The sequence below is a fragment of the Amycolatopsis sp. NBC_01286 genome (assembly GCF_035982555.1).
Lineage (GTDB): Bacteria > Actinomycetota > Actinomycetes > Mycobacteriales > Pseudonocardiaceae > Amycolatopsis.
Map to the genome: position 1 here is coordinate 8969866 of NZ_CP108428.1, position 115343 is coordinate 9085208.

General features: G+C 71.9%; 101 protein-coding genes and 2 pseudogenes (2 of these 103 only partly in view). 43 read left to right on the plus strand and 60 right to left on the minus strand.

Annotated elements, in window-relative coordinates:
• Positions 1–11085, minus strand: partial view of a hypothetical protein gene (locus OG570_RS41065; RefSeq protein WP_326954164.1) — the 5' portion only. The gene continues 771 nt to the left of window position 1, outside the view; only the first 11085 of its 11856 coding nucleotides appear in the window; its start codon is at positions 11083–11085; its stop codon lies beyond the left edge, outside the window.
• Between OG570_RS41065 and OG570_RS41070 the strand changes: the two genes are divergently transcribed.
• The 3 genes from OG570_RS41070 (at position 11086) to OG570_RS41080 (ending at position 15751) form a co-directional block, all read left to right on the plus strand.
• Positions 11086–11415, plus strand: coding sequence for a hypothetical protein (locus tag OG570_RS41070; RefSeq protein WP_326954165.1), 330 nt, complete (start codon positions 11086–11088; stop codon positions 11413–11415).
• A gap of 45 nt (positions 11416–11460) precedes the next feature.
• Positions 11461–11778: a hypothetical protein gene (locus OG570_RS41075; RefSeq protein WP_326954166.1), complete on the plus strand. Its 318-nt coding sequence runs from the start codon at positions 11461–11463 to the stop codon at positions 11776–11778.
• A 3469-nt stretch (positions 11779–15247) separates the two neighbouring features.
• Positions 15248–15751 (plus strand): hypothetical protein, encoded by a 504-nt coding sequence (locus OG570_RS41080; protein ID WP_326954167.1) that lies wholly within the window; start codon positions 15248–15250, stop codon positions 15749–15751.
• Here OG570_RS41080 and OG570_RS48485 read toward each other — a convergent pair.
• From OG570_RS48485 to OG570_RS41150, 15 genes and pseudogenes are all read right to left on the minus strand, one after another.
• Positions 15658–15996: pseudogene (locus OG570_RS48485) on the minus strand (WXG100-like domain-containing protein); the annotation flags it as partial. The gene OG570_RS41080 and the pseudogene OG570_RS48485 overlap by 94 nt on opposite strands.
• Positions 15997–16015: 19 nt before the next feature.
• Complete coding sequence (locus OG570_RS41085; RefSeq protein WP_326948538.1) at positions 16016–16387, minus strand: hypothetical protein; 372 nt, start codon at positions 16385–16387, stop codon at positions 16016–16018.
• Complete coding sequence (locus OG570_RS41090; protein WP_247050442.1) at positions 16380–16781, minus strand: YbaB/EbfC family nucleoid-associated protein; 402 nt, start codon at positions 16779–16781, stop codon at positions 16380–16382. Before OG570_RS41090 ends, OG570_RS41085 begins: the two co-directional genes overlap by 8 nt.
• Positions 16782–16791: 10 nt before the next feature.
• Positions 16792–19827 carry a right-handed parallel beta-helix repeat-containing protein gene (locus OG570_RS41095; RefSeq protein WP_326954168.1) on the minus strand — a complete coding sequence of 1012 codons (3036 nt, stop codon included), beginning with the start codon at positions 19825–19827 and terminating at the stop codon, positions 16792–16794.
• Positions 19828–19843: 16 nt separating this feature from the next.
• Positions 19844–23248: a hypothetical protein gene (locus OG570_RS41100; RefSeq protein ID WP_326954169.1), complete on the minus strand. Its 3405-nt coding sequence runs from the start codon at positions 23246–23248 to the stop codon at positions 19844–19846.
• Positions 23249–23261: 13 nt separating this feature from the next.
• On the minus strand, positions 23262–23504 hold the full coding sequence (locus OG570_RS41105) for a type VII secretion protein EccB (protein WP_247050436.1): 243 nt from the start codon (positions 23502–23504) through the stop codon (positions 23262–23264).
• Positions 23505–23508: 4 nt separating this feature from the next.
• Positions 23509–24888: a type VII secretion integral membrane protein EccD gene (gene eccD / locus OG570_RS41110; RefSeq protein WP_326960298.1), complete on the minus strand. Its 1380-nt coding sequence runs from the start codon at positions 24886–24888 to the stop codon at positions 23509–23511.
• 5 nt (positions 24889–24893) lie between these two features.
• On the minus strand, positions 24894–28901 hold the full coding sequence (eccCa, locus tag OG570_RS41115) for a type VII secretion protein EccCa (RefSeq protein ID WP_326954170.1): 4008 nt from the start codon (positions 28899–28901) through the stop codon (positions 24894–24896).
• Entirely contained in the window at positions 28898–32584 is a 3687-nt protein-coding gene (locus OG570_RS41120) for a hypothetical protein (RefSeq protein ID WP_326954171.1), read from the minus strand. The genes eccCa and OG570_RS41120 overlap by 4 nt, the downstream gene beginning before the upstream one ends.
• Before the next feature lie 65 nt (positions 32585–32649).
• The gene (locus OG570_RS41125) at positions 32650–33216 is read right to left on the minus strand and encodes a hypothetical protein (RefSeq protein ID WP_326948533.1); all 567 of its coding nucleotides are present in this window, start codon (positions 33214–33216) and stop codon (positions 32650–32652) included.
• 92 nt (positions 33217–33308) lie between these two features.
• Positions 33309–33608 carry a WXG100 family type VII secretion target gene (locus OG570_RS41130; protein ID WP_247050428.1) on the minus strand — a complete coding sequence of 100 codons (300 nt, stop codon included), beginning with the start codon at positions 33606–33608 and terminating at the stop codon, positions 33309–33311.
• 29 nt (positions 33609–33637) lie between these two features.
• Complete coding sequence (locus tag OG570_RS41135; protein WP_247050426.1) at positions 33638–33970, minus strand: WXG100 family type VII secretion target; 333 nt, start codon at positions 33968–33970, stop codon at positions 33638–33640.
• A gap of 547 nt (positions 33971–34517) precedes the next feature.
• Positions 34518–36005 (minus strand): FAD-dependent oxidoreductase, encoded by a 1488-nt coding sequence (locus tag OG570_RS41140; RefSeq protein WP_326948532.1) that lies wholly within the window; start codon positions 36003–36005, stop codon positions 34518–34520.
• A 4-nt stretch (positions 36006–36009) separates the two neighbouring features.
• Positions 36010–36918: an AurF N-oxygenase family protein gene (locus tag OG570_RS41145; RefSeq protein WP_326954172.1), complete on the minus strand. Its 909-nt coding sequence runs from the start codon at positions 36916–36918 to the stop codon at positions 36010–36012.
• Positions 36919–37004: 86 nt separating this feature from the next.
• On the minus strand, positions 37005–37769 hold the full coding sequence (locus OG570_RS41150) for an AraC family transcriptional regulator (RefSeq protein ID WP_326954173.1): 765 nt from the start codon (positions 37767–37769) through the stop codon (positions 37005–37007).
• Between the two features lie 87 nt (positions 37770–37856).
• Here OG570_RS41150 and OG570_RS41155 point away from each other — a divergent pair, with 87 nt between their 5' ends.
• Positions 37857–38597, plus strand: coding sequence for a sulfite exporter TauE/SafE family protein (locus OG570_RS41155; RefSeq protein WP_326954174.1), 741 nt, complete (start codon positions 37857–37859; stop codon positions 38595–38597).
• Between the two features lie 79 nt (positions 38598–38676).
• On the plus strand, positions 38677–40224 hold the full coding sequence (locus tag OG570_RS41160; protein ID WP_326954175.1) for an adenylate/guanylate cyclase domain-containing protein: 1548 nt from the start codon (positions 38677–38679) through the stop codon (positions 40222–40224).
• A gap of 117 nt (positions 40225–40341) precedes the next feature.
• On the opposite strand, the gene OG570_RS41165 is transcribed toward OG570_RS41160, so the two are convergent.
• Complete coding sequence (locus tag OG570_RS41165; RefSeq protein ID WP_326954176.1) at positions 40342–41871, minus strand: FAD-dependent monooxygenase; 1530 nt, start codon at positions 41869–41871, stop codon at positions 40342–40344.
• 90 nt (positions 41872–41961) lie between these two features.
• Here OG570_RS41165 and OG570_RS41170 point away from each other — a divergent pair, with 90 nt between their 5' ends.
• Complete coding sequence (locus OG570_RS41170; protein WP_326954177.1) at positions 41962–42681, plus strand: TetR/AcrR family transcriptional regulator; 720 nt, start codon at positions 41962–41964, stop codon at positions 42679–42681.
• A gap of 6 nt (positions 42682–42687) precedes the next feature.
• Here OG570_RS41170 and OG570_RS41175 read toward each other — a convergent pair whose 3' ends face one another.
• Positions 42688–43302, minus strand: coding sequence for a TetR/AcrR family transcriptional regulator (locus OG570_RS41175; RefSeq protein WP_326954178.1), 615 nt, complete (start codon positions 43300–43302; stop codon positions 42688–42690).
• A 76-nt stretch (positions 43303–43378) separates the two neighbouring features.
• Here OG570_RS41175 and OG570_RS41180 point away from each other — a divergent pair, with 76 nt between their 5' ends.
• The 4 genes from OG570_RS41180 (at position 43379) to OG570_RS41195 (ending at position 46064) form a co-directional block, all read left to right on the plus strand.
• Positions 43379–43732 carry a hypothetical protein gene (locus OG570_RS41180; RefSeq protein WP_326954179.1) on the plus strand — a complete coding sequence of 118 codons (354 nt, stop codon included), beginning with the start codon at positions 43379–43381 and terminating at the stop codon, positions 43730–43732.
• Positions 43733–43768: 36 nt separating this feature from the next.
• On the plus strand, positions 43769–44305 hold the full coding sequence (locus OG570_RS41185; protein WP_326954180.1) for a hypothetical protein: 537 nt from the start codon (positions 43769–43771) through the stop codon (positions 44303–44305).
• A 263-nt stretch (positions 44306–44568) separates the two neighbouring features.
• Positions 44569–45078: a SigE family RNA polymerase sigma factor gene (locus OG570_RS41190; RefSeq protein ID WP_326954181.1), complete on the plus strand. Its 510-nt coding sequence runs from the start codon at positions 44569–44571 to the stop codon at positions 45076–45078.
• Positions 45075–46064, plus strand: coding sequence for a hypothetical protein (locus OG570_RS41195; protein WP_326948521.1), 990 nt, complete (start codon positions 45075–45077; stop codon positions 46062–46064). The genes OG570_RS41190 and OG570_RS41195 overlap by 4 nt, the downstream gene beginning before the upstream one ends.
• A gap of 3 nt (positions 46065–46067) precedes the next feature.
• Here the strand turns inward: OG570_RS41195 and OG570_RS41200 are convergent, their stop codons facing one another.
• Positions 46068–47057 (minus strand): TerC/Alx family metal homeostasis membrane protein, encoded by a 990-nt coding sequence (locus OG570_RS41200; RefSeq protein ID WP_326954182.1) that lies wholly within the window; start codon positions 47055–47057, stop codon positions 46068–46070.
• 146 nt (positions 47058–47203) lie between these two features.
• Here OG570_RS41200 and OG570_RS41205 point away from each other — a divergent pair, with 146 nt between their 5' ends.
• On the plus strand, positions 47204–47995 hold the full coding sequence (locus OG570_RS41205; protein WP_326954183.1) for an SAM-dependent methyltransferase: 792 nt from the start codon (positions 47204–47206) through the stop codon (positions 47993–47995).
• Here the strand turns inward: OG570_RS41205 and OG570_RS41210 are convergent.
• Together OG570_RS41210 and OG570_RS41215 are read right to left on the minus strand one after the other, a co-directional pair.
• Positions 47992–48984 carry a YihY/virulence factor BrkB family protein gene (locus OG570_RS41210; RefSeq protein WP_326954184.1) on the minus strand — a complete coding sequence of 331 codons (993 nt, stop codon included), beginning with the start codon at positions 48982–48984 and terminating at the stop codon, positions 47992–47994. The genes OG570_RS41205 and OG570_RS41210 overlap by 4 nt on opposite strands.
• 61 nt (positions 48985–49045) lie before the next feature.
• The gene (locus OG570_RS41215; protein ID WP_326948517.1) at positions 49046–49447 is read right to left on the minus strand and encodes a winged helix-turn-helix transcriptional regulator; all 402 of its coding nucleotides are present in this window, start codon (positions 49445–49447) and stop codon (positions 49046–49048) included.
• 117 nt (positions 49448–49564) lie between these two features.
• On the opposite strand from OG570_RS41215, the gene OG570_RS41220 reads away from it, so the two are divergent.
• On the plus strand, positions 49565–50419 hold the full coding sequence (locus tag OG570_RS41220; RefSeq protein ID WP_326954185.1) for an SDR family oxidoreductase: 855 nt from the start codon (positions 49565–49567) through the stop codon (positions 50417–50419).
• A 131-nt stretch (positions 50420–50550) separates the two neighbouring features.
• Here OG570_RS41220 and OG570_RS41225 read toward each other — a convergent pair whose 3' ends face one another.
• The gene (locus tag OG570_RS41225) at positions 50551–51720 is read right to left on the minus strand and encodes an MFS transporter (RefSeq protein ID WP_326954186.1); all 1170 of its coding nucleotides are present in this window, start codon (positions 51718–51720) and stop codon (positions 50551–50553) included.
• 72 nt (positions 51721–51792) lie between these two features.
• Between OG570_RS41225 and OG570_RS41230 the strand changes: the two genes are divergently transcribed.
• Complete coding sequence (locus tag OG570_RS41230) at positions 51793–52317, plus strand: CGNR zinc finger domain-containing protein (RefSeq protein ID WP_326954187.1); 525 nt, start codon at positions 51793–51795, stop codon at positions 52315–52317.
• Here OG570_RS41230 and OG570_RS41235 read toward each other — a convergent pair.
• Together OG570_RS41235 and OG570_RS41240 are read right to left on the minus strand one after the other, a co-directional pair.
• On the minus strand, positions 52310–53884 hold the full coding sequence (locus OG570_RS41235; protein ID WP_326954188.1) for a succinic semialdehyde dehydrogenase: 1575 nt from the start codon (positions 53882–53884) through the stop codon (positions 52310–52312). The two genes, OG570_RS41230 and OG570_RS41235, sit on opposite strands and share 8 nt — an antisense overlap.
• Positions 53885–53898: 14 nt before the next feature.
• Positions 53899–55527, minus strand: coding sequence for a GMC family oxidoreductase (locus tag OG570_RS41240; protein ID WP_326948512.1), 1629 nt, complete (start codon positions 55525–55527; stop codon positions 53899–53901).
• Between the two features lie 222 nt (positions 55528–55749).
• On the opposite strand from OG570_RS41240, the gene OG570_RS41245 reads away from it, so the two are divergent.
• Entirely contained in the window at positions 55750–56367 is a 618-nt protein-coding gene (locus tag OG570_RS41245) for a hypothetical protein (protein WP_326954189.1), read from the plus strand.
• Here OG570_RS41245 and OG570_RS41250 read toward each other — a convergent pair.
• Positions 56357–57628 (minus strand): MFS transporter, encoded by a 1272-nt coding sequence (locus tag OG570_RS41250; protein ID WP_326954190.1) that lies wholly within the window; start codon positions 57626–57628, stop codon positions 56357–56359. The two genes, OG570_RS41245 and OG570_RS41250, sit on opposite strands and share 11 nt — an antisense overlap.
• 53 nt (positions 57629–57681) lie before the next feature.
• Between OG570_RS41250 and OG570_RS41255 the strand changes: the two genes are divergently transcribed.
• Positions 57682–58407, plus strand: a complete 726-nt coding sequence (locus tag OG570_RS41255; protein ID WP_326954191.1) for an AraC family transcriptional regulator — start codon at positions 57682–57684, stop codon at positions 58405–58407.
• 3 nt (positions 58408–58410) lie between these two features.
• Here the strand turns inward: OG570_RS41255 and OG570_RS41260 are convergent, their stop codons facing one another.
• A complete protein-coding gene (locus tag OG570_RS41260) occupies positions 58411–59307 on the minus strand; it encodes an SDR family oxidoreductase (RefSeq protein ID WP_326954192.1) in 897 nt (298 codons plus the stop codon).
• 107 nt (positions 59308–59414) lie between these two features.
• Between OG570_RS41260 and OG570_RS41265 the strand changes: the two genes are divergently transcribed.
• A complete protein-coding gene (locus OG570_RS41265) occupies positions 59415–59999 on the plus strand; it encodes a TetR family transcriptional regulator (protein ID WP_326954193.1) in 585 nt (194 codons plus the stop codon).
• On the opposite strand, the gene OG570_RS41270 is transcribed toward OG570_RS41265, so the two are convergent.
• A complete protein-coding gene (locus OG570_RS41270; protein WP_326954194.1) occupies positions 59996–60661 on the minus strand; it encodes a TetR/AcrR family transcriptional regulator in 666 nt (221 codons plus the stop codon). The genes OG570_RS41265 and OG570_RS41270 overlap by 4 nt on opposite strands.
• Positions 60662–60795: 134 nt before the next feature.
• On the opposite strand from OG570_RS41270, the gene OG570_RS41275 reads away from it, so the two are divergent.
• From OG570_RS41275 to OG570_RS41305, 7 genes are all read left to right on the plus strand, one after another.
• On the plus strand, positions 60796–61716 hold the full coding sequence (locus OG570_RS41275; RefSeq protein WP_326954195.1) for an SDR family NAD(P)-dependent oxidoreductase: 921 nt from the start codon (positions 60796–60798) through the stop codon (positions 61714–61716).
• Between the two features lie 110 nt (positions 61717–61826).
• Positions 61827–62087 carry a hypothetical protein gene (locus OG570_RS41280; RefSeq protein WP_326948504.1) on the plus strand — a complete coding sequence of 87 codons (261 nt, stop codon included), beginning with the start codon at positions 61827–61829 and terminating at the stop codon, positions 62085–62087.
• Positions 62088–62138: 51 nt separating this feature from the next.
• Complete coding sequence (locus OG570_RS41285) at positions 62139–62534, plus strand: nuclear transport factor 2 family protein (protein WP_326954196.1); 396 nt, start codon at positions 62139–62141, stop codon at positions 62532–62534.
• Positions 62535–62568: 34 nt separating this feature from the next.
• Positions 62569–63144, plus strand: coding sequence for a PadR family transcriptional regulator (locus tag OG570_RS41290; RefSeq protein ID WP_326954197.1), 576 nt, complete (start codon positions 62569–62571; stop codon positions 63142–63144).
• Between the two features lie 461 nt (positions 63145–63605).
• Entirely contained in the window at positions 63606–64169 is a 564-nt protein-coding gene (locus tag OG570_RS41295; protein WP_326954198.1) for a TetR/AcrR family transcriptional regulator, read from the plus strand.
• A 102-nt stretch (positions 64170–64271) separates the two neighbouring features.
• Positions 64272–65006 (plus strand): (R)-mandelonitrile lyase, encoded by a 735-nt coding sequence (locus tag OG570_RS41300; RefSeq protein ID WP_326954199.1) that lies wholly within the window; start codon positions 64272–64274, stop codon positions 65004–65006.
• A gap of 79 nt (positions 65007–65085) precedes the next feature.
• Positions 65086–66930, plus strand: coding sequence for a glycoside hydrolase family 5 protein (locus tag OG570_RS41305; protein WP_326960299.1), 1845 nt, complete (start codon positions 65086–65088; stop codon positions 66928–66930).
• Between the two features lie 12 nt (positions 66931–66942).
• On the opposite strand, the gene OG570_RS41310 is transcribed toward OG570_RS41305, so the two are convergent.
• On the minus strand, positions 66943–67758 hold the full coding sequence (locus tag OG570_RS41310) for a hypothetical protein (RefSeq protein ID WP_326954200.1): 816 nt from the start codon (positions 67756–67758) through the stop codon (positions 66943–66945).
• A gap of 195 nt (positions 67759–67953) precedes the next feature.
• On the opposite strand from OG570_RS41310, the gene OG570_RS41315 reads away from it, so the two are divergent.
• The gene (locus OG570_RS41315; protein ID WP_326954201.1) at positions 67954–68517 is read left to right on the plus strand and encodes a hypothetical protein; all 564 of its coding nucleotides are present in this window, start codon (positions 67954–67956) and stop codon (positions 68515–68517) included.
• 10 nt (positions 68518–68527) lie between these two features.
• Here the strand turns inward: OG570_RS41315 and OG570_RS41320 are convergent, their stop codons facing one another.
• Positions 68528–69289 (minus strand): MBL fold metallo-hydrolase, encoded by a 762-nt coding sequence (locus tag OG570_RS41320; RefSeq protein ID WP_326954202.1) that lies wholly within the window; start codon positions 69287–69289, stop codon positions 68528–68530.
• Positions 69290–69359: 70 nt separating this feature from the next.
• Between OG570_RS41320 and OG570_RS41325 the strand changes: the two genes are divergently transcribed.
• The gene (locus OG570_RS41325) at positions 69360–70241 is read left to right on the plus strand and encodes an aminoglycoside phosphotransferase family protein (protein WP_326954203.1); all 882 of its coding nucleotides are present in this window, start codon (positions 69360–69362) and stop codon (positions 70239–70241) included.
• Between the two features lie 10 nt (positions 70242–70251).
• On the opposite strand, the gene OG570_RS41330 is transcribed toward OG570_RS41325, so the two are convergent.
• On the minus strand, positions 70252–71025 hold the full coding sequence (locus tag OG570_RS41330; protein WP_326948495.1) for a maleylpyruvate isomerase family mycothiol-dependent enzyme: 774 nt from the start codon (positions 71023–71025) through the stop codon (positions 70252–70254).
• A gap of 84 nt (positions 71026–71109) precedes the next feature.
• Here OG570_RS41330 and OG570_RS41335 point away from each other — a divergent pair, with 84 nt between their 5' ends.
• Positions 71110–71475: a hypothetical protein gene (locus OG570_RS41335; protein WP_326954204.1), complete on the plus strand. Its 366-nt coding sequence runs from the start codon at positions 71110–71112 to the stop codon at positions 71473–71475.
• Between the two features lie 16 nt (positions 71476–71491).
• Here the strand turns inward: OG570_RS41335 and OG570_RS41340 are convergent, their stop codons facing one another.
• The 5 genes from OG570_RS41340 to OG570_RS41360 all read right to left on the minus strand — a co-directional run bounded on the left by OG570_RS41340 (position 71492) and on the right by OG570_RS41360 (position 74777).
• Positions 71492–72151: a VC0807 family protein gene (locus OG570_RS41340; RefSeq protein WP_326954205.1), complete on the minus strand. Its 660-nt coding sequence runs from the start codon at positions 72149–72151 to the stop codon at positions 71492–71494.
• Positions 72148–73245, minus strand: coding sequence for an FAD-dependent oxidoreductase (locus tag OG570_RS41345; protein WP_326954206.1), 1098 nt, complete (start codon positions 73243–73245; stop codon positions 72148–72150). Before OG570_RS41345 ends, OG570_RS41340 begins: the two co-directional genes overlap by 4 nt.
• A 1-nt stretch (position 73246) precedes the next feature.
• Positions 73247–73726, minus strand: a complete 480-nt coding sequence (locus OG570_RS41350; RefSeq protein ID WP_326954207.1) for a MarR family winged helix-turn-helix transcriptional regulator — start codon at positions 73724–73726, stop codon at positions 73247–73249.
• Positions 73727–73809: 83 nt separating this feature from the next.
• Complete coding sequence (locus OG570_RS41355; RefSeq protein WP_326954208.1) at positions 73810–74589, minus strand: hypothetical protein; 780 nt, start codon at positions 74587–74589, stop codon at positions 73810–73812.
• Positions 74590–74627: 38 nt separating this feature from the next.
• Positions 74628–74777: a hypothetical protein gene (locus OG570_RS41360; protein WP_326954209.1), complete on the minus strand. Its 150-nt coding sequence runs from the start codon at positions 74775–74777 to the stop codon at positions 74628–74630.
• Between the two features lie 148 nt (positions 74778–74925).
• Between OG570_RS41360 and OG570_RS41365 the strand changes: the two genes are divergently transcribed.
• The 4 genes from OG570_RS41365 to OG570_RS41380 are packed head-to-tail and all read left to right on the plus strand — an operon-like array spanning position 74926 to position 78325.
• Complete coding sequence (locus OG570_RS41365) at positions 74926–75321, plus strand: GntR family transcriptional regulator (protein WP_326948488.1); 396 nt, start codon at positions 74926–74928, stop codon at positions 75319–75321.
• Positions 75318–76199: an ABC transporter ATP-binding protein gene (locus tag OG570_RS41370; protein ID WP_326954210.1), complete on the plus strand. Its 882-nt coding sequence runs from the start codon at positions 75318–75320 to the stop codon at positions 76197–76199. Before OG570_RS41365 ends, OG570_RS41370 begins: the two co-directional genes overlap by 4 nt.
• Positions 76196–77185 (plus strand): ABC transporter permease subunit, encoded by a 990-nt coding sequence (locus OG570_RS41375; protein ID WP_326954211.1) that lies wholly within the window; start codon positions 76196–76198, stop codon positions 77183–77185. The genes OG570_RS41370 and OG570_RS41375 overlap by 4 nt, the downstream gene beginning before the upstream one ends.
• Before the next feature lie 21 nt (positions 77186–77206).
• The gene (locus OG570_RS41380) at positions 77207–78325 is read left to right on the plus strand and encodes an alpha/beta hydrolase family protein (protein WP_326954212.1); all 1119 of its coding nucleotides are present in this window, start codon (positions 77207–77209) and stop codon (positions 78323–78325) included.
• 29 nt (positions 78326–78354) lie between these two features.
• On the opposite strand, the gene OG570_RS41385 is transcribed toward OG570_RS41380, so the two are convergent.
• The 4 genes from OG570_RS41385 to OG570_RS41400 form a co-directional block, all read right to left on the minus strand.
• A complete protein-coding gene (locus tag OG570_RS41385; RefSeq protein WP_326954213.1) occupies positions 78355–78954 on the minus strand; it encodes a TetR/AcrR family transcriptional regulator in 600 nt (199 codons plus the stop codon).
• Positions 78955–78982: 28 nt separating this feature from the next.
• Positions 78983–80053: a hypothetical protein gene (locus tag OG570_RS41390; RefSeq protein ID WP_326954214.1), complete on the minus strand. Its 1071-nt coding sequence runs from the start codon at positions 80051–80053 to the stop codon at positions 78983–78985.
• Positions 80050–81504: an FAD-dependent oxidoreductase gene (locus OG570_RS41395; protein ID WP_326948482.1), complete on the minus strand. Its 1455-nt coding sequence runs from the start codon at positions 81502–81504 to the stop codon at positions 80050–80052. The genes OG570_RS41390 and OG570_RS41395 overlap by 4 nt, the downstream gene beginning before the upstream one ends.
• 66 nt (positions 81505–81570) lie before the next feature.
• Complete coding sequence (locus OG570_RS41400; RefSeq protein ID WP_326954215.1) at positions 81571–82440, minus strand: alpha/beta fold hydrolase; 870 nt, start codon at positions 82438–82440, stop codon at positions 81571–81573.
• An 89-nt stretch (positions 82441–82529) separates the two neighbouring features.
• Here OG570_RS41400 and OG570_RS41405 point away from each other — a divergent pair, with 89 nt between their 5' ends.
• Complete coding sequence (locus OG570_RS41405) at positions 82530–82982, plus strand: MarR family winged helix-turn-helix transcriptional regulator (RefSeq protein WP_326954216.1); 453 nt, start codon at positions 82530–82532, stop codon at positions 82980–82982.
• Positions 82983–83194: 212 nt separating this feature from the next.
• Complete coding sequence (locus OG570_RS41410) at positions 83195–84013, plus strand: IclR family transcriptional regulator (RefSeq protein WP_247050334.1); 819 nt, start codon at positions 83195–83197, stop codon at positions 84011–84013.
• A gap of 22 nt (positions 84014–84035) precedes the next feature.
• Here the strand turns inward: OG570_RS41410 and OG570_RS41415 are convergent, their stop codons facing one another.
• The 10 genes and pseudogenes from OG570_RS41415 to OG570_RS41455 all read right to left on the minus strand — a co-directional run bounded on the left by OG570_RS41415 (position 84036) and on the right by OG570_RS41455 (position 93617).
• Positions 84036–85505, minus strand: a complete 1470-nt coding sequence (locus OG570_RS41415; protein WP_326954217.1) for a dihydroorotase — start codon at positions 85503–85505, stop codon at positions 84036–84038.
• Positions 85506–85513: 8 nt separating this feature from the next.
• Positions 85514–86893, minus strand: coding sequence for an FAD-dependent oxidoreductase (locus tag OG570_RS41420; RefSeq protein ID WP_326954218.1), 1380 nt, complete (start codon positions 86891–86893; stop codon positions 85514–85516).
• Positions 86890–87525: an aspartate/glutamate racemase family protein gene (locus OG570_RS41425; protein WP_326954219.1), complete on the minus strand. Its 636-nt coding sequence runs from the start codon at positions 87523–87525 to the stop codon at positions 86890–86892. Before OG570_RS41425 ends, OG570_RS41420 begins: the two co-directional genes overlap by 4 nt.
• Positions 87525–88874 (minus strand): MmgE/PrpD family protein, encoded by a 1350-nt coding sequence (locus tag OG570_RS41430; RefSeq protein ID WP_326954220.1) that lies wholly within the window; start codon positions 88872–88874, stop codon positions 87525–87527. The genes OG570_RS41425 and OG570_RS41430 overlap by 1 nt, the downstream gene beginning before the upstream one ends.
• Positions 88871–89572: an ABC transporter ATP-binding protein gene (locus OG570_RS41435; protein ID WP_326954221.1), complete on the minus strand. Its 702-nt coding sequence runs from the start codon at positions 89570–89572 to the stop codon at positions 88871–88873. The genes OG570_RS41430 and OG570_RS41435 overlap by 4 nt, the downstream gene beginning before the upstream one ends.
• Entirely contained in the window at positions 89559–89705 is a 147-nt protein-coding gene (locus tag OG570_RS48490; RefSeq protein ID WP_442788351.1) for a hypothetical protein, read from the minus strand. The genes OG570_RS41435 and OG570_RS48490 overlap by 14 nt, the downstream gene beginning before the upstream one ends.
• A gap of 111 nt (positions 89706–89816) precedes the next feature.
• A pseudogene (locus OG570_RS48495) lies at positions 89817–90293 on the minus strand (ABC transporter ATP-binding protein); the annotation flags it as partial.
• Positions 90290–91366, minus strand: coding sequence for a branched-chain amino acid ABC transporter permease (locus OG570_RS41445; RefSeq protein WP_326954223.1), 1077 nt, complete (start codon positions 91364–91366; stop codon positions 90290–90292). The pseudogene OG570_RS48495 and the gene OG570_RS41445, both read right to left, overlap by 4 nt.
• Entirely contained in the window at positions 91363–92376 is a 1014-nt protein-coding gene (locus OG570_RS41450) for a branched-chain amino acid ABC transporter permease (protein ID WP_326954224.1), read from the minus strand. Before OG570_RS41450 ends, OG570_RS41445 begins: the two co-directional genes overlap by 4 nt.
• Positions 92373–93617 (minus strand): ABC transporter substrate-binding protein, encoded by a 1245-nt coding sequence (locus tag OG570_RS41455; RefSeq protein ID WP_326954225.1) that lies wholly within the window; start codon positions 93615–93617, stop codon positions 92373–92375. Before OG570_RS41455 ends, OG570_RS41450 begins: the two co-directional genes overlap by 4 nt.
• Positions 93618–93863: 246 nt before the next feature.
• On the opposite strand from OG570_RS41455, the gene OG570_RS41460 reads away from it, so the two are divergent.
• The 4 genes from OG570_RS41460 to OG570_RS41475 are packed head-to-tail and all read left to right on the plus strand — an operon-like array spanning position 93864 to position 98084.
• Positions 93864–95051, plus strand: a complete 1188-nt coding sequence (locus OG570_RS41460; RefSeq protein WP_326954226.1) for a CaiB/BaiF CoA transferase family protein — start codon at positions 93864–93866, stop codon at positions 95049–95051.
• Complete coding sequence (locus tag OG570_RS41465; protein ID WP_326954227.1) at positions 95048–95866, plus strand: HpcH/HpaI aldolase/citrate lyase family protein; 819 nt, start codon at positions 95048–95050, stop codon at positions 95864–95866. The genes OG570_RS41460 and OG570_RS41465 overlap by 4 nt, the downstream gene beginning before the upstream one ends.
• Positions 95863–96684 carry a cyclase family protein gene (locus tag OG570_RS41470; protein ID WP_326954228.1) on the plus strand — a complete coding sequence of 274 codons (822 nt, stop codon included), beginning with the start codon at positions 95863–95865 and terminating at the stop codon, positions 96682–96684. The genes OG570_RS41465 and OG570_RS41470 overlap by 4 nt, the downstream gene beginning before the upstream one ends.
• Positions 96681–98084: an MmgE/PrpD family protein gene (locus OG570_RS41475; protein ID WP_326954229.1), complete on the plus strand. Its 1404-nt coding sequence runs from the start codon at positions 96681–96683 to the stop codon at positions 98082–98084. The genes OG570_RS41470 and OG570_RS41475 overlap by 4 nt, the downstream gene beginning before the upstream one ends.
• Positions 98085–98255: 171 nt before the next feature.
• Here OG570_RS41475 and OG570_RS41480 read toward each other — a convergent pair whose 3' ends face one another.
• Positions 98256–100037 (minus strand): AIPR family protein, encoded by a 1782-nt coding sequence (locus tag OG570_RS41480; RefSeq protein ID WP_326954230.1) that lies wholly within the window; start codon positions 100035–100037, stop codon positions 98256–98258.
• 156 nt (positions 100038–100193) lie between these two features.
• Positions 100194–101216, minus strand: a complete 1023-nt coding sequence (locus tag OG570_RS41485; RefSeq protein ID WP_326954231.1) for an LLM class flavin-dependent oxidoreductase — start codon at positions 101214–101216, stop codon at positions 100194–100196.
• A 54-nt stretch (positions 101217–101270) separates the two neighbouring features.
• On the opposite strand from OG570_RS41485, the gene OG570_RS41490 reads away from it, so the two are divergent.
• On the plus strand, positions 101271–101663 hold the full coding sequence (locus tag OG570_RS41490; RefSeq protein ID WP_326954232.1) for a nuclear transport factor 2 family protein: 393 nt from the start codon (positions 101271–101273) through the stop codon (positions 101661–101663).
• Here OG570_RS41490 and OG570_RS41495 read toward each other — a convergent pair.
• A complete protein-coding gene (locus tag OG570_RS41495; RefSeq protein WP_326954233.1) occupies positions 101616–102236 on the minus strand; it encodes a helix-turn-helix domain-containing protein in 621 nt (206 codons plus the stop codon). The two genes, OG570_RS41490 and OG570_RS41495, sit on opposite strands and share 48 nt — an antisense overlap.
• Positions 102237–102303: 67 nt before the next feature.
• On the opposite strand from OG570_RS41495, the gene OG570_RS41500 reads away from it, so the two are divergent.
• The 3 genes from OG570_RS41500 (at position 102304) to OG570_RS41510 (ending at position 104769) form a co-directional block, all read left to right on the plus strand.
• On the plus strand, positions 102304–102873 hold the full coding sequence (locus OG570_RS41500; protein WP_326954234.1) for a class I SAM-dependent methyltransferase: 570 nt from the start codon (positions 102304–102306) through the stop codon (positions 102871–102873).
• Positions 102870–103328 (plus strand): DinB family protein, encoded by a 459-nt coding sequence (locus tag OG570_RS41505; protein ID WP_326954235.1) that lies wholly within the window; start codon positions 102870–102872, stop codon positions 103326–103328. Before OG570_RS41500 ends, OG570_RS41505 begins: the two co-directional genes overlap by 4 nt.
• Before the next feature lie 64 nt (positions 103329–103392).
• A complete protein-coding gene (locus tag OG570_RS41510) occupies positions 103393–104769 on the plus strand; it encodes an alpha/beta hydrolase (protein WP_326954236.1) in 1377 nt (458 codons plus the stop codon).
• 4 nt (positions 104770–104773) lie between these two features.
• Here the strand turns inward: OG570_RS41510 and OG570_RS41515 are convergent, their stop codons facing one another.
• Positions 104774–105139, minus strand: a complete 366-nt coding sequence (locus tag OG570_RS41515; RefSeq protein ID WP_326954237.1) for a MerR family transcriptional regulator — start codon at positions 105137–105139, stop codon at positions 104774–104776.
• Between the two features lie 101 nt (positions 105140–105240).
• Between OG570_RS41515 and OG570_RS41520 the strand changes: the two genes are divergently transcribed.
• Entirely contained in the window at positions 105241–106338 is a 1098-nt protein-coding gene (locus OG570_RS41520; protein ID WP_326948458.1) for an NADH:flavin oxidoreductase, read from the plus strand.
• Here the strand turns inward: OG570_RS41520 and OG570_RS41525 are convergent.
• From OG570_RS41525 to OG570_RS41540, 4 genes are all read right to left on the minus strand, one after another.
• Complete coding sequence (locus tag OG570_RS41525; protein ID WP_326954238.1) at positions 106335–106505, minus strand: hypothetical protein; 171 nt, start codon at positions 106503–106505, stop codon at positions 106335–106337. The two genes, OG570_RS41520 and OG570_RS41525, sit on opposite strands and share 4 nt — an antisense overlap.
• Positions 106506–106578: 73 nt before the next feature.
• A complete protein-coding gene (locus OG570_RS41530) occupies positions 106579–106749 on the minus strand; it encodes a hypothetical protein (RefSeq protein WP_326954239.1) in 171 nt (56 codons plus the stop codon).
• 26 nt (positions 106750–106775) lie between these two features.
• Entirely contained in the window at positions 106776–106991 is a 216-nt protein-coding gene (locus OG570_RS41535; protein ID WP_326954240.1) for a hypothetical protein, read from the minus strand.
• A gap of 197 nt (positions 106992–107188) precedes the next feature.
• Positions 107189–108028, minus strand: a complete 840-nt coding sequence (locus OG570_RS41540) for an LLM class F420-dependent oxidoreductase (RefSeq protein WP_326954241.1) — start codon at positions 108026–108028, stop codon at positions 107189–107191.
• A gap of 100 nt (positions 108029–108128) precedes the next feature.
• On the opposite strand from OG570_RS41540, the gene OG570_RS41545 reads away from it, so the two are divergent.
• On the plus strand, positions 108129–109709 hold the full coding sequence (locus tag OG570_RS41545; protein WP_326954242.1) for an SMI1/KNR4 family protein: 1581 nt from the start codon (positions 108129–108131) through the stop codon (positions 109707–109709).
• 47 nt (positions 109710–109756) lie between these two features.
• Here the strand turns inward: OG570_RS41545 and OG570_RS41550 are convergent, their stop codons facing one another.
• The 3 genes from OG570_RS41550 to OG570_RS41560 all read right to left on the minus strand — a co-directional run bounded on the left by OG570_RS41550 (position 109757) and on the right by OG570_RS41560 (position 114670).
• On the minus strand, positions 109757–110563 hold the full coding sequence (locus tag OG570_RS41550; RefSeq protein ID WP_326954243.1) for a polysaccharide lyase family 7 protein: 807 nt from the start codon (positions 110561–110563) through the stop codon (positions 109757–109759).
• A 178-nt stretch (positions 110564–110741) separates the two neighbouring features.
• Complete coding sequence (locus OG570_RS41555) at positions 110742–111347, minus strand: GNAT family N-acetyltransferase (protein WP_326954244.1); 606 nt, start codon at positions 111345–111347, stop codon at positions 110742–110744.
• A complete protein-coding gene (locus OG570_RS41560; protein WP_326954245.1) occupies positions 111344–114670 on the minus strand; it encodes an error-prone DNA polymerase in 3327 nt (1108 codons plus the stop codon). Before OG570_RS41560 ends, OG570_RS41555 begins: the two co-directional genes overlap by 4 nt.
• A gap of 331 nt (positions 114671–115001) precedes the next feature.
• Between OG570_RS41560 and crcB the strand changes: the two genes are divergently transcribed.
• Positions 115002–115343: the 5' portion of a fluoride efflux transporter CrcB gene (gene crcB, locus OG570_RS41565; protein ID WP_326954246.1), read on the plus strand. The gene runs 93 nt beyond the window's last position; 342 of the gene's 435 nt are visible here — the first part of the coding sequence; the start codon lies at positions 115002–115004; the stop codon falls past the right edge of the window.

Below are 115343 nucleotides of genomic sequence, written 5' to 3' on the forward strand. Positions count from 1 at the left end.
TCCGACCGGCCGCCACTTCCCGGACACCGGGTCGAACCGCCGGTCGACGACGTGCGTGACCGCAGCGAACTCCGGCGAAGTCGCCACCTGAGCCAGCACCGACGTCCACAGTAGACCGGGATTCTCGTGCGACTCCACGACGTCCGCGACACTGTCCAAACGCAGCACCGGCAGCCCCGACCGGAGCTGCCCGACGATCTCCCCGACCGCCGGGTCGATCCGCAGCCGCGTCGAGGCGAAGGAGATCTCGACGTGCCCGCCGTCGCCGCCACGGATCTTCACCGGCACGCGCGCCAGGACGTCGTGCGCGAGGGCCTCGCCGAGGTGCCCGGCCAAGGCCTTCGCGACTGAACCGGCGCCGGTGCCGGTGATGCTGATGGCGGGCAACGGACCGTCGCCGGTGTCGGCCACGAGCACCGCCCGCGCGAGTTCACGCGCACCCGCGGCCAGGCCGGTGTCCCGGTGCCCGAGATGCCGGTCGACGACCGCGCGGACGACGTCGGGCTGTTCGTGCTGCGCCAGCACCGGCGCGGGGTCGCGCAGCGCGAGGGTCGTCGCGACGGCTTCCCGCACCACCTCGAGAGTCCGGGCGCGATCGGCCAGCGGCACCAGTCCCGAGACGGGCTCCGGACGCGCGTAGTGCCAGTCCTTGCCCAGCGCCTCGGCCAGCTCCTCGACGACCGCCGCGGTGTCGACAGGCTTCCCGAACGTCGTCCAGTGCCCGCCGCGGACGACAGCCGTGAACGCGTCGTCGGTGGCGCCGAACAGCGGCGCCGACGGCTCGTCGTCACCACGGCGGTTGGCGAGCACCGAGTCCGTGGCCGCGTGCACCGGCAGGCCGGAAGCCGCGTGGAAGTCGAAAGCGACCCCACCCGGCCCGGGACGGCGGCCGGCCGCGCACGGGAAGAGCGTCACCGATTCCGGTCGCGCGGAACCAAAGGAAGACGTCACCAGCCTGGCCAGGGTGGCCCCGTCGACGAACACCGCGCGACGCTCGCCGTCGACCTGGGCGAAGACCTTGGCGCGGGTCTCCTCTCCGTGCCCGGTGACGAGGAACGTCTTCCCCCGCGCCAGTTCGTCGGCCCACGGCGCCCGGACCAGCACGCCGCCCTCGCCCGGCCCGCGACCGCGCAACGACGGCTGCGCGCCCGACGCGAACTCGCGCATCTCGTCCGGCGCGGCCTCCACGATGAGGTTCTCGCCGGTGGTCTGCGACAGCCAGGCCTGCACCTTCGCCGCCTCGTCCGGTTCGAGGAAACTGACGCCGCGGACCTCGCCGGACGCGTCCAGCAGCGGCGTCGCGGCAGGCGCGTCGAACTCGACGGTGGTCCCCGGCTGATCGGCCAGTTCACCTCTGAACCGCTCACCGAAGGTCGCGAAGTGCCCGCCGTCGGTCACGGTCGTGAAGCCGCGGGTGGCGCCGGTCGCCTGGCCCAGGGTCGCCGACGGGCGGCCGAACAGCGCCGGCTCGGTCGGCGCGTGCACCTGCAGCGTGCCGCCCAGCTCGGACAACGCCCGCTGGAAGTCGTGGGCGACACCGCCCGGGCCGTCGAGCTTGCCGGTGGCGCACGCGATGAGCGTGATCGACGGCCGCGCGGACCCGGCCGCCTGCGCGAACGGTTTCGACGCGGCGAGGATCTTCGCGAACGACGCGCCGTCGACGCGCACGGTCCGCCCGCCCAGCAGCGTGAGCTTCACCGACTGCGGCCGGCCGTGCGCCATGACGAACAGCGTGCTCGAATCCCACGGCGCGGGGCTCTGCGACGCCCACTCGCCGAACGCGCGTCCGTCGAGGTCCGGCTTCGCGCCGTTCTCCCGGGCGTCACGCAGCAGCGGCGCGGTCCGCTCCGGCGTAGCGCCTTCGGGGAGGGAACCGACCGTGTCGGAGTGGTCGTCCGCCCAGTCGCGTTCGATGTCCGCGGTGTGCTCGGCGGCGGGCAGGAACGACACCGCGACCACCCGGCCGGACCGGTCGGTGACCGGGCGGGCCTCGATCTGGGAGACGTCGAAGTCGTACGGCAGGCCGGTCCCGGTGTCGACGCCGGTCACGGTGTCCTGCGCCAGCACGGCGTCCACAGTAGACGGATCGAACGCGTCGACCTGCCGGTCCAGTTCCCGCTTGGCGTCCCACCACGCCTGCCGGGCCTCATCGGCCCGACGCCGGGCCTCGACGACGTCGTCGAGCGCGGCGTCCCGGTGGGAGATCTGGTCGGCGCGATCGTTGCGGTGCTCGTCGAGCACGGCGGCGAGCCGTTCGGCCCGGTCCTGCGCCGCGCCGCGAGCCCGGGTCAGCTCCGGCTGCGCGGCCCGGATCGCGGCCGCGTCCTCCAGGGCCTTTCCGCGCGTGGCGAGGAGACCCCGCTGCTCGTCAGAGCCGGGTTCGGCGGCCCCGGCCAGGGTGAGCGCCTGGTCGGCGACGTCGTTCAGGCGCGAGATCTCCGCGTTGCCCGCGCGCAGCCGCGCCCCGGCGTCACGCGCGTCGGTCTCCGCCGCGGCCAGCGCGTCCCGCAGGGCCTGGACGGCGTCGGTCGAGGTGTCGACGCCGAGCGCCGGGCCGTCTTCGGCCAATCGACGCGCGCCTTCGCGCTGATCGAGCCAGCGGTCGTCGGCACCACGTTGCGCCTGGTCGACGGCCTCTTCGGCGGTGCGCCACGCCTCGGCGGCGTCCTTCACCGCGTCCTGGGCCCGGCTCAGCGTGTCCGGCAGCTTCGCGTTCAGGAACGCCTCGACGTCGGCGTCGGTCATCCGCACCAGGGCCGACGACGGCACCTTCACCTCGACCGCCGCGGTCCGGCCGCCGCCGAGGTCGGCGACCACGCGGTACTCGACGTCGAAGCCGACCAGCCCGGTGCGGCCCTTCGGCTTGCCGGTCACCGACTGGTCGCCGGCGGACGTCGACGACGTCGGCTCGGTGCTCGCGTCGGGTGAGCGGGTGTCGAGGCCGCCCCACGAGTGCGCGTTCTGCCCGGGGTCGGTGACCCCGCCGCCGCCGAGGTTGTGCTGCTGCTCGGAACTGGCCGAAGTCTTGGCCTCGCCGGTGAAGGTCGCCGTCTCGGTCGCCGAGTGCTCCAGTTTCACGCTGTCGCTCAGCCCGGCGAGCTTCGGGTTGACGACCCGCGCGTAGACCTTGACCGTGCCGTGGCCGTTGCGCAGCACGGCGGCTTCGTGCAGCTCAGGGACGTCGAGCGGGCCCTTGACCAGGTCGGGCAGGTTCGCCTGGAGCATCTCGTTGGTGACGGCGGACGCGAGGGTGGTGTTGCTGATCAGGCCGTCGCGGGCGCCGGCGGTCCGCAGGGCCTGCCGGGCGGCCGCGCGCACCTCGGCGGCGCCGCGCAGGCCCTCGGTCGTCGCCGACGCCGGCAGCGCGCCGTGCCCGCCGTCCTGCCAGGTCTTCAGGTCGGCGTCGGTGAAGGTCTTGACGTTCGTCGCCGCCGCGTTGTGGTCCTTCGGCGCGGCCCCGGTGATGATCTTCTGGTCGTCGGCGGCCGCCCGGACGACGAGGTCGGCGTCCTGCGAGGTGACCGGGAACGTCCTGTCGCCGCGCGTGACGACCAGATCGAACGTCACCTTCGCGCGGTACCGCACCGCGGGCCCGCTCGAGGACGCCGTCTTCGACGTCGTCTTGGTATCGGTGGCGGTCGTCTGGTCGCTCTTGGTGCGGGTCCCGGACACTCCCTTGTAGACACCGTCGTAACCGCTGACCTTCGCGTGGCTGTCGGTGAAGAGGCCGCGTCCGGCGCCGCGGAACTGGCCGCCGTAGGACGAACCGCGGCCCGCGTTCTCCTTGGCCGTCGCGGTCGCGCTGACGGCGTGGTCGATCTCGCTGCCGTCGTGCGCCACGTCCAGGAACTCGGTCTCGGTGACGCGCGCCTTGAGCAGCACCTGGTAGGTGTCGGTGGTGACGACGCCCGGGTCGTGCAGGACGAGCGGCACGCCGCCGTCGAGCGCACCGTCCACAAGGGACGTCACGCTCTCCGGTGACGCCGCGTCCAGCATCCGCTGCAGGTTGTTCATCGAGTCGTCCAAAACGGACTTCGGCAGCAGCCGGTCACCGGTCTTGCCGAGGGTCGCGCGCGCGTCGCGGATGAGTCCGCTGAGGTCCGGCGCGTCCTCGACGACGGCCGCGCCCAGCGCACTCGACGTGCCGCCGACCAGTGCGGGCGCAGTGAGCGTGCCGGGCGCCGGGGTGCGCGGCTCGACCGACGGGAGCAGACCCTGCTCGCGGGCCTGGTCCTCGGTCATCCGGACGAACACCGCGCCCGGCAGCTTGACGTCGGCTCCGGCGCGCGACTTGCCGCCGTTGACCACGCTCTCCTGCCGCGTCTCGGCGACGAGCCGCACGTCGGCGTCGTACTGCACCAGCACGGTCCGGCTGTCGGACGGCGCGCGGCGGACGTGGTCGACGCTCGCGCTCAGCTCGGCCGAGGTGCCCTTCGTGCGGCTCCACGGGCTCCACTTGGCCGAGGTGTACAGCTGACCCTGGCCGTGCGGGTCGCTGCCGTCGGCCCGGATGGTCATGCCGAACTGGGCGTTCGCCTCGACGGCCTGCTTGCGGGACTTCTCGTAGCCCGCCTTGGTGCCGCCGGCGAACGTCGTGTCGCTGCCGCCCGCCTCGGACGTCATGACGAGCTTCGGGTTGCTCAGCTCGACGTTCATCCCGAGCCCGCCGACGCGGTCGGCGACGCGGCGTTCGTAGCGGAACCCGCCCGAGCGCGCGCCCTGACGCAGGAAGCGCGGGAGGCCGGAGCGGAACGTCTGTGGCGAGAACATCCGGTCGATCCGCTTGCGGGCCTCGCCGCCGGGCAGGCCGAGGACGCCGTCGCCGCCCGCGGCGCGGCCGAGCTGCCGGACCGCTTCGTCCCGCAGGGCTTCGGTGTTCGCGACGGCTTCGACGTGCAGGAACTTCGGCGCGGGCGGCCGGTCGGCTCCGAGCAGCACGTCAAGCTTCGGAGCGGTCTCCAGGTCGACGGCCGTGGGTTTGCCGGGCGCGAACCGCGTCGGGTCGGTCTTCGGCGCCGAGCCGTCGCTGACCCAGAGGTCGACCTGGCCGGCGATCTTCGGCAGGCCGTCGCCGGTCTTGGCCACTGTGGACACTCGTGGCGTCTGGCGGAACGGCGATCCGGGCGTCAGCTTCTTCACCCACGGGCGGTGGCGGGTGTGGCTGGTGATCTCGACCTCGAACTCGACGTCGTGCTCGAACACCTGCGCGTCCGGGCTGCCGCCGATCCCGGTTGTCGTCGTCGTAGTGGGGCCGCCGGAGTTCTTCCAGGTCGTGGTGTCGGAGTACTGCACCGGCGTAACGGTCGGGCTGATGCCGAGCGACGTCAGCGGCGTCGTCTTCGGGATCATCATCCGGCCTTCGAGCCCGACGCTCCAGCCCTTCTCGGTCGTCGTGCTGCTGCTCAAGGTCGGCGACGTCGCGGTGCTGCCCTTCACCGACCGGCCGGTGGCCTGACCGAGGTGGCGGCCCGGCGACAGCTTCGCCTTGACCGTGACGCTCAGGTACTCGTCGGTGAACAGGCCGCGCCGCTTGAGCTGCGTCGACACACCCGGCCCGAGCAGATCGTCCATTTTGGACCGCAACGCGGCCGGCGAGAAGTTCGCGGTGATCTTGCGGAGGTTGCCCAGCCGTTCGGCGGTGCCGGCGCCGGAGCCCTTCGAGACGTCGCGCTGGAGCTTGTCGAAGCGCGGCAGGAACTTCGCGAAGCCCGGGCGTTCGCGCAGGGTGTTCTCGATCTGGGCCTGGACCTTCGTCGCCGGGGTGAAGGTGCCCGCGCGGACGTGCCCGGCCGCCGCGGCCGCGGCGAGGTACGGCGGCTCGAACCGCTTCTCCCCCGGCGTGACCTTGTCGCGCGTGCCGTCCGGCACCGGAAGGCCTTGCGCCTTCGCCTCCGGCAGTCCCATCCGGACATACGCGGTGGCCGGCACGGTGACGGTCTCGCCGCTCGACGTCGTCACCGCGAGGTCCACGGTCACCTTGTACAGCCCGATGTCGCCCTTGGCGTTCAGGTTGGTCTTGGTGGTGACGCTCGTGCCGCTCTGCGACGTCTGCGTGACCTTGGCCGACGCGCTCGCGCTGACGCCGGCCACCCCGCCGACGGCGCCGGGGATGTAGGCGCCGCCGCCGAAGATCCCGTTGACGTCGCCGCCGGACTTCGAGGCGGCCGACGTGCTCCCACCGGCGACGGACGAGTCCGTGAGCTTCACCTCGGAGTCGCCGGGCACGGTGCCGAGCAGCTCGACGCCGGTCGGCTTCGCCCGCAGCTCGACCGCCTCGCGGTAGCTGCCGTGCGGGCTGGCCAGGTCGTTCGACACCACGGGCGAGCCGGACAGCGCGGTGCCGAGCACCTGCCGCAGGCCGCCACCGCTGGCGAACTCGCGCAGCGCCGTGCGGCCCGGCGCGCCGAACTTGGTCACCGACGGGTGCAGCTTGCCGCTGACCTGGTCGAAGAACGCCTGCTCGTCGAGGAGCACGGCCTCCGGCGCGAGGAACTCGACACGCTCGGCCCAGTCGTCGCGCGGGGTGGTGTCCTGGTGGTCGTGCGTCTCCAGGCCGGTGAGATCGGTGGGCACCAGGAGCCGGACGCTGCCGTCCACTTCGGACCCGGTCTGCCCGCCGGTCTGGGTGGTGACGGTGATCCGGTACTTGACCGGGACGTCGGCGTTCTTCAGGTCACCGGCCGAGCGGATGACCCGCTGCTCGGTGCTGGTGCTGGTCGAGGTGTGCTCGATGGCGGGCGCCGCGAGCTGCGCCGACGCGCCGACCGAGGCGTAGGGCCCGGCCGGGAACAGCCAGAACACCGACGTTCCGACGCTGCCCGTCGTCGTGTCGGCGTTCGGGTCGCCGTGCGTGGTCTCGTGCTTGTTGGTGACGTCGCCGGTCGCCGGCGTCGCGTCGGTGATCCGGTCCGCGGCGACCGAGGCCAGGTCCGGCTCGGCCTGGACGCGGACCTCGAACCACTTCTCCCCCACCCGCACCATCGACGCCTTGCCCGCGCCGAGGAACGACTCGAAGCCGCCGCCCTTGAGGGAGCCGGTGATGGCGTCGACACCCTCGGGCCGGCCGTCGGCCAGCGGGCTCAGCAACTGCTCGATCCGCGTGCCGACCTCGTCGGCGCCCCGGACGTCGACCGGCGCGAGGGCACCGAGCGCACGGCCGTCGCGGGCGTACTCGGGCAGCCGGGCCCGGAGCGGCCGGGTGTCGGGCGCGTCGTCGACCAGGACGTCGTCGCGGTGCGCCGGGTCCCAGCCGGCGATGAGCCGGTCGAAGAACCCGGCCCGCTGCGGCGCGTGCTGCCGGAGGTGATCCGGGTCCATGAAGTAGTACTTGGCCGTCTCGGCCATGTCCTCGTGGACGTTGGTCGCGCCGTACTTGCTGATCGGGCGTTCGCCGGCGAACGCCGGGTAGCCGTCGGCGTCCCAGTGTCCGGTGTGGACGTTGAACTCGGCCTGGCTTCCCTTCACCTCCTTGAAGATCCGCTCGGCGGCCTTGCCGGACAGCTCGTTCTCGAGCCGGGTGAAGACGTCCGGATGGGCTTCGGCCAGCCGGCTCACGAACTCCGAGCGGCGCGGCGAACGCGTCGCGAAGCCGTCCGGGTCCAGCAAGTGGGACTTGAGGGCGGCCTTGAAGTCGGCGATGTCGTCGCGGATCTTCGGGTCGGCCGGCGGTTCGCCGCCGGGCTCGCGGTGCGGCGAGCCGTCCGGGTTCCAGCTGCCGACGTGCTTGCCGTAGTCGTCGAGGGCGTAGGAGAGCAGGCCGTGGGCGAGTTCGTGGGTGACCGTGCCCTCGATGCCGCGGTGACCGCCGCCGAACTCCCTGTTGATCACGCCCATCGCGTAGAGGTTCACGGTCTCGTGCGAGGCGAGGTACTCGGCGCGGGCCGTCGGCGCGATCTGGCCGCGTTCGACGCCGAACGACACGGCCGCGAAGTGCCGGACCTCCTGCTCGGCGTGCGCGCGGCTCGAGTTCGCCCGGCGCTCGCCGAGGATCGGGGCGTAGTGCTTGAGGGCGTCGTCGATCGCGCGGGTTTCGTTCTCGCTGAAATCGCGCGGCTTGACGCGGGCGAGCACGGCGGGCTTGGCCTGCGGGTTCGTCTCGTGGACGGCGCGGACGCCGTGGGCCGAGTCGCGGTCGGTGCCGTCGGGGCCGGGATCGGCGTCCCCGACCAGCACGGTGCCGTCGTGCACCGCGTCGTCGAACAGCTTCGCCAGTTCCTGGTACTTCTGCTCGTACGGCGTCTTCCCGCCGTCGCGGGCGTCGTTCGAGTAGGCGAACCGGTGCTCGCCGGGGACCCGGACGTGGTCGCCGTGATCGACGGCCAGGCCGGTCAGCTTGTCGTAGCCGTCCTGGACCTCGCCGGTGGTGTCGTTGACGAACTTCGCCTGCGGGCTGTAGGAGGAGAAGTCCGCCTGGTAGTACTGGTGGAACTCGCGGAACAGGTCGCGCACGTCGGACGCGTTCGGCGTGCGGCCGTCCGGTGTCTTCGCCTTGTGGGCGAGCGCCTTGACGAACGTGTGAACGTCCTTTGCGGACACACCCAGGTCGCGGAAGTAGAAGCCGAACGGGTCGGAGTCGACGAACGCCCGCGCGATCTCGAAGTCGCGCTTGGACGCCCACAGTCCTTCGTGGCGGTTCATGTGCTGAACCGCGCCGCGGTGCTCCGGCTCGCGGTCGTGGCTGACCTGGGCGTCGCCGTACTGGTTCTTGGAGTTCACCTTGTCCGCGTCGTGGAACAGGATCGCCTTCGCGATCGCGTCCCGCGACACGAACCGGCCGGCGTCCGGCTGGCCCTGGGTGAGGGCGAGGTACTGGTTGAGCACCATCTGGGCGTGCTCGCCGAAGGTGTTCGGCTTCGTCTGCCCCGGCGCGCGGTCCGGGCGGCCGTCGGCCTGCGGCTTGACGGTCTCGGCGAACTTGCGCGCCAGGGTGCCGCCGGAGTCCACATCGGACACCAGCTGATCGACGATCTTTTTGGCGGACTCCGGTTTCGGGTCCGCCAGCGCGTCCTCGATCGTCGAGGCCAGGTTGCGGCCCGCGGTCTGGTGCCGGGCGAACACGGCCGGGTCGTTCTTCTGGGTGTAGCCGCGGGTGTGCTCGGCCTGCCAGCGACCGAACTCGTTCGCGAACGGCGTGCCGTCGATGCCGTCGTCGGTCAGGTCGGTCTCGCGGGTGTCGAAGTCGGCCTTGATCCGGCGTTCGTCGGTCGCGATGGCCGAGCCGATCTCGGCCTGCGTCGCGAAGTCGGGCAGCCGGTCCATGAAGGCGTCGGCGTCTTCGTGGGTGACGGGGTCGAACCGGGCGTTGTGCAGCAGGTCCGGGTCGCGGACCTCCGGGCCGACGGCGTTCGCGAGGTTCTTCCGGAAGCCTGGGTCGGCGAGCTTGCCCGCGTTCTTGCGGCCGAGTTCCTTGGCGAGGGCGTCGGCGACGTCGTTCTGCTTGGCCTGGAAGTGCGCGCGCAGTGCGTCGGCGTCGAGGCCGGCCAGCGACGTCTTCGTGACCGGGTGCATCGCCTTCGGGACGACCTGGGCCTTGAGCTGCGCGGCGAAGACGTCCGGCGCGATGGTGACGCCCGGCTTGGCGAGCAGCTTCTTGAGGTCGGCGTTCTTGCCGAGGTCGTCGGCGATCCCCTTGGTGAACGCCTCGGCGCGCGGACCGCTGAGGTAGCCGCGTTTGCCCTGCTTGAGGCCGTCGAGCTGGGTGCCCCGAGCGCCCTTGAGCGCGTCGAAGTGCTCGCGGACGGTCTGGTGGACGATCTTCGCGACGTCCGGCCCGAACGTGCCGGTGTCGCCGAGTTCGCTGGTCAGCCGGTCGGTGACGGCCTTGGTGACGACGTCCGCGGCCTTCGCCGCCACCTGCGGGTCGGTGGTCATCGCGGCGCGGATGTTGTCGAGGGTGTCGCGCCGGGCGTCACCCATGGCCTCGGCCAGGACCTGGTTCGGCAGCTTCAGGCTGTCCTTGACCTCGCCGAGAACGGCGTCCTTCAGCTCCTTGGAGCCCACCGGGACGCCGTCGGGAGCGTGCTGCCGGACGGCCGTGTCGATCGCGGCGCCGATCCCGTCGGAGAGCTGCCCGACGGTGGCGCGCCCGGGACCGTGGGTGTTGAGGAAGACGTTCATGTCCTCGGTGCGGCGCGCCTTGCTGTCCGGGCTCGCGTGCCCGGTGACGTCCGGGATGCTGTCGCCGGCCGGGCCGAAGAACAGGTCGGGTGAGTTCTTCCAGGTGTGGTAGTGGTTTCCGAGCGTCCGGGCGAGGCCGCGCAGCGCGGCGGGGTCGTTGCGGAAGTACTTGCGGCCGTCCGGCGTCCAGCTGAACCACGGGTCGTTCTCGCGCCCGAGGGCGGCGGAGTCGAAGTCCGGGCTGATGCCGAGCCGGTGGTAGAGGTCGGCGAGATCCTCCTGCCGGCCCGCGACGTCGGGCATCTGCCGGTCGTGCCCGCCAGGGGTGTACGTGACGAGCGAGCCCTTGAGCGCCTGCTGCTGGAGCGCGTCGAAGTCCTTGCCCCGCAAGCCGAACTGGTTGGTGTCGCCGTTCTGGTCGACGTTCATCGACAGGCTGTTGCCCTGCGACTGCGCCTCGACGGTGGCCTGCGCGCTGACCTTCGTGAACGTGTCGAGCGGCACGAGGAACGACCGCAGGACGGGCTGCATCCCGGGTTTGCGGTTGACGTCGTGCTCGTACTTCGCCGTCCACTGCAGAGCCCGCAGCGGACGTCCACCGCCGACCCAGAAGACTTTCGAGCCCTCCTTACCGTCACCACTGAACGGATGGACGTGGCCGTCGGTGTCCTGATGAACGTCCTTGAACTCCGAGCCACGCGCGGCCGGCGTCAGGATCGCGGTGTAGAGGCGCACGTGGTGCTGCCCCTTGACCGTCTCGATCTCGAACTCACCGCGGTGCACGACCTTGCGGCCTTCTTCTGTGCGCAGCACGGTCGAGCCGGGATAGCTCACATGTGGACGTCCGACGTGGACGTTCTCCTTGGTCCCGAGGTAGGTCGGCTTCCCGTCCACAGTGGTCTGGATGATGTGGACCGGACGACCGGTCTCCGGGCCGTGACTGGTCCAGTTCCCCTGGCTATCAAGCACATGAACCTGAACATCGGCGGCCTCAGCGAGCGCGTCGAGGTTCGTTTCGTTCTTGTTGCCATCGAGAGCGGCAGTGATCCGGGCGTGCTCGTTGGGCGCATTGTCGGACAGACTGGCGGCGACGGCCTCACGGAAGTTGTCGTGCGGCGTGTCCCCGCCGACGAACACGGGATCCATCCCGTGCACGCCGAGAACGGTGTGCTGCGGCGGCGGCAGAACGCGCCGATCGAGCACCTGCCCGGAATGCGGGTCGTCAACGGTCACCGTGTTGACGGTGATGGGCGCCTTTGCCGGACCGTGGTGATTCGACGGCGGCTTCGCGTGCCCTGACGGGGGTTCGGAACGCGGGGTGAACGTGACACCAGGGTCGCCGAGATGATGGTCACGGATCGGCGCGGTGTCCGAGATCTCCTGGATCTTGGCGAGGTTCTGGTCGGTGAGCGTCGAGTCGGTCCAGGCGTCCGGCCCCATCACGCCGGGCTGGTCGTCGCGGCGGAGCAGCAGCCGGTCGTCGTGGTAACCCTCGCCGAGGCCGAGGTAGTGCATGACCTCGTGGGTGAGCCCGGCCTTGGCGTCGTGGACATCCCAGTGCGTCTGATCGGTCGGCCGGGCTCCATCCACTGTGGAGTCGTGAACGTCGACGGGCACGCCGCGGCCGCGGTCGCTCTGCCAGTCGCCGTCGACCGGCCCTAGTGGAGTCCGGACGTCAACGGTGACGTGCAGCTTGTCACCACCGGGAAGTTGATTTCCCTGATTGACGGTGGCGTCGAGGTGCTTTTGGAGGTCTTGCGCGAGCTGGGCGCGGGCTTCGGACGTCACCGAGCCGGAGTTCGAGGTCAGGTCGAGCGGGACGGTGAAGTCCCGGACCCAATCACCGTCCTCGGTCTCGTAACGGCGGACGTCGTAGCGGATCTGGGTGACGGCGCCGTCGAGTTCGCCGTCTTTGAGGCCGTCGCCTTCGAACTGCTGCGAGATGGACTTGGCGGGATCAAACCGCTCGGAGACCAGCCGCGCAGGCGGAGCGACATCCCGACGGCGGGTGTCGGTTGTCTTCTTGGTCTCCGATGTGGACTGTCTGGTATGGACCTTGGGCGGCGCCTGGGGCGGGCTCTGGTGGCTGGTCGGCGCCGGCGTCTTGACGGCATTCTCGGCCCCCGGATCGCTGTTCGCACTGGTGACCGCGGACTGCACGCCATCCTTGGCGGCCGCAACTTCTTCGGACGTGACAAAGCGGGGCACAGAATCAGTCTTGATCGGCGAGGGCGGCACAACCGGGCGGGGCTTAGCCGTGCCGGCACCGCTCTTGCTCGGCCCAGTCTCAAGACCGGCCTTGGCCGACCCGGTCCTGAGGGCCGACGGCGGACCGTCCTTGGCCGAACCGACCCCGAGGGCCGATTGCGGACCGTCCTTGGCCGTCCCGGTCCCGGTCACGATGACCGGCTCGGGAACAGGCTTGGCACTTCCCATCGCCGAGGCCGGGTCGACACCGGTCTTGGCCGATCCTGTCGCCGCGGTGCTGGCGTTCGCCGTTTCAATCCCGGTGACCGGCCGGGCGTCACCCTCGATCGGTCCAGAACCCGTCGTCGACTCGGGCTTGATCGGCCCGGCGGCCACCGTCGGATGTGCATCGGCCTTCACCGGTCCAGGACCGGTTGACGGGTCGGGGCTGCCCTGGGCCGGTCTGGTTCCAGTAGTCGGCTCGGAGCCAGTCTGGGCCGTCCCAGACCCGGGACCGACCTCGGCAGCTCCGGCATCGGGGGTCGGGTGGGCGTTGGCCGCGGAAGCGCCGTCGGTCGCCGGTCCGGTGTTCGGCTGCTGAAGGCTTGGTGTGGGGCCCGGTGTCGGCGAGCCTGTCGCAGCCACCCCGCCGACGCTTCCCACCACCGACGGCGGCGCGGGCGTGGGCGTGGCGGAATGAGCGTCCGGCGGGGTGAGTCCCGGCAGTCCACTTTCGGTGGGGTTCGAGCGCTCATTCGAAGGACCGGGTGCGGGATTGCTGCCCGCGGTGTTGTTCACCCCGGTTCCGGCCGAGCCGGCTCCCGGCGGGTTTGATGTCGTACTGGAAGCGTTGCTCCCCGGGCTGCCCGTGGCGGAGGAGTTCGTGCCGGTGCTCCCGGTACCGGGAGCACCGAAATTCGAGTTGCCGTTCGCGGACGAGTTGGTGCCAGTGCTACTCGTACCCGGAGCACCGAAACGTGAATCATCGGTCGCGGACAGGTTCGTGCCGGTGCCACTCGTACCCAGCCCGGAACCGGGAGCACCGTAGCTCGAGCTGCCCGTGGTCGGCGGGTTCATACCTGCGCTGTTCGCGTCCGGGTCGCTACCGGGAGCGGTGATACCCGAGTTGCCGCTGGTTGCCGGAGTCGTGGCACCGGATCCCGACGGGGTCGCTCCGGTACCGGCGGACGTGCTCGGCCCCGTGGCACCCGGGCCGGTGGCCGTCTGCAGTGCCGTGCTCGACGTGCCGTTCTGGTCTTGCGAGCCACTGCCACCGGTGCTGCCCGGGGCTTCGACAGGCGTCACCGCGCTGGAGCCGTTCGGGCCCAGGCCGGACGGGTTGCTCGTGACCGGGTTCGCCGAACCGTTTGTGCTGGTGCCCGTGTTCTGGCCGGCACCGGTTGCTTGGCCCGTCGAGCTGGTGCCCGTCGCACCGGGACCTTGGCTCGCCGGACTGGTGCCCACGGAGCCGGTGCCCGGCCCCTGGCTCCCGGCCGAACCGACGGCGGGGCCTGGGGAAGGTGCGGTCGCACCCTGCTCGACCGCACCTTCCGCACCCGGGCCGGAACCGCCCGGCGCCGACGGGACGCCCGTGCCGGAGCCCACCACTCCGGTCGAGCCCGGGCCGCCCGTCGAGGTGCCGGAACCGGACGAGCCCACACCCTCGGACGGCCCAGAACCGCCCGCCGCGGCACCGGTACCCGTCGAGCCCGTTCCGGTTCCCACACCCGAACCACTCGTGCCGACGCCGGAACCGGACCCGCCCGCACCCTGCCCGACTCCGGCCGAACCGGACGCACCTGGACCGGAGCCGATCCCACCCGAACCGGCCTGACCCGGGCTGGCGCCGGCCCCACTCGCGCCGGACTGACCAGAACCGGCGCTGGGCCCGCTCGAACCGGACTGACCGAGGCCAGCACCCGCCCCACCAGCACCGAGCTGATCGGAACCTGCGCCGCTCGGACCGGGCTGACCCCAACCCGCGCTAGTCGAACCTGGCTGCCCCGAACCCGCCCCAGCCGTACCGAGCTGACCCGAGCCCACGCCGGTCGAACCTGCCTGACCCGAACCCGCGCCGGTCGAATCTGACTGACCAGCCCCAGAGGCGATCCCAGCCGTGCCGACACCGGCACTTCCGATGCCCTGCGCGCCGTTCCCTGCGCCGGAGCCGCTGGAAGCCGACGGGCCCGGAGCGGAACCCGTCCCGTTCGACCCGGCCGAGCCGGCACCGGAGCCGACAGTTGCACCTGCGCCGCTCGAACCAGCACCTGTTCCGCCCTGACCAGACGTACCGGGTCCGACACCTGCACCCGCGCCCGTCCCGGAATCGGACCCACTCGAACCGGCACCCGCTCCACTCGAACCAGGCCCGCCGGAACCGGCATCGGCTCCCGTGCCGCCCGAAGGAGACGCACCCGTCCCGGCCGAACCAGTCCCCGCTCCGCCGGTACCAGGCGCGCCCGAGTCGGACCCGCCGGTTCCGGTACCCGTCCCTCCAGGAGCGGGGCCACCGGCACCAACCGCACCCAAGCCGTTCCCGGACCCGCCCGAACCAGAGCCGCCCGTCCCGGAACCGGCCCCGCCCGGAGCCGGTCCGCTCGTCCCGGAACCCGCCCCGCTCGAGCCCGGACCACCCGTCCCGGCACCCGCCCCGCCGGAGCCAGGACCAGCCGAACCCGGACCGCCGCTTCCCGAACGGGACCCAGCGCCGGAACCCGAGCCCGGCGCCGGCGGTGCGTCGATCGGCCCGATGTTCTCCTTGTCGAACCCCACGTCTCCGACGTCCTTGGGCCCGGCCCCTTCGGCCCCCGGCCCGCCCCCGGTCAGCTTGTCGTGCAGCGACTCCCCCGCGTGGTGTGCCCCGTGCGTCGCCGCGCCGCTCAAGCCTCCGTTCAGCGCGCCCCAGCCCAAGCTGTCCAGGTCGCCGCCGAAGGCTGCCGCTCCCGTGAGGCCGACCACCACCTCCGTCGCGGCCTCGTTTCCCGCCTCGCCCCAGACGTTCTTCGAGAACTTCGTGCCGAACTTGCCGTCGACCTTGCCGAGACCGTTGCCCGCCACGTGCGCGAACGCGCCGCCGACCGCGCCCAGGGCCGCCGACTGGCCGATCGACTTCCAGTCGAACCCGTGGCGATTGCCCTGCGCGATCTGGATGAACTGCGCCAGCATGTCTTCCGCGACCTCTTCGGCCGCTTCCTGCGCCGCCTCCCGGGCGATGCGGGCCAGCAGGCTCGTCAGACGCCGGACGAGCGTGCGCTGCACCGTCACCACCGCGGTCCGGCCGGCCGCCATGATCTCCGGGACCAGCGGTGCCGTGAACGGGTTCGTCAACGCCCACAACACTTCCGCGGCCGTCACGGCGATCGAGATCAGCATGCCGTACTTGGCGTTCTCGACGTTCAACGCTTGCTCTCGCAGCGACGCCGCCTGCGCCCGCGCGCGCTGGACGTAGTCCGCGCCCAACGTGCTCAGGTTGCGCGAGAAGTCCGAAAAGTTCTGCTGGACGTCGCCACCGACGTTCGCCGTCACGTGCTGCGACAGCTGGTTGAAACCCTGGCCCGCCGCCGCGATGTCGCGCGCGACCTGGTCCCACTCCGCGGCCAGCTCGCGCAGCTTGTCCTCGTCGCCCTGCGGCCAGGCGTCACCCGCGATGATGTAGAAGATCCAGTTCAGGCTGGGATCCACCATCAGGCTCATCGCGAGCAACCTCCCCGGACTACGAAGAAGCCGGCGGCTTCGAGACGTCTTCCTGCAGCTGCAGGAAGTTCTTCTGCAGGTCGCGCGCCATGTCGAACGCGCCCTGGTCGGCTTCGCGGAACGAGCCGGCCATATCGTGGATCGCGTCCGACGTGCCGTCGACGGCCTTCGCCCACAGCCGGACGCCGTCGCGGATCTCCGCCACCGCCTTCATGTGCGTCTGGGCGAAGGCGTTGCCGTTCTTGTCGTGACCCGCCGCCTCGGAGACGCGCCCGGAGCTGCCGAGGGCTTGGATGCGCTGCATCAGCGCCTCCAGTTCGGTCGCCTTCTCGCGGTAGCCGTTGCGGCCCGTGTCGAGCCCGTCGGCGTCCACGAAGAACTGATCAGTCATCCTCGGTCCCTCCTTCGAAACCCGGCACGCGGGCGGCGAACAACGCTTCGACGTCGACCTTCCCGGCCATCAGGTCCCGCGCGGAGAACCCCGGCGGCAGCATCGGCGCGAGCTGTTCGGCCGACGCGTCGATCGCCTGCTGCCGCGCCTGCGCGATGGTCCGGACGATCACTCCGGCCAGCTCGGCCGGCGCCATCCGCTTGTACGCGCTGGTCGGGAACGTCAGCTCGGTGACCTCACCGGTGCGCCCGACGGTCGCGGTCACCTCGCGGCGCGCGGACGTCGCCGTGCCGGTGGCCTCGTCGATCCGTTCCTTCGTCGCGGTGAGGTTCTCGCGCTGCCGCTGGTACGCGCCGAGCGCGTCCTCCAGCATCTTCTCGTAGGGCGATGCCATGACTCCTCCTTCAGCCGACCGAGGCCAGACCCTGTCCGAGCGCCAGGGGTTCGACGTCCGGCGGGCGGACGCCGCGCAGGTCGGCCGCCGCCAGCGTGCGGGACGCGGCCGTGGCCGACAGCGTGCGGGCGAGTTCGTGCGCGGCGTGCACCGTGCGTTCCGACGCCGCCGCCAGCTCGTGCGCCAGCGCGTCACGGACGGCGTCCGGCACTTCGTGACCGCCGCGGACCAGCAGCCGGACGGCGATCTCGCCGAGTTCGTCCACTGTGTACTTCCCCAGCTCCCAGACCGCCGGGAACCGGTCGCGCAGCGACGGCACCAGCCCGGCCAGCGTCCGGACGCGCCGCGGTTCGGCGGTCAGCACGACGACCGGGTCCGCGGGCCGTCGTCCGACCGCTTCCGCCAGTGCTTCAAGGACTTCGTGGCCCGGAGTGTGCACAGTGGACTCCCACTCGCCGTCCAGGTCGAGCACGAGGACACCGCCGCTCGCGTCGTCCAGCGCGGTGCGGACCAGGTGTTCGGCCTGTCCCGGCCAGCGCGGCATCAGGTCTTCCGCGACCGAGCGCCGGACGAGCTGCCCGACGCCGACCAAGCCCAGTTCGGCGAGCCCCCGCGCGTACAGCCGGGCGAACTCCGCCCGGCCCGAGCCACGCTCGCCGCTGAGCACGACGTTGGCTTCCTGGCCGAGCGGCTGACGGCCGTGCTTGAGCCCGCCGAGCCGGACCAGCAGGCGCTCGGCGTGCTCCCGCACGGCCTTCTGGCCGACGAGCTTGCGCAGCCGGTGCACGCTGGTCGCCGCGCCGACGGCGGCGGCCGGATCCGTGCCCACCGACACCGCCGCCTGGGCCGCCGCGGGCAGGTTCGCCAGCTCGGCGTGCAGGTCCTCGGCCGTCAGCCGGTTGAGCTCCGAGTCCTTCGACGGCGGCTGCAGCGCCAGGCGCGACGCCTGGTTGTTCACCATGGCCTCGAACAGCTTCCGCGCGACGCGGCCGTTGCCGAACGTCGAACTCTTCGGCACCCGCTCGAAGTACTCGCGCAACGTCGTCATCGCGTCGTCGGTCAGCTCGTAGTAGTGCTTGCGGGTCAGGCCAGTCGTGATGGTGACCAGCTCGTCGACGCTGTAGTTCGGGAACTCGATGGTCCGGGTGAACCGCGACGCCAGCCCGGGGTTGGACTCGAGGAAGACGTCCATCTGCTCGGAGTAACCCGCGACGATCACGACGAGCGAGTCGCGCTGGTCCTCCATGATCTTCATCAGCGCGTCGATGGCCTCCTGACCGAAGTCCGGCCCGGAGCCGCCGGAGCCCGCCGACAGCGTGTACGCCTCGTCGATGAACAGGACGCCGCCGATGGCCTTCTCGACGACCTCGGTGGTCTTGATCGCCGTCGAGCCGATGTACTGGCCGACGAGGTCCTGCCGCGCGACCTCGACCATGTGCCCCTTGGACAGGATGCCCAGCTCCGCCAGGACCGTGCCGTAGAGGCGCGCGACCGTCGTCTTGCCGGTACCGGGAGGGCCCGCGAAGACGAGGTGCCGGCTCATCGGCGGCATCGGCAGCCCCATCCGCTCCCGCATCTGGGACATCCGGATGAGGTTGATCAGGCCGGTGACCTCCTTCTTCACCCCGGCCAGGCCGACCAGCGACTCCAGCTCGCCGAGCGGGCCGTCGAGCACCTCGCCCGAGGCGTCGCTCGTGCTCGGTTCGACGGTCTCCGCTTGCGGCTCTCGGACGGGTTCGCTCGCCACACCGTCCACTTCGCACTCGGTGAGCGTCACGTTCGCACCGTCGTCGGACGAAACGCCGTTGTGCACGCGGCAGCGCGACGCGGTGAGCGTGGCGCCGGCCTTGACCACGATTTCGTCGGCGATCTCGCAGTCCTGCAGCTCGGCCGTGCCGGTGACCCGGACGCCGCTCCCCCGCACGTGGAGGTCGGTTCCGGTCAGCCAGGACGATTCGGTGACCTCGACGGCGATCTCGCGTCCGGTTTCGACGGATGCGTCGGTGAGGTCCAATCGCGACTGCCCGGAAAGGACGATGCCGTGGCCCGCGAGCCGCAGCCCGGCGATCCGGACCTTCGCGTCGGCGGTGACGAGCACGCCGGTCTGGGTCGCGCCCCGGATCGTCGCGCGCTCGAAGTTCGGCGTCGCTTCGCCGTCGGCCAGGATGATGACGGGTGAGTCCTCGAACGTGCAGTCCACGAAGTGCGGCGACGCGTTACCGGTGACCTGCACGGCGTTGCGTTCCGCGCCGGCGAAGACGCATTCACGCAGCACCGGCGCGGCCGACGCGGCGACGTGCACGGCCTGCATCGGCGCCGACAGGAACCGGGAGTCCACAACGGACACCCGGCCTTCACTGGTCAGGTACAGGTCGACGTTCGCGCTGTCGCGCACGGTCAGGCCGGTGATGGTGGCGCGGCCCTGCTGCTCGACGACCATCGCGGGCTTCTCGGCGCCGGTGATCTCGCACTGCTCGACGACCGCGACGGCCTCGCCGTTCACGCAGACGCCGTTGCCCTTCGGCTGCCGCACCGCGCACCGGCGCAGCACGACGGACCCGACCTCGGCGACGACGACGCCCGACGACGCGGTGCCGGTGATTTCGGTGTCCTCGATGGTGCTCTGCGAGGGCGATGCGACGACGATCCCGGCGCCGGCGGTGCTGGTGACGGCGCAGCCGCGCAGGGCGAGGGACCCCTGGAGGCGCGCGAGGAGCGTCGCCCAGGAGGCGCCGGTGACGCGGCAGCCGTCGAGGGCGGCCTCGCCGCGCACGACGTCGACCGCGACGAGCTTGTCGTCCTGCCCGGTGAGGGTGAAGCCGCGCAGCTGGACGGCCTCGGCGTTGGCCACGAGCACGCTGCCTTCGCGCGCGACGATCTCGACGTCTCCCTCGGCGACCAGCGAGACCATGCGGTCGACGACGAGGTTCTCCTCGTAGCGTCCGGAGTGGACGGTGATCGTGGCGCCGTTCTGAGCCTGCGCCAGCGCGGCGCCGATCGTGGGGTAGGCGCCTTCTCCGCCGACCGTGAGCACCTGTCGGTTCATCAGTTCCGCCTCTCCCTCACACCAGCCCCGGCACGACGCCGAACCGCCCGGCGGCCGCCGTCGCGATCGGTTCGCGGCCGTCCGTCTCGGCCCACACCTCGAGTTCGCGCCGCAGCGACTCGAGCGCCAGTTCGTCGAGCGAGATCCGGTCGGCGGCGACGCGGCCGGTCTCGTCCACCTCGCTCACGGTCAGCTCCCGCAGCAGCACGAGCCCGCGCCGGGTGGCGGCGGGCTCGGTGATCTCGAGGACCTTAAAGCTGGTGCCGGGCACGAAGAGCGCCCGGTTGGCGACGCCCTCGGCGGGCTCCAGCAGCTTCGTCCGCCGGGCGGTGACCGACCAGACGAGGATGTCCGTGTCACCGTCCGAAGTGGACATCGGAGTGGTCATGGCGTGCAGGAAACCCCACTCGGTGAGCACTTTCCGGCTCCGGTAGAGCGCCCACTGCCCGGCGGTCGGACTGGTCGCGAAGCTCGCGGGCCCCCGGTGCGACGGCAGCCGCCCGAGCCCGGCGACCACGCAGCGCGCGATCGGCACGTGCGGCCCGTTGCGCCCGGCCCGCAGCCCGGCGTCGATGGCCGCACCCTTGGCCGAGAGGTAGAGCTGCACGGCAACGGCATCGGTGAGCACATCAGCCGGCGACGCGGCGAGCGCGCCCTGGAAGCCGGGATGCTCGGAGAGGATCCGCGCGGCGGCGTTGGACATCAGGCCGTACTCGGCGCCGAGCGACTTCCGAAGCCACTCACGTTCCTTGTCGACGCCCCGCTTGGGCAGCAGAGCGGTCGCCTCGGCGGCGGGAGTGGGCTGAAGCCGAGCGTGGTTGGTACCGCCGTCCGCGACCTCGAGGGGCGAACCCGCGGACGGCGGGGTCTGGGGAGTGTCCGCTTCCTGGGGGATTTCGCCCGGGGCAGCGGGGGGTGGGGTGGCGGTTCCGGTGGCCGGTCCGCCGAGGAACCCGGCGGGTGGGGTGGCGGTTGCGCCGACCGAGGTGCTGAGAACTCCGGCGGGCGGAACTGCCGGCGGCGGGGTCGCAGGACCACCGGTTGCGGCGGGTCCGCCAGGGACTCCCGCCGGCGGAACCGCGGGAGGCGGGGTCGCAGAGCTGCCCGCTCCAGCGGGCCCGCCAGGAACGCCCATCGGCGGGACCACGGAAGGCTGAGTCGTGGGAAGCGTGGTCGCGGTGGTAGCGGATCCGCCGAGGGCGGCTGCCGGAGACTGTCCAGTGGGAAGATCCGCGGCCGAGCCGCCGAGGACTCCAGCCGGCGGAACCGCGGGCGGCGGCAGGGTCGCGGGGCCACTCGAGACCATGGAACCGGCCGCAGCCTCGCGGAGGCCAGCGGGAGGAACCGCTGGTGGCGGGAGGGGCGCGGGGGCGGTGGCGGCGGGTCGGGCGGCCTCAGGCAGGGCTTCGGGCTGCGGGTCGATCGCAGAGACGGAGTCGGTCGCCGGGCTATCCACACCGGCGGACGGCGGGGTAGTCGGGCCACGAGAAGCGCCAGTCGCGGGACCAGTCACGCCAGCGGGCGGCAGGGTGACCGAGCTTGCCGAGCTGATCGCCGGACCATCCACGCCGACGGGCCGAGTTGCCGAGGGCGGAGTGGCCGGCCCCTCGGGAGCGCGGGTCGCCGGGCCATTCACGCCGATCGGCGGAACCGCCGGCGGCGGGGTTGCTGAGCCACGCGATGTAAACGACTCGGGCTTGGCGGCGGCGGTTGCCGGGGCCTCCATGCCAGCGGGCGACGGGGTGGCCGCACCTGTCGAAGTGACCGCGGGCGGCGGCTGGGTGACCGGGCCGCCGGAAACTGTCGTGGCACCCCTGTCCGCGACAGGAGAGATCGTCGTCGGACCGGCAAAGACCGCCGATGCGTCGGCGGGCGAGGTGATCACTGGGCCGGCCGAAGTGCGCGACGGCGCCTTGACCGCCTCTGTTGCTCGCTCCTCCGCCGCCAGTGCCGGGATCCGAGGCGGTGCTGCCGTCGTGATCGTCACCGGGGTCAGCGAAGCCGCGATCACCGCGCCCGGGTCCAGGCGCTCCGAGATCGTCAACAGCGGGGCCTCCGCCAGGGACGTGCCGCCCACTCGGGCCGGGGCCGCCGCCGGGGGGACTGCGGCCGCAGGGGGCGACGCGGGGGCTTCGATCTCCGCCATCGCGCGTCGCGGGATCGTCACCCGGGCTCGCTCGGCCAGCAGGGCCGCCGCGGGGAGGATGCGGCTGATGCGGCGGGTGTGCTCGTCCAGCCTCGCCAGGACGTCCTCCGCCAGCAGGCGCATGCGCTCCACCGCGTCCGCGCCCTCCTCCGGGACGTCGTACGTCAGGTTGTGCACCGACGTGTCCAGCGTGACCTCGCGCAGCGCCTCGGCCGTCGGGCCGGCTGACGGCGGGCGCAGCAGCAGGCCCGACTGGACGACCTCCAGCACCGCGTCCGGCGAGTACCAGTAGACGGCGGGCTCGATCTCCTTCAAGCCCTCGATCGGCAGGCGGTGGTCCAGCATCCGGGGCGTCGGCTGCTGCGGGACGTACGCCAGCTCGCGGGCGAACGTCGCCCAGCCGAGACCGCCGTCGTAGAGCACCGTCCAGACGTCGAGGTCGTGCGGGGTGCCGATCGGGAGTCCACTGTAGAACCCGACTTCGCGGCCCAGCAGGTCGGCGAGCGACTGGCCGAGCGTCGTGCCGGACGGCACCGACATCGGGCCGTACTGGACGAAACGGGCCTTGTGGCGCACCGGTTCCGGCAGGCGCATCCACAGGCGGGCCGCGTCGTCCATCGTCAGGGGCGGGCAGCCCGGGCAGCCCAGCACGATCGTCATCGTGTCCGGCAGCGCCGGCAGCCCGCGGATCAACGCCGAACGGTGGTAGCCGAGCTGGCGGTCGAAGCCCACCGGGCGGATCCAGAGGCCGCCCGGCAGCGGCTCGGCCACGCCGCGGGAGCTCGTCGACGTCAGTTCGGCCGTGACGCCCGAGTCCCAGGACGGACGCGGGAAGCGCTTCGCCTCCCACTTCGGCGGCCGGCCGGGCTGGAAGCGGACCCAGCCGCTGCCGCGTCCACTGTGGACGAACAGCGCGCCGCCCGCGCTCGGGATGACCGAACCGTCCGGGGCCAGCACCGGACGGCCGATCCGCTCGGCCAGCCACTGCCCGGCCAGCGCCGACGTCTCCCGCGAGCGCCCGCCGATGACGAGACGCACTCCACGACGACGCCGCGGCAGCGCCTTCGCCACCGATTCCCACAGGGAGATCGGCGAGTCCACCGGCAGGTCGACGACGACGAGGTCGTGCTCGGAGTCGGCGGCGACGCCCAGCGCGAGCGCCTGCGCCTCCTCCGTCATCCCGGCGGCGGGGTGGACGACCAGGGCGTTGCCGACCGTCTGCCGGTTCAGGTCGGTTTCCGGGCCGCCGCGGCGGCGCACCAGCGAGAGATCCATGGTGACGCTCCTTTCAGGCTCGGCGGACCGGGGGCGGCGTCGCCTGGACGGCGTGCCCGGTGTGGTGGGCGATCAGGCCGAACACGAAGAACCCCAGCACGATCAGCACCGCCAGCGCGGCGCCGACCAGCAGGCCGGTCCAGGTGCGCTTGGCGGGCACGTCGAGGTGGCTCGCGTCGCCGAGCACGAGGGCCGAGGTCATCCGCCCGATGAGGAACGAATACGCCTCGACGTGGTCCTTTTGCGTCTGCACCATGGTTTCAGCCCGTCAGTCCGATGGCCCACGCATACGTCCCGAACAGCTGCAGCAGGATCGGGAGGATCGCGACGGCGCTCAACGTCTCCAGCCAGTTGGCCAGGTGGCCCCAGATCGGCAGCAGCCGCCGTGGCGGGGGCCGCAGCATGGCCAGCACCAGCAGGAAGAACACCAGCACCACCCCCGCCGCGGACGCGCCGCGCCAGTCCGGGGTCAGCGGTTCGATCAGCGAGAACGTCAGCAGCACCAGCCCGAGCGCGCCGGCGACGGCCAGCGGGACTCGCTGCCACGCGCCCAGCAGGCTGCGCGAGCGCATCAGCACCGCCGCCGCGAGCAGGCCGGCGAGGATGCCGGGGAACAGGCCTTGGCCGACCAGGAAAGGGAAGGAGCAGGCGAAAACGACAGCCGAGGTGACGCAGGCGATCGTGAGGTAACCATCGGCGTACGCGGTCTGCGCGACCATCTTCTCCGCCGGCGCGGGCTCGATGTCGTACTGCAGCTCGTCGGCCGTGCGGGGCAGCTGCGGGCCGCGGATGCGCGCGAACCGGATGCCGATCCGGGGCGCGAACACCAGCAGTCCGATGAGGACGGCCGAGACCAGCGCGGCCGACTGCACCGGCGAGAACTCCGGGCCGTAGTGCAGCCACAGCGTCACCGCACCGGCCGCGGAGGTGGCCACGACCGTGCCGAACGGGATGAACGGCGTGACCGGCGCCCACGCGGCCCGGCCGGCCAGCATCAGGCCGCCCGCCAGACCGGAAGCCAGGCAGCCGGACAGCAGGGGCGCAGTCTGCAGGTCGAACGCCGGCCCGAGACCCGCGACGGCGACCGCGCCCGCCACGAATCCGAACCCGCAGCCGCCCAGGCCCAGCAGCGTGATCAACGCCGTGTCTTCCGACCGGACGCCCGAGCCGACGGCCGCGACCAGCAGGCCCAGTGCCACGACCGCGCAGCCGATGGCGGACAGGCCCAGCGCGCCCGGGTAGAGCAGCACCCGGGCCAGCACCAGCAGGCCGGCGATGGCGAAGCCGAGGAACAGGAACCGGTTGAACTCGGGCCTCCAGCGGCCGGCCTGGCGGCTGACGGCGGTGGCCATGCCGTCGGCGATGTCGTCGAAGTCCAGTTCCGGCAACGGATCGAGCCGGGGGCGGAGGTGGAACTCCTCCCCCTCCTTCCAGTCGAGCGACTCCGGCGTGCCCGCCGGGTCGAGCGGCGCCTCGCCGAGGCGCTGCAGGACCCACGAGTCACCGAGGTCCTCGTGGCCGCCGGTGTGCCGCAGCAGCACCGGCAGCAGGCTCGTCACCGGGACACCCATCGGCACGGCCAGGTCGGCGCGCCCCTGCGGGCCGTGCACGGTGACCCGGCACAGCTCGCCCTGCTGCATGGCGGTCAACGTCCGCTCCCTTCGAGAGTGCCGAATGTGCTGCCGACGAGCTGGTCGGGACCGGGCACGAAGCCGGTCTGGACGAGCCTCACGCCGCGGCGGGTGACGAGCTGGGCGCGGCCGGCCGGCAGCTTGCGCGGCGCGGCCTCGCCGAGGAACTTGCCTTCTTCCTTGGGGTAGGAGAAGACGACGCCGGGGCTGCCCAGCTCCCACAGCCGGCGGATCACCGGGTCGCTCAGCGCGCGCATCGCGCCCGACGTGCTGCGGGCGACGACCAGGTGCATGCCGATGTAGGCGCCCTGCGCGAGCAGCGACAGCAGCGGCTCGAGCGGCGAGCCCATGCCGCCGGTGAGCAGCTGGTAGTCGTCGACGACGAGGAACAGCCGGGGGCCGGTCCACCAGTCGCGGCGCTTGAGCCGGTCGGCCGTGACGCTCTGGTCCGGCACCCGCGGCGAGAGCGAAACCCCGGTCTGGGTCGCTAGTTCCTGCAGTGCCTCGGTCGTCGTCGCGTAGCCGACGCGGTAGGCCTCCGGGACCTCGGCGTCGAGCTGACGGCTCGGGTCGGCGAGCACGATCTTCGCCTCGCCTGGCCCGTACCGCGCCAGCACCGAGCGCAGCACCAGCCGCAGCATGTTGGTCTTGCCGGTCTCGTTGTCGCCGAACACCAGCAGGTGCGGCGTGGCGCGGAAGTCGTGCCACACCGGCAGCAGCCGCTGCTCGTCCTGGCCCAGGGCCAGCCGCAGGTCGCCGTCGGGGCGGGGCAGCTCGGACAGCGGCAACGTCGCGGGCAGCAGCCGCACGGCCGGCGCGCGGCGGCCCGGCCAGAACGTGTGCACCTCTTCGGCGACGGCCTTGGTCGCCGCGGCGAGGTCGTCCGTGGCCGCGCTGCCGTCCATCCGGGGCAGGCCGGCGAGGAAGTGCAGGCCGTCCGGGGTCAGGCCGCGGCCCGGCTGGCTCGGCACGGTCTTCGCCTTGCGCGAGCCGATCTCCGACTCCATCGGGTCGCCGAGGCGCAGCTCGAACCGGGTCTGCAGCAGGTCGCGCAGGTACGGCCGGATCTCCGACCAGCGCGTCGACGCGATCACGACGTGGATGCCGAACGACAGGCCGCGCGAGGCGAGCTCGCCGATCTTCTGCTCCAGCTCGGAGTAGTCGTTCTTGAGCGAGTACCAGCCGTCGACGACCAGGAAGACGTCGCCGAAGGCGTCCTCGACCTGGCCGCGGCGACGCAGCTGCCGGTAGACGTCCATCGACTCGACGCCGCGTTCGGAGAAGATGTTCTCGCGGTGCTCCATGATCTGCGAGATCTCTTCGATGGTCCGCACGACGCGGTCGCGCTCGAGGCGGGTGGCGACCGAGCCGACGTGCGGCAGGCCGCTGATCGACATGATCCCGCCGCCGCCGAAGTCCAGCCCGTAGAACTGGACCTCCGCCGGCGTGTGCGTCATGGCCAGGGCCAGCACCAGGGTCCGCAGCAGCGTCGACTTGCCGGTCTGCGGGCCGCCGACGACCGCGACGTGCCCGGCCGCGCCGGACAGGTCGGCCGTCAGCAGCTCGCGGACCTGCTCGAACGGCCGGTCGATCATGCCCAGCGGCACCCGCAGGCGGCCCAGCTGGGCCGGGTCCTGCACGCTCATGCCGCGCACGGCGTCGGGCAGCACGCCCGGCAGGAGCGCGTCCAGGCTCGGCGACTCGGCCAGCGGCGGCAGCCACACCTGACGCGCCGCCGGGCCCGCGCCGGTGAGCCGCTCGACGAACGCGTCCGCCAGGGTCGGCCCGCTCGGCGCGGTTTCGAGGACTTCCTGGGCGGTCTTCTCGGCGGTGCGGTCCGGCTCGTCGTCGCGGACGATGAACCGGGTCGGGCGGGTCCGGGTGAAGAACGGGACGACTTCGGCACCCGCGCGGGCGACGTCGCTCGCGCCGTCACCGCCGCCGGCCGGGACCGGGCCGGAGACGTAGGCGGCCTTGAAGCGCACCAGGTTCGTCGTGTCGATCTTGAGGTAGCCGTTGCCCGGTTCGGACGGCAGCTCGTAGGCGTTGCCGACGCCGATGACGCTGCGGGACTCCATCGAGGAGAACGTCCGCAGCGCGATCCGGTACGACAGGTGGCCCTCGACGCGGTGGATGCGGCCTTCGTCCAGCCGCTGCGACGCGAGCAGCAGGTGGACGCCGAGGCTGCGCCCCAGCCGGCCGACCGAGACGAACAGCTCCATGAACTCCGGCTTCGCGCTCAGCAGCTCGGAGAACTCGTCGACGACCAGGAAGAGCGTCGGCATCGGCGGCAGCTGCTCGCCGGCCGCGCGGGCCTTCTCGTACTCGAACAGCGACGGGTGCCCGCTCGCGCGCAGCTGCTCCTGGCGGCGCACCATCTCGCCGTTGAGCGAGTCCTGCATCCGGTCGACCAGCGGCAGCTCGTCGGCCAGGTTGGTGATCATCGCCGAGGTGTGCGGCAGCCGGTCCATGCCGAGGAACGTCGCGCCGCCCTTGAAGTCGACGAGGACGAAGTTGAGGATCTCCGACGAGTGCGTCGCGGCCAGGCCGAGGACCAGGGTGCGCAGCAGCTCGGACTTGCCCGAGCCGGTGGCGCCGATGAGCATGCCGTGCGGGCCCATGCCGCCCTGCGCCGACTCCTTGAGGTCCAGCTCGACGATCTCGCCGTCCTCGGTGACGCCGATCGGCACCGACATCCGCGCCCGCTGCACGGCGCGCGGACGCCACTGCGCCGGGATGTCGAAGCTGTGGACGTCGCGGATGCCCAGCAATGCGGTCAACCCGAAGTCGCTCTCGAGGGGCTGTTCGGTGATTTCCAGGGTGCCGCTGGTGCGCTTCGGCGACAGCAGCCTGGCCAGGCCTTCGATCTGCGTCACGGACAGCTCGTCGCGGATCGCGGAGCCGACGCCGGTGCCGGCCGGGAACTCGACGCGATCGTCCTTTGTGGTCAGTCGCAACACCTTGGGGCCGCCGGGAAGCGCGCCGGTGACGTCCAGCAGCACGACGTTGCGCAGGCCCGCGCCCAGCAGCCGCGACGACTCCGGGATCATGGCCAGGTGCGCGACGATCACCACGAACGGTTCGGTCGTGGTCGGGCCGACGGCCTTGTCGTGGTCGTCGCGGTCGGCGACGTCCGGGCCGAGGACGTCCATCAGGTCGTCGTGGTCGGCGGCCAGCAGCCGCAGCGGGCCGGCCGGGTCACGCAGGGTGGCGTGCTGGTTGTGCGGCAGCCACTTCACCCAGTCCCACTGCGACTGCGCGGCTTCGGTGGTGAGCACGGCGATCCGCAGCTCGTCCGGTGAGTGGAACACGACCAGCTGCGCCAGCATCGCCCGCACCAGGCTCGCGGCGGCCTCGGGGTCGCCGTCGAACTCGACGCTGGTGAAGCTGCGCAGGCCGACCGCCGTCGGGATGCCCGAGAGCGACCGGTAGGTCTCGGTGAAGCGGCGCAGGGAGATCGCCGACAGCGGTTCGAGGTCCTCGATCGGCTTCGTCACCGGCGGGACCAGTTCGAGCGCCGACTGCTGCGAGCCGAGGCCGATGCGGACGCGACCGAAGTCGTCGTGGCTGACGCGCCGCTCCCACAGCCGGCGCCCCATCGACAGCGACCACAGCGAGTCCGGCGACGGGTTGTTCCACGCCACCGCACGGCGCTGCTGCTCGGCCGTCGCCCGCGCCCGGGTGCGGACCTGCGCGATGTAGCGCAGGTAGTCACGGCGTTCGGCGCGCATCTTGCGCTTGCGCTCCCCCACCGCGCGGGTGAGCTGGCCGACGCTCATGGCCATCATGGACAGGCCCATGCCGCCGCCGAGGACGTAGGTCATCGGCGAGCTGCCGCCGACGCCGGAGAACGACAGCACCATCACCATCGACCCGATGCCCATCGGCAGCATCATCAGCAGCGAGTTGAAGTCCCGGGCGGCCGGTTCGGCGAGCACGGGCGGCTCCTGCAGCTCTTCCTGGCCTTCGGGCAGTTCGGGGCCGGACGCGCGCGGGCCGCGCTTGACGGTTTCCGTGCTCACTCCAGCACCCCCGAAGGCCGGCTCGCGGGACGGCCCCAGGCGGAGTCGTCCTGGCTCAGCAGGTCCGCCATGGTGCGTTCGGCCTCTTCCTCTTCGCCCTCTTCGGCTTCCGGTTCCGGCGCCTCGGCCTCGGTGTCGAGGGCCGGGCCGTCACCGCAGGTCGGCAGTTCGTCCGGAATGGACTCGCCGTCACCGACCCGGATCCGCCGGTAGGTCTCGCGCGGCTCGTCTTCGGCGGGCCGCCACGGCTCGTCGCTGCGTTCGACGATGTCCGTGCTGACGTCCTGCTCCTCTTCGGCGGGCGGCGCGAACGGCAGGAGGCCCGGCAGGAACTCGGCGGTGCCGACGTCCCAGGCGGAGGTGTCTTCGCTCGACTCGACGGGCCGCACGACGGAGATCCGCACGTCATCGTCGTGTTCGTCCGATGTGGACTTCCCGACGGGCGCGGTGCCCCAGCCGCTGACCGGCACGGCCGTCGCCCAGCCGCGCGGGGTGCCGGCGCCCGGGTCGGGTTCGCCCGGGGTCTCGGCGGTGGCCCAGGCCGAGACGTCGCCGCCGAGCAGACCGGCGGAGTCGGGACGTTCCGCGGTGGCGCCGTTGTCGGGTGGCGTCATCGGCGGCGGCATCATCGGCATGGCGGGCACGCCCGGACCGGCGGCGGGCGCCTCCGGAGTCCGGGGAGTGTCGACGCGCGGGGCGGCCGGGATCCCGCCGCCCACGCCACCGGGCGGGGCGGGGTGAGACCACGAGGCCGCACCCAGCGCCGGGGTCTCGCCGACCGAGGTCGGGTCGCCGGCCCCGCTGGGGGTGTCCGGCGTCCAGGCCGCGTCCACGCTCCCGAGCAGACCGGCCGAGTCCGGCCGCTCCGCTCCCGGCGAGTTCGCGCCACCGCCCATGCCGCCCGGCGGTGTCATCGGCATCGCGGGCGCCGCCGGTGTCGAGTCCCCAGTGGACGGTGCCGCCCACGAAGCCGGCGACGACCACGAGGCCGCCCCCAGCGCCGGAGTCTCGCCGGCGGAGGTCGGGTCGCCGACGCCGGTGGGCGCGTCCGGTGTCCACGGTGCGTCGATGCCGCCGAGCAGACCCGCTGAATCCGGACGCTCGGCGCCCGTCGGGTTCGCGCCGCCACCCATGCCGCCCGGCGGCATCATCGGCATGCTCGAACCGGGGAACGCCTGCTGCTGCGGCGAATTCGCCGACGACAGGCCACCTGGCGCCTGCAACTGACTCGCGTCGAGGCCCTTGACGCCGCCCGGGTCGACCGCGTCCGCGCCGCCGAGGTCGCCGGCGCCGCCGACGTCCGAGGGCGGCGCCGACCAGGAGGCCGACTGCAGCGCGGGAGTCTCGCCGAACGAACTCGGGTCGCCGAGACCGTCCGGCACGTCCGCCGTCCACGGTGCGTCCACGCCACCCAGCAGACCGGCCGAGTCCGGCCGCTCCGCACCGGTGGGGTTCATGCCGCCGCCCATGCCACCCGGCGGCATCATCGGCATCCCCGAACCCGGCATACCCTGCTGCTGAACACCATTCGACGACGAGAGACCACCCGGCGCCTGCAACTGACTCGGGTCCAGGCCCTTGATGCCACCCGGGTCGACGGAACCGCCGCCGATGTCACCCGCACCGCCCGCGCCCCCGACGTCACCGGGAGGCGCCGACCACGAAGCCGACTCCAGCGCCGGGGTCTCGCCGAACGAACTCGGGTCGCCCAAGCCGTCCGGCAACGCCGAATCCCACGGCGCGTCGACGCCACCGAGCAGACCCGCCGAATCCGGCCGTTCCGCACCGGTGGAGTTCATGCCGCCACCCATGCCACCCGGCGGCATCATCGGCATCCCCGAACCCGGCATGCCCTGCTGCTGCCCACCATTCGACGACGAGAGATCGCCCGGCGCCTGCAACTGACTCGGGTCGAGTCCCTTGATGCCACCCGGATCGAGAGCGCCGGCACCGACGTCGCCGACGCCACCCGCGCCGCCGACATCACCGAGGCCGCCCGCGCCACCGACGTCACCCGGAGGCGCCGACCAGGAAGCCGACTTCAACGCCGGGGCGTCGGTCAGCGCGCTGGGGTCGCCGAGACCGTCCGGGAGGCTGCTGGTCCACGGCTTGTCGACGCCGCCGAGCAGGCCCGCCGAGTCCGGGCGCTCCGAGCCGGCGGGGTTCATCCCGCCGCCCATGCCACCCGGCGGCATCATCGGCATGCCACCGCCCATCGGCGAGGTGAAACCGCCGCCCGCCTTGGGGTCCTGCAGCGACGACGGCACGTCGGCCGGGTTGAGGGCGTTCGCGCCCAGCCCGTTGAGACCGCCGGCCCCCGGCGGGTTGCCCAGCGCCGGCGACTTCAGGTCGCCGAGGCCGTTGAGACCACCCGCGCCACCGCCCGCACCGACGTCACCCGGCGCCGAATCGAACGACGGCGACTTGATGTCGCCCAGGCCACCGGCGCCGACGTCGCCCGGCGGGCTGTCGAGCGCGGGCGGCTTGATGTCGCCGAGGCCGCCGGCCTTCTGGTCGTCCTTGCCCCCGGCGCCGGACGGCGGCGGGGTCAGGTTCGGCGAGGTCAACGGCGGCAGGGCGCCACCACCCGCGCCGACGTCGCCGGGCGGGCCGTCGAGCGAAGGCGGGTTGATGTCCCCGAGATCACCAGGGCCACCGGTGCCGCTGTCGCCGCCCGCGCCGGGCGGCGGCGCGACAGCGAGGTTCTGGAACGGCGGGGGTGTGCCCCCGCCGTCCCCGCCCAGACCGGAGTCACCGCCGGGTGGCGGCGGGATTTCGGCGCTGGACAACGGCGGCGGAGTACCGCCGCCACCGCCACCACCCGTGTCGCCGGGCGGGGGCGGGAGTTCGGGAGGCGGCACGTCGCCACCACCGCCGCCACCGGAACCGCCGGGCGGCGGCGGGATGGCGGGCGGGGGCGGCGCGTCCGCGGGAGGCGGGATGTCCGGGGGCGGCGGGGCTTCGGGCGGCGGAGGCGGCGGCGGGACGTCCACGGGCGGCGGGGTCGCCGGCGGCGGCGCGGTGTAGCTGGCGACGGAGAACGAGTGGTACTTGCCGGACAGCTGGTTGCCGACCTGGCGCATGTCGTTCGTCATCATCTCGACGGCGTCGGGGAACTGCGAGATGTACGCGCGCCCGTCGTTGAGCACCTTGCCGCGCGCGATGACCTGCTGGGCGTAGTAGGAGTCGATGTAGCGCAAGGTGTTCTGCGCCCACTGCAGGTACGCGGCCGAGTTGGCCAGCTGGTTCGGGATGTTGCGGCCGCCGCTGCTGCCGTCGCTGATCTGGTGGACGAGGCCTTGGAACTTCGAGGCCATGTCGTTCATCATGCCCTTGAAGTTGGTCGCCGCCGTGCCCTTCCACGGGCCGTCTTCCCCGGCGAGCGCCTCGACCTGCTTCTGGACGGCCTCCGCGACGACGGCGAGGCTCAGCTGCGTCGTCTGGAACACGCCGGCGGCGGCTTGCAGGGACTGCCAGTTCACGTTGCCGTAGGCCTGGTCGGCCTGGTCCTGGCCGGGCGCCATCGACCCGCCGCCGAGGATGGCGGCTTCGATCTGCTTCCAGGTCAGGCCGTCGAAGTCCTTGCCGGGGTCGCCGGTGGAGTTCGTCGGCGTGTTGCTGGAATCCGGCCAGACGCCGTTGTCGTCCTGGGTGAACCCGTGGGTGTTGTTGTCGTCGCCCATCGTCCCTCGCTCGCCCGTCCCTGGTTCGCCTCAGCCCGCCGCAGTCCCGCCCCGCGCGCGATCGATCAGTGCTGTTTGGACCCCGCGCCGGTGATCTCCGAGCTCAGCTGCCCGAAGTACTGGTTGTAGGCGTCGGTCGTCATCTTGTTGGCCTCGTCGGCGGAGTCGTAGGCGTTGGCCGCCTTGTCGACCGCGTCCGCCGCGTCGTGCATCGCCGTGATGAGGTCCTGGACCGTGGTGCGGGTGGAGTCGCGCAGGCCGCCCTCGCCGACGATCGGCTGGATGAGCTTGTCGTGCGCGGTGGCGAACACGCCCGGCTTGATGTTCACGGTGTCGAGCTGGCCCGGCAGCTTGGAGAGCGGGCCGTCGGCGAGCGTGCGCAGGTTCTGCGCGAACGTGTGCATCGCCTGGGTGTTCACCGCGGTGACGCCCTTGCCGGGGTGGTCCGCGCCGCCCGGGACCGGCGGCGCGGTGGAGACGTCACCGACCGGGATGTAGACGTTGCCCTGGTCGCCCGGGTCCTGGTGGCCGGGGCTGTTGAACGCGCCCTCGGTCGACGGCGGGGTGTCGCTGTGCTGGTTGTTCGGGTTCGCGATCTGGGCGGTTTCGAAGACCACCGGGTCGAAGGCCATGGCGGGAGGAGTCCTTTCCGGTCTGTCGCGTTCGGACGAACCGGCCGGGGCGCGGCGGCTGACGGCCGTGCCCCGGCCGGAGCGCGGGAGACTCAGCGCTGCGCGAACCGCGTCGCGTTGGCGCTCTCGGTGCTCGACGTGCCCTCGTTGACGGTCGCCAGCGTGCGGCCGGCGGCGTCGAGCGACTGCGGGAGCGTCAGCGCCTGCTGGCGGCACCACTCGTAGGTCGACTGGAACTCGTCGGCCGCGCTGCCGAGCCAGTGCTCGCGCTGCGCGGTGATGGTGCGGTTCATCTGGTCGAGCAGCTCGGTGATCTGCTGCGACTGCTGCTGCGCACGCCCGACCGTGGCTTCCATCTGCGCGAAGCTGATGGTGAACTGACCCAGAGCCATGGGTTTCCTTTCCTGAAGAGGGAGTCCGGTCAGAAGCCGGGGAGGCCGCCGATGGTCGCGGCCTGCTGGCGCACGTTCGAGGTGTTGTCCTCGTCCTGGCGGTCGTAGTCGTTCGCGCCGGTCGTGACGTGCTGGGAAAGCGTGTTCAGCCGGTCGACGATCGTCTGCACGGTGCGGTCGAACGTGCCCATCGCCTCGTGGAAGACCACGGCCGCGTCCGAGCGCCAGGTGCCCAGCAGCTCCTGCATCGTGGAGTCCACCTGGCGGTTCACGCCCGTGATGCCCTGGCCGGTGTCGGTGATGGTGCTAGCGCCTTGGCGCATGATCCCGGTGTCTACCTTGGCGCCGTTCTGAGCCGCCATTTTCGCCTCCTCGAATCCGTTGTTCTGCCCTGCCTCAACGGGGTCGGGCCGCCTCCGTCCACAAAGGAGTTCCGCGGGCCCCGGCATCGCCCCGCCCGGCACTCTCGACGCCGGAAGACGTGAAAGCCTGACGGAGACAGCACGATGATCGTATGGATGATTTCCGAAGGGCGCGCTACGCGGTTCCCTTAAGGACACACAGGCGCGAACGGTCGGGCAGAACCGGACATTCGTGGTCACCACCCAGCAAGACGGCCCCGAAAGCCGGTCGCGGCGCCGGGTGGCTGCCCCTCCGGCCACGAATATCTGCCCGCGAACGCCCGGCGCGCGGGCGGGCAACCCTACTAAAGTCGCGGATTCATTCCACCGGTGAGGAATAATCGCGCCGGAGCCGTGTACGAATAAGCAGCTTATCCGGTGTGGACATTCTTATTTCTTCGGTGCCGAAGCGGATTTGGTGCGGTACCGCATCACTCATCCGGGGGATGCCGCGAAGACGAAACCACCCCGGTCTCCGCGGAGACCGGGGTGGTGGACGAACGGGCACTCAGACGCGGCTGAAGAGCTTCCGAGCCCGGCGGCGCACCGGCAGCCGGCCCGCGACGGCGTCCTCGAGCAGGGCGCCGACCGTCTCGCGGGCGCACGCCCGGTTCGCGCCGATGCCGCCGGACGGGCCGCGCTTGATCCAGCCCGCGACGTAGGTGCCCGGGTGGCCCTCGACGCGGCCCTCGACGTTCGGCACGGTCCCCGTCGCCTCGTCGAACGGCAGGCCCGGCACGCCGGTGCCGCGGAACCCGGCGGCCCGCACGACCCGGCCCGCGCCGATCTCGACGTCACCCTCGACGCCGGTGACGCGCACGCCGCGGACCTCGGTGTCGCCGGTGATCGCGAGCGGCGCCGAGTGGAACCGCAGGACGATGCGGCGGCGGTCGTCCGGCGGCGGCGTGGACCAGTCCACGGACTCCCGCGGCAGGCCGCGCAGCAGCGCCGCCTTGCCGTCCCCCTGGTCGATGGCCGCCGCGACACGCGGGTCGTGCGTGTCGACCACGAGGTCGACGCCGGCGCGGTCGGCGAGGGCCAGCAGCTCCGAGCGCGTGTAAGCGGCGGTTTCCGGGCCGCGGCGGGCGAGCAGCACGACCTCGCGCACCTTGCTCGACCGCAGCCGGGCCAGCGCGGCCGGGGCGATCTCCGTGCCGACCAGGCTCTCGGGGTCGGCGGTGAGGATGCGGGCGATGTCGAGGGCGACGTTGCCGGTGCCGACGACGGCCACCCGCTCGGCCGAGAGGTCGACGGCGCCGGTCGCGATGTCCGGGTGGCCGTTGTACCAGCCGACGACGGTCGCCGCGGCCAGGCTGCCGGGCAGCTCCTCCCCCGGGACGCCGAGCGCCCGGGCCGCGGTGGCGCCGACCGCGTAGACCACCGCGTCGTGCCGCGAAGCCAGCTCCGCCGCGGTGACGTCGCGGCCGACCTCGGTCCCGAGGCGCAGCCGCAGCCGCGGGTGGTCGTGGAACCGCGCGAACGTCTCGCCGATCTTCTTCGTCGACGGGTGGTCGGGCGCGACGCCGAAGCGGATCAGGCCACCGGCCACCGGCAGGCGGTCGACCAGGGTGACCCGGGCGTTCGTGTGCAGCAGCAGGTCCTCGACGGCGTACATGCCGGCCGGGCCGCTGCCGACGACCGCGACGTCCAGCGGCGCGAAGTCGCTCGGGAGCACCCGGGTGAACGCCGGCTGCGCCCAGCGGTGGAAGTTGGGCGCGGCGCTCGCCCCGGCCAGCACGTCCTGGCCCGCGTAGTACTCGGCGTTGATCTCTTCGTAGGCCCGCAGCGGCCCGGTGAGGTCGCCGGCCGGGAAGATCGCGTCGACCGGGCACGCGTCGGCGCAGGCACCGCAGTCGATGCAGGTGGCCGGGTCGACGTAGAGCATCTCGGTGCGGCCGAAGTCCGGCTCGTCCGGCGTCGGGTGGATGCAGTTGACCGGGCAGACCGACACGCAGGAGGCGTCGGCGCAGCAGGTCTGCGTGATCGCGAAGGCCATGGCGTCAGATGAGGTTGGCGCGCTTGTAGAACCACAGCGCCGGCTTGGTCAGCAGCCCGGCGGAGTGGAGGAACTCCATCAGCCCGGAGCAGCTCGAGCGCAGCATCGACTTGTGGTGCTGGTTGGCCTTCGCCTCGCGCCGGGCGCGCTTCCCGTCCAGCCCGGCGTTCTCGTAGACCTGGTGGTTCACCATGCTGGTGACGATGAAGAACGACGCGATCGCGACGACCAGCGCGTTGATCTGCCGCCGCACCCAGCCGGCACCTTCGAGCCGCTGACGGGTCTCCTCGCGCGCGAACTTCATGTGCCGCGACTCTTCGACGACGTGGATGTTGTTGATGGTCCGGACGAACGGGACGACGCGCTCGTCGCGCATCCAGTCGCGCTGCATGACGTCGAGGACCTCTTCGGCGACGAGGATCGCCGCGTAGGCGGCTTCACCGGTCGCGGTGGCCTTGAAGATCCGGCCGGCCTCGACGACGAACCGGCGCGGGCGGTAGGCGGGCGCGCCCAGCTTCGCCGCGCCGCGGGCGAACATGATCGAGTGCCGGCACTCGTCGGCGATCTCGGTCAGCGCCCACTGGAACGCGGGATCGGTCGGGTCCTTGGCGTAGAAGTCCCGCAGGATCATCTGCTGCAGGATCATCTCGAACCAGATCCCGGTGCTCGCCACCGACGCCGCCTCGTGACGGGTCAGCTCGCGCTGCTGCTCCGGCGTCATCCCGTCCCAATAGGACGTCCCGTAGAGCGTGCTCCACTCGGGGCTGGCGCCGTGGAAGTCCTTGTCGAGCGGCGTCTCCCAGTCGACCTCCGTGACGGGGTCGTACGAGAGCTGCTCCGACGAGTCCAGCAGCCGCCGCGCGATGGTCTCGCGGTCCGACACCTCCGGCACGCGCTCGCCGATGCTCGTCATGGCCGACCTCCTCGTCAGGGTGTTACCGCAGTTTACTGTTACCAACCGTAACACATAGATGTTCCAGTGCACACCCGTCCTCGGAGTCAGCGTTCGCGGAACTCGCTGGGTGGCGCGCCGAGCAGGCGGTGGAACATCGTGGTGAACGCGCCCGGGCCCGCGTAGCCGAGGTCCGCGGCCACCTCGGCCACCGGCGCACCCGCCGCGAGCAGCGGCAACGCGTGCAGCACGCAGGCACGACGCCGCCACGGCGCGAGGCCGAGCCCGGTCTCGGCGCGGAACCGGCGGTGCAGCGTCCGCTCGGCGACGTGCAGCCGGGCCGCCCAGGCCGCCGGCCGGACGTCGACGCGCGGTGCGGCGAGGAAGTCCTGGCACAGCCGGCGCAGCTCCGGGTCGGCCGGCAACGGCAGGTCCAGCGGCAGCGGCGCGGCCCGGCGCAGTTCGTGCAGGGCCAGCTGCAGCAGGACGGCGTCACGCCCGCGGGCGGCGTAGCGCGGTTCGACGTCGACCGCTTCCCGCAGCAGCTCGCGCAGCAACGGCGTCACCTCGACGACCCGGCAGCGGGCCGGGAACCACGGCACCGCACGGGGTTCGACGTACAGGCTGCGTGTGCTGACGCCGGTCATCCGGACCGCGTGCGGCGTGCCGGCGGGGATCAGCACGGCCCGGTGCGGCGGGACGGTCCACGCGCCGTCGGCCGTCTCGACGCGCATCGAGCCGGTGACGCCGTAGAGCACCTGGGCCCGGCGGTGGCGGTGCTCGGCGAGCACGTGGCGGGGCGGGTAGTCGGTGCCGATGGCGACGACGTCGCGGTCGAGGTCGTCCACGGTGTCGATGTGGGTGTTGCGCACGCCCTCGAGCCTAGGTGGCCGGAACTCGGAAGAATGTGGCCGATCATCGAATGCCCGCCAGGCTCGTCCGGCCTAGCGTTCCGGTACGTGCTCCTCCTCGGATTGGGCGTCCTCAGCGGCGTCACCACAGCGCTCTTCGGGTTCGGCGGCGGGTTCGTGACGGTCCCGGTGGTCTACGCCGTGGCCGCGACCGGCCCGGCCGCGATGCACGTCGCGGTCGGGACGTCCGCGGTGGTGATGCTGGTCAACTCGCTCGGCGCGACGATCACGGTCGTGCGCGCCGGCCGGCTGCACCGCGCGTACGTCTGGCCGCTGGCCGCGTTCATCGCCGTCGGCGCGGGCCTCGGCGCGCTGGCCGCGACGAGCGTCCCGGACGGCGTGCTGCACGCGCTGTTCGCCGCGTATCTGACCCTGACCATCCTGGACGGCGTCCTGCGGCGCGGGTTCCTCGGCGGCGGCCGGCCCCGGCCGTTGAGCCGCGCCACCGTCACGGCCGGCGGCGTCGGAATCGGGGCGGTAGCCGGGTTCCTGGGCGTCGGCGGCAGTGTCCTGACGGTGCCGCTGCTGCGGCGGCGCGGCCTGCCGATGAGCGACGCGACGGCGCTGGCCAACCCGCTCAGCCTGCCGGTGGCCGCGGCCGCGACGGCCGTCTACCTGGCCGCACCGGGGCCCGCGGCGATCGACCCGGCCGCGGCGGCGCTTCTGCTGGCCGGGTCCCTGCCGACGATCGCGCTGTTGCGGCGGTGGTCCCCGGACATCCCGGACCGCGCGCACGCCGTGGCCTACCTCGGCCTGCTGGCGGCGGCGCTGGTCACCGTCCTGGTGTGAGCCCGGCGCGCCTCGCCCGGCTCGACGGCATTCCGGTGTACAGTCGTTCACTCAATCGTGTGGCGAACGGCAGGAACCGGTGACTCTCCACCCTGACTCTCCAGCCGGGCCGTTCGGCTCCGGGCTGCTCGGGCCCCTCGACCAGGACGTCCCCACGCTGCGGCGGCGCGTCCAGCTGCTGCTCACCGGGACGCTGATCGCCACCAACGTCATCGGCGCGCTGGTCGTGGTCGGCCTCGCGGCCCTGCTCATGCCCGCCCCGGGCCTGTCCGGCGACCTCGTGCGGGTGACGGCGGTCGCGGTGCCCGCCTACGTCGTGTCCGCGGTGGTCGTCGGCGCGCTCTGGGGCACCCGCGGCGCCCTGCGGACGCTGCGCTGGGCCGCCGACGGCCGCCGCCCGACCGACGCCGAACGCGCCGCCAGCCTGCGCGTCCCGCTGCGGCTCACGATGATGCAGGCGGTGCTGTGGGGCGTCGCGACGGTGGTGTTCGCCGGGCTGGCGGCGCTGTTCCAGCCGCACGTCGCGCTGACCGTGTTCCTGGTGGTCGCCTTCGCGAGTGTGGTGGTCTGCGCGATCGCGTACCTCTTCGGCGAGTTCGCCCTGCGGCCGTACGCGGCCCGCGCGCTGGCGGGCACGACACCGGCGCGGCCGGTGAGCGGCGGCGTCAACCTGCGGATGCTGCTGTTCTGGTGCCTGGGCACCGGGGTGCCGGTCGCCGGGCTGGTGGTCACGGCGGTGCTGGCGTGGGTCCGCGGCGACGTCTCGACCACGAAGCTGGCCGTCTCGGTGATCGCGTTGGGGCTGGTCGTGCTGTGCTTCGGCCTGCTGGTCACGGTGTTCACCGCCCGCGCGGTGGTGAACCCGATCCGGTCGGTGCAGGACGCGCTGGCCCGGGTGCGGGCGGGCGAGTTCGACGGCGAGATCCCGGTCTACGACGGCACCGAGCTGGGCCTGCTGCAGGCCGGGTTCAACGGGATGGCCGCCGGCCTGCGGGAACGCGAGCGGATGCGGGACCTGTTCGGCCGGCACGTCGGGCACGAGGTCGCGGTCGAGGCCATGCGGGTGCCCGCGGAGCTGGGCGGGACGGTGCGCACGGTGTCGGTGCTGTTCGTCGACCTGGTGGGGTCGACGGCGCTGGCCGCGAGCCGCCCGCCCGAGGAGGTCGTCGGCCTGCTCAACCGGTTCTTCGCGGTGGTGGTCGACGAGGTGGACCGCAACCACGGCCTGGTGAACAAGTTCGTCGGCGACGCGGTCCTGGCGATCTTCGGCGCGCCGACGGTCTTGGCCGACCACGCGACGTGCGCCTTGGCGGCGGCCCGCGCGATCGCGGCCCGGCTGGCGACGGAGGTCCCGGACTGCCCGGCGGGCATCGGCGTGGCCACGGGCGACGCGGTGGCGGGCAACGTCGGGGACCCACGCCGTTTCGAATACACGGTGATCGGCGACCCGGTCAACGAAGCGGCGCGGCTGACAGAGCTGGCGAAGAACGTCGACGGTCGTTTGCTGGCCTCGTGGACGGCGGTCGAGTCGGCGGGCTCGGCGGAGTCGGACCATTGGCAGGCAACGGAGGAGGTCACACTGCGCGGCCGCACCCGGCCGACCACGCTGGCCACCCTGCGCACCTGACGCCACCTCCCGAGCAAGCCGCCCGAAGTCCGTGAATGCCACATTGAGGGACACTAGGTCTCTCGATGTGGCATTCACGGACTTCCTTGCACCGAGCGGAAATCTGCGGGTGCGTGGTCAGGCGGGTGGGCCCAGCCACGTTGTCAGGGCTTCGCGCAGGCCCTCCGGATCCGGGCCGACGGCGGCCCAGGCCATGTGGCCGTCCGGGCGGATCAGGGCCGCCAGCTTCTGGTCCGGGAACGCCAGCGGGGTCGCCGTCACCAGCTCGACCCGGCTTTCCCACTCCGCCGCCACCTCTGCCGCGCCCGTGCCCGTGTCCAGCAGCACCGCGCGGCCGGAGCGGAAGTGCGGTGCCAGCGTCGTTCCGTCGGACAGGGGCAGGTCCGGCACGCGGTGGCCGATCAGCGGGAAGTCGCCCGGCAGGTCGTAGTGCTGCCAGCCGCCGCCGATCTTCGAGACGACGTACGTGGCGCCGTCCTGGGTGTCGAGCAGGTCCGCCAGCACCTCGCGCAGCGCGTCCGCGCGCGGGCCGCGCGGGGTGCTCAGCGCCGTCTGCGCCATGCTCCAGCGCTGCACCCACTCGCCGATCGGGTGCCGCTCGGTGGTGTAAGTGTCCAGCAACGCGTCCGGGGCCACGCCGCGCGCGACGAGCGCGAGCTTCCAGCCCAGGTTGACCGCGTCGCCGAGGCCCAGGTTCATGCCCTGCCCGCCGGCCGGCGAATGCACGTGGGCCGCGTCGCCGCACAGCAGCACCCGGCCGCGCCGGTACGTCTCGGCCTGGCGGGTCGTGTCGGCGTAGCGGGTGGCGACGTGCAGCCGCGTGACCCGGACGTCGGTGCCGCTCACCCGCCGCAGGCTGGCCTGGATCTCCTCCGCCGTCACCGGCGCGTCCCGCTCGGGCACGACCTCGTACTCGACGGTGTGCACCCGCGGCGGGCCGGAGCCGTCGTCCCAGCCACCGACCACATAGGACCCGTGCTCGCCCGCCTGCCAGCCGTCCGCGACGAGCTGGCCCGGGTCGTCCAGGTCCACAATGGCCTGACGGCCGGTGAACACCGGATCCAGGCCGGGGAAGTCGATCCCGGCCAGCCGCCGCACGGTGCTGCGGCCGCCGTCGGCGCCGACCAGCCAGCCGGTCCGGATCGGACGTCCGATGTGGACGGTCACACCGTCCGCATCGGACTCGAACGCGGTCAGCGAAACCCCGCGCCGCACCTCGACACCCAGTTCCGCGGCCCGCCGCTCGAAGATCGCCTCCAGGTCACCCTGGGCGATCACCCCGGCGCCGAGGAACTCCTCACCGGGGCCGGGCGGGCGCAGCCGGTCGATGCGGATGCCGATCCCGGCGAAGTGGCCGACGAAGATGTCCGGCCGCTCCCCCGTGTCCGCGGGGTCGAACTCGGGCAGCCCGGCGCCGCCGCCGAGCCACATCGCGGCCGCGCGCTCGACCTCGGGCAGCAGGCCGCGCAGGTGCAGCGCGTGCACCGACGGCGCGTTGACCGCGCGGGCCCCCATCGACCCGAACCGCGAGCGCGGCGGCTCCGTCTCACGCTCGACGACCAGCACCCGGGCGCCGCCCAGGCGCAGCTCACAGGCCAGCAGCAGGCCGACCGGGCCCGCGCCCGCGACCACCACGTCGTAGTCCATCTTTCCCCCTTGCAGAACCCGGCAACACCGTTCCCGGTATCGCCACCGTAGCGAACTGGGTACAGTGTTCGCAATATCCGAGGAGGTCTCTTGCCGGCGAACGACAGCCCGCCGCTCTGGCTGCGTCCCGAACACGGGACACGCGGGCCGAAACCGGCCCACACCCGCCGCGACGTCGCGGCCGCCGGCATCAGGATCGCCGACGCCGAGGGACTCGACGCCGTCTCGATGCGACGGATCGCCGCCGAGCTGGGCACCGGGACCACGTCGCTCTACCGGTACGTGTCCAAAAAGGACGACATCCTGCAGCTGATGGGCGACGAGGTGACCGGCGAGCTGCGCGGCACCGTGCTGCCCGGGGGCTGGCGGGACGCCCTGCGCGTCATCGCCCGGTCGATGCGCGCCACGGCCCTGCGGCACCCGTGGTTCCCCGCGCTGGCCTCGGGCCGGCCGAACCACGGCCCGAACAGCCTGTGGTGGACGGAACTGACGTTCTCGGCGTTCGACGGCCTCGACCTCGACACCGACGAGCTGCTCGCCAACCTCGGCACGCTCGCGTCGTTCGTCCTGGGCCACGTGCTGAGCGAGCTGGGCGATCAGGAGGCGGCGCGGCTCTCGGGGCTCAGCCACGAGCAGTGGATGGAACGCGAAGGCGAGTACGGCCCGATGATCGTGAGCAGCGGGCAGTACCCGCGGTTCACCCGGGTGATGGTCGAAGCCGAGACGCCGCACGCCGCCGACCGCCGGGACCGGTGGTTCGAGGCGGGCCTGGAGCGGGTGCTCGCGGGCATCGCCGCCCACTTGCCCTGACGACGCTCACACCGGCAGGACGCTCATGGGTGCCGGCGGCGGCAACGGCACCCCGGCGTGCTCGGCCCGGAACGAGTTCAGCAGGTAGGCGACGAGCCGCCGCGACGCCGTGCGCGTGGCCGCCGGGGAGTCCGCCGTCACGCCGTCGTTGGCCATGAGCACCAGCGCCAGGTCGGTGACCGCGAAGTCGGCCCGCAGCTCGCCCGCCGCCTTCGCACGGTCGATCAGCTCGGTGACGCGGCCCAGCGCCCGTTCCGCGGCGACGTCGGCCGGGAACGCCGTCGCGACGGCGGCGCTGAACCCGCGGTCGCACGCCTGCATCTCCCCCACCTTCTCGACGAGCGTGACGAACCCCCGCCACGGGTCCGGGTCGGCCAGCGCGTCGTCCACGACCGAGACGCACGTGTCGAACTGGTGCGAGAACACCTCGCCGACCAGCGCTTCCTTCGTCGGGAAGCGGCGGTACAGCGTGGCCATCCCGACGCCGGCGTGCCGGGCGACGGCGGCCATCGGCACGTCGAGGCCCCGGCGCGCGAAGAGGTCGTGGGCCACCTCGACGATGCGCTCGCGGTTGAGCCGGGCGTCCCGCCGCAGCGCCGGGTGAGAAGGGTCCGTACTCATGTTTCTCACTTTACGCCAACCGGACAGGTCTCTCCTCTTACGCGGCTACGGTGGCGGACAAGGAAAAGGAGGTCCGATGAGGACGAACGGCCGGCTGGTCGAACGCGCGGTCGGCGGGGTCAACCGCCGGGTGCTGGCCTTGCGCTCATCACGCCGCTGGGGCGCGGCGGTGCGGCGGCACCTGACGATCGTGACGTACACGGGACGGCGCTCGGGCCGCACGTTCAGCATCCCGGTGGGTTACCGGCGCACGGGCGACGAGGTCGAGATCGGCGTCCGCATCCCGGGCCGGAAGAACTGGTGGCGCAACTTCACCGGCGACGGCGGCCCGATCGCCGTGGAGCTGGACGGCACCGACCGCACCGGCCACGCGATCGCCCGCCAGGACGCGAAAGGCGCCGTGACGGTCACGGTGCGGCTGGAGCCGTAAGGGAATTCCGGTTGCCCGGGTGACGACGATGGATCCATGAGAGTCGTCTTCACCCGGGTACCGGACGGCGCCCGCGCGTCCTGCGTGGTCGAGCGCGACGACGGCGTCCGCTACCGCGTCCGGGAGGGCATCGGCCGCCCGGAGCTGCCCCACGACCTGGTCCACCTGCTGGTGGAACTGCAGCTGCGGGACGACGGCGGCTTCTGGGGCGCGGTCGCCGACGGCGCGGTGTTCGCCGGCATGGACCACCTCGACGGCCGGCGCCCGCCGCACGCCCGCAGGCGGTCCGACGAGGCCATCGGCGCCCGGAAGGACCGGCTGCAGCGGGCCGAGCTGATGGCCGGCCTGGTGCGGCAGATCGCCGCCGACCCGGCCGCGGGCGAGCCTCGGGTGATCCGGGCGGCCCGGGATCACCTGGCCACGCTCCCGGACGCCACGGTCGACGTTCCGGCGGTGCTCGCCGCGGCCGCACGGCTCCGGGACGCGGCGCGCGCGTGGGCCGGCACCCGCCCAGGCGACGAGGTCGTCGTCGACTGGCCGCGGGTCAGCGGCCGACGGGCAGTCCGCCGGTGACCGCCGAGACCAACGCGCAATCCCGGCGGCCACGGCCACCACACGGAATCTGAGTGTCCACAGTGGACATACCGTGATCGCGACAGCTCCCATGAATTCCCCTGGAAAGCCCCATGAGCGGCCGGAGGACTCCGACCCGGCGGGTAGCGGCCGTTCGGCGCAACACCGGTGACGGCCACCACATCCGCGTGCGGTGCAACCGTTCGGCGGGCCGGCGGCATCAGAGAGGTGTCCGACCCCCTACGACGAAACGAGGTGGCGCCTTGCCCGCAGACGCCGGGTTCACCGAGTACGTGACGGCACGGGCCCCCTGGCTGCGCAAAGTCGCCTTCCTGCTCTGCGGGGACTGGCACCGGGCCGACGACCTCGTCCAGAGCGCCGTCACGAAGCTGTACACGCACTGGCCCCGCGCGCTGCGGGCCGACAACCTGGACGGTTACGCGCGCCGGACGCTGGTCAACACCTTCCTGGCCGAGCAGCGGACGTCCTGGTGGCGGCTGGTCGACCTGCGTGCGGCCGACCACGACCCGCCGCCCGCGGCCGGCTTCGACGTCGAGACGGCGCTCGACCTGCGGGCCGCGATCGACCGGCTGCCGCCGCGGCAGCGGGCGACCCTCGTGCTCCGCTACTACTGCGACCTGCCGGTGGGCGACGTCGCGAAGACGCTCGGCTGCTCCCCGGGCACCGTCAAGAGCCAGACCGCCCGGGCCGTGGACGCGCTTCGCGGCCTGCTGCCCGCCGAGTCCCTCACCCTCCCGGAGGCCACCGCATGACCGACCACGAACTGGCCGTGCGCCTGCAGGAACTGACCGACGAGCCCGCCCCGCCGATGGTGCTCGACCTCGACCGGGCCCGCCGCGACGGCGCCCGACGGCGTCGGCGCCGCACGATCGTGGCGGTCGCGGGGTGCGCCGCGGTCGTGCTCGCCGGCGGCCTGACCGCCGTGACGCTCACCCGGTCCGCCACCCCGGACGCACCGGTCGCCGCCCCGGTGGTCTCGGTCGCGCCGGCCCCCACCGACGATCCTCTGGTGGCCAGAGCGAGCTTCGGCTGGCTGCCCGGCGCCTTCACCGGCGTCGAATACGGCGTCGGCGCCCACGGCGACTATTCGCTGGCGATCGGCCGGGGCAGCCTGGCGCCGATGATCTGGCTGGCGGTCTACGACAAGGAACCGCCGCTCGACCGGCTGAACCAGATGGGCGGGCACGCGGTGAGCGTCCCGGCCCGGATCGGCGACCGGACCGGCTACTGGGTGACGACCACCGCCGAGGACCCGCTCAACGGCGGTGACGCCTACCTGCGCTGGCCGACCGGGGACGGCCGCTGGGCCGAGCTGCACGGGTACTACCTCGACTTCCCGGACGTTCGGCAGTCGCTGCTGCGCGTCGCGGACGAAGTCACCTTCGCGAACAAGCCGGTGCCGCTGCCCCTGCGCGTCAGCAGCCTGCCGCCGGGCTTCCACCTCAGCGAAGGCCAGCTGTCGCGGCGGCCCGACCAGGACGGCCGGCCGTGGACGCTGCAGCTGTACTACTCGGTGAACGGCGCCCTCGTCGTGATCGAGGTCGCGCCGCCCGGCGGGACACCGTCGAAGACGAGCGACCCGGTGTGCGTCACGAAGAACGGCCTGAAGGCGTGTGTCAGGGTCGACCGCCCGGCCGCCGCGGGGCTGGACGCGATCGGCGGGCCCCACGGCCTGCTGGACCGCATCACCCTGCTCGGCCCGGACGAGCGGAACTGGACCACGCACGTGATCGGCTGAGGGTCACGGTTCGGGATCGGACCCCCGCAGGGAACCCGGGTGCGCCTTCGCATCCGGGTCCCGGCGGGTCTTGAGCAGGCTGGCCACCGTGACCACGGCGAGGATGCCGAGGATCACGCCGAGGCTGAGCGGGGTGGGGATCTCCGGGAAGCCCTCGTCGATGTCGACGTGCGCCCAGTGCAGGATCAGCTTCACGCCGATGAACGCGAGGATCACCGAGAGCCCGGTCGAGAGGTACACGAGCCGGTCGAGCAGGCCCTTGACCAGGAAGTACAGCGCGCGCAGGCCCAGCAGGGCGAAGGCGTTCGCGGCGAACACGAGGTACGGCTCGTCGGTGACGCCGAAGACCGCCGGGATCGAGTCCAGGGCGAACAGCAGGTCGACGCCGCCGATCGCGACGAGCACCACCACGAGCGGGGTCACCAGCCGGCGGCCCGCGACCTTGGTCGTCAGCCGGCCGCCGTCGTAGTCGTCCGACAGCGGCAGCACCCGGCGGGCGGTGCGGACCACGACGTTGTTCTCGACGTCGGGATCCTCGTCGCGGTGGCGGAACAGCTGCACGGCGGTGTAGATCAGCAGCAGGCCGAAGAGCAGGAACATGAAGGTGAACAGCGACAGCAGGGTCGCCCCGACGACGATGAAGATCCCGCGCAGCACCAGGGCCAGCACGATGCCGAAGGTGAGCACCTTGTGCTGGTGCTCCTCCGGGACGGCGAACGTGGTCATGATGATGACGAACACGAACAGGTTGTCGACCGACAGGCTCTTCTCGACGATGTAGCCGGCGAAGTACTCGGTGCCGAACTCGCCGCCGTGCGCCAGGGTCACCCACACCCCGAACACGACCGCGACGAGGATGTAGCCGACCGACCACGCGACGGCCTCGCGGAACCCGACCTTGTGGGGCCGGACCGCGGCGAGCACCAGGTCCAGCGCGAGCAGCCCGAGGATCACGGCCAGGGTGACCAGCCAGGTGCCGACCCCGATGTCCATTTTGTCCCCCGCTTCCGTTGTCACCGATAGTAGGGACATTTCCGCGTCCGCGCACGTGGAGTCCACAGTGGACGGACGCCGGGGCCGCGCGGTTTCCGGGTATCCTTCGCACCGGGGACGAGAGCGAAACGAGGTGCGCGGTGTCCGTGGGCGAGCGGATCCCGGAGGGTGTCGACATCAAGCTGCCCAGCGCGGCCCGGGTCTACGACTGGCTGCTCGGCGGCAGCCACAACTTCGACGCCGACCGCGTCGTCGGCGAACGGGTGATGGCGGTCCTGCCGTCGGGCCGGCAGGTGGCCGCGTCCAACCGGGCGTTCCTGCGCCGCGCCGTGCGGTACATGATCGACCAGGGTGTCACGCAGTTCCTCGACCTGGGGTCCGGCATCCCCACGGTCGGCAACGTGCACGAGGTCGCACAGGCCCTGGACCCCGCGTGCCGGGTGGTCTACGTCGACTACGACGAGGTCGCCGTCGCCCACAGCCGGCTCATCCTCGAGGGCAACCGCGACGCCGTCGTCGTCGAGGCCGACCTCTGCCGCCCGCGGACCGTGCTGACCGACCCGGACGTGCGGGCCCTGCTGGACTTCGACCGGCCGATCGGGCTGCTCATGGTGGCGGTGTTCCACTTCGTCCCGGACGACCTGCGCCCGGCCGAGATCGTCGCCGACTACCGCGCGGCGCTGCCGCCGGGCAGCTTCGTCGCGCTGTCGCACCTGACGGCCGACCACGCGCCGCGCGAGATGGCGGCGGTCGCGGACGCGATGCGCCACAGCCGGGACCCGATGTACTTCCGCCCCTACAGCGACGTCGCGGCCCTGTTCGACGGGCTGGAGCTGGTCGAGCCGGGCGTGGTGAGCGCCCCGCTCTGGCACCCCGAACCGGGCATCCGCGACGCCGAACCGGACGACGTCTACGCCGGCGTGGGCCGCAAGCCCTAGCGCGCCCGCTCGGCGTCGGTCACGTCCTCGACCTCGTCGGCGTCCATCGCCTTCGTGTCGCGCGGCGGCAGGAACGGCTCGTCCTCGCTCTCCTGGCCGCCTTCGATGCCGCGGCCGCGGGCGAGCTCGGCGTCCAGCTCGGCGCCGAGCAGCACCGCGAGGTTGGAGATCCACAACCACACCAGGAACACGATGATCCCGGCCAGCGAACCGTAGGTCTTGTTGTAGGAACCGAAGTTCGCGACGTACAACGCGAACCCGGCCGACGCCGCCACCCACAGCACGACCGCCAGCAGCCCGCCCGGGGTCAGCCACTTGAAGCCCGGCTGCCGCACGTTGGGGCCCGCCCAGTAGAGCAGCGCGAACGTGAGGCTGATCAGGACCGCGATCACCGGCCACTTCGCGATCTCCCACACCTGCACGCCGGTCGGGCCGAGCCCGACGAGGTCGCCGAGCCGCCGCGCGATCGTGCCCGTCGCCACGACGCCCAGCGCGCACGCCGCCAGCAACGCCACGATGCCGATCGTCAACCCGAGCCGCAGCGGCAGGACCTTCCACAGTGGACGACCCTCCGGCATGCCGTAGATCGCGTTGCCCGCCCGCATGAACGCGCCGACGTACCCGGACGCCGACCACAGCGCGCCGAGCAGCCCGAGCACCGCCACCGGGCCGGCGAGGCTGCGCGAACCGGACAGCTCCTTGATCGCGCCGACGAGGATTTCCCGGCCCTGGCCGGGAACGACCTGGTTGATGTTGTCGATCACGGTCTGCGTCGGGCCGGGGCCGAGCAGGCCCAGCAACGCCGTCAGGACCACCAGGCCGGGGAAGATCGAGAGCACGCCGTAGTAGGTGAGCGCGGCCGCCCAGTCGGTGAGGTTGTCCCGGCCGAACTGGCGGACGGTGCGCTTGAGCACTTCCCACCACGAACGCCGCGACAACTCCGTCGGGCCGTCCGGTTGCTTCTGTCGTCCCTTGCGCACCGGCACCATCTCCTGCCTCGTCGCCGCGGGGCATACCCGATCGGGGCGAGGAGAAACCCGGTCGAGTGACTCAGCCGTCCTTGCGGGCGTCGTAGGCCTCGTTCGCCGCCATCACGTCCGGCATCTGGCCTTCGACGTCGTGGATCAGGTTCACCAGCAGGTCCGCGGTGCGCCGGCCGCGCGGGGTGAGGCTGTATTCGACCTTCGGCGGGATGGTCGGCTGGGCTTCGCGCAGCACGAAGCCGTCACGCTCCAGGGCCTGCAGGGTCTGGGCCAGCATCTTCTCGCTGACGCCGGTGACGCGGCGGCGCAGCGCGTTGAACCGGAAGGTGCCGTCGTAGAGCGCGGCCATCGCGAGGATCCCCCAGCGCCCGGTGATGTGCTCGAGCGTGGACCGGGACGTGCACGCCTGCGCGAACACGTCGAACACCACCTGCCCGTGCTCGTCGACCCACTCCGGCGCTTCCGTCATGCCCCCCACGGTACCGGGCAGACAGCACAATCCCCAGTGACGGTACTCACCATCGGTTTGCACTTCCTGAAAGTTAGTACACTCTCAAGGTAAGCAACCCGACCTGAGGAGTTACGCATGATCGTGGTCACCGGCGCCACCGGACATCTCGGCCGCCTGGTCGTGGACGGCCTGCTCGAGAAGACCTCGCCCGATCAGGTCGTCGCCGCGGTGCGCGACCCGCGGAAGGCCGACGACCTCGCCGCCCGCGGCGTGCAGGTCCGCGAGGCCGACTACGACCGGCCCGAGACCCTCGCGGCGGCCTTCGCGGGTGCGGAGAAGGTCCTGCTGATCTCCAGCAGCACGCCCGGCCAGCGGCTCGCGCAGCACCAGGCCGTCATCGACGCCGCCCGCGAGGCCGGCGCGCGTCACCTCGTCTACACGAGCGTCCTGTACGCCGACACGACGAAGATCTTCGTCGCGCCCGACCACAAGGCGACCGAGCGGCTGATCCAGGAGGCGGGCATCCCGTTCACCGTCCTGCGCAACGGCTGGTACACCGAGAACTACGCGGCGACGGTGCAGCAGGCCCTGTCCACCGGCTCGTTCGCGGGCAGCGCGGGCGACGGCCGTCTCGGCGCCGTCCCCCGGCTCGACTTCGCACAGGCGGCGGTCGCCGTCCTGACCGGAGACGGCCACGCCGGAAAGACGTACGAGCTGGCGGGCGACGACGCGTGGAGCTACGCCGACTTCGCCGCGGCGATCACCGAGGCGTCCGGGACTTCCGTGACGTACCAGGACGTCCCGCCGGAGGAGCACCGGAAGCTCCTCGTCTCGGCGGGCCTGCCCGACCCGGTGGCCGACATGCTGACCGACGCCGACCGCGGCATCCGCGAAGGCGAACTGACCACCACGAGCGGCGACTTGAGCACCCTGATCGGCCGCCCGACGACGCCGTTGGCCGACGCGGTCGCGGCCCTCGTCAAGGGCTGAGCCCCGGACAGCGGTCCACCGGCGGCCAAAACTTTTTACTGCGAAAGGGAACCAGTACCACAGGGCCGTCGTGACCACGCCGCCCGCCGACGCGATCACAACCCTCGTCAGAAGGTCGGCGAAGCGGCTCGTCAGTCCGTCGAGCCGGCGGCGACGAGCCGCCTGGTCGTGAGCCGCCGGTCCACCAGGGCCGCGAGCACGGCCAGGCCGGTGATCGTCGCCGCTCCCAGTAGCAGCGCTCGGCCGCCTAGGCCGCTTGCCGTGCCGGCGAGGGCGGCGCCCACCGCCGCCATCGCGACCTTCAGCCCGGCGCTCGTCACGAACACCTGGGCCTGCGCGCCCTCCGGGGCGTAGGTGCTGCGGGAGGCCAGCGTCGCGGTGAAGGACGTCGCGTTCGCCACGCCCAGCGCGGCGAACCCCGCGACCGCGAGGCCGTAACCCGGCGCCAGTGCGCACACCGCCGTCGCCACGGCCATCGCGGCGAACAGCCGGAGCGCCTGCACCTCCGGTTCGCCGCGCAACGGCCACACCGTCACCAGCGCCGAGCCCAGGAGGCTGCCCGCGCCGTAGGCCACGGTCAGCGCGGCGCCCGCGGTCGCCGTGCCGTGCAGGTCACGGCCGAACGCGACGGCGACCACCGGCAGCGCGCCCAGCTCGACCGCGCCCAGCAGCGTCAGCACCGTGACGCGGCGCAGCGGCGGGCGCGTCACCAGCATTCCGAGCCCGGCGCGCAGGCCCAGGGCTTCGCGGGGTGTCCGCCCAGTGCCGAGCGGCAACGTCAGTGCCAGGCCGGCGGCGAGCAGGGCCGCGGTCGCCAGCCCGAGCAGCGCGTCGACCGGGCCGGTCACGCCGGCGAGCCCGGCCGTCGCCGCGGGGCCGAGGGTGCCGCCGATCCCGTAGGACAACGCGTCCCAGCCCTGCCGGCGCCGGTTCGGGCCGAGGTCGTCGAGCACGCTGCTCAGCCCGCCGGTCAGCAGCGGCCCGCAGCACCCGGCGACGGCCACCAGCAGCACCGTCACGACCAGCGACGTCCGGCCGAGCGCCAGTGCGCCGGCGGCCAGGGCCAGGCCGTAGACCAGGTAGGACGCCGCCAGCAGCCGCCGGGGTTCGCGGGTCCGGTCCAGCCGGGCCGCCAGCCACGGCCCGAGCAGGTGCGGCGCGTTGAGCGCGGCGACGAGCAGGCCGCCGACCGCGGCCGGCTGGTGCTGGTCGGCGGCGAGCAGGACCAGCCCGACCGTGGCCCCGCTGTCGGCCCCGCGGACCAGCACCGCCGCCGTCAGGTAACGCGCCAAGCCGGACATCACACCCCCATCACCCCTTTGACTGGTGACGCCACCTTGTCAGAGGGGCGCGTCACCGGTCAATATGGTGACGTGTTCACCTTCCTCAGCGGCCGGCCCAGCCTGGACCTGACGACGACCCTGCAGGTCCGTCACCACGAGCACCCTCGCGAGCTGCTTGCGGTCCCGGAGGACGTCACGCGCTGGCTGGCCGAGGCGGGCTACTCCCCCGCCGCCGTCGACGACGCCGGGCTGCGCCGGACCGTCGACCTCCGCGAGGTCGTCAACCGCTTGTGCCGCACCGCGAACCGGGCCGAGGACCGCGCCCGGCTCAACGATTTCGCGGCCGGGTCGCCCCTGGTACCGCAGTGGACCGGCACGGCGGTCGAGTACCGCGGCGACCTGGACCAGGCGTTGTCCACGCTCGCCCGCGACGCCATCGACCTGCTCGCCGGCCCGCACACGGACCGGGTCCGGGAGTGCGCGCACCCCGACTGCAGCCGGCTGTTCCTCGACGCGTCCCACGCCGGCCGCCGCCGCTGGTGCGGCATGACGACCTGCGGGACCAAGACGAAGTCGGCGAACTATCGGCGTCGCAAGAGCGCGGAAGTCACCTGATGCGCAGCTTGCGCATCAGCTTCAGCCCGGAAAGCATGCTCTCGACGTACTTCTCGTGATCCTGGCCCGGCTTCGGCCCCATGACCTGCTTCTTGAGCACGGCCAGGTTCTGCACGTCGGTGTACTTGAGCAGGCCCTGATCGCCGTGGCGGGCGCCGACGCCGGAGTTCTTCACCCCGCCGGACGGCGTTCCCTTGGCGGCGAACGCGGTGGCGAGGATGTCGTTGATGTTGACGTTGCCCGATTCCAGGCGCGCGGCGACGGCCCGGGCGGCGTCGAGGTCACCGCCCCAGACCGAGGCGTTGAGGCCGTAGTCGGTGTCGTTGGCCAGCGCCACGGCTTCGTCGACGGTGCCGTACTTGTGCAGTGCCACAACGGGTCCGAAGGTTTCGGTGACGCCGCAGAGCATGTCCTTCGTGACACCTTCGAGGATCGTCGGCTCGAAGAACGCCGGGCCGAGGTCGGGCCGCGGCTTGCCGCCGCAGAGCACCGTGGCGCCCTTCGCGACGGCGTCGTCGACGTGCTCCTTGACGCGGCGCATGTGGTCGACGGACACCAGCGAGCCCATGTCGGGGCCGAAGTCGTAGGCCGCGCGGACGTCGAGGGCCTGCGTCTTGGCCACGAACGCCTTGGTGAACTCGGCGTAGCGGGACTCCGGCAGGTAGATCCGCTCGATGTGCATGCAGATCTGGCCGGTGTTGCCGAACGCGCCGAAGATCGCGCCCTGCGCGGCTTCCTCGAGGTCGGCGTCGTCGAGCACGATCATCGGGTTCTTGCCGCCGAGCTCGAGGCAGCAGCCGATGAGGTTGCGCCCGGCCCGCTCGCCGATCACCCGGCCGGTGGCCGTCGAGCCGGTGAACATCACGTAGTCGGCGTGGTCGATGAGCGTCGGGCCGACGTCCGGGCCCTCGCCGCACACCACCTGGAACAGCCCCTTCGGCAGCCCGGCTTCCTCCAGCAGCTGGATGCCGTAAAGGGGTGACAGCGCCGTCTTGTTGTCGGGCTTCAGCACGACGGCGTTGCCGGCCATCAGCGCCGGCACGGCGTCGGAAATGCCGGTGGCGAACGGGAAGTTCCACGGCGCGATGATGCCGACGACACCCTTGGGCTGGCGGATCTCGGTCGACGTCGTCAGCAGCGGCACCGGCCCGCCGCGTTTGGTCGGCGCCAGCAGCTTGGCGGCCCGCCGGAGGTAGTGGCTCATCACCATCGCCGGGTCGCAGGTCTCCTCGATCGCCATCCGGCGGTTCTTGCCGCTCTCGGCCTGGATGAGGTCGGTGACTATCCGCGCCTGGTCGACGAAGAGCGTGTGCGCCCGCTTGAACACCGCGAGCCGCTGCTTGAGCGGGGTGGCGGCCCACGCGCGCTGCGCCTCGCGCGCGACGGCGAACGCCCGCTCGATGTCGGCCGGTGCCGACTGCGGCAGCTCGACGAGCGTGTCGCCGGTGTAGACCTCGGTCAGCTTCCAGGTCGCGCCGGAGGTGCCCGGCACGCGGGCCACGAGCCCCTTCAGGAACGCGTCCGTCGCCGACGCCGGCCGGGTGATCCCGAGCGGGGTGAGGGTCATGGTCGCACTTCCCGTCAGTTGCCGGAGAGGACGAGGTGCGCGCCCATCTCGCCGATCATGATGCTGGGGGCGTTGGTGTTGCCGCCGGTGATCGACGGCATGATCGAGGCGTCGCAGACCCGCAGCGCCTCGACGCCGCGGACCTTGAGGTCGGGGCCGACGACCGCGAGCTCGTCGACGCCCATCCGGCAGGTGCCGACACCGTGGTAGACCGACGTCGCGCGGTTGAGGATGGCGTCGCGCAGGGCCTGGCCCTTCAGCGCCGGGCCCGGGTGGATCTCTTCCTTGACCGCGCCGTTGAACGCCTTCGACGCGAAGATCTCGCGCGCCAGCTCCGAACCCTCGCCCAGCACCTCGAGGTCGGCCGGGTCGGCGAGGTACTGGGGGTCGATCAGCGGGGCCGCGGTGGGATCCGCCGACGCCAGCCGCAGCGTGCCGCGGCTCTTCGGGTAGATCAGCGTCGTCAGCACGGTGAGCGCGGTGCGCTTGTCGACGTCGTGCCGGATCGGCGCGTCCTGGTTGGGCGAGACGTACGCCCACGGCAGCAGGTGCAGCTGGAGGTCGGGGACCGCGTCGGCCTGGGACGTCTTGAGGAACGCGACCGCCTCGAACACCGAGTTCGCCAGGAACGTCGTTCCGGGCCGGAGCAGCTCCTTGACCAGGCCGCGCGCGAAGTACGCCGGCGTGCCGGAGTTGCGGCTCGACGTCACGTGGAAGGTCAGCGCGTGGAACATGTGGTCGTGCAGGTTGTCGCCGACCGGCAGGTCCGCGACGACGTCGATGCCGTGCTCCCGGAGGTGCTCGGCGTGGCCGACGCCGGAGAGCATGAGCAGCTGCGCGGACCCGACGAACCCGGCGGAGAGGATGACTTCCTTGCCGGCGCGGATCGTGCGCTGGGTGCCGTCGGCGTCGACGACCTCGACGCCGGCCGCGCGGCCGTTCTCGATGACGACCTTCTTGGCCAGCACCCCGGACTGCAGCTGCAGCGTCGGCGCCGCGAGGTGGTGGAGGTAACCGCGCGAGGCGCTGTAGCGCAGGCCGTCGGCGGCGTTCTGCTGCATCCGGCTGACGCCTTCCTGCGACTCGCCGTTGTAGTCGTCGAGGATCTTGCAGCCGACGGTGTCGGCGGTGGCCTGGATGAACTGCAGGGCGCCCTCTTCGGGGCTCTTGTTGCGGGTGACCCGGATCGGCCCGCCCGCGCCCCGGAACGCGTTCTCGCCGTCTTCGAAGTCTTCCATCCGCTTGTACGCGGCGTTGACGCTGTCGGCGTCCCAGCCGGTGTTGCCCTCGGCGGCCCAGGAGTCGAAGTTGGCGCGGTTGCCGCGGACGTAGACCATGCCGTTGATGGAGCTGGAGCCGCCGACGACCTTGCCCCGCGGCACCGGCATCCGGCGGTCGAGGGCGTGCTTCTGCGGCACGGAGTAGTAGCCCCAGTCGAAGGGTTTCTTGAGCTGGGGCACGGCATGCATGGGTCCGACGAGGCCCGGTTTCTTGAGCAGCAGCTTCTCGTCGGTCTTGCCGGCTTCGAGCACGATCACGCTCGCGCCCGACGCCGCGAGCCGCCCCGCGATCGCGGCCCCCGAACTCCCCGACCCGACGACCACGTAGTCGGCTTCGTCGCCGCGCGGCGCCTTGTTCGCCATGTCCGCTCCTCGGTCCGGCCCGCCACCCAGAAACTATAACCTGTTCTAGTTCTGGCGTCACCGTATAGCGTTCGCCCACGACGCGCAATGTCCCGCCGGGCCCCTGGCGGGCGCGGTCGGCCGGAGCGCGGCTTGCGCACGTCCACGACGAGGGCGTCCACCACGCCGTGCGGTTGATCCATTCCGCCTCGCGGACCGGAGCCGGCGCGCTAACTTCCCTTCATGGCGCGCTCTCTGCTCTGCCTGGCCCTGCTCGCCGGGGCCACGTCGCCGGCCGGCTGCTCGTCGGGTGACGACCACCAGGTCGCCGTGGACGCCGTCCGCCAGGCCGCTTCCGGCGGCAGGCCCGCGACCTGCCCCGTCGGCTTCGACGTACCCGGCGCCCTGCGGACCGCCGGGGTCGACCGCCCGGTCACGCCGGACGCCGTCGACGTCGAGGTGTCCAGAACCAGCACGCCCGCGGCCGACCCGATCGCCGCGCAGCAGAACGGGATGTCCGCGCTCGACGCGGCCGCCGGCGCGTACCTCGAGTGCGGCTACCAGGTCGGCGGCCAGGCGCTCACGGTCCGGCTGGTCGCCACCCGGGCCAAGGGCGCGATGGCGTTGCTCGCCCCGCAGCTCCAGCGGGACGCGCGCCTGGCGGTCGACGACCTGCGGGCCTTCCTGGACACCAAGCCCGGGCCCGGCGAGGTGAAGGTCGTCGGGGGTTCGGTGGCCGTCGGCGGGCTGGCGGCCACCGGCGGGGACGCGGCCCTGATGGTGTCCTCCGAGGCGCCCGAAGTGCGTGACGACGCTTTGCACACCGTCGCCGGCGCACTCCTCGGTCAGGTCAGGTTCTGATTTCCCCGGCGTGGTCCCGGCTGTCGTAGCGCCAGAACGGCCGCACGCTCAGCGCCCCGGCGATGACCACGACGACGCAGAGCAGCGCCGCCCCCGACCAGGCGATCGTCAACGTCGTCGCGGCGGCCATCGCGCCCGCCCGGACGTCGCCCAGGCGCGGGCCGCCCGAGACCACCACGGTGTAGACGCCCTGCAGCCGGCCGCGCATCCGGTCCGGCACGTACGTCTGCAGGATCGTCTGCCGGTAGACGACGCTGACCAGGTCGGCCGCTCCGGCGAGGACCAGCAGCGCGACGGCGGCCCAGAGGCTATGCACGAACCCCGCGGCGGCGACGGCGGCCGCCCAGCAGGCGACGGCGCACGTCAGCGCGACGCCTTGCCGGCGCACCCGGCCGATCCAGCCGCTCAGCGAGCCGGCCAGGATCGAGCCGACGGCGATCGCCGAGTACAGCGGGCCCACGCCGCCGTGGAACTGGGTGGCGGCGGCCTGCGGGAACAGCGCCTCCGGCATCGCCAGCGCCATCGCGGCGATGTCGACGGCGAACGACATCAGCAGGACCGGGTTCCCGCCGAGGAACCGCAGGCCTTCGAGCACCGACCGCAGGCCGGGACGCCCGGCCGGGGCCGCCGACGGGAAGGACGGCAACCGCAAGGCCGCGTACAGCGCCGCCGCGAACAGCACGGCGTCGGCGCCGTAGGCCCAGCCGAAGCCGCCCGGCAGTCCGATGAGGACACCCGCGACGAGCGGCCCCACCACCTGACCGACGCTGCCGGCCGTGTAGTTCAGGGCGTTGGCCGCGGGGATGTACTCGGCGGGCACCAGCAGCGGCACCATCGCGCTGCGGACGGACGCGGAGACGGCGAACCCGCCCGACTGGACGGCGACCAGCGCGAGGAGCAGCGCCGGCGACCGCACCTCCAGGACGCTCTGGGCCAGCAGCGCGAGCGTCACGAACCACGTGACGAGCGACGTCAGCAGGTACAGCTTCCGCCGGTCGACGGCGTCGGCGACCGCGCCGCCGTAGAGGCCGAACACGACGATCGGGACGAAGCCGACCAGGCCGCCGAGCCCGACGACCAGCGACGACCGCGTCAGCGCGTAGAGCTGCACCGGGACGGCGACCGCGGTGACGGTCATGCCGATGACGGCGGTGCTCTGCCCGAGGAACGTCCGCCGGAACGCGGGCACGGCCAGCGGCCGGGTGTCCGCGACGACGCGGCGCAGGCGGTCCCGGAACCGGGGCGGCACGACAGGGGTCATCCCTCCACGATGGTCGGCGACGACCCGGCAGACTTCCGATAAACTGCCACCTTGTGTCGCAAACCCGCCATCGGCACCACCCGGGTGAGGTCATCACCCGGCACCGGCACGAGGAGCACCAGCTCATCTACGTGAGCAGCGGGGTCCTCGCCGTCCACACCGACCACGGGACGTGGGCCGCCGGCGCCCACCGCGCCGCCTGGATTCCCGCCCGCACCTGGCACGAGCACCGCGTCCACGGGCACGCCGAGGTCCACACCCTCGCCTTCGCGACGCAGGAAGCGCTGCTGCCCGGCGACTCGCCCACGGTCATCGCCGTTTCCGGGCTGCTGCGCGAACTGCTGATCGCCGCCACCGAGCCCGGCCTGGCGCCGGGCGAGGCCCGCCGGCTGCGGGCCGTGATCCACGACCGCGTCCGCCGCGCCCACGTCGCCCCGCTGACGCTCCCCCGCGCCCGCGACCCCCGGCTGGCCCACGCCTGCCGGCTGGTGACCGGCGACCTCGGGAGCCCGCGGACCATCACCTGGCTCGCCCGTCAGGTCGGCGCCAGCGACCGTCACCTCGCGCGGCTCTTCCGCGGCGAGTTCGGCACGACGTACCCCCAGTGGCGCACCACCACCCGGGTCTTCCAGGCCATGCTCGAGCTCACCGCGGGAAGCACCGTCACGGAGACCGCGCACCGCTGCGGCTGGGCCACCACCAGCGCCTTCGTCGACACCTTCACCCGGACCATGGGCCAGACCCCCGGCACCTACCGCGCCGCGGCCGCCGGCGGTTAGCGGCTACTTGGTGCCGTACGCGCCCGCGTCGAGGTCTTCGACGAGGGTCGGCCCGGTGGGCGTCCAGCCGAGCAGCTCACGCGTCTGCGTGCTGGTCGCGGCGAGGTCCATGGCGAAGAACCCGCCGATCCAGCCGTAGTGCTCCTGGACGTCGTCGGCCGCGATGGAGGCGACGGGCAGGTCGTACGCGCGGCCGATGGCCTCCGCGATCTCGCGCGTCGGCACGCCTTCCTCGGCGACGGCGTGCAGGCGGCTGCCCGCGGGCGCCTTCTCCAGGCCGAGGACGGTCATCCGGGCGGCGTCGGTCACGTGCACGGCGGCCCAGCGGTTGGTCCCGTCGCCGGGGTAGCCGGAAACGCCCTTCTCGCGGGCGATCGCGGTGAGGACCGCGATGAACCCGTGGTCGGCGGTGCCGTGGACGGTCGGCGAGAACCGCAGGCTCACCGGGTGCACGCCGCGGCCGGCGAACTCGAGCGCGAGGTTCTCACTGCCGCCGCGCGGGCTTTCCAGGCCGTGGAACGGGGACGCGTCGGCTTCGGTGGCGGGCCGGCCCTGGGTGAGCGCGGCGATCCCCGACGCCAGCAGGAACGGGCGGCCGGTGCCGGTGAGCGCGTCGCCGATGGTCTGGACGGCGCCCCGTTCGGCCGCGCTCGACACGGCCGGGTTCGCGAAGTCGTGCTTGTTGGCCAGGTGGATGACGGCTTCGGCGACCTCGGCGCCGGCCCGGATGCCGTCGAGGTCGTCGAGGTCGCCGCGGCGGACCCGGACGCCCTTGGCTTCGAGGGCCGCGGCGGAGGCGTCGGACCGGGCGAGCCCGGTGACCTCGTGGCCGGTGGCGAGCAGTTCGTCGACGACGGCGGAGCCGATCCAGCCGGAGGCTCCGGTGACGAAAACGCGCATGAGGTGTAACTCCCTCTGTGGTCGAACTCGATGTCAGCGACTGACGTCGGTGACTGACATCAACGTACTCTCGAAGTCAGTCGCTGTCATCACCTAGACTCGACGACATGGTGCGTTGGGAACCGGGAACCCCGGAGCGGCTGCAGCGGGCCGCGCTCGAGCTGTTCGCCACCCGCGGGTTCGAAGAGACGACGGCGGCGGAGATCGCCCAGTCCGTCGGCCTGACCGAGCGCACGTTCTTCCGCCACTTCACCGACAAGCGCGAGGCGCTCTTCCACGGGCAGGAGCTGTTCGCGCAGGCGTTCCTCAGCGGCATGGATGCCGCGCCGCCGGACGCGTCGCCGATCGAGGTCGTCGCCGGCGCGCTGCGGTCCGCGTCGGCCTTCTTCCCGGACGAGCGCCGCCCGCACTCCCGCACCCGCCAGTCCGTCATCGACCGGAATCCCGCGCTGCAGGAACGGGAACTGCACAAGATGGCCGTCCTCGCCACCACGCTCGCCGACGCCTTCCGCGCACGGGGCGTCGCCGATCCGGCGGCCTCGCTGGCCGGGCAGTCGGTCACCGCGGTGTTCGGGATCGCGTTCACGCAGTGGATCCGCGACGGCGAGGACCGGTCGCTGGCCGACATCGCCGACGACGTCCTGGCCGAACTGCGCGCCCTGACCAGCGCGAGCCCGACGCCGGCGGGCTAACCCCGCGCCACGGCCCCCGAGATCAGCAGGGCGAGGCCGTGTTCCAGCGAGGCGGCCAGGTCGATCCGCAGCTCGGCGAGCGCGGGGTCGGTCGCGTACGCGGCGAGCGTGCTGGCCGAGGGCCGGCAGTGCGTCGAGAGGCCACCGGCCAGGATCATGGCCAGCAGGCACACCTGCTTCGCCGCGGCCCCGACCTCCGGCACGTGCCGGGCGACGAGCTCGACCATGGCGTCGAGGCTCGCGAGCGCGGATCGCTTGTAGCGCACGACGACGTCGACGGAGACGTTGTGCTCCAGGACGCCGGCCTGTGCGCTGATGAGGTCGCACAGCACGGTGCGCTTCGCCAGCGAATTCGCCACGATCGCCGCCAGCCGGTCGCCGCGCTCCCGCGCGGACCGGCCGGGATCGACGCCGGCGGCCAGCTCGGCCGCCACGTCAGGCAGCCAGTCCTCCAGCGCCTGGTCCAGCAGCTCGAACAGCACGGCCTCGCGGGATTCGAAGTACCGCAGCACGTTCGACTTGGCCAGCCCGACGCGGCGGCTGAGCTCGTTGAGGCTCACCTCGGCCACCGGCATCTCGTCGAGCATCACCAGCGCCGTGTCGAGGATCTTGCGGCGCCGTTCCTCCCGCTGCTCCGCGCTGCGCGCCCGCTGGAACGTCATGCGACACAGGGTAACCGTCTTGCACCCGGAGTTAAAGACCGGCAGTCTCTTGACAATAGACCGACGGTTCTTTAACGTCGAAGGCATAACAGACCGCCGGTCCGCAAGGGCCGATCTCCGAAGGAGCGACCGACATGGCCGAACACTGGACCGCCCGCGACGTCCCGGACCAGACGGGCCGCGTGGCCGTCGTGACCGGCGCCAACACCGGCCTCGGCTTCGAGACCGCCCAGGTGCTCGCCGAGCGCGGCGCGTCGGTGGTGCTGGCCGTCCGCGACGTCGAAAAGGGCAAGCAGGCGGCGGCCCGCTTCGGTGCCGGCGCCGACGTCACCGTGCAGGAGCTGGACCTGGCGTCACTGGAGTCGGTCCGCACCGCCGCGGCCGAGCTGCACACGGCGTTGCCGAAGATCGACCTGCTGATCAACAACGCCGGCGTGATGTACCCGCCGCGGCAGACCACCCGCGAAGGCTTCGAGCTGCAGTTCGGCACGAACCACCTCGGGCACTTCGCGCTCACCGGCCTGCTGCTGGACCTCCTGCTGCCGGTGCCCGGTTCGCGGGTCGTGGCGGTCGCCAGCATCGCCCACCGCCTCCGCGCCGCGATCCACTTCGACGACCTGCAGTGGGAGAACTCCTACGACCGCGTCGCGGCCTACGGCCAGTCCAAGCTCGCCAACCTGCTGTTCGGGTACGAGCTGCAGCGCCGGCTCGCGCCGCACGGCACCACGGCCGCCCTCGCCGCCCACCCCGGCGTCGCCCGCACCGAGCTGATGCGCAACTCCCCCGCCGCGCTCCGCGGGGTCTTCGCCGCGGTCGCGCCCCTGTTCACCCAGGACTCGGCGCGGGGCTCGCTGCCGATCCTGCGTGCCGCCACCGACCCCGGCGCCCTCGGCGGCCAGTACTACGGCCCCGACGGGCTGGGCGGCTACCGCGGCAACCCGGAGGTCGTCGCCTCCAGCCCGCAGTCCCACGACCTGGCGCTTCAGCGGCGTCTGTGGCAGGTTTCGGAGGAGCTCACGGCCGTCGAGTACCCCGTCGAGTACCCCGTCGGGTGACCCCTACCCGGTGAATTCATCTCGCACGAGGGTATTTCTACCCTCACGGCTGTAACGAGTCCCGGTGCCGCAGCGACTGTCCAGTATCGCGCGGGAAGGCTGGGGTGCCGATGTCCGAAAGTCGAGCTCGGCGGGTCGATGTGGCCGCTCAGCCACGTCATGTCAGTGTCGATCCGGACCCGGACGCGGAGTTCGAGTACTCCGGGATCGTGCTCCGGCGCGAGCTGGACGGCGCACCGGCCGAGGAGACCTGGCTGCCGGTCGGCGACGAGCCCAGCGAAGAGGACGACGAGCGGCTCATCGCCGCGCTGCACGACGCCTGGCTGTGGACGACCGAGTCCGAACGCGATCCGGTGACCATGCCGGAGTAGCACCCTCTAAGCTGGTCGGGTACTCAACTTTTTGACTACCCGAGGTGCGATGTGAGCAGCAGCTTCCGGCAGGCCGTCGAGGCACGTGATCCCGAGGCCATGGCGGCCGCGCTGGCGCCGGAGGTGGTGTTCCGGAGCCCGGTGGCGTTCCGGCCGTACCCGGGCAAGGCGATCACCGCCGCGATCCTGCGCGGCGTGCTCCGGGTGTTCGAGGACTTCCGGTACGTCCGGGAGCTCGACGGTGGTGACGGCCGGGACCACGCGCTCGTCTTCGAGGCCCGGATCGGGGACACCGCGGTCGAGGGCTGCGACTTCCTGCACCTGGACGAGAACGGCCTGATCGACGAGTTCACGGTGATGGTGCGCCCGCTGTCGGCCGCCCAGGCGCTCTCGGCCGCGATGGCCGCGCAGTTCGAGCAGATCCAGCGCGAGGCCGTCGGCGCCTAGTCAATTCGTTGACTAGGTCACGGAAGGGAACCGGGTGGCACTGCGGAACGCGCTGATGGCCGCGCTGCTCGAAGGCGAGGCGTCGGGCTACGACCTCGCGAAGGTGTTCGACGCGTCCGTGGCGAACTTCTGGATGGCCACCCCACAGCAGCTCTACCGCGAACTGGACCGGATGGCGGCCGCCGGCCTGGTGCACGCCCGGGTCGTCCACCAGGAACGGCGCCCCGACAAGCGCCTGTTCTCGCTGACCGAAGCCGGCCGGGAGGCGTTGCACGCGTTCACGGCCGGCCCACCCCGCCCCGGCACGATCCGCGACGAGCTGATGGTGCAGGTCCAGGCGGTGGACGCGGGCGACGAACCGGCCGTCCGAACCGCACTCGAGGAGCGGGCGACGGCGGCGGAGGCCAAGATCGCCCGCTACGAGAAGCTCCGCACACGCCTGCTGGACGGCCGCTTCGAGGACGACTACCTGGTGGAGGCGGAGCGGATCGGGCCGTACCTGACGCTGATGCGCGGGCTGTCGTTCGAACACGAGAACCTCCGCTGGTGCCGGCAGGCCCTCCGGACCCTCGACCTCCGCGCGCGGGTGAGACAACCGACAAAACCCTGACCACAGGGCGGTTTCGCTCCGCCCGTTCCGGCCGCCCCTTCGGCTGCCGGCAAGTCGGCCACTCCGGTGGCCGTGTCGGCCGCCTTGGTCGCCAAGTTGGTCACTCCGGTTGTCGTGTCGGCCGCCTTGGTCGCCAAGTTGGTCACTCCAGTCGCTGCGTCGGCCGTTCCGGCCACCGAGTTGGTCGCTCCGGTGCCGACCTGGCCGCTCCAGTCGCCGCGTTCGCCGCTCCGGCCAACGTGTTGGGCCTTCCGCCGCCGAGTTGACCCTTCCGGACGCCGCGCTGACCGCCCCCAGCAACTGAGTTGCCACCCGCGACCGTCGAGGTGGCTGTTCACAGCCGACGGTCCCGCTGCCGGCAGCCAGCACGCTGACCGGAGCGGCCGACACGACAACGGGCGGATCCCTCGCGGGCCCACTCTCTGTTGATTCTGTACCTACTAGTATGTACAGTCCGACTCATGGGGACGAGAGACCAGCTGATCGACAGCACCCGGGAACTGTTGTGGGAACGCGGTTACGTGGGCACGAGCCCCAAGGCCATCCAGCAGCGCGCGGGTGCCGGGCAGGGCAGCATGTACCACCACTTCGCCGGCAAGCGGGAGCTGGCGCTGGCCGCCGTGCGGCGTAGTGCCGATGAGCTGCTGGCCGCGGCCGATGCGCAGCTGCGTGGGCCCGGGACCGCCGTCGAACGGGTCACCGCGTACCTGCGTCGTGAGCGCGAAGTGCTGCGTGGCTGTCCCATCGGCCGGCTCACGCAGGATCCCGACATCGTGGCCGATCCGCAGCTGCGGGCTCCGGTCGACGAGACCCTGACCCTCCTGCAGGCCAAACTCGCCGCGGTTCTCGACGAAGGCCGGGCCGCGAAAGAACTGCCTGCCGCACTGGACACCGCCGCGCTCGCCGCCACCATCGTCGCCGTGCTGCAGGGCGGGTACGTGCTGGCTCGCGCCGCCGCCGCGCCCGAACCGTTCGACCGAGCCGTCTCCGGCGTGCTCTCGCTGCTCGCCGCCCACACCCGCTGAACCTGCGGAATGTCCGCCGCCGCGCCCGGACCGTTCGACCAAGCCGTCTCCGGCGTCCTTTCACTGCTCGCCGCCCACACCCGCTGAACCTGGGGAGTTTCCGTGCACGTCCGTCACGTTCCGTCCGCCACCGCCGCCGCGCCCGCCGACGTCATCACCGGCAGTGCTTGGGTCACCTCGCTCGCCGTCCCCGAAGGGCCGTCGCGCACCCAGGTCGACCGCGTGCAGTTCGCCCCCGGTGCGCGTACGCGCTGGCACCGGCACCCGCTCGGCCAGGTGCTCGTCGTCACCGAGGGCACCGGCTACGTCCAGCGCCGGGGCGGCCCGGCCCAGGTGATCCGGGCCGGCGACACCGTCCGCGTCGCTCCTGGCGAATGGCACTGGCACGGCGCCACCGACACCACGTCGATGACGCACCTGGCCATCGAGGAACTCCCCGAAGACGGGACCACGGCGGAGTTCGCCGAGCCGGTGAGCGCCGCCGAACCCATGGCCGTCCCGGCCGAGCCCGTCACGCGCACGCTGGTGCTGCAGCAGCGGCTCCCGGAACCCCGGGTGGTCGACTACGTCGAGCTGCGCCGCATCACCATCGCGCCGGACTTCGGCACCGGGCTGCACGTCCACAATGGACCCGTCTTCGGCAGCATCGAAACCGGCTCGGCCGTCTACCAGATCGACGGCGAGCCGGAATCGGTGCTCACGCCCGGGGACGTCTTCTACGAGCCCGAAGCGGCCCGGATCGCGCGCTTCGACGCGCAGGAGGACGGCGTCACCTTCCTGGCCTGCTTCCCCGTCGGGCCGGGCGAAACCCCCAGCCTGACCCCGCTCGAGAGCTGACCCGACGAACGGCGGGCCCGCACCCGGCTGCCGGTATACAACCGGGCGAAACACCCGTTAGCCTCCGCGCGTGAGGATCATGAGTGCGCTGCTCACCGCGTTGCTGGCCACCGGCGTCGCCGCCCCGATCTCCGCGCTGGCGCCGGATCCCGCCCACGCGGATCCGGCGCCCTGGGCCGGCCCGCTCAGCACCCGCGGCCGCTACATCGTCGACGCGGCGGGCAACCGGTTCAAGCTGAAGGCCGCCAACTGGCACGGCGCGAGCGGCACCTGGACCGGTTCCGGTGACATCAGCGATCCGGCCAACCACCACGCCGGCGAAATCGCCTACCAGACGCCGCTCGGGCTCGACCGCGCGTCGATCGACACCGTCATCGACGGGCTCGCGCAGCTGGGCCTCAACAGCGTGCGGCTGCAGTTCTCCAACGCGATGATCCACGACGCGACGCCGGTGCCCGACCTGCCGGCCAACCCGGACCTGCGCGGCAAGACGCCGCTGCAGGTCTACGACCGCGTCGTCGAGCGGCTGACCGCGCGCGGGTTCGCCGTGATCCTCAACAACCACACCACGACGTCGCGCTGGTGCTGCGGTCTCGACGGCAACGAGCGCTGGAACACCGCGCAGACCGAGCAGCAGTGGCAGGACGACTGGCTGTTCATGGCGCGGCGCTACGCCGCGAACAAGCGGGTGGCCGGCGCCGACCTGTACAACGAGGTGCGCCGCAACACCTTCGACGACCCCAACTGGGGCTGGGGCAACGACAAGGACTGGCAGCGCGCGAGCCAGCAGGTCGCCGACCGCATCCTGACCGAGGCGAACCCGGACCTGCTGATGATCGTCGAGGGCATCAACTGGACCGGCCTGCCGATCGACGGCTTCGCGCACGGCCGGCCCACCCTCGAACCCGCCCGGACGCTGTCGCACACGCTCGTGGACTCCGGGAAGCTGGTCTATTCCGCGCACTTCTACGGCTACACCGGGCCGAACCACTCCGGCGCGACCGGCATCGGCGAAACCCACGACCCGCGCTACCGCGACCTCTCGCCCCAGGACCTGCGTGACACCCTGTACCGGCAGGCGTTCTTCGTCGAGCAGGACACCGGCAAGCACTACACCGCGCCGCTGTGGATCAGCGAGTTCGGCGAGGGCCGCAACACCACCGACCCGGCGTCCCGCGCGTTCTTCGAGACCTTCGTGAACTACCTCGCCGAGACCGACACGGACTTCGCCTACTGGCCCGCGGTCGGCTTCCAGACCGGTGGCACGGGCGACGGCTGGTCGCTGCTCGCGTGGGACAGCGCCGGGAACCGCATCGACGTCCTCGACGGCCGGGACTGGCGCGGCCCGGCGTGGCAGCGGCTGGTGAGCGCGCCGTCGCGCACCGGGCCGATCCCGCAGGCCGACCACTGGTCGATGCTGAACCTGGACTACGGCGACTTCCAGGAATCCCGCGCGGTCCGCGCGCTGCCGGACTGGAATCCCGGCGCGCGCAAGGGCGTCTGCCCCGACGGCCAGCGCCTCACCGGTCTCGCCCACACCGGCAACCGCGGCCTGTGCACGGGCACGCTCCCGGTGCCGTCCGGGTACGTCGTGACCCGCGACGAGTCCTTTGTGGACACGGACTGGGCGTCCGGCTACACCAAGCTGCAGTGCCCGGCCGACCACGCGGTGGTCGGCTACAGCGTGAAGGGTGCGGCGGTTTCGGCCGTGCTGTGCGGCAAGTCGGCGACCCCGCTGGGCCGCACCGGCCGCACGGTCTGGTTCGACCGCGGCGACAACCGCCCCTCCGGCGACCTCGGCGGCGACTTCGCCTCGGGCAGCTACAAGGGCCAGTGCGCCCCGGGCGAGTACGTCGCCGGGGTGGCCTACACCGGCCGCATCGGCTCGAACCGGACGCCGGACGCGCTGCTCTGCCGCTCCTGAACCGGGGCCGGCTCAGTCGCCGTCGGGCACCGGTACCGGCTGCGCGTGCGGCGGCCGGAGGACGGCCCAGACGATCTTCCCGCCGGACTGCTTCGGCGACCAGCCCGCGGCGTGCGCGAGGTGCGCGACGAGCGGAAGCCCGCTGCGCGGCTCCGGCGTCCTCTTGCCGACCGGGGGCAGCGACACCGGACGCACGTCGTCGTCGGCGACCGCGACGGTGAGCCGGCCCAGCCGCAGCTCCAACCGCAACCGCGCCGGCGAATGCGCGTGTTCGGCGGCGTTGGCCACGAGCTCACCCGCCACCGTGACCGCCGGCTCCCCCAGCGAATCGATGTCCCAGTTGCCGCAGGTGTCGGTGACGAACGGGGCCGCCGCGCCCACACTGCGCGGTGAGGAGGGCAACCACAGTTCCGTGCGGCGACGCGGCGGCGGGTCACCCAGCCCGGCCAGTGCGTCGAGCACGGTGGGCCGGACCGTCACGAAGCGCCGCATCGGGCCGTGCCGCGCCAGGGCCGCGTGCGCCGAGCCCGGGACGACCACCAGCGCCACCGTCGACCACTGCGAGATCCGCAGCCACACGGCGACGAAGACGCTGGTCAGGTGATCCTTGGTGATCGCGAGTGCCTCGAGGTCGACGATCACCGCACGGGGCTGGTCGGCCGCGCACTTGAGCAGCGCGTCCCGCAGCACCCCGTAGGTGCCGACGTCCAGTACCCCGGACGGGCGAATGATCGTCGCCCCTTGCCACTCGGACAGGTCCCAGTCGAGCGGGCTGTCCGCCTGCATGCCGTAGCTCGCCGCCTTGGATTGGTAGAGCCCGGAACGCACACCGTCCGTCCGTGCTCGACGGCTCGGATCGGAGGTGCGGAAACAACAACCGTACGTCGCCGCCAGCCGTCCGTGACCGCGAACGCCGCGGATTCACTCGATTCAGTGGTTGCAATTCTTGAATGCGTCTTTCTGTAACGCCTGGGCGGCACCAATGGGCGTAATCCGGTGGGTGCCGCTCGGTAGGCTGCCGGAATGGGGTTCGGCGAGCGAGCACGCAGAGTGCGGGACGGCCGGCTGGCCCACGGTCAGCGCGTCGCGGCACTGTGTTCGTGCGTGCGCCTCTACCACCCGATCGGCCACCGGGCGACGTTGAGCTTCCTCGCCGAGCTCACCGGCCCGTACCAGCGGCACGAGCGAGCCCTCCTGGACGCGTTGGCGGCGCTGGAAACCGGCCGGGCGCAGTGGCGTAGCGCCGGCGCCGCCTACGCGGACTCGCGCGTGAAGCAGAAACGGCTCGGCCGCCGGGTGCCCATCGATCCGCCGCCGGGCAAGACCGGCCACTGGTACGCGGCGACGCCGGATCTGTCACGCCGCGCGGCCGTGCACGCGCTGAAGCTGTGGGAGCCCGAACACGCCTCGGCGGACGAGGAGACGCGTTCCCTGGTGCGCCAGTGCGTCGCCACCGGCGGCCGCCTCACCGGCGCGCAGCTGGACACCGTGCTGCGTCGCCGGACCCGGGACGAGCCCGGCGACATCCGCTGGCCGATGACCCTCATGGCGTCCGCGGCCGGTGCACACCGGTTCGGCGCGCACTAGGAAACGTCCGTCAGCCGGAGGTGTGGCCGGCCTGCTTCTGGTTCATCTGGTGCGGGGCGGAAAGCCAGTCGTGCTGTTCGAGGCGCGCGTCCACCGGTTCTTCTCCTCGCCGCAGGGCTTCGATGTAGGCGCGGTCGGCGGCGAGGCGGCCCGCCACCTCGGCGCCCTCGGCGACGGCGCCGTGCCCGGGGACCACGACGTCGACCTGCCGGGACGCCTCGGCCAGCCGGTCGAGGGCCGCCTCGTAGGCGTTCAGCTGGTCGGGGCGGCGGGGGTCGAGCAGCGGGATCAGGGCGTCGGAGAGCATGTCGCCGGCGAGCAGGACGCCGCGGTCGGCGAGCAGGATCGCGGCGTGGCCGATGGTGTGCGCTTCGTGCTCGAGGATCTCGCCCGGCACCGGTCCGCCGTCCGCGGGCAGCGGGGTGAGGAGCCCGATCAGCTCGAGCGGGATGCCCGTGGCGCTCTCCTCCGCCATCTTCTGCGCCCGCTCGCGCGCTTCACCCGCGACCTGGGCGCCGGCGGCGGTGGCGTAGCGCGGGACGTCGCCGAAGCGGGAGTGCCAGAGCAGGTGGTCCCAGTGGGGGTGGGTCGAGAACCCGGCGACCACCGGCACGCCGAGCGCGTCCACGTCGTCGGCGAGCTGGTTCAGGTCGGCGCCGTCGATGCCCGGATCGACCAGGACCAGCCCGGTGTCCCCGCGCACCACGACGGCGTTGCTCCAGACCCACTCGCTCTGCCGGACCCAGACCCCGTCGGCCACCTGCTTCAGCATCGGGCCACTTTGTCAGATGTCCCCGGCCGGCGCGAGAAGCGACACCCTCCGGCGGTGGCAAACTGCCGAGGTGGACCTGGACGACGTGCGCGTGCGGCTGGTGGACCGGTTCGGTCCTGGGGCCGCGGGGTGGCTCGCCGACGTCCCCGCTCTCGCGGCCCGGCTGGCCGCCCGGTGGGGTCTCGGGCCCGGCGAGGTGTTCGCGAGCGGGGCCGCGTCCGTCGTCTTGCGCTGCCGCCGGCCGGACGGGACACCCGCGGTGCTCAAGCTCAGTCCGGATCGGACACTGCTGACCAAGCAGGCGGAGATGCTGCGCGTGTTCGCGGCCTCGGGCCGGGTGCCGGCCGTGCTGGCCACCGACCCGGGAGCCGGGGCCATGGTGCTGGAGGAGATCCGGCCCGGCACCGAGGCCGAAGACCTGCCGCAGACATCACTGCCCCGGCTGTGGGGCGACTTGCTCGCCGCGCTGCACGCCGTGGCCCCGCCCGCGGACTGGCCGTGGGACCTGCGCGGCCGGTTCGACGAGTCCTTCGCCCGGATCGGCCGGAAACTGGCCGACCCGGCGATCGGCGCCCGGATCGGCCAGGCCACCTGGCACCGCGCGATCCGGCGCTGCGGGGAACTGCTGGACACGCAGGACACCGTCGTGTTGCTGCACGGCGACCTGCACCTCGGCAACGCCCTGGACGGCGGCCCGTCGCGCGGTCTGGTCGCGATCGACCCGAAGGCGTGCCTCGGCGATCCGTGCTTCGACGCCGTGGACTACGTGGTCGCCGGCGCCGGGCTCGAAGGGGTCGAGACCCGGTGCCGGCGGGTGGCGGCCGCGTGCGGGCTCGACGGCGACCGGCTCTACGCCTGGAGCCGCGTGGTCGCGCCGATGTTCGCGATCGCGCACCTCACCCACGACGGTCCGGAGCCGGTGATCGACGAGCTGCTCGCCTTGACCCGGTGAACCGGGCCGGTCAGAAACCGGGGAACACGCGGCGCAGGTCGTCGAGCGTGACGCCGCCCTCGACGGTGACGCCCTTGTCGTAGGGCGCCTTGAGCCGGCCGTTGATCAGCCGGACGAACGCTTCCGCCGGCCCGTCGAACGTCGCGGTCGGCGCCTCCAGGTGATCCACCAGGGTGACGGCGTCGTCGATCACCAGCGCGCCGCCGGGGACCGCGACCGACACCGGGTCCGCGAGCTCGGCCGGCTTCGCGAGGAAGCCCAGCAGGAAGCCCACGGGCCCGGACAGGAGCTCGACGAGCACCTCGGCCGAGCCGGGGTCCACGCCGGTGTCCGGCTCGAAGGCCACGCGCACGTCCCACGAGTGGTTGGCCACCTCGTTGAACCGCATGCCCAGCGCGGTCAGCAGCGGGACCGGCTCCGGCCAGAAGCCGAGGTCGACGGTCAGCGACGAGCGCTGCTCGGGCGTGAGCGCCTCGACCGTGTCGAGCCAGCGGGCGTTGTGCTCCAGGAAGCCTTCGGCCTGCGCGCGCGGCGCGGACGCGTCCCAGCGGGCCCAGATCGTCTGGTTGTCTTCGGCCGCCACGGTCTCCCCGGCGGCGCGGGCGATGGGCCCGCGGCCGATCTCCGCGCCGCTGCCGAGGTGGGAAAGCGCCTGGGCGACGGTCCACTCGGAGGCACCGCTGGTGGTGGCGAGCTGGTCGTCGGTGAGGCCGCCGACGAGGCCGGCGAGCGTGTCGTGCTCGGAGCGGAGGGCGGCGATGGTGCGGTCCACGAGTTGACTCATGCCACGCTCAACTCCCGAGGGGACGTGTGTGTTCCACTGATCACCGTTTCCGGTGAGGAAGCGCCGCTCGCCCGAGGAGGACGCGTGACAACGGGACGTGTGCTGGTGGTCGGACTCGATCCGGCCAAGCTGGAGGGCTGGGACCCGGCGCCGGTCCAGGCGGCGATCGCCCGCGGCCGGGCGCGCTTCGTGGAGCACGGCGTCGAGGCCGACTGGTGCCTGCTGACGCTCGGCGACAACGCCGAGGAAACGCTGGTGGCCGCACTGACCGGCGACGACTACGGCTGCGTGGTGATCGGGGGCGGCATCCGCACCCACGAACCGTTGCTCGGGTTCTTCGAGAAGGTGATCAACCTGGTCCGGCTGCACGCTCCCGGCGCGGCCATCGCCTTCGACAGCACCCCCGAGGACTGCGTCGACGCCGCGCTGCGGTGGCTGCGCCGGCCGTGAAGTCCGGGGAGGCCGGTCAGTGCCGCTCGGCCGGCAGGCGGTCGCGTTCGGCCAGCATGATCGGGCGGACCTTGCGCATCCGCAGCCGGGTGTAGGCGATCATCGCCACCAGCACCGCGATCAACGGCACCTGCGACAACAGCAGCGAGTCCGTGATCTCCGCCGGTGGGAAGCTGTACACGATGATCACCCGCAGCACCGCGTCCAGCAGGAAACCCACGCCCCACACCAGCGTCACCGCGCGGATCGCCGCGCGGAAGGGCTCGGACACCGCCCAGCTGCGGTCGTAGGCCTCGACCGTTCGCGGGTCGCCCCGGGTGGCGAACGGCTTTCCGGCCTCGAACACCAGCGGGCGGCCCACGAACAGGCTGCCCAGCGCGTACACCCCGGCGACGCCGACGTAGAACGCCGGCTTCAGCAGCAGCACCCGCGGGTCGTCGCTGACGAACAGCAAGGCCACCGACAGCGCCACCTCGACGACCACCAGGATGCCGAAGCCGTCGAGCTTGCCCCGGCGCACGGTCGTGATGATCGCGTTCACCATCGTGGCCAGGCCGCCGATGCCCAGCGCCCAGAACGGACTGAGCCCGGCCACCGTGTGCAGCAGCCAGTAGGCCATGATCGGCAGCACCAGGTCCAGCGCGAACGGTGCCAGTACGCGGATTCTCCCCTTCATCGGTTCTCCCCCGTTTTCACTCCGGCGGCCTGGTTGCTGCGGCGCACCACGGCCGTGGCGTACTCCCGCATTTCCGTTTCGTACGCGGCGATCGCGGTCAGCGGATCACCGCCGGCCAGCCCCGCCGCCAGCAGCGCCGCGTCCCGCAACGCCGTGTTCGCGCCGACCCCGCCCGACGGCGGCATCACGTGGATCGCGTCGCCGAGCACGGTGATCCGCCCGGCCGGCCACGCGGGGACCGGTGGCGACGTCCGGATCGGCGTGCGGAACGTCGCGGGCACGTCGGCGTGATCCACGATCCGCACCAGCTCCGGGTGCCAGCCCCGGACGACGTCCTGCGCGAACCGGTGCAGCGCAGCGGGTTCCCGCTCCTGCGGCGCCGCGCCGACGACCGCCCACATCAGGTAGTCGTCGACCGGGGTCAGCTCCGGCGGGAAGACCGGGGTGCGCGCCCGGAACGCGGCGAGGGCCAGCGTCGCCCGGCCGCCGGCCACCGCGGTGAAGCCGTCGAAGAACCGGGCGGGCAGGTCCGGCAGCGCGGCCAGGGGCGTCCGGCCGTATACGCAGCGCAGCCCGGTGTCGATCGGCGCGCTGCCGGGGGCGACCGCCGCCCGGACCGCGGAGTGCACCCCGTCGGCGCCGACCAGCACGTCGCCGCGGACCTCCCGGCCGTCGTCGAACCGGACGCGCACGCTGTACTCGTCTTGGTCCGCGGCCGTTACCCGGTGTCCGAAGTGGACGTCCTGCTCGAGTCCGGTGAACAGGATCTGGCGCAGGGTCCGGCGGTTGACGGCGCTGTGCTCGCCGCCGGCGCCGACGTCGAACGTCGAGAGCACGGTCAGGTCGGTGCCGAGCGTGCTGATCCGGCCCGCGCCCGGCACCGACGACGTCGCCAGGTAGCGCCGGTACAGGTGCTCGGGCAGGCAGCGTCGCAGCGCTTCGCCGCCGTGGCCGTCGATGTGGATCCGGTAGCCCTGGTCGCGTTCGCCGAGGTCCGGGTCGCGTTCGAAGACGCTCACCCGCACCCCCGCGGCGCGCAGTCCCTGGGCGAGGCACAGGCCGCCGACGCCGGCCCCGGCGATCAGCACGTGCACGTCACTCGCCCCCGGTCCGCTGCTGCCACGGCCGGCCACCGGGCCGCTGGGTGCGGCGCTTGGCCTCGTCGACCGAGGTCTCGAGCCGGGTGAGCAGGCGCCCGAGCGTCCGCACGTCTTCGGCGTCCCACCCGGCCATGAAGTCGGCGAACCGGTCCAGCCCGATCCGGGTCAGCGTGCGGACCTCGTCCCAGCCGGCCTCGGTGAGCGAGATCAGGCAGGAACGCCGGTCGGCCGGGTCGGCCTCGACCGCGATGAGACCGTCGTCCTCCAGCGACCGCGTCTGCCGGGTGATCGACGACGGGTACAGGTCGAGCTCGGCGGCCAGCTCGGACGGCCGCACCTGCTGCTTGACGGCCGCCTGCTGCAGGATCGCCTGCCGGGTCGGGTCGATGGCCTTGTTCTGCGCACGGCGCATCGTCTGGCCGATCCGCATCAGCGGGTAGACGACCTGCTCGAGGTCCTCGTAGTCGTGGGGCATGACTCCACGGTGCACTATTTGCGCCACGCAAACAAGTGGTTCGTGAGAAGTTCAGGGATGACCCTGATCCGCTATCAGGGGCTTCAGGGCAGCCGCACGGCTTCGATCTCGACGTCGCTCAACAGCGCTTCGACCAGGGCCGACGGGCCGGCGACCTTGGTGGCCCACAGGTCGTAGTCGGTGCAGAGGCACCATGAGCGATCCTCGGCCCAGAGGTTGGCCGGACTGAAGTCGACCTCGGAATCGTCGTACAAACTCTCGGCGTCGCCGAGCGTTCCTGCCCGCACGTGAAGGTGCTCGAAGTCGGTCGCCCCGAGTGTCAGCGGGCTGTAGTAGGCCAGGCAGCGGGTGTTCGGGCCCGCGGGAGTGTGTTCGATGAGGATGCCGATCAGCCGCGTCCAGGTCTCGCGGTCCAGGCTGCCCTCGGCAGGCGGGATGATGCCGAGCGGCCAGCTGCCGTCCTTCCTGACCGAGGGGAAACAGCGGTACGACGGCAGCAGCCCCTCGGGGACGACGGGGTCGCCGGTGCGCTGCGCGAGTTCCGCCCAGCGCAGCCGCCGCCACCCGGCGCCGGGATGCTCGGCGCGACCCAGTCCGCCGCCGGTGGCCACACTCCCGGCTTCGAGGTCGACGCCGCCGATGACGCGGGGCCGGACGCTGCCGTCCGCGAGCCGCGCCTGGCGGTACTCGTGGTACGACGTCTCGGTCGGCCCTCGCTCGTGCTCGTACATGGCGTTGAGCACCCAAACCGCGTCGGGCATCGCCGGCGGCATGAACCCGGTCAAGCCGTCGCCGCACCGCTCCCGCAACCAGTCGATGGTGCCGGACGGGGCGAGCGGCCACGGGTTCACGTCCTCGGGCACGCAGTCACCCTACGGCTGCTCCGTCGGCCGGCCGGGCCTCACTCCTCGACGAGGCCGTCGATCCGCCAGCCGGCCGGGGCCAGGTCACGGCGGGCGCGTTCCAGGCACTCCAGGTGCGGCTCGGCCTCGGCTTGCGGCGCGTCGTCCGCGGCGCCGGCTCGGCGAGACCCGTTCATGACCTCCGGCATCCGGCACCCCTTTTCGTTGCCCGGCAAGGCCTTCCGATCACAGCACAGAGCACCGTAGCGCCCGGGTCTCACTATGAGACAGGGGGTACTGGCGCCGGCGTCGCCTGTTTAGCTATAGTACTAGTCACCTAGTTAAATGGAGTTGCCGATGATCGAATTCCACCTGGACGCCCGGTCGGGCCTGTCCCCCTACCAGCAGCTGGTCCAGCAGGTGCGGCACGCGCTGCGCCTGGGCCTGCTGAACGAGGGAGACCAGCTCCCGAAGGTCAAGGACGTGGTCGCGAGCCTCGCGATCAACCCCAACACCGTGCTGAAGGCCTACCGGGAGCTGGAGCACGACGGCCTCGTCTCGGCGCGGCCCGGCGTCGGCACGTTCGTGACGGCGACGCTCGGCAACGGCGTGTCGTTCGCGGCGATCGGGCCGCTGCGCCGCGACCTCAACCGCTGGCTCTCCCAGGCCCGCAAGGCCGGTCTCGACGAAGAGAGCATCGAGGCCCTGTTGATGTCCACGTTTCGCGACTCCGCAAGAGAGGACATAGCGTGATCGTCCTGCGCGCCCAGGGACTGGGCAAGAAGTACAAGCGCGAATGGGCGTTGACCGGCTGCACGCTCGAGATCGAGGCCGGCCACGTCACCGGGCTCGTCGGCCCCAACGGCGCCGGCAAGTCGACCCTGCTGAACATCGCCGCCGGCATGCTCGAGCCGACCACCGGCACGATCGAGGTGTGCGGCGGGGTGCCCGGCAGCGGGCCCGACCAGCTGGCCAAGGTCGGGTACGTCGCCCAGAACACGCCCGTCTACCCGGGCCTGTCGATCGACGAGCACCTGCGGTTCGGCGCCCACCTCAACCCGCGCTGGGACGCCTCGCTCGCGACGAAGCGGATCGAACGGCTCGGGCTGGACCCGAAACAGCCCGCGGGCAAGCTGTCCGGTGGCCAGCGCGCCCAGCTGGCGCTGACCCTCGGCCTCGCGAAACGCCCCGAACTGCTGCTGCTCGACGAGCCGGTCGCCGCGCTCGACCCGTTGGCGCGCCGGGAGTTCCTGCAGGTCCTGATGGAGGCGGTCGCGGAGGACGGGCTGTCGGTCGTGATGTCCTCGCACCTGGTCAACGACCTCGAACGGGTCTGCGACCACCTCGTCGTGCTGGTGGCGTCCCAGGTCCGGGTGATGGGTGACGTCGACGAGCTGCTCGCCACGCACCACCGCCTGTCCGGGCCGCTGCGCGACGTCGAGACCCTGCCCGCGGACCAGCACGTCGTCTCCGCGACGCACACCGACCGCCAGACCACGGTGCTCGTCCGCACCGAAGCGCCCATTCTCGATCCCGTGTGGACGGTCGGGCAGCTCAGCCTGGAGGACCTCGTCCTCGAGTACATGAGCAACCCGGCCGCCGCCCGTCCCGCCCTGGAGGTGCTCCGATGACCTGGTTGGCCTGGCGCCAGATCCGCGTCCCCGCGCTGGCGGTGTTCGCCGCGCTGCTCCTGATCGCCGTGATCCTCGCGATCACCGGTCCGGACCTGGTGGGCCGCACGAACTTCTCGGACCAGGACACGCTGTTCGGCGGCACGATCCTCGCGCTGTACCTGCTGCCCGCGGTCATCGGCCTGTTCTGGGGCGCGCCGATGATCACCCGCGAGCTGGAGCACGGCACGCACAACCTGGTCTGGAACCAGACCATCACCCGCAAGCGGTGGCTCACGACCAAGCTGGTGGTCGGGGTGCCGGCCGCGATGGTGGCGGCCGGGGTGCTGAGCCTGGCGGTCACGTGGTGGGCGTCCCCGATCGACGCGCTCGCGAGCTCGGCGACCAACGGCGAAACGCTGTCCCGCATCTCGCCGGTGGTGTTCGCCGCGCGCGGCGTCGTCCCGGTCGGGTACGCGGTCTTCGCGCTCGTCCTCGGTGTCGCCGTCGGGATGGTGCTGCGGCGGACCGTCGCGGCCATGGCCGTCACCCTCGTCGTGCTCGCCGCCGTGCTGCTCGCCGTCCCCCTGTACGTGCGCCCGTACCTCCTGCCCGCGGTGCAGCAGGACGTCTCGATCGGGAACTCGGCCATCAGGAACATCAGCGGGAACGGCGACGGGGTGATCGAGGAGATCGGGGTGGAGACCCCGGCCGGCGTCTGGCTGCTGGCCGACGAAACCGTGGACCCGGCCGGGAACGTCGTCACGCCACTGCCCGACTTCGTGCAGAACTGCGTGCCGAAGCCGGGCGGCCGGGGCGGCCCACCGGACCCGCGCGGCGTCGACACCTGCATGGCCCAGCTGGACACCCGGGGCTACCACCAGCGCCTGACCTACCAGCCGGGCTCCCGGTTCTGGCCGCTGCAGTGGCTCGAACTGGCGTTGCTCCTCGCCCTGTCCGCGTTGCTCACCTGGTTCTGCTACCGGCGCATCCGCCACCTGTCCTGATCCGATCCTGCTGGGGGAACCATGCGCACACTCGTTGTCGCCACCGCTCTGGGCCTCGCGTTGTCCGCGACACCCGCCGCGGCGAGCACGACACCGCACCTGCCCAGACCGACCGGGTCACAGCCGGTCGGTGTCACCTCACTGTCGCTTGTGGACACTTCACGGCCGGATCCCTGGGTGCCGTCGGTGCCCTACCGGGAGCTGATGGTCTCCGTCTTCTACCCGGCGGCCTCGGCGCACGGGCCGACGAAGCCGTACATGACGCCGCTGGAGTCCGAACGCAACCTCGAACGGGAGGGCATTCCCGGCCTGTCGCTGGACGCCCTGAGCACCGTGCGGACGAACGCCGTCGTCGACGCACCGGCGGCCGGCCGGAGCCACAGCCTGCCGATGGTCGTGCTGTCACCGGGCTGGACCCAGCCCCGGGCCGTGCTCAGCGGCCTGGCCGAGGACCTGGCGAGCCACGGCTACGTCGTCACCGTCATCGACCACACCTACGAGAACCGCGCCACCACCTTCCCCGACGGCCACGTCACCGGCTGCGCCGCCTGCGACGTCGACGACCAGCCGGGGATCTGGGAGAAGGTGGCGGGGACGCGTGCGGCCGACACGTCGTTCGTGCTGGACGAGCTGATCGGCCCGCACCCGAAGTGGCGTGGCAGCGCGCTGATCGACCCGCAGCGGGTCGGCATGGCCGGGCACTCCGCCGGCGGCGCGAACACCCTGCAGGCGATGCTCGCCGACCCGCGCGTCCGGGCCGGGATCGACATCGACGGCTCGACCCACGTCCCGCTGCCCGCGTCCGGGCTGTCCCGGCCGGTCCTGTTGCTGGGCAGCATGGACAACTACACCCCGGGCACGCCGAACCCGTACGACGACTGGGAAACCGACTGGCCGAACCTGACCGGCTGGAAGCGCTGGCTCATGGTGTCGGGCACGGTGCACAGCTCGTTCACCGACCTCGGTGTGCTGGCCGACCAGCTGGGCGTCGACATCGGCGCGTCGATCGAGGGGCCCCGCGCGCTGGCGATCACGCGGGCCTACGTCGGGGCGTTCTTCGAGCAGCACCTGCGCTGCCGGCCCCAGCCCCTGCTGGCCGCGCCGTCGCCCGCCTACCCGGAGGTGAGTTTCATCCGCTGACGGGGAGCGAGGGCCGGCCCTGGCGGAGCTCAGCCGCCCAGCGCCGGGCCGAGCCAGCGGCGGACGAGCGCACGCAGCTCGTCGTCGGTGAGCGCGGGGGTCGAGGGGTACTGCAGGAACGACAGGAACAGCCGCATCAGGATCTCGGCCAGGCCCTGGAGATCGTCGTCGGTTTCGACGCCGGCGGCGGCCCAGTCGACCGGGACGTTGCGCAGGATCCCCGCCCCGGCCGAGAAGGCGAGCTGCGAGGTGACCCCGGCGGTGAAGTACTCGCCTTCGCCCGCCTGCAGCAGCAGGCCGAGGTAGGGCTCGCCGGGGACCGTCCGGACGGCGAACACCACCGCCTCCACGGCGGCTTCGGCGGCGGTCCCGAACGAGGCCAGGTGCCGCGCCATCCGCCCGGCGAACTCCTCGACGCCGGCCAGGCCCACGGCGCGGAGGATGTCCTTCAGGCCCGGGAAGTAGCGGTAGACGGTCTGCCGCGTCACCCCGGCCTCGGCGGCGACGTCGGAAAGGCTGGTCTTGGCGAGCCCGGCCCGGTCGAGGCACGCCGTCGCCGCTTCGACGATCCGGCGGCGTGCCTCGTCTTCGGTGCCGGGCGGGTTGCCCCGCCAGCCGTGGTACCCCATGCGGTCCATCTTCCCCGAGCCGGAAGTCTCAGACGGGAGCAGGTCGGCGGGCGCGGTGGAGCGCGGTCAGCAGCAGGCCGGCCGCGGCGAAGCAGCCGAGCGCGTAGAGCCCGCTGCCGATCGGGGTGCCGTCGCCGGTGACGCCGCCGGCCGCGGCGAAGTACGCCGGCAACGCGCGGATCCAGCACACGGCCAGGCCGCCCAGGTAGACGGCGGGATAGATCCGGACGAAGGCGGACAGCGGCTCCGGCTCCCCTCGGCGCGTGAAGAGGATCCAGGCGCCCGCGGCCCAGAGCAGGGCCAGCTCGACGCCGAGGACCCAGGCCTGCGCGGTGACGTTCCCGGTGAACAGGCTCGACGGGAGGCCGCCGAGCGCCATCGTCAACGGCGTCAGGACGCCGGCCACCAGCACCCGCCACGCCAGCGACCATCCTCGTCGCGGACCGGTGCCGGCCAGCCGGACGACGAGGTAGGTCAGCCCGCCCATCGAGACCGAGGCGAACAGCAGCATGCTGGTCATCGGCACCGACGCCAGCGCGGGGTGGTTGACGAGGTCGTTGCCCGGGTTCCACGCCCACCACCTCAGCTGCGGGCCGAGCTGGTCGAAGACCTCGTAGAACAGCTGGCACACGAACGCGACGGCCACCGACGCGAGCAGCGGGCCGCGGCGCCGGAAGACGCCGAGCGAGCGCACCACTTCGTAGGCGAGCTGGCTGATCACCGGGTAGAACGCGACGATGTAGAGCGGCAGCCGGTCCCCCATGAACTGCACGGTGAACAGGTTGTGGGCGAAGATGAAGCCGTACACCTTGTCGAGGCCGAACCACTCCGGGAAGTACAGCGGCGGTTCCGTCACGAAGAGGTAGACCAGCGAAGCCCACCACAGCGCCAGGTTGACCGGGTCGCCGCCGCGGTACCGGCGCAGCGCGTGCACCAGCGCGAACACGGCGCCGCCGACGACGAGCACCTCCAGCAGCGGCATCGTCGGATCGGCGAGGTCCCAGGGCGCGCGGACCGAGACCACCGGGGCGACGTCGTGGCAGTCGAAACCGAGGGTGCGGGTGACGGCCTCGGCGTCCGGTCCGCAGCCGTCGCTCACCGGGCGCCGGCCGGTGCCGCGGCCGGCGAGTAGTCCGTGGCCGGCGGCTCGGCCTGGGGGTCGAACCCGAAGGGCACCCGGTGCCGCCCCAGCGCGGCGCGGAGGCGGTAGCGCACGAGGCCGGCGAGCACCCGCGGGTTCCGCAGCATCTCCCCCAGCGACTCATCGAGGTTGAACACCTTGGCGAAGTGCTCGTCGACCACTTCGTACTCCCGGGCGGCCCCGACGATGAGGCTGAACGCGGGCGCGGACAACGCCGCGACGATGCGCCGCCGCCACTCCGGCGGTTTCTCCGTACCGACCGCACAGGCGTAACCCTGGTCCCGCGCCATGGCCAGGGACCACGGCACGCCGAGCAGCTTGCGCTGCGCGGCCAGGAACCCCGCCACGAACCCGGCGTCGAGCGTTCCGGCGCGGGAAAGGTGTTCGCGCAGCAGCAGGGCCGAGCCCGCCGCGGAGCTGATGCCCTGCGCGTAGAACGGGTTGAACGCGCAGATCGAGTCCCCGACGGACACCAGCCCCCGCGGCGGGCCGGGCAGCCGGTCGTAGCGGCGCCACTTGTTGCCCGTCGAGCGCGTCAAGTGCACCTCCGAGGTGGGCGCGCACCGGTCCATCGCGGCGGCGAACAACGGCGTCCGCACGCGGCGGGCCGTCTCGACGAAGGCGTCGGTGGTGCGTGGCATCTCGAGCCCCCACGAACCCATGCACGCGATGACGCGGTCGCCCTCGATCGGGAAGAAGTTGACCAGGAAGTCGTGCTCGGCGGGGTGGTCGCCCTGGTCCGGCGTCGGCATGATCACCAGGTGCTGCCACCACCAGGACGCGGGCCGCTCGGCGGGCAGGTCGTACCAGCGTGAGGTGTAGGTGACCTTGGCGTCGAGCGTCCGCACCTCGACCTCGGGCCAGCCCGCCGCCACCAGCCACGCGCTGACGGAGGAGCCGCGGCCCAGCGCGTCGACCACGAGGTCGGCGGGCTCCTCGCCGCCGGCGGTGAGGGTGACCCCGGTGACCGCGCCGTCGTGGGTGGTCAGGCCGCTCACGGTGACGCCTTCGCGGATGACGACGTTCGCCAGGCCACGCACCTTGTCGCGCAGCACGCGTTCGATGAGGATCCGCGAGCTGTAGATCATCGTCATCGCGCTGCGCTTGCGGGCCGACCAGCCCGCGCCGTCGAGGTAGGCGGCGTCCAGGGACGGCATCAGGTGCAGTCCCCCGGCGGCGACGAGGTCGTCTTCGAAGCCGGGGAACAGCGCCCCGATCGCGCGCCGGCCCGAGTTCAGCAGGAAGTGCGGGTGCTTGCTCTGCGGCACGCCCCGGCGGTGCTCGGCCTCGGCGGGCAGCTCGTCGCGCTCCAGCACCAGCACCTGGTCGAAGTAGGGGGCGAGGGCCCCGGCGCTGCACAGACCGGCGGCGCTGCCACCGAGGACGACGGCCGTCTTGCCGAGCCGCATGCGGATCAACTCCCAGCGTCATTCATACAGATGGACGTCGAATGTATGAATGACGCCGGGTGCGTGTCAAGGGACCGGCGAACCCTCGACGTCGCGGTAGAAACGCAGCATCGCGTCCGCGAGCCGCCCGGGTGCCGCCATGGCCACGTAATGGCCGACGCCGTCGAGCGTCACGGTCGTCACGTCCGTGGCGACCTGCCGCATCGTCGACGACAGGAACTCGCCCGGCCGTCCGCTGACGGTGAGCACCGGGATCCCGAGCTTCTCTTTCGCCAGCTCACGAATCTCGTCGCCTTCGCGGAGCATCGACCGGTAGAGACCGCTCGCGCCCCGGAACGCGCCCGGCCGCTTGTACGTGCGGGCGAGCTCGTCGATGTCGGCGTCGGTGAACGCGTCCGGCGTGGCGTTGAGCGCGGGAATGGCGTACTCGGCGAGGAACTCCCGCTCGCGCCCGGCCAGCAGCAGCTCGGGGATCCCGGGCGCGACGAGCACGCCGATGTGCCAGGCGCCGCCGCGGGTGACGTCGGCCAGCGCTTCGACGCCGAACCCGGGCAGGCCGGTCTCGATGGCCGCGTAGCTGCGCACCAGTTCCGGACGCGTGGCCGCGAGCCGGAACGTCGTGCCGCCGCTGACGTCCTGTCCGGTCAGGTGGACGGGACCGAGGCCCAGTTCCGTGATCAAGGCGGCCAGGTCGTTCGCGGCGGTGACGCTGTCGTGGTCGTCGCCCGCGACGTCGGAGTCGCCGAAGCCGCGCAGGTCGACCGCGAACACCCGATGGTGCGCGGCGAGCAGCGGGATCAGTTTGCGGAAGACCCACCAGGACTCGGGGAAGCCGTGCACCAGGAGGACGGGCGAACCGGTCGCCCCCGCGGTGACGTAGTGCAGTTCGGTGCCGTTGACGCGCACGCGGTGGTGGTCGACGCCGGGGAGGTTCATGGGACTCCTTCATTGATGGACAAGCTGCTTGTCCAAGCTACAGATAGACAAGGCTCTTGTCCATGACGTCGGCTGTCTATGCTTTGCCCATGGAGCGATCCTCGGGTGCCGAACTGGCGCTCCTGCTGCTGCGCGGGTTCCGGTCGATGGTGGACGACGTCTCGATGGAGCTGGCCGACCACGGGCACCCGAGGGTCCGCCCCGCCGACGAGTTCGCCCTGCGCGCGGTCGACAACGGCGCCGACACCGCGTCGGAGCTGGCCCGGCACCTGTCGGTCACCAAGCAGGCGGCGGCCCAGCGGATCGCCATCCTCGAGGACCTGGGTTACGTCGAGCGCGAAGCCGACCCGGCCGACGCCCGCCGCAAGCGCCTGCGGGTCACGCCCCACGGCCACGAGATGATGCGCATCGGCGGCACCCTGCTGGACGAGGTCCGCAACCGCTGGGCGGCGGAGATCGGACCGGCGGAGCTGGCGACCCTCGAAGCGCACCTGACCCGCCTCACCGCGGGAACGACCCCGGTCGTCGACGCGCCCGAGTAGCGCCCGGACACCGCGGCGACGGAGCTGCACCAGAAGATCGCGATCGACCCCAGGGCGCTTGCCGGGACGGACACCGCGGTCGGCCACGGAGCGTGGCACGTTCACCATGTATCGCTGGACGGAACGAACTCCGGGTCGCGCGCGAAAGTGCTACCATTACGCCCGAAATCGTTCCTGTCAGCGAAACGATCCGGAATTCGAGGTCTCTCGGCTTGGCCGTCAACAGTACCGCCGGGCGCAAGCCCGCCGCCGCGTCGGACAACACTGGTACCGAGGCCGCCGCGAGGGTGGCCGATGTGTTGCTGCTCTTCACCGGCGGGCCCCGGTATCTGGGCGTCAGCGCGATCAGTCGCGAGCTGGATCTCTCCAAGGCCGTCGTCTACCGGATCCTGCAATCGCTCGTCTCGCGCGAGATGCTCGCCACCGATCCTGGCGTTGCCGGTTACCGGCTCGGGCCTGCGGCCGTCGCTCTTGGGGCGAGTGCTCTGCGCCGGTTCGACGCGCGTGTTGCCGCCACGCCCGTGCTGCGGCGGCTGCGCGAGGAGACCGGGGAAACCACCACGTTGTCCGGCCTGGTCGGTGACGAACGGGTGTACCTCGACCAGTTCGAGAGCCCGCGCGAGATCAAGATGACCGTGGAGCTGGGCCGGCGGTTCCCGCTGCACGCCGGTTCCTCCGGCAAGGTCATCCTCGCGTCGCTGGCCGAAGACCGCCGGGAAGCGTTGCTGCACCGGGAACTCCCCGCGCTGACCGAGCACACGATCACCACCGCCGAGCAGCTGCGCGAAGCCCTCGCCGAGGTGGCCCGTGACGGCGTCGCCGTGTCGCTCGGGGAACGGCAGCCCGGCGCGGGGTCCGTCGCCGCTCCCCTGTTCGGGCCGGACGGCGAGGTGCACGGCTCCATCAGCATCTGCGGCCCGCAGTACCGCTTCACCCCCGACGCCGTGAGCCGCTACCGCGACCTCGTGCGCGAAGCCGCGGCGGAGATCCGGCAGAGCTGGGCCTGGCTGCAGGAGTCCGGCGGCCGGTAGGGAACCCACCGGCCGCCTCCGATCACTTGCCGCGCTTGAGGTAGCGGCCCACCGGGTCGCCCGCGATCTTGCCGTCGGCGAACACGTGGTTCCCTCGGACGAACGTGTCGGTCACCTTCGCCGTCATGTCGAAGCCCTCGAACGGCGTGTACTCCTGCGTCGACTCCGACTCCGCCGCGCGCACCGTCCAGCGGACGTCCGGGTCGACCAGCGCGAAGTCGGCGTCGAAGCCCTCGGCGATCGTGCCCTTGTTCAGCAGGCCGTAGCGGCGTGCGGGGTTAAGAGACGTCAGCTGCGCGATCCGTTGCAGCGAAAGGCCCCGCTTGGTGCCCTCTCCGACCAGGCCGGGCAGCAGGTACTCGGCGCCACCGAAACCGGACTTAGCCAGGAACACGTCCTCGCGGTCCGAACCGAACTTCAGCTCGTCGCGGCAGCACGCGTGGTCGCTGACCACCCAGTCGACGTCGCCGGCCAGCACGTGCCGCCACAGTGCCTCGACGTCGTCGCGCTCGCGCAGCGGCGGATTGACCTTGCCGCCGATGCCGGACGCGGTGTCGACGTCGGCCAGCAGGTGCCCGATCGTCACCTCGCGGCGGAAGTCGATGTGCGGGAACGCCTTCCCCATCGTCAGCGCGGCCGACAGCGCCTTCTCCGACGACAGGTGCAGCAGGTTGATGTTGGGCAGCCCGGTCTCGTGCGCCAGGTACGACGCGATGGTGACGGCGAGGCCTTCGGAGTGCGGCGGGCGCGACGCGCTGTAGGCCCGCAGGCCCGACAGCGAACCGTCCTGCTCCACCAGTTTCGTGTACGCCGTCATGATCTCGGCCGTCTCGCAGTGCAGCGAGAGCGACAGGTGCGGCGCGTACTCGGTCAGCACCTCGCGCGCCTGCTGGATCCCGCGCATCACGAACTCGAAGTGCGCGATGTCGTAGCGCTCGTCCGGCGGGATCATCAGGAAGTCGCTCTGGCTGGTGGAGCGCCCGTGCAGGCCGTGGCTGCCGTAGAACATGAAGATCTTGAACGACGTGACGCCGAATTCCTCGACCAGGTAAGGGATCTCGGCGATGTGCTGCGAGCTCATCGGCGCGAGGTGGAAGGCGTAGTCGACGTAGGCGTTGCCCTCGGACGCGCTGAGCACCTCGGGGAAGAAGTCGCGGTAGCTGCCGCCCTTGTTCAGGTAGTACTGGCCGGTGCGCATGTACGTCAGCGACGTCGTGACGCCGCCCTGCGCGCTCGCGCGGCTTTCGGTGCGGGTGTCGGTGGCCAGCTCGTTGTAGATGCCCCAGTGCTGGTGCGCGTCGACGACGCCGGGGAAGGCCAGCAGCCCGCGGCCGTCGACGACGTGGGCGGCGTCGCCCGCGGGCAGGTCCGGCGCCACACGCGTGATCGTGCCGTCGTTGACGGCGATGTCCAGCAGTTCCGGCTCGGCCCCGTCGGCGTCGTCGGGCCGCACGACCCGGACGTTCTTCACGAGCAGTTCCGTCGTTGCCATGTCTCTCCTCAGCTTGCGGGGTCGGGGGTGCGGCGCCGGGCGACGTCGCCAGCGGCCAGGTAGGCCAGGCCGAACGCGGGCAGCAGGCCGTTGCCCGGCAGGTAGCCGGCGGCGCCGTGGCCGGAGATGCTCGCCGCGGCGCCACCGGCGGCGTACAGCCCGGGGATCGGGCGGTCCTGGGGGTCGACGACGTTGGCGTGCTCGTCGACCAGCAGCCCACCCTGGGTGTGGAACAGCGCGGGCACGACGCGCACCGCGGCGTACCGGCCCGACAGCGGACGTTCCCAGTTCGTGCGGCCGTGCTCGTCGTCGCGTTCGCCGCGGGCGATCGCGGCCGCGGTGGCGAGTTCCTCGGTCAGCGCGTCCGGTGGCAGGCCGGTTGCTTCGGCCAAGCCGGCGACGTCGTCGGCCCAGACCAGCGCGCCGGAGGCGACCGTGTCCCGGAAGTCCTGGAACGGCTGGCACTGCTCGAAGATCGTCTCGTCGAGCACGATCCAGCCGGTCGAGCCGGGACGCGCGGCCAGCTCGGCGGCGTACTCGGAGTAGCCGCGGGTTTCGTTGCCGAAGCGGCGGCCTTCGAGGTCGACCAGGACCGCGCCGTGGATGATCGTCGCCCAGCCGACGAGCGTCCCGGCGTTGGCCGCGACGGCGCCGTGGCCCTGGTACGCGTCGAGGAACCCGGTGGCGGCGCCCAGTTTCCCGCCGATGCGCAACGCGTCGCCGAGCGACTGGTCACTCCCCTGGTACAACGCCCCCGCGATCTCCGGCAGGTGCCGTTCGACGAGGTCCGCGTCGGCGCCGAAGCCGTTGGTGGCCAGCAGGACCGCCCGGGTCGGGATCTCCTCCTCGGTCCCGTCCGGGTACCGGACGACGACCGCGCGGACACCGTCCACATCGGACAGGACGTCGGCCAGCCGGGCGGGCGCGAGCAGTTCGACGTTCTCGTGCTCGGTCACGCGCCGGGCGAGGTGGTCGATGACGCCGGAGCCGTGCCGGCCCGGGATCGAGTGGCAGCGGGGCACGGCGTGGCCGGGGTAGTTGAAGTCCGTGACCAGCGACAACGGCAGCCCGGCGGAGTCCGCGAGCCACTCGACCAGCGGCGCGCTCACCTCGGCCAGCGTCCGGGCCAGCCGTGGGTCGGCCTGCCCGTGCGTCTTGGCCATGATGTCGGCGACGAACTTCTCGGGTGAGTCGTCCACGCCCTCCGACGCCTGCCAGCGGGAGCCGGCGCCGGGGAACATCGCCGTGGACATCGAGGTGTTGTTGCCCCGCCGGAAGTGCTCACTCGCCTCGACCACGAGGACGGAGAGCCCGAGTTCGGCCGCGCGCAGGGCCCCGGCGAGCCCGCCGCCCGCACCGGCGACGACGAGGTCGGGTCCGTCGGTCACGGCTGCTCCTCGACGGCCAGCAGCCGCATCGCCAGCGCCGTCGGGTCGACGATCCGCGCGGGCAGGCCGGCGGGTTCGACGTCGACGGCCGAGCAGCCGTTGATCACCGCCGTCGCCCCCAGTTCCGCCAGTTCGCGCACGGCGGTGCCGAGCGCGGCGTTCCAGGTCTCGGTCTCGGCAATGGCGGAGAACGGCAGGTCCAGCACGCGGATCCCGGCGAGGTACTCGGTCAGCCGGTAGGCGGCGATGCGCTTCGAAAACTCTTCGGCGATCGCCTCGTTGCGCACGACCGCGCCGAACCGCACGCCCTTCGCGGCGAGGTAGGTGGCCGACAGCTTGAGCAGGCCGTGCACCGGCAACGCGGGTTCGGCAACGGCGTCGGGCACCGCCGGGTCCAGCACGCAGTCCGGGAAGGCCAGGTCCCAGCCGTCACCGGCGGCCGCGAGCACGGCGGCGACGGCGTTCTCCGAGACGCGCATGGACGCGTCCGTGTCCAGGGTCTTCGGGGCCGCCGGGCCGACGTCCCGCAGCTCGATCTCCAGGCCCGGCGGCGCGAGCCGGTCGTAGCGCTCCTGCCGCCGCCGGATCTCCTCGGGCGGCAGGTGGATGGGCGTCACCGCGAGGGCACGCATCAGCTCAGCTCCTTCTCGTCGGTCCCGGCCAGCTCGCGCAACGCCGCGCCGACGCGGGGCAGGCCGGGCAGGGCGTGGCCCAGCGCCGCGGCCTGTTCCACGACGTGCGCGGGCAGCCAGGACTCGAGCAGACCGGCCAGGTCGGGCTCGGTCAGCGGGTGGTGGTCGGCGTCGCCGACCGGGTTGGGCACCTCGCGGGTCAGCGAGGCGCCGTCGTCGAAGGCGATGGTCACGCGGGCGGCGCGCTCGTCCGGCAGGCGCGCGGTGAGGTCGGCCGCCTCGACCAGGCGTACGCGGCTCGCCAGGGCCAGCACGTCGGCGTCGTCCAGCGGGCTGGTCGGCCCGACCTCGCCGGTCAGTGCGGCGGTCGCGACCACGAACGGCGTCGAGAACATCGCCGAGAGCCGGTTGGACCAGTCCACATCGGACAGTCCGGCGCCCAGGACGTGGGTCTCCACCAAGACGTGCGTGATCCCGTCGGCCCGGAACGCCGGGTGCGCGCGCAGTTCGAGCACGGCGTCGGCGGCGGGGTGGGTGAAGGAGCACGACGCGTGCCGCTTGAAGTAACCAAGCGAGATGTCCCAGTGGGTGCCGAGGTCCGCGGTCAGCTCGGCCGGCTCGAACTCGCCCAGCACCGTACCGAGGGAGAGCGCGGCCGTGCCGGTGGTGCGGGCCATCCCGGCCACCGCCATCCGGGCGGCGGCGAGCCCGGACGTCGCCGAGGCGCCCAGCCACGCGTTGCGCACCGGGTTGCCCTGCGTCGCCGAGTCGAAGTGCCCGGCGATGCCCATCCCGGCCGCGGTGTCGATCGCGGCCGCCACCGCGCCGGGCGGGAGGCCCAGCAGCCGGGCACAGCCCGCCGCCGCGCCGGGCACGCCCCAGCTGCCGTGCGGGTGCGCGCCCGCGCGCAACGTGGTCGCGCGGCCGAACCGGGCGGCGACCTCGTACGCGGCCAGCAGCGCCGCCGCCGTGTCCGGGCCCGTGCTGTCCAGTTCGGCCGCCAGCGCCAGGACGGCCGGGAAGCCGTGGGCGGCGGGGTGGCCCTTGGCGTACTTGTGGCCCTCGTCCAGTTCCAGCGAGACGAGCGCCACGGCGTTGAGCCAGGCCGCCGCGTCCGTCGTCACCAGCCGGCCGCCGCCGATCAGCGGCGCCGGACCGGGAGGCGCGTTCCAGGCGTCGGCCAGCGCCCGCTGTTCCGGCAGAGAAGCACCCAATGCGGTGACGCCGACGACGTCGAGCAGGACGAGGGAAAGCCGGTCCAGCACCGCGGCCGGGACGCTCGTGACGTCCAGTTCGGACACCCACGCGCCGAGGTCCGCGGTGGCGGAAGCCGCTCGTTCACGGTTCACAGTCCCAGGTACGCCTTCCTGACGCGGTTGTCGCCGGCGAGCGCGGCGCCGGTGCCTTCCAGCACGGTCGACCCGCTTTCCAGCACGTACGCCCGGTCCGCGATGGCCAAGGCCTGCTTCGCGTTCTGCTCGACCAGCAGCACCGCCACCCCGCTGTCCCGGATGCGCTGGACCGCTTCCAGCACCGTCCAGGTCAGTTTCGGCGAAAGCCCGGTCGACGGCTCGTCGAGCATCAGCAGCCGCGGCCCGGCCATCAGCGCGCGGCCGATGGCGAGCATCTGCTGCTGCCCGCCGCTGAACGTCTGCGCGGTCTGCGTCCGGCGCTCGGCGAGCACCGGGAACAGCTCGTAGACCTCGGCCAGCGACGTCGCGGCCTGCGCGGGCGTGCGGGTCCACGCGCCCATCCGCAGGTTCTCCTCGACGGTCAGCGTGCCGAACAGCGCCCGGTCCTCTGGCACGTGCACCAGGCCGTCACGCACCAGCTGGTCCGGGCGGCGACCGGCGGTCGGCGTGCCGTCGAGCGTGATGGTGCCCGACAACGGCTTGAGCTGGCCGCAGATGCTCCGCAGCGTCGTGGTCTTGCCGGCGCCGTTCGCGCCGACGAGCGCGACGATCTCGCCGGCGTCGAGGCGCAGGTCGACGTCGTGCAGAATCCGCATCCGGCCGTACCCGGCGCACACCTTCTCAAGCGTCAGCACGGGTCGGCTCCTCACCCAGGTAGGCGTCGATGACGCGCGGGTCGCTGGTGACCTCGGCGGGCGAGCCGACGGCCAGCACACGGCCCTGGTCGAGCACGAGCACCCGGTCGGCCAGCCGCATCACCGCGGCCATGATGTGCTCGATGAACACCAGCGTGACGCCCTCCTGCTCGCGCAGGCCGGCGAGCAGGTCGAGCACCGGCTCGCGTTCCGCGGGGACCAGCCCGGCGAGCACCTCGTCGAGCAGCAGCACCTTCGGCCGGGTCGCCAGCGCACGGGCCAGTTCGAGGCGCTTGAGCCCGGCGGTCGGCAGGTCGGTCGCGGCGCGGTGGGCCCACGGCCCGAGGCCGACGCGCTCGACGACGTCCAGGGAGTGCTCCCGCAACGCCTTGGCGCTCAGCCGGTGGTGCTGCGCGGCCAGGCTGACGTTCTCCAGCACCGTCATGCTCGCGAACGGCCGCATCAGCTGGAAGGTGCGGACCATCCCGGCGCGGGCGATCCGGTCGGGCGCGCGGCCGGTGACGTCGTCGCCCGCCAGCCGCACCCGGCCGGTGTCCGGCGGCAGCGCCCCGGAGATCACGTTGAACAGCGTGGTCTTGCCCGCGCCGTTGGGCCCGATGACGCCGAGGATCTCGCCTTCGGCCACCTCGACGTCCACATCGGACAGTGCGTGCACGCCGCGGAACGCCTTGCCGACACCGGTCACTTCGACGATGCTCATCGTCGCCACCTCGCAGCGAGAGTTCCGACGATCCCCTTGGGCAGCAGCCGCACGATGAGGATCACGAGCACGGCGTACAGCACGACGTCCAGGCCGCTGCGGCCCTGCAGGAAGTCCAGGAAGCCCGGTGGGGTGCGCAGCAGCGTCGCCGTGACGTCGGTGAGCGAGCCGATGATGATCGCGCCGACCACCGGGCCCCACACCGTGCCGATGCCGCCGATGACGACGGGCACGATCGCCTGGATCGAGATGGCCGAGCCGAACCCGAGATCGGGGTTCACGAACAGGTAGTACTGCGTGTAGAACGCGCCCGCCACGGCGGTGATCGCGGCCGACAGCGCGACCGTCATCAGCTTGTGCCGCAGCACCGGGGCGCCGAGGGACGCGGCGGCCAGTTCGTCGTCGCGGATCGCCGTGACGTACCGGCCGGCCCGGGAGTGCAGGAAGCCGATGCTGATCGCGACCGCCGCCCCGGCCAGGAAGAGCGCCACCCAGAAGTACGCGGGCGAGTCGGCCGGGAACTGGATCTGCCACAGCGACGAGCCCTGGATCAGCGGCACGCTGTAGCCGACGGACTTGTTGGCGAACGCGCTGCTCGTGACGATCAGCCGCAACATCTCCGCGAACGCGAAGGTGGCCAGCGCGAAGTACGCGCCCTGAAGCTTGTAGCGGAAGGAGAAGTAGCCGATGACCACCGCGACCGCGGCGGCCACCGCCATCCCGGCCAGCATCCCGATCCACGGCGACACGTTGTGCTTCACCAGCAGGTACGCGCTGGTGTAGGCACCGAGGCCGAAGTAGGCGGCGTGCCCGAAGCTGAACATCCCGCCGAAGCCGCTCATGATGTTCCAGCCGACGGCCATCAGCAGGAAGATCAGGATCCGCACGGCGACCGCGCCCTGGGCGGCGGGCAGGATCAGCGGCAGCGGGATCGCGACCACCACGAGGATGGCGAGGATCGCGAACTGCCGGTTCTGCGGCCGCAACGGCGGTGCTTTGACGACGTCCGCGTTGCTCGGCGGGGCGATCGTGATCGTGCCGACAGCGGATGATTCGCTTGCAAGCTCGCTCATGCGCGCCTCCCGAACAGGCCCTGCGGGCGGAGGAACAGCACCAGCACGAAGACCACGAACACGCCGAGCAGGGAACTCTGGCCACCGAGGTAGATCGTCGTGAGCTGCTCGACCAGCCCGATCAGCAGGCCGCCGACGAGCGCGCCCGCGACGTTGCCCATGCCGCCGAGCACCACGACGACGAACGCGGTGATGTTGAACTGGTCCCCCAGCGTCGGCGTCACCGTGACGAGCGGGCCGGCGAGCACCGCCGCGGCACCCGCGCACGCCGTGCCGATCGCGAAGGTCAGCGTGTGCATCCGGCGGACGTTGATGCCGACCAGTGCCGCGCCCGGAGCGTTCGCGGCGACCGCGCGGATCGCCGTGCCCAGCCGGGTGCGCCGCAGCAGCCAGTACAGCAGCCCGCCGAGCACGACGGCACCGAGGAACGCGTACAGCCGCGAGCCCGCGACCACCGCGCCCAGCAGCGAAAACTGGAAGTCTCCGGGCAGCGTGATGGTCTTGGGCTCGGCGCCGAAGAACATCTGCAGCCCGTTCTCCAGCAGCAGCGACAGGCCGAGCGTGATGAGCAGCTGGTTCTCCAGCGACCGGCCGCCCGCCCCGGACAGCAGCCCGCGGTGCACGGCCGCGCCGAGCAGGAACAGCACCGGGACGGCCACGACGATCGTGAGGTACGGGTGCAACCCGGTCGCCTGCACCATGCCGAAGGAGATGAACATCGCGACCGCGAGGAACGCGCCGTGGGCGAAGTTCACGATGTCGAGCACGCCGAAGATCAGCGTCAGCCCCATCGCGATCAGGCCGTAGAGCCCGCCGGTCAGGATGCCGGTGACCACCGACTGCCAGACGACCAGGCCGCTGCCGGACTGCAGCAGCGCGACGACGACCGCGAGCACGAGGATCACGGCGACGATGCCGGCGCGGCGGAGGAAACCCTTGTCCACCTGGGATTTCCGGTCGAGAGGTGCGGTTTCGGGGACGACGGGCGCCCCGGTGTCGAGTTCGGTCATGGGCGCCACGCCACCCTGTAGTCGGGCCGGGATTCGGCTTTTTCGGGGGGATAGACCTGCTGGACGCGCCCGTCCCGGACCTGCATCAGCACCGGGAAGGCGTTGCGGTTGTCGCCGTTGGGGGCGAACTGGATCGGCCCGCGACCGACGGTCAGCGGCGACACCTGGGCGGCGGCGATCGCGTCCCGGACCTTCTCCGGGTCGGTGCTGCCGGCCTGCTCGACACCGTGCGCGATCACCTGGACCGCGTCGTAGGACAGGACCGCGCCGGTGCGCATCGGGTCGCCGTACTGCTTCTGGTACTTCTCGCGCAGCGCGACGGTCTCCGGGTTGGTCGCGTCGTAGTGGTAGTTGGTGCTGAAGTAGAGGTTGCCGAGCGCGGCCGCGTCGGTGACGAACTTCGGCTGGTCGTACGCGCCGTTCGAGACGCCCCAGACCGCGTTGAGGTCCGGCTTCACCGAGGCGATCGCCTTGGCCGCCAGCAGGCTGTCGCGGTAGTAGCCGGCGACGGCCAGCACGTCCGCGCCGGACGCCTTGACCTGGGTGATCTGCGCGGTCAGGTCGCTGACGGTGGTGGCGTCGTAACTGATGTTCGGCCCGACGCCGATGCCGAGCTGCTTCGCGGCCGCGGTGAAGGCGTCGGCCGCGCCGGTGCCGAAGTCGCTCTGCTCGTGCAGGAACGCGACCTTGCGGACGGGCTTCCCGGCCTGCTCCGAAACCGCTTTCAGGTACTGCGCGGCGGCGGTCGCGATCGCGTTGCTGCCCGGCTGGACGCGGAACGAGTACTGGTAACCGTGGGCGAAGATCGCGTCGGAGGCGGTCACGTCCATCACGAACGGCACCCGGTTGCGTTCGGCCACGACGGCGACGTTGGTGCTCACGGCGCTCTGGTAGGTGCCGACCAGGCTCACCGCACCGGCCGAGATCAGCCGCTGCGCCTCGCTCTGGCCGATGTCGGCCTTGCCCTGGGTGTCGCCGGTGACCAGCTCGACCTTGCGGCCGCCGAGCGACTTGATGCCGCCGGCGGCGTTGATCGCGTCGACCGCCAGCTGCGCGCCGCGGCGCATCTGCAGGCCGTCGACCGCGTTCGAGCCGCTGACCGGGTGCAGCGCGCCGATCTTCACCGGGCCCTCGTCCCGCCCCGCGGCCGCGCCGCCGGCCCCCATCGGCGCCGAGCCCCCGCACCCGGTCGCGAGCAGGGCGCACGCGCCGAGCGCCGCGACGAGTTTTCGTGCGGACATGTCACCTCTTCCCGCTGGAAGGGCTGTCGTTCCGCTAAGCGAAACGCCAGATTTGTTGTCGGTCATCGTGACACCCGGCCCGACGTCTGGTCAACATCTGCGCATAACTTGACGTACGCGCGTGATCAGTGCGAACTTGGGGAACACGGAGAGACGTCACCACGAAACACGACGTTCACAGTTGTTCCCCCCGGCGAAACGGGCACACACTCCCGGGCCGCCGGACGAGAAAGGCAGGTACGCCCCATGACGGGCGCTTTGTCAGGGATCCGGGTGCTCGACACCGCCACCCTGTTCGCCGGCCCGCTGGCCGCGACGCTGCTGGGCGACTTCGGCGCCGAGGTGATCAAGATCGAGCACCCGAAGGGCGACCCGGTCCGCAGCCACGGCGCGCAGCGTGACGGCGTCGGCCTCTGGTGGAAGATGCTCGGCCGCGGCAAGAAGGCGATCACGCTCTACCTCGGCTCCCCCGAGGGCCAGGAGATCTTCAAGAAGCTGGTGGCCGACGCCGACGTCGTCGTGGAGAACTTCCGCCCGGGCACGCTGGAGCGCTGGGGGCTGGGCTACGACGTCCTGCGCGAGATCAACCCCGGCCTGGTGCTCACGCGCGTGACCGGGTTCGGCCAGATCGGCCCGTACGCGAAGCGCCCCGGCTTCGGCACGCTCGCCGAGGCGATGAGCGGATTCGCCGCGATCACCGGCGAGCCCGACGGCCCGCCGACGCTGCCGCCGTTCGGCCTCGCCGACGGGATCGCCGCGCTGACCACCGCCTACGCCGTGCTGACGGCGCTGCGGGCGCGCGACCAGACCGGCCGCGGCCAGGTCGTCGACCTCGCCATCATCGAGCCCATCCTCACCCTGCTCGGGCCGCAGATCATCGCCTACGACCAGCTCGGCACGCTGCAGCCGCGCACCGGCAACCGGTCCACGAACAACGCGCCGCGCAACACCTACCGCACCCGCGACGGCAGCTGGGTCGCCATCTCCACCAGCGCCCAGTCCATCGCCGAACGCGTGATGCGGCTGGTCGGGCGCCCGGAGCTGATCGACGAGCCGTGGTTCGCGTCCGGCTCGGAGCGCGCGCAGCACGCCGACCTGCTCGACGACGCCGTCGGCTCGTGGATCGCCGACCGCGACCGCGACGACGTCGTCAAGGCGTTCGAGGAGGCCCAGGCCGCCGTCGCGCCGATCTACACCGCCGCCGACGTGATGGCCGACCCGCAGTTCGCCGCGCTGAACAGCATCGCCACCGTCGAGGACGACGAGCTGGGGCCGGTGAAGATGCAGAACGTGCTGTTCCGGCTGTCGGAGACGCCCGGGCACCTCACCTCGGCCGGGGCGCCGCTCGGCGCGCACACCGCCGAGGTCCTCGGCCGCTACGGCGTCGGCGAGCCGGAACTGGCCGCGCTGCGCGAAAAAGGCGTCATCAAGTGATCCGCAGCTGGCTCTACGTCCCGGGTGACCGGCCGGACCGGATCACGAAGGCCCTGGCCGGCCCGGCGGACGCCGTCATCGTCGACCTCGAGGACGCCGTCGCCGTGGCCGCGAAGGACGACGCCCGGCGGAACACACTGGCCGCGTTGGGCGACGGCGCGACCGCGTTCGTCCGGATCAACGCGCCGGGCACCCCGGCCGGTGAGGCCGACATCGCGGCGCTGGCACCACTGGCCCCGGCCGGGGTGCGGGTGCCCAAGTGCGAGGACCCGGGCGAGCTGCGCCGCGTCGCCGACGCGCTCGGCGTGCCGGTGTACCCGGTGCTGGAATCGGCGCTGGGCGTGGAGAACGCGCTGGTCATCGCCACCGCGCACCCGCTCGTCGCCGGGATCTCCCTCGGCGAGGCCGACCTCGCCGCGGACCTGCGCGTCGCCGGCGGGGACGCACTGACCTGGCCGCGGTCCCGGGTGGTCGTCGCCGCGCGGGCGGCCGGGCTGCCGAGCCCGGTGCAGAGCGTCTGGACCGCCGTGCGCGACCTCGACGGCCTGCGCACGAGCACCGAAGGCGGGCGGCGAGCCGGGTTCTTCGGCCGCTCGGTGATCCACCCCGCCCAGATTCCCGTGGTGCACGAGGCTTTCGCGCCCGATCCGGCCGAGACGGCGTGGGCGAGCGAGCTGCTCGACCGGCTCTCGGAGGCCGGGACGGCCGCCTGGATCGACCACAACGGACAGTTCGTCGACGCCGCGATCGTGGCGCGCGCCCGGTGGGTGCTCGCGCTCGCGGAGGCGGAAGAAAAGGAAGGCCAGCACTCATGACACGACCCCAGGATCCGCTGCTGTCGGCGATCGCCGGCGGGGTCCGGCTGATCGAGCTCGGGCAGCCGTTCTTCACCGGCATGCCCTGCTCGCCGAACCACCCCGGGTTCCGGATGACGCTGATCCGCCGCCACGGCGACATGCGCCGCCCGGACGGCGGGTCGGCCGCCAACGAGATCATCGTGACCGGCGGGCACGTCGGCACCCACATCGACGCGCTCTCGCACGTCAGCCACGACGGCAAGCTCCACGGCGACGTCGACGCAGCCGTTGCCCAGCAGGGCGGCGTGTTCCGCACGCACGGCGCGGAAAACCTGCCCGGCCTGCTGCGGCGCGCGGTGCTGCTGGACGTCGCCGCGGTGCACGACGTCCCGACGCTGGAGCCGGGGTACGGCGTCACGGCCGAGGACCTGGACGCGGCGGCGAAGCGCGCCGGAACCGAGCCGGGCGCGGGCGACGTCGCGCTGATCCGCACCGGCTGGGCGCGGAACTTCGACGACGCGACGACGTACATGGGCAAGGAGACCGGCGTTCCCGGCGCGACGACGTCGGCGGCGGAGTGGCTGGCGGCGCGCGGCGTCGTCGCGACCGGTGCGGACACGACCGCCTACGAGCAGATCCCGGCCGGGGCCGGGCACGCCGTGCTGCCGGTGCACCGGATCCTGCTCGTCGAGTCGGGCATCTTCATCCTGGAGCACCTGAACCTGGAGGCCGTCGCGGCCGAAAGCCTGCACGAGTTCGTGTTCGTGCTGGCGCCGCTGCGGATCGTCGGCGGCACCGGCTCCCCCGTGCGTCCCCTCGCGGCGGTGACGGCGTGAGCGCGACGATCGTCCAGCGGCTGGCCGCGTTCGCGACGTCGGTGCGGGCCAAGGGCCTGCCGCCGGAGCTGCGGGACGACGCCGCGCGGCGCGTCCTCGACGTCCTCGGCAACAGCCTGGCCGCGACGTCGGAGCGGCCCGCGGCCGCCGTCGGCGCGCTGGTCCGGGAGTGGGGCGGCACCGGCCGGGCGACGGCGATCGGCACCGGCGACCGGCTGCCGGAACCGAGCGCGGCGCTGCTGAACGGCACCCTCGCGCACTCGCTCGACTTCGACGACACGCACCTGCCGTCGGTGCTGCACCCATCGGCGACGGTGGTGCCGGCCGCACTGGCCGTCGCGGAGTCACGCGGGGCGACCGGGGCCCAGCTGCTCGACGCGATCGGCGTCGGCGTCGAGATCACCGTCCGGCTCGGGATGGCGGGCTACGACGAGGAACTGGGCAACTCCGTGTTCTTCGAACGCGGCCTGCACGCGACGGCGATCTGCGGCGCCCTCGGCGCGGCGGCGGCCGCGGCGATGCTGTCCGATGTGGACTCCGAAGGGATCGCGGACGCCATCGGCATCGCGGCCAGCATGGGCTCGGGCCTGCTGGAGGCGAACCGCACGGGCGGCACGGTGAAGCGGATCCACTGCGGCTGGGCGGCCCACGCCGCGGTGACGGCAGCGGGCTTGGCGCGTCACGGCATCACCGGCCCGCCGACCGTCCTCGAAGGCCGGTTCGGCCTGCTGCAGGCGTTCTGCGGCGATCAGTCCGATGTGGACGCGATCGTCGACGACCTCGGCGAGCGCTGGGAGCTGCCGGGGATCTTCTTCAAGCCGTACCCCTGCAACCACTTCACGCACGCGGGCATCGACGCGGCCCGGCGGCTGCGTTCTCTGGGTGTCGACCCGGCCGAGATCGTCGCTCTGGAGCTGGGCGCGCCGACGTCGGTGCTGCGCACGATCGCCGAGCCGCGCGCGGACAAGATCCGCCCGAAGTCGGGGTACCACGCGGCGTTCTCGGGCCCGTACACGGTCGCGGCGGGCCTCCTGGGCGGCGGCGGGCTGGGCGTCTTCCACGACGACTTCACCGACGAGGCCGCGGCGGACCCGGCACGCCTGGCCCTGGCGGCGAAGGTGGAGTGCGTCCCGGACGCGAGGTGCGACGAGATCTTCCCCCACCAGTTCCCGGCGGTCCTCCGGGTACGCCTGCGCGACGGCCGTGAACTGGAGGAGCGGGTCGACGCCAACCGCGGCGGCCCGCAAAACCCGCTGTCGGCGGAAGAGCTGGCAACGAAGTTCCGCCTGAACGCGGCCCGAGTGCTCCCCCTAGACATCAGCACGCGCGTCACCGAGCTGACGTACGGCCTGGCGGAGCTGGCCGACCTCGGCGAACTGACCGCACTCCTGCGCACCTGACGGTCGTGAGTGTTCAGGGCGGTTCTAACCGCCCTAAACACTCACGACGGGTCGGGGTCAGCGCCAGCCGAGCGCCGGGGCCACGTGGGTCAGGATGCTTTCCAGCACGTGGGCGTTGCACTGCTCACTAAGCAGCAGCAACACCTTTCTCTCCAACCTACCCGGCGGCAGTTAGTTCTTGTTAAGCGTCTTCACCTTCTGCAAGAGAGCTTCTTGGCTCTTCCTGCTCCGCACGTCGTCTTTCCGGAGGCTCCGACCTTCGGAGAGCACGGTCCGGAACAGATCGGCCGCAAGCTCCGCAGCCAATGCAATCGCGCCTTCGATCTCATCAGAAAACTTCTTCTCGACCACTCGAAAGCTAAGCCTCTTCGGCCTCGCCAGCCTACTGGCCACAGCATCGATGTCTCCCGCCTCAAATAGCGGAATAAGTTCCGGGTTTACGAGCGCCGAAGCCATCATCGAAAGATGATACTTGGCAGCCTTCAACGTCGTCGACTCCGGAGTTCGAGCAAAGTACCTATCAATACGATAGATGATCCATGCTGCATAATAGTAGGTCTCTTCAGGACGCTCCCCCCATACAAATGCGTCCTCAACCTCAAGATCCTTCGGCGATCCGATAGCACGTGACGACTCCCCGAAAAGCGTAGCCGCGACAGCGCGATTCAATTCAGGCGTTGTCACCACACGCGTTCGAGCGAATTCAAGTGCCGCACCACGATTCTGACGTTCATAACGCAGCCCGTCCGCGCCCGATTGAGCAAAGTACTCTTCGACATTCTTCGCCACCTGCGAGCTGGCCTGTATATCCGAAGACCCGATCGCGGTCTGAAGGTTAGTCGCAATCGAAACGCTCGTTCGAACACCCGAATCGTTCGAACTCACAATCTTGACTGGAACCCACAGATCCAACATCAACTGAGGGGATTTCTTCACCTCTTCAGTTTCAGCCCACCGAATAAGCTGATGGCTCGTCTGCCCGCCATTGACAATCTGATAGCCCGAGATGAAAAATCTGTCCCCGAGTCCACGGAGTTCGGTCGCAATGATCGTCAGACCGTTGTTCAAAAAGGGAAAGTGCTCACGCTCTGCCGACCGTAGAGTCCCCATAATTCGACTATTGACTGAGTTTTGAGCACCGAGATCGAGGCGAACGTTGTCGTCGAATATGCCAGAACGGACATCGCCGGAGTCATCCTTGAGAAGTTTCAAGAGTTCACTTGCGGACACCAACCCTATATAAGCTTCGCTCACCCTGTCCGTTGCCGGGATTGTTTGACGCTTCTCGAAGTTGAATTGAACGTTCTGAGGCCCGTGGCGTTCCTTTTGTTTGGCGGCGAGCTCCTCGTACCCATGAGTGCGGAGCTTGAAATCTTCAGAGTAGGCCCCGATCTCTCGAATACGCCCTATCGCCTCCGTGACCTGAAGTTCAGCTTGCGCACTCTTGCCGTCGTTGGAACTGGTCGTGACATAGTAAAGCTCGCACGGAATTCGACTATCCTGAAACTTGTCACCACTCTCGGCGATTCGGTCAATCAGGATTGCCACGTCCACCAATCGCGGAGGAAGTTTTAAACTCTTGGGCTTCATCGCATACTTTGTCACAGCCTCGACGCCGTGCAGGAACTTCGCGATCAGCTTCGAATCATATGACTCACTCGTCTTCGCTTGGATGAAGATCACTTTCGCGGAGTTCGCCCCCTGCTCCGCGATGAGCTCGTCGATCTCTTCCGGCTCAAAGACGATCCTGCCGTTGACAACTACCGCGGCGATGTCGATACCCTCATCGCTACCACCGCCGAGAACTGAACGCTCAATCAGTTCCACGTCGTCGCCCACGTACTGGAACAGGTAGTTTGCCGCGACATATCGTTCGAACTGCTCAGCCTCGGTTCCGCCGAAGCCGAAGTTTCGCGAGAACTTCACGACGCGCTTGCTTGTGAGGGTGTGCATCTACTCTCTTCCTCAAAGGCCGGCGGGGAAGCGGTTCAGCTCGAACCACTCGGCAGGGCCAAGGTGCACCCGACCTTGACCCTACCGTGACCGCAACCCTTTAGAGGCACATCAATCGATGAACGCCACCGGCGCCGTCCAACCTGCAGCGCGTGATCAGCGCCAGCCGAGCGCCGGGGCCACGTGGTTCAGGATGCTTTCCAGCACGTGGACGTTGTAGTCGACGCCGAGCTGGTTCGGGATGGTCAGCAGCAGCGTGTCCGCGGCCTGGACGGCTTCGTCCTCCTTCAGCTCGCGGATCAGCTCGTCCGGCTCCGCGGCGTACGAGCGGCCGAAGATCGCGCGGGTGTTCTCGTCGATCATGCCCACCTGGTCGCGGGAGTTCCTGTCACGGCCGAAGTAGGCGCGGTCCAGGTCGTTCGTCAGCGCGAAGATGCTCCGGCTGACCGACACCCGCGGCTCCCGCGCGTGGCCGGCTTTCTTCCACGCCTCGCGGTAGACCTCGATCTGCTTGCGCTGCTGGACGTGCAGCGGCTCGCCCGTCTCGTCGTCCTTCAGCGTGGAGCTCTGCAGGTTCATGCCCAGCTTCGCGGCCCAGACGGCCGTCGCGTTCGAGCTCGAACCCCACCAGATGCGCTCGCGCAGGCCCTCGGAGTGCGGCTCGAGCCGCAGCAGGCCCGGCGGGTTGGCGAACATCGGGCGCGGGTTCGGCTGGGCGAACCCCTCGCCTTCGAGCAGCTTGAGGAAGACCTCGACGCGCTCCCGGGCCATGTCGGCTTCGGTCTCGCCCTCGGCCGGGGAGTACCCGAAGTAGCGCCAGCCCTCGATCACCTGCTCGGGGGATCCCCGGCTCACGCCGAGCTGGAGCCGGCCGCGCGAGATGAGGTCGGCGGCGCCGGCGTCCTCGACCATGTACAGCGGGTTCTCGTAGCGCATGTCGATCACGCCGGTGCCGATCTCGATCTTCGACGTCCGCGCGCCGATCGCCGAGAGCAGCGGGAACGGGCTGCCCGCCTGCCGCGCGAAGTGGTGCACGCGGAAGTACGCGCCGTCGACGCCCAGCTCCTCGGCCGCGACCGCCAGGTCGATCGACTGGTGCAGGAAGTCGGCGGCGGACCGGGTCTCGGAGTGCGCGCTCGCCGACCAGTGGCCGAACGAGAGGAAACCAATCTTCTTCACGCAGGTCCAAGCGTCCGGGGGCCCGGTTTGATTCCCCCGGGTAACCTGCGTCGCATGACTCGTGATGACGAGACCCGCGCCCGGATCGAGGAGCACTGGACGGCCTCCGAGCGCGGGGACGTCGACACCGAGCACGCGATCTACGCCGTCGACGCGATCCTCGACTACCCCCAGTCCGGCGAACGCTTCCGGGGCCGCGCCAAGATCCAGGCGCAACGCGGCGGCCACCCCGCCGAACGGCACTTCACCATCGGCCGGATCTCCGGCGGCGGCGACTTCTGGGTCAGCGAGTGCGTGATCACCTACGACGGCGCGGCCACCCATTCGGTGAGCGTCATGGAGTTCACCGGCGGGTTCGTGACGCACGAGACGCAGTACTTCGCCGACCCGTTCCCGGCGTCACCCGCCCGGGCCGAGCTGGCCGAGCCCATCCCGGGCCGCGGCTGACGTCCGGGCCCGGACGTGGGCCCGTTCGCCCTGCGGTCCGAACAGGACGAGGGTCTCGACGGCCCGGCCGTCGGCCGAGCCGAGCCAGTGCGGCAGCCCCGTGTCGAACTCGGCGGCCTCGCCGGCGGGCAGGACCAGGTCGCGGTCGCCGAGCACCAGCCGCAGCCGGCCGTCGAGGACGTAGACCCACTCGTAGCCGCCGTGCGTCTGCGGCGTCGGCTCGGCGGGTTCGCCGCGAGCCGGGATGAGCATCTTGAACGCCTGCAGTCCGCCGGCCCGGCGGGTCAGCGGCACGAACGTCATGCCGTGGCGGCGGATCGGCCGCAGGTGGATCCGCGGGTCGCCGGTGCGGGGCGCGCCGACCAGGTCGTCCAGCGGGACGCCGTAGGTGCGGGCCAGCGGCAGGAGCAGCTCCAGGGTGGGCCGGCGGCCGCCGCTTTCCAGCCGGGACAACGTGCTTTCCGAGATCCCGGTCGCCGCCGTCAGGTCGGCCAGGGTGAACCCGCGTTGCCGGCGCAGCACGCGCAGCCGCGGGCCGACCGCGTCCAGGACCTCGTCGTCGATGTCGGCCATGATCGCCATCTTGCCGGAACGGCAAGTTTTCGTGCTCCCGGCGGCACCGCCGGGTGACGGTGGCGGCATGAACGTACGTTTCTGGGACGACCACTACCGGACCCCGCAGGCGGACCGGGTGAACCCGCTGCTCGCCGAGGTCGCCGGCTCGCTGCCCACCGGTGACGCGCTCGACCTGGGCTGCGGCGCCGGCGGCGACACGCTCTGGCTGGCCCGCCGGGGGTGGCGGGTGACGGCCGTCGACCTGTCCGGCGTCGCCGTCGAATCCCTGCGGGACCGGGCCGAGGGCCTGCTCGTGACGGCGGTGCGCGTCGACCTGGCCAAAGCGTTCCCCGAAGGCACTTTCGACCTCGTTTCCGCGCAGTACCTGCACACGCCGTTCCCGCTGCCGCGTGAGCGGGTGCTGCGCCGGGCCGCCGAGGCACTGCGGCCCGGCGGGCGGCTGCTGGTCGTCGACCACGGGTCCGCCGCGCCGTGGTCGTGGAGCCGTGAGGCGGGCGTCCGGACCACGCTCGACCTCGACCCGGCGCGGTGGTCGGTCGAGCGCGCGGACAGTCCCGAGCGCCTGGCGACCGGGCCCGCCGGCGAGACCGCGACCGTCACCGACCACGTGCTGCTCGTCCGGCGGACGCGATGACGCGCGACGCCGGGCCACCGGCCACCGGGGCCGCGGAAGTGCAGGTGCTGGTGGGTTTCCTCGACTACCTGCGCGCCGCGGTGGCCGCCAAGGCCGAGGGCGTGCCCGAACCGCAGGTCCGCTCCCCCGGCGTCGCGTCGGGCACGAACCTGCTCGGCCTGGTCAAGCACCTCACGCACGTCGAGGCCCACTGGCTGCTCGGCCTCGCCGTCACCGACTGGCCGGCGACCTTCCGGCCGAAGCCGGCCGAAACCGCCGAGGAGATCCTCGCCGCCTACCGCGCGACCACGGCGCGGGCGAACGCGGTGATCGCCGGCTGGGACGACCTCGGTGCGCCGGGGCCACGCCGCGCGTCCCGGCGCTGGACGTTGACCCATCTGGTCGAAGAGACCGGCCGCCACGCCGGGCACGCCGACATCCTGCGCGAGCTCGCCGACGGCACGACCGGCCGCTGAGCCTTGTGGTCCGGACCACACCACCCCTACGGTCGGAAACTCACCGGCAACTCTGGAGGGTCCCGTGCGGGTGTTCGGCGCAGTCCTGATGGTGAGCGCGCTCCTGCTGTCCGGGGCCGCCGCGGCGGACGCGAGCCCGTCGCCGATCACCTGGGGCGCCTGCCCCGACGACCCGGACAGCCCGGCGCCACCGGACGGCGAGTGCGGCACGCTACGGGTGCCGCTCGACTGGAACCGGCCCCACGGCCCGTCGATCGACCTGGCGGTGGCCCGGCACCGGGCCACCGATCCGGCGCACCGGATCGGCGTGCTGCTGGCCGACGCCGGCGGTCCCGGCTCGTCGGGCGCGGAGTTCGCGCTGGCCACGAGCTACTTCAGCCCCGAGGTCCGGGCCCGATTCGACACCGTGGGCCTCGACCTGCGGGGCACCGGGCGCAGCGCGTTCATCCGGTGTGACGACACGGGCACCCCGCCGAGCGACGAGCCCGCGAACCGGGCGGAGTTCGCCGCCCTGCGCCAGTACAGCAGGCAGGCGGTCGCGGACTGCCGCGCCGCCAACCTGCCGGTCTTCGACCACGCCGACACCTCCGTCAACGCCCAGGACCTGGACGCCCTCCGCCGCGCCCTCGGCGAGGACAAGATCAGCTTCCACGGCATCTCCTACGGCACGCTGCTCGGCCAGCAGTACGCCGAGAAGTACGGCGAGCACGTCCGCGCCCTGGTGCTGGACAGCTCCATCGACCACAGCGTCGACCTCCGGCACTTCGTGGGCGACCGCGCCACCGCCGCGGACGAGCTGTTCGGGCAGTTCACCGCGTGGTGCGACCGGACGGAAACCTGCGCCCTGCACGGCCAGGACGTCCGGGCGACCTGGGAACGGGCCTTCGCCAATGCCGGGACGCCGTTGCGCGACGGGGTGTTCTCGGACATGTACGGCCCGAACTGGGACGACGCGGCGCAGCTGATCGCCGACGCGGCCGCCGGCCGGCCGGCGATGACGACCCAGTTCGAGTACAACTACCGGTCGATCCGGCCGGCCGTGGTCTGCCAGGACTTCGACCTCCGGATCCGGGACTTCGCGCAGTACTCGGCGGTGCGCGCCGAAGAGCTGCGCCGGGGGCCGATCATGCGCGGCAGCCCCCTGGGCCACGAAGAGGCGACCGCGTGCCTCGGCGTCACCGGCCCGCCCGCGAACCCGCCGCACCGGCTGGACATCACGCGGGCGCCCCAGGTCCTGCTGCTGAACGCCCGCTACGACCCGGCGACGCCGTACGCCTGGGCGCGCAACATCCACCGCCAGGCTCCGGCGAACACCACACTGGTGACCTACGAGGGCTCGGGCCACGGCGTCTACCCGCGCAACGCCTGCACGCGGTCGGTGACGGACGACTACCTGCTGACGCTGAAGACGCCGCGGCACGACGTCAGCTGCCCGGCCTGATCGGTCACTCCGGGCGGCAGGCGTGGTCGCACGGCGCCTCGGCGTTCGCGATGACGGTGTCGAGCCTGTCCCGGGCCCGCGCCAGCTCGGTCAGCTGCCGGTCGATGCGCTCCCGTTCGGCGACGAGCATGGCGAGCGCCTCGGGCGTCGTCTTCCCGGTCTCGACGCACGGCAGGATCGTGAGGATCGACTTGCTGGACAGCCCCGCGGCGTAGAACTGCTGGATCAGCCAGACCAGGTCGGCCCCGCGGTCGGAGTAGTGGCGGTGGCCGCCGGAGCTGCGTTCCGGCACGAGCAGGCCCTGCTCCTCGTAGTACCGCAAGGCCCGGACGCTCACGCCCGCCTTCGCGGCCAGTTCCCCGATCCGCATCGCCGCTCCCTCCCGGAGTGATCTGCCGCACTCGACGTTGAATCTCACGTCCACGTGAGGTTCTAGCGTAACAGGGAACCTCACGAAGGAGAGCGATTCCTGTGACGCACACCCTGTCCCGCCCGCTCGTGCTCGGCGACCTCACCGTCCCGAACCGCGTCGCGATGGCGCCGATGACCCGCGCGCAGTCACCCGGCGGCGTACCGACCGAGCAGCTCGCCGCCTACTACGCCCGGCGCGCGGCCGGCGGCACCGGGCTGATCATCACCGAAGCCAGCTACGTCGGGCACCCGTCGTCCGGCGAGCACGACCAGGTGTCACGCCTCTACGGCGACGCGGCCCTGGCCGGCTGGACCCGGGTCGTCGACGCCGTCCACCAGGCCGGCGGCGTGATCTTCCCGCAGCTCCAGCACGTCGGGATGACCCGCAAGGGGGCCGCGGTGCCGCACCCGGACGCGCCCGCGATCGGCCCGTCCGGTGTGCCCGTGTCCGGGGACGGCAGCCCCGGCGAGCCGGGCCGGACGATGACGCAGGGCGACATCGACGACGTCGTCCGGGCGTTCGCCGAGGCCGCCGTCACCGCCGAGCGGCTCGGCTTCGACGGCGTCGAGCTGCACGGCGCCCACGGCTACCTGATCGACCAGTTCCTCTGGGCGGGCACCAACCACCGCACCGACGCCTACGGCGGCGACCTGCGCGCCCGGACCCGGTTCGCCGCCGAGGTCGTCGGCGAGATCCGCCGCGCGGTGTCCCCCGGTTTCCCGATCGTCGTGCGGCTGTCCCAGTGGAAGATGAACGACTTCACCGCCCGGATCGCCGAGAGCCCCGAGGAGTTCGGCGTCATCCTCGGCGCGCTGGCCGACGCGGGAGCGGACGCCTTCCACGCGTCGACCCGCCGCTACTGGCAACCGGCCTTCGACGGCTCGGACCTCAACCTCGCGGGCTGGGCCAAGAAGCTGACCGGCAAACCGGCCATCACCGTCGGCTCGATCGGCCTGGACACCGAGTTCACGTCGAGCGCCTCGGCGTCCGCAACCGGCATCAAGGACGTCCTGCACCGCTTGGAGGCCGACGAGTTCGACATGATCGCCGTCGGCCGCCCATTGCTGGGGGACCCGGAGTGGGCGACGAAGATCGTGACCGGCCGCGAGGAGGCCATCACGCCGTTTTCACCCGCGGCGCTGGGCGTGCTGCACTAGCCGACAGGCGCCCCGATGGTGGTGAAGGTGCTGAGCGTGCCAAGGCCGTCCTTCCGGCCGCGGTGGCCGGTGAGCGCTTGGTTGCGCGCGTCCGGGTTCGGTGCCGCCGAGGTGATCATCGGCGGGCCGATCGGGTCCTCGGTCTCCGTGACGGTGTTCTCGTGCATGACGTTCTCCCCTTCGAAGTGACCTTCGGGAACGCCTCGGGCACGGACGACCCGCTGCGTCGAGCGTGCGGCGCTAGTCGGCGCGCAGGCTGATGGTGGGCAAGGTGGTGAGCGTGCCGAGCCCGTCGTTGCGGGTCCGCCAACCGGCGAGCGCCTGGTTGCGGGCGTCCGGGTTCGGCACCACCGGGCCGATCACCGGCGGGCCGATCGGGTCCTCGGTCTCCGAGAACGTGTTCTCGTGCATGGCGTCTCGCCTTTCTCGGCCGATGCTCAGTCGGTGCGCACGCTGATGGTGGTGGTTTGGATGAGCGTGCCGAGGCCGTCCTTCCGGCCGCGGTGGCCGGTGAGCGCTTGGTTGCGCGCGTCCGGGTTCGGCGCCGCCGAGTTGATCATCGGCGGGCCGATCGGGTCTTCGAACTCCGGGACCGTGTTCTCGTGCATGACGTCCTGCCCTTCCGGGGTCGCGATCAGGAACGTCTCGCACACGCCGACGGGCCGCGGGCGGTTGAGCCGCGCAGCAAGGCCTCACCCGGATGGCGTAAACGCGGGTCGGCGCGCCGAGGGGGAGGGAGCGCGCCGACCCGCGGGCACGACGCTACCGAGTACCGGCGCCGTCCGCGCGCTGTTCGGCCAATTTCGTGGTCCGGAGCCGCTTCGGCTCCTTGTTCGGGAAGTGGATCAGGTCAGCGCAGCGGCTCGAGCGCCTTCGCCAGCGGCTCGAGCACGGCCGGGGTGTGCGGCGGCGGCAGGTAGACGATCGCCAGGTCGAGGCCGGCTTCACCGAGGGCTTCGGCTTCGGCGGCGACCTTGGCGTAGTCGCCGTCCGGGCCGAGCCGGACGTGCGAGGACAGCGTGATCTCGCCCGGGTCGCGGCCGATGTCCGCGCAGTGGCGGTGCAGCACCTCGCGCTTGTGGGCGAACTCCTCGGGCGTGCCGCCGACGAAGTTCCAGTGCTGGGCGTACTTCGCGGCGGTGCGCAGGGTGCGCTTCTCGCCGCTGCCGCCGATGCAGATGGGCGGGTGCGGCCGCTGGACGCCCTTCGGCTCGTTGCGCGCGTCGGTCAGCTGGTAGTACTGCCCCTGGAACGTCGTGGTCTCCTGGGTCAGCAGCCCGACGAGCACCTCGCAGCCCTCCTCGAACCGGTCGCTGCGCTCCTTGACCGTGCCGAGCTCCATGCCGTACGCGCCGGACTCCTCCTCGTTCCAGCCCGCGCCGATGCCGATCTCCAGCCGGCCGCCGGAGACGATGTCGAGCGTCGCGGCCATGTTCGCGAGCAGCGCGGGGTGGCGGTAGTGGATCCCGCTGACCAGCGTGCCCAGCCGCAGCCGCTTCGTGGCCTGCGCGAGCGCGGTGAGCGTGACCCAGCCTTCCAGGCACGGACCGGTCGAATCGGAGAAAATGGGATAGAAGTGATCGAACGTCCAGCCGGACTCGAACAGCTCGATCTCATCGGCGGCCTGCCACACGGCGAGCATGTCCGCCCAGACGGTGTCCTGGGGCGAGGTCTTGATGGCGAATCGCATGATCACGAGCGTAACCCTGGAGTTCCTCCAGGACGGGTCATCGCGGGCGGTCACGGCCGATGCACGGCTTTTGTCGGACCCCGTCGCTAGGCTCCGTCGCGTGACGACGGGGGACGCCGGGTACGGCGACATCGCGAAGGACATGGCCGCGGCGCTGCGTGCGGGCGCGGGTGAGCTGTGGTCGGCTGCCACCCTGCAGCTGCGCCACACGGGCGGCTCGGTTTCGTGCACCGCGTGGAGTGACGTGCGGGAGAGCCTGCGCGTCGACTACACGTCGATCGCGCGGCGGCTGTTCGAACGGCCACCGGCGGTGCTGGAGGTCAGGCTGGCCGCCGGCGGCGAGTACGTCTTCACGGCGCGGCCGGACATCGCGGCCGTGTCGCCCGGGCGGCTGGTGTTCGACGAGGCGTTCCGCTACCCCGGGCACCCCCTGCCCGGCCTGCCCCGGCCCGCGGTGCCGACCGGAGCGCCGACGGACCCGGCGGTGCTCGCCGAGGTCACCCGGCTCGCCGGGGAGTTCGCCGAGCTGTACGCCGGGATCAAGGGCACTCCCCCGCCGTGGCCGCCCGGGCGCACCGAGGCGGACCTGGCCGCCGCCGAGGCGCGGATCGGCGTCCGGCTGCCCGAAGACCTGCGCGCGCTGTACCTGCTGGCGGACGGCGACCCGGAGGAGACCGGGCTGCTGAGCCCGTACTCCTACGACTCCCTCGACCGGCTCGTCGGCAACTACACCGAAGGCGATCCGGGTTCGTACGGCTGGGAAGACGACGTGGAGGACGACGGCGTCGTGTTCGAGACGGTGCCGTTCGGCCGGGTGAAACGCCTGTCCCGCAACGACTCGTGGGTCACCTTCGGCGGCGACCGCGCGATGAACTACCTCGCGGTGGACCTCGACCCGGCCGAGCGGGGCCACGCCGGCCAGGTCCTCGAGTACGGCCGGGACATCTACGGCCCGCTCCGGTACGTGTCGGCGTCGCTGACCGCCATGCTCACCGAGGTCGTCGAGACACTGCGGGCCGGGAAGTACGAGGATCCGGGCGAGCAGTACCTGTTCGCCGAAACCAGCCTCCGCGACGGCGGGGAACGCTCCTACAGCGAGGTCATCTCCAGGGCGTCGGAGCTGAGCCTGCCCGCGGTGGTGGCCGGGCTGCGCGATCCGGAGCTGGTCCAGGAGGTCTACCTCAACGACCCCGCCGACACCGACCTCGCGGTGTTCGAGCCGCTGACGTCGCTGCGGATGCTCAAGGTCAACCGCGCGGCGGCGGTGACCCCGTCGATCGGCGGGCTCGGGGCCCTGGAGTCACTGCGGATCAGCGGCGGCCGCGTCGATCTCGGCGTCCTGGCCGGGCACCCGGTGCTGTGGGACCTCCAGCTGGAGGAGATCCGGTTGCCGCTCGACCTCGCGGTGCTGACCACCCTGCCCCGCCTGACCCGGCTCAACCTGTCCGGCTCGGCGGTGCCGGACCTGGGCCAGGTCTGCGACCTGCCTGGCTTGCGAGTACTCAAACTGGACGGCGACCAGGTGCGCCGCCTGCTCGACGCGGGCCGCCCGCTGCCCCGGCTCGCCGCGCTGCTCGTCACCGGCCGCACGACACTGCCGGAGATGGCCGAACTGCGTCAAGCCTTCGGTGGCCGCGACTCGACGGAAGAAGTCGTCGAGTTCTCCGCCGTTCTGTCCTGAGTGGACGGACACCTGCCGGTGTCCGCCCACCCGGGGAACAGAGCCGATCAGCTGTGCGACACGGTCAGCCCGTAGAAGGCGACCTTCGCACCCTTCGTCGTGCTGTCCGAAGAGGACTGGTTGTAGGAACCGGCCTTGAAGTACTGCTTGTACGCCTTGAACGACGACGGGATGCTGTAGTGCGTGGTGCTGCCGTTCACCGTCAGGTCGATCGTGTTGCCGCCGGAGATGCCGATCGTGTAGGTCCACGTCTTGCCGATGGCCACGTGACCGACGGTGTGCGGGGTCTGGCCGCCGTCGGGCGAGTTCTCCGTGCCCAGCACGATGTCGCCGTTCGAGTGGTAGTACAGCTCGAGCAACGGCTTCGTCGACGAACCGCCGGTGCCGAGGTGGACCTGGCCGACGCAGACGTTGGACGTCACCGACACCACGCGCAGGGTGGCGCTCAGCTTGTGCGATCCGCTCAACGACCAGTTCGCCGCGGAGCCGCTCTTGTTCATCTCACGCAGCTCGGATCGCGCGTAATTCGAGTTGGGCGTGGTGACGCCTTTTTCCGGCGCCCAGAATGTCATCGCGCCATCGCGCGTGTCGGTGTAGAAGTAGGAGTCCTGGAATCCGCTCGAGCCCTGCAGCCGGGACGACGAGATCGTCGTCGGCGAACCCGGCGAACCCACCGGCTCCTGCAGCTGCCAGGTCGAGAGGTCGAAGTTGCCACCGGGGGCAACTCCCGGGTCGGCCATGGGGGCCAACGCGATTCCGCTGACTTCGGCACTGGGGAATGCCTCGGCGGAAATCGCGGTCCCGGCCAGCAATGCCGGGATCGCGAGAAAGGTGAGCATAGCGCGCACACGCATGGTGGCGTCCTTTCACGGCGAGCAGCGAAGCGGGGAGAGGACTTCGCTCACTCATTTGTTCACGTATGTGTTTGTTCACGTATGTGAATAAATGCGTTTCCGAAAAGAGAGTAACGATGAAGGAGATTAAGTTCGGTGTTGCTCGCTGTCAAGGTGAGGTTCACATTGAGTGGGACACTCACTTCCCGCGGTGGACGCAGAGCGGGCCGGTGCGGGGCAGCGCGATGCGCGCGCGGAAGGCCCGCGCGACCGGGCCGTCCGGCACCGGCGCCGTCCACGTGTAGCCCGGCGCGCGGAAGAGGGTGGCGCTCACCAGGGTGCGCCCGTACCCGAGCCGCCGGTGGGCGGCCTCGACGTGGACGTAGTCCAGTGTGGCCGTGCGGCACGGCGAACAGGACGTGAGCGACGCCGTGCCGGTGGCCCGCCCGTCGAGGCGCAGTTCGATCTTCCCCGTCGCCGACCCGGCGGCGGGCGGGACCGCGACGAGGACCAGGCCGTCCTGCGGCGCGGTGTCCGGCGCGTGCTGGACCTTCACGTCGAGGTGCGCCCACTCGGCGAGCCGGCGTTCGCCCGGATCGGGCGCCTCCTGCTTGCGGCAGGTTTCGCAGAGCGTGGTGTGCAGCCGGTAGCGGGGGCTGTGGCTCTTGATCATCCCGAAGAGCGCGAGGTAGTGGCCGCGCAGGCACACCACCGGCGGCGCCGCGGTCGCCGGGCGCACGGGGAGGAGCTCGCCGTACTCGCCGCGCGTCCCGGACGCCGGCCCGCCGACGGTCGCCCGGCTCACCGGAAGTCACGCGACGGCCCGGTCGCCATCGAGAGGTCGAGCCGTTCCAGCCGGTCCGCGACGAGCGTGACGACGCCTTCGGCCGCCTGCACCTGCCCGCGGACCAGCAACGCCGCGCTGGTGCGGGCGACGAGGCGCTGCCGGTTCCAGAGTCCGGGTGAGACGAGGACGTTGGCCATGCCGGTCTCGTCCTCGAGGTTGAAGAACGTGATCCCGCCCGCGGTCGCCGGCCGCTGCCGGTGGGTCACCGCTCCCCCGACCCACACACGCGTCCCGTCCTTCGCCCGCGCCAGGTCGGCGACCGTCAGCGCGCCGCGCTTGTCGAGGTATTCGCGCAGGTACTGCACGGGGTGGCTGTCCGGCGAGACGCTCGTGGCCCACAGGTCGGCCGCGGTGACCTCGAACCGGGTCATCCCGGGCAAGGCGGGCGCGTCCAAGCCGGGCGCGAGGCCGGGCAGGTGCCCGGGCCGGGTCGCGGCGGCGGCCCCCGCGGCCCACAGCGCCTGCCGCCGATCGGGGGTGAAGCCGCTGAACGCGCCGGCCGTGGCCAGGGCTTCGACGGCGGTCTTCTTCAGCTGGACACGGCGGGTGAGGTCACCGATCGACGCGAACGGCCCGTTCGCGTCGCGCTCGGCGACGATCGCTTCGGCGACGTCGTCGCCGAGGTGGCGGACGCCGGCGAGGCCTAGCCGGAGCGCAACGGCGCCGGTGCTGTCCGGCTCGGGTTCGAGGGTGGCGTGGGCGAGACTGGCGTTGATGTCCGGTTCCCGCACCAGGACGCCGTGGCGGCGGGCGTCGGCGACCAGCGACTGCGGACTGTAGAACCCCATCGGCTGCGCCCGCAGCAACCCCGCGCAGAACGCGGCCGGGTAGTAGAGCTTGAACCACGCGCTCGCGTAGACCAGCAACGCGAACGACATCGAGTGCGCTTCGGGGAAGCCATAGCCGGAGAAGGCGTGGATCTGCTCGAAGATCCGCGTCGCCAGCTCCCGGTCCAGGCCATTGGCCTCGCACCCGGCGAAGAACCGCGCCATCAGCGCGTGCATCTTCGCACTGGATCGCTTGGCGCCCATGGCCCGGCGCAGCTGGTCGGCCTCGGCGCCGGTGAAGGACGCGACGTCGACGGCCATCTGCATCACCTGCTCCTGGAACAGCGGCACCCCCAGCGTCCGGTCGAGGGACCCGGCCAGCAGCGGGTGCGCGTGCTGCCACTGCTCCTCACCGCGGCGGCGCCGGATGTAGGGATGGACGGAGCCGCCCTGGATCGGGCCGGGCCGGATCAACGCGACCTCGACGACCAGGTCGTAGAACTTGCGCGGCCGCAGGCGCGGCAACGTCGCCAGCTGCGCGCGGGACTCGACCTGGAACACCCCGACCGCGTCGGCTTCACAGAGCATGTCGTAGACGGCCGGATCGGCCAGGTCCAGCTTCCCGATGTCCACAGTGGACCCGTGGTGCTCGGCGACGAGGTCGATCATGTAGTGCAGCGCCGAGAGCATGCCGAGGCCGAGCAGGTCGAACTTCACCAGGCCGACGCTGTTGCAGTCGTCCTTGTCCCACTGCAGGATGCTGCGGTCGGCCATCGTCGCCCACTCGACGGGGACCACTTCGGACACCGGCTGCTTCGAGATGACCATGCCGCCGGAGTGGATGCCGAGGTGACGCGGGAAGTCCTCGAGCCGCGCGGCCAGGTCGAGGACGTCGTCGGGGATGTCGCCGGTGGCTTGCTGTTTCGTGGCGGCGACGCCGCCCCAGCGATCGACGAGCTTGCCGTAGGCGTCCTGCTGCCCGACGCTGTGCCCCAAGGCTTTCGCGGCGTCGCGGATCGCCGACGGCGCCCGGTAGGTGACGACGTTCGCGACCTGCGCGGCGTGAAAGCGGCCGTGCTTCTCGTAGACGTACTGGATGGCCTCCTCGCGGCGGTCGGACTCGATGTCGATGTCGATGTCCGGCGGCCCGTCCCGCTCCGGCGCCAGGAACCGCTCGAACAGCAGGTTCCACTTCACCGGGTCCGCGTGACAGATCCCCAGCGCGTAACAGACCGCGCTGTTGGCGGCGGATCCCCGGCCCTGGCACAGGATGTTCGCCTCGCGGCAGAACCGGACGATGTCCCACACCACCAGGAAGTAACCCGGGAACTCGAGCTGCTTGATGACGTCGAGTTCGTGGTCGAGCTGGGCGTAGGCCTTCGGGTTGTCCTCGCGGCGCCCGTAGCGGGTGAGCGCGCCAGTCCAGGTCAGGTCGCGCAGGAAGGACATCTCGTCGTGGCCGGGCGGGACGTCGAACGGCGGCAGGTCCGGCGCGACCACCTGCAGGTCGAACGCGACCTCGACGCCCAGCAGCGCGGCCCGGCCAACCGCGCCGGGGTAGCGGTGCTCAAACCGCCGGCGCTGCTCGGCCCCGGACCGCAGGAACGCCTGCCCCGACGGCGGCCGCCACCCGTCCAGCTCCTCGGCCGACCGCCGCGCGCGGACCGCGGCCACCATCTCGGCCACGACGGCGTCGTCGGGGCGGGCGTAGTGCGCGTTGTTCGACACGATCGTCGGCAGCCGCAGGTCGGCGGCCATTTCGGCGAGGACGTCGTTGGCGGCCGAGTCGTGCGGGAGCCGCTGGTCGATCAGCTCGACGGCGACGTGGCCGCGCCCGAACCAGCCGGCCAGCCGGGTCAGCTCGGCCCGCGCGGCCGCGGGACCACGCTCGGCGAGGGCGCGGCGGACGGCGCCTTTGCGGCAGCCGCTCAGGACCACGACGTGCCCGGCCAGCTCGTCGACCAGCTCCTCGACGTCGTAGACCGGGCGGCCCTTCTCGCCGCCGGCGAGCTGGGCGCGGGAGATCATCCGGCAGAGCCGGTGGTAACCCTCCTGCTGCCGGGCGATCACGAGCAGGTGCGATCCGGCCGGGTCCGGCGCACCCCCTTGCGGCGCCGGGAGGTCGAGGGACAGCTCGGCGCCGAAGCCGACACGGACGCCGAGTTCGCGGGCGGCGTCGTTGAACCGGACCGCGCCGTACATCCCGTCGTGGTCGGTCAGGACCAGCGCGTCCAGTTCGAGACGCGCGGCCTCCTCGACGAGGGTCTCGGGGTGGGAGGCGCCGTCGAGGAAGCTGAAGTTGGAGTGGACGTGCAGCTCCGCGTACGGCGCCCGGAGCCGCTCGCCGCCGTCGTCACGGCTGCGGCGGTGCTGCAGATCTGCCGGGGCGCCGGAGTAGCCGTCACGCTTGCGCGACCACGCGGGTGAGTCGCCGCCGTCTCCGATCACCGGAGCGCGGCCTGAGGCGACCCGCTCGACCTCGGACCACGGCACGTTCGGGTTGTTGAACGCCAACGCCAGCTCCCCACGACACGAGTTCGCTGCGGGGAAGTCAGCGACTACTGTTCGAACACACGTACGACTCTCGCCCTTGATCCTGGGCCGGGGAGGGCGCGCTGTCAACTCGGCGTGACATCGATAACCGCAGGTAGACGGTCCGGTGAGGGCTGTGATCGAGAGCGTCGGGGCGCTGTTACCCTGAGTTCGCGACCACCCTCACCGGCGGCCGCGCGGCGGTGGGGCCCGCCGTCCCCGAACCGCGGCGATCCGGCCGCCAACGGTCCCTACCTGAACCACGCCGTACGAGGCCGCCCTCGTGCCCCGATCAGGTAGGAGCCTGCCCGCCGTGCCCCACTCCGAGCCCGCTTCCCCGCCGCGGCGCCGTCACCTCCAGACCGTCGCCGTCGTCGCGGCCGGCGGGGTGCTCGGCGCCTGTGCCCGCTACGGCGCCACCCTGCTCTGGCCCACCGCGTCCGGCGGGTTCCCGTGGACGACGTTCTGGATCAACGTCACCGGCTGCGCGGCCATGGGCGTCCTGATGGCGGTCATCACCGCGATGCCGGCGGCCCACCCGCTGGTGCGGCCCTTCCTCGGCACCGGCGTCCTGGGCGGCTACACGACGTTCTCCACCTACGCGGTCGACGCCGAGCACCTGCTCGACGGCGGCCACGCCCTGACCGCCCTGCTC

Bases quoted from the DNA above. Each gene is read 5' to 3' on its own strand.
- OG570_RS41070 (WP_326954165.1), top strand. From the start codon at position 11,086: ATGAACCTGAACATCGGCGGCCTCAGCGAGCGCGTCGAGGTTCGTTTC.
- OG570_RS41075 (WP_326954166.1), top strand. From the start codon at position 11,461: ATGATGGTCACGGATCGGCGCGGTGTCCGAGATCTCCTGGATCTTGGC.
- OG570_RS41085 (WP_326948538.1), bottom strand. From the start codon at position 16,387: ATGACTGATCAGTTCTTCGTGGACGCCGACGGGCTCGACACGGGCCGC.
- OG570_RS41090 (WP_247050442.1), bottom strand. From the start codon at position 16,781: ATGGCATCGCCCTACGAGAAGATGCTGGAGGACGCGCTCGGCGCGTAC.
- OG570_RS41095 (WP_326954168.1), bottom strand. From the start codon at position 19,827: ATGAACCGACAGGTGCTCACGGTCGGCGGAGAAGGCGCCTACCCCACG.
- OG570_RS41100 (WP_326954169.1), bottom strand. From the start codon at position 23,248: ATGGATCTCTCGCTGGTGCGCCGCCGCGGCGGCCCGGAAACCGACCTG.
- OG570_RS41105 (WP_247050436.1), bottom strand. From the start codon at position 23,504: ATGGTGCAGACGCAAAAGGACCACGTCGAGGCGTATTCGTTCCTCATC.
- eccD (WP_326960298.1), bottom strand. From the start codon at position 24,888: ATGCAGCAGGGCGAGCTGTGCCGGGTCACCGTGCACGGCCCGCAGGGG.
- OG570_RS41120 (WP_326954171.1), bottom strand. From the start codon at position 32,584: ATGGGCGACGACAACAACACCCACGGGTTCACCCAGGACGACAACGGC.
- OG570_RS41125 (WP_326948533.1), bottom strand. From the start codon at position 33,216: ATGGCCTTCGACCCGGTGGTCTTCGAAACCGCCCAGATCGCGAACCCG.
- OG570_RS41130 (WP_247050428.1), bottom strand. From the start codon at position 33,608: ATGGCTCTGGGTCAGTTCACCATCAGCTTCGCGCAGATGGAAGCCACG.
- OG570_RS41135 (WP_247050426.1), bottom strand. From the start codon at position 33,970: ATGGCGGCTCAGAACGGCGCCAAGGTAGACACCGGGATCATGCGCCAA.
- OG570_RS41140 (WP_326948532.1), bottom strand. From the start codon at position 36,005: ATGGCCTTCGCGATCACGCAGACCTGCTGCGCCGACGCCTCCTGCGTG.
- OG570_RS41145 (WP_326954172.1), bottom strand. From the start codon at position 36,918: ATGACGAGCATCGGCGAGCGCGTGCCGGAGGTGTCGGACCGCGAGACC.
- OG570_RS41165 (WP_326954176.1), bottom strand. From the start codon at position 41,871: ATGGACTACGACGTGGTGGTCGCGGGCGCGGGCCCGGTCGGCCTGCTG.
- OG570_RS41175 (WP_326954178.1), bottom strand. From the start codon at position 43,302: ATGAGTACGGACCCTTCTCACCCGGCGCTGCGGCGGGACGCCCGGCTC.
- OG570_RS41180 (WP_326954179.1), top strand. From the start codon at position 43,379: ATGAGGACGAACGGCCGGCTGGTCGAACGCGCGGTCGGCGGGGTCAAC.
- OG570_RS41185 (WP_326954180.1), top strand. From the start codon at position 43,769: ATGAGAGTCGTCTTCACCCGGGTACCGGACGGCGCCCGCGCGTCCTGC.
- OG570_RS41195 (WP_326948521.1), top strand. From the start codon at position 45,075: ATGACCGACCACGAACTGGCCGTGCGCCTGCAGGAACTGACCGACGAG.
- OG570_RS41200 (WP_326954182.1), bottom strand. From the start codon at position 47,057: ATGGACATCGGGGTCGGCACCTGGCTGGTCACCCTGGCCGTGATCCTC.
- OG570_RS41210 (WP_326954184.1), bottom strand. From the start codon at position 48,984: ATGGTGCCGGTGCGCAAGGGACGACAGAAGCAACCGGACGGCCCGACG.
- OG570_RS41215 (WP_326948517.1), bottom strand. From the start codon at position 49,447: ATGACGGAAGCGCCGGAGTGGGTCGACGAGCACGGGCAGGTGGTGTTC.
- OG570_RS41220 (WP_326954185.1), top strand. From the start codon at position 49,565: ATGATCGTGGTCACCGGCGCCACCGGACATCTCGGCCGCCTGGTCGTG.
- OG570_RS41225 (WP_326954186.1), bottom strand. From the start codon at position 51,720: ATGTCCGGCTTGGCGCGTTACCTGACGGCGGCGGTGCTGGTCCGCGGG.
- OG570_RS41235 (WP_326954188.1), bottom strand. From the start codon at position 53,884: ATGACCCTCACCCCGCTCGGGATCACCCGGCCGGCGTCGGCGACGGAC.
- OG570_RS41240 (WP_326948512.1), bottom strand. From the start codon at position 55,527: ATGGCGAACAAGGCGCCGCGCGGCGACGAAGCCGACTACGTGGTCGTC.
- OG570_RS41245 (WP_326954189.1), top strand. From the start codon at position 55,750: ATGGCGCGCTCTCTGCTCTGCCTGGCCCTGCTCGCCGGGGCCACGTCG.
- OG570_RS41250 (WP_326954190.1), bottom strand. From the start codon at position 57,628: ATGACCCCTGTCGTGCCGCCCCGGTTCCGGGACCGCCTGCGCCGCGTC.
- OG570_RS41260 (WP_326954192.1), bottom strand. From the start codon at position 59,307: ATGCGCGTTTTCGTCACCGGAGCCTCCGGCTGGATCGGCTCCGCCGTC.
- OG570_RS41265 (WP_326954193.1), top strand. From the start codon at position 59,415: ATGGTGCGTTGGGAACCGGGAACCCCGGAGCGGCTGCAGCGGGCCGCG.
- OG570_RS41270 (WP_326954194.1), bottom strand. From the start codon at position 60,661: ATGACGTTCCAGCGGGCGCGCAGCGCGGAGCAGCGGGAGGAACGGCGC.
- OG570_RS41275 (WP_326954195.1), top strand. From the start codon at position 60,796: ATGGCCGAACACTGGACCGCCCGCGACGTCCCGGACCAGACGGGCCGC.
- OG570_RS41280 (WP_326948504.1), top strand. From the start codon at position 61,827: ATGTCCGAAAGTCGAGCTCGGCGGGTCGATGTGGCCGCTCAGCCACGT.
- OG570_RS41295 (WP_326954198.1), top strand. From the start codon at position 63,606: ATGGGGACGAGAGACCAGCTGATCGACAGCACCCGGGAACTGTTGTGG.
- OG570_RS41305 (WP_326960299.1), top strand. From the start codon at position 65,086: ATGAGTGCGCTGCTCACCGCGTTGCTGGCCACCGGCGTCGCCGCCCCG.
- OG570_RS41315 (WP_326954201.1), top strand. From the start codon at position 67,954: ATGGGGTTCGGCGAGCGAGCACGCAGAGTGCGGGACGGCCGGCTGGCC.
- OG570_RS41320 (WP_326954202.1), bottom strand. From the start codon at position 69,289: ATGCTGAAGCAGGTGGCCGACGGGGTCTGGGTCCGGCAGAGCGAGTGG.
- OG570_RS41330 (WP_326948495.1), bottom strand. From the start codon at position 71,025: ATGAGTCAACTCGTGGACCGCACCATCGCCGCCCTCCGCTCCGAGCAC.
- OG570_RS41340 (WP_326954205.1), bottom strand. From the start codon at position 72,151: ATGAAGGGGAGAATCCGCGTACTGGCACCGTTCGCGCTGGACCTGGTG.
- OG570_RS41350 (WP_326954207.1), bottom strand. From the start codon at position 73,726: ATGCCCCACGACTACGAGGACCTCGAGCAGGTCGTCTACCCGCTGATG.
- OG570_RS41360 (WP_326954209.1), bottom strand. From the start codon at position 74,777: ATGCCGGAGGTCATGAACGGGTCTCGCCGAGCCGGCGCCGCGGACGAC.
- OG570_RS41365 (WP_326948488.1), top strand. From the start codon at position 74,926: ATGATCGAATTCCACCTGGACGCCCGGTCGGGCCTGTCCCCCTACCAG.
- OG570_RS41375 (WP_326954211.1), top strand. From the start codon at position 76,196: ATGACCTGGTTGGCCTGGCGCCAGATCCGCGTCCCCGCGCTGGCGGTG.
- OG570_RS41380 (WP_326954212.1), top strand. From the start codon at position 77,207: ATGCGCACACTCGTTGTCGCCACCGCTCTGGGCCTCGCGTTGTCCGCG.
- OG570_RS41385 (WP_326954213.1), bottom strand. From the start codon at position 78,954: ATGGGGTACCACGGCTGGCGGGGCAACCCGCCCGGCACCGAAGACGAG.
- OG570_RS41395 (WP_326948482.1), bottom strand. From the start codon at position 81,504: ATGCGGCTCGGCAAGACGGCCGTCGTCCTCGGTGGCAGCGCCGCCGGT.
- OG570_RS41400 (WP_326954215.1), bottom strand. From the start codon at position 82,440: ATGAACCTCCCCGGCGTCGACCACCACCGCGTGCGCGTCAACGGCACC.
- OG570_RS41405 (WP_326954216.1), top strand. From the start codon at position 82,530: ATGGAGCGATCCTCGGGTGCCGAACTGGCGCTCCTGCTGCTGCGCGGG.
- OG570_RS41415 (WP_326954217.1), bottom strand. From the start codon at position 85,505: ATGGCAACGACGGAACTGCTCGTGAAGAACGTCCGGGTCGTGCGGCCC.
- OG570_RS41425 (WP_326954219.1), bottom strand. From the start codon at position 87,525: ATGCGTGCCCTCGCGGTGACGCCCATCCACCTGCCGCCCGAGGAGATC.
- OG570_RS48490 (WP_442788351.1), bottom strand. From the start codon at position 89,705: ATGGCCGCGGTGATGCGGCTGGCCGACCGGGTGCTCGTGCTCGACCAG.
- OG570_RS41445 (WP_326954223.1), bottom strand. From the start codon at position 91,366: ATGAGCGAGCTTGCAAGCGAATCATCCGCTGTCGGCACGATCACGATC.
- OG570_RS41450 (WP_326954224.1), bottom strand. From the start codon at position 92,376: ATGACCGAACTCGACACCGGGGCGCCCGTCGTCCCCGAAACCGCACCT.
- OG570_RS41455 (WP_326954225.1), bottom strand. From the start codon at position 93,617: ATGTCCGCACGAAAACTCGTCGCGGCGCTCGGCGCGTGCGCCCTGCTC.
- OG570_RS41460 (WP_326954226.1), top strand. From the start codon at position 93,864: ATGACGGGCGCTTTGTCAGGGATCCGGGTGCTCGACACCGCCACCCTG.
- OG570_RS41470 (WP_326954228.1), top strand. From the start codon at position 95,863: ATGACACGACCCCAGGATCCGCTGCTGTCGGCGATCGCCGGCGGGGTC.
- OG570_RS41480 (WP_326954230.1), bottom strand. From the start codon at position 100,037: ATGCACACCCTCACAAGCAAGCGCGTCGTGAAGTTCTCGCGAAACTTC.
- OG570_RS41490 (WP_326954232.1), top strand. From the start codon at position 101,271: ATGACTCGTGATGACGAGACCCGCGCCCGGATCGAGGAGCACTGGACG.
- OG570_RS41495 (WP_326954233.1), bottom strand. From the start codon at position 102,236: ATGGCCGACATCGACGACGAGGTCCTGGACGCGGTCGGCCCGCGGCTG.
- OG570_RS41500 (WP_326954234.1), top strand. From the start codon at position 102,304: ATGAACGTACGTTTCTGGGACGACCACTACCGGACCCCGCAGGCGGAC.
- OG570_RS41505 (WP_326954235.1), top strand. From the start codon at position 102,870: ATGACGCGCGACGCCGGGCCACCGGCCACCGGGGCCGCGGAAGTGCAG.
- OG570_RS41515 (WP_326954237.1), bottom strand. From the start codon at position 105,139: ATGCGGATCGGGGAACTGGCCGCGAAGGCGGGCGTGAGCGTCCGGGCC.
- OG570_RS41525 (WP_326954238.1), bottom strand. From the start codon at position 106,505: ATGCACGAGAACACCGTCACGGAGACCGAGGACCCGATCGGCCCGCCG.
- OG570_RS41530 (WP_326954239.1), bottom strand. From the start codon at position 106,749: ATGCACGAGAACACGTTCTCGGAGACCGAGGACCCGATCGGCCCGCCG.
- OG570_RS41540 (WP_326954241.1), bottom strand. From the start codon at position 108,028: ATGCGATTCGCCATCAAGACCTCGCCCCAGGACACCGTCTGGGCGGAC.
- OG570_RS41550 (WP_326954243.1), bottom strand. From the start codon at position 110,563: ATGCGTGTGCGCGCTATGCTCACCTTTCTCGCGATCCCGGCATTGCTG.